The following is a 91,942-nucleotide window of genomic DNA, read 5'->3' as shown; positions in this document are numbered from 1 at the left end:
TCGAGCACCATGCTGGCAGCATGCAGCTTGAACTCGCGGGTATAGACCTTTCTTTCGTTCATGAAACCTCCAAGTTGGCGAAATCATATCGCCCTTAAGAGGTGTCCGGAATTATTAGGCCAGTTCAAGCCAGCTCCTACAGGTGCCGCGTTTGTCCTGACTGCACGCGTTATCGTTAACGACCTTCGCTGGCAAGCCAGCTCCTACAGGTGCCGCGTTTATCCTGACTGCACGCGTTATCGTTAACGACCTTCGCTGGCAAGCCAGCTCCTACAGGTGCCGCGTTTGTCCTGACTGCACGCGTTATCGTTGACGACCTTCGCTGGCCAGCTCCTACAGGGGGGCGTCAGGATTCGGTTTGCCATGTGGCCGTTTGCCGCACTTTCGCCTGTCAGCCCCCGTGCTTGGTTATACTCCCTGCGATCCGCCTGGAGCGCTCATCAGGAGAGCTCATGCTCGCCCCCGTTCAAATCACTTCCGCGACTCGCCAGAACCTCTGGCGGCTGACGTTCATCCGCACCTTGGTGCTGGCCGCCCAGGCCGGTTCCGTAGGCCTGGCTTATTGGCTCGAGCTGCTGCCGCTACCCTGGTTTCAACTGGCCGCGACCCTCGTCTGCTCGATGCTGCTGTGTGCATTCACGGCGATTCGCCTGCGCACCACGTGGCCGGTCACCGAACTTGAGTACGCCGTGCAACTGGCGTGCGACCTGTTTATCCACAGTGCCTTGCTGTATTTCTCCGGCGGCTCGACCAACCCCTTCGTCTCTTATTACCTGGTGCCGCTGACCATCGCCGCGGTGACCTTGCCGTGGCGGTATTCGGTGATTCTGTCCGGTATCGCGTTGACGATGTACACCTTGTTGCTGGCGCGTTTCTACCCGTTGCAGACCTTCCCGATCGCTCGGGAAAACCTGCAGGTGTACGGCATGTGGCTGAGTTTCGCTTTGGCTGCGGCGGTCATTACCTTTTTTGCCGCGCGCATGGCCGAGGAGTTGCGCCGCCAGGAAGAGCTGCGTGCCATTCGTCGCGAAGAGGGCCTGCGCGACCAGCAGCTGCTGGCCGTCGCGACCCAGGCGGCCGGCGCCGCCCATGAACTGGGCACGCCCTTGGCGACCATGAGCGTGTTGCTCAAGGAAATGCGCCAGGACCATCACGACCCGATGTTGCAGGACGATCTGAGTGTGCTGCAGGATCAGGTCAAGCTCTGCAAGCAAACCTTGCAGCAGCTGGTTCGGGCGGCGGAGGCCAATCGCCGGTTGGCGGTGGAGATGCAGGACGTCACCGATTGGCTCGACGAAGCCCTGAACCGCTGGCACCTGATGCGTCCGGAAGCCAGTTATCGGTTCCAGCGCCTCGGCCAAGGCACCGTGCCACGGATGGCGCCGCCGCCGGACCTGACCCAGGCGCTGCTGAATTTGCTCAACAACGCCGCCGATGCTTGCCCCGAAGGGCTGCAAGTGACGCTGGACTGGGATGCCGAGAACTTGACCATCAGCATCCGCGACCACGGCGCCGGTGTGCCCCTGGCCATCGCCGAGCAGATCGGCAAGCCGTTTTTTACCACCAAGGGCAAAGGCTTCGGCCTGGGCCTGTTTTTGAGCAAGGCCAGCGTGACACGCGCCGGCGGCTCAGTGAAACTCTACAGTCATGAGGAAGGCGGCACGCTCACCGAGCTGCGCCTGCCCCGTGTCGCCCGAGGAGACGAACATGAGTGACGATATCCAGGTCGAAGGCGAAGGCGAAGAACTGCCACATTTGCTGCTGGTCGACGACGACGCAACCTTTACCCGGGTGATGGCCCGTGCCATGGCCCGCCGCGGCTTTCGCGTCAGCACCGCCGGTTCCGCCGAAGAAGGCCTGACCATCGCCCAGGCCGACTTGCCGGACTACGCTGCGCTCGACCTGAAAATGGACGGCGATTCCGGCCTGGTGCTGCTGCCCAAGCTGCTGGAGCTGGACCCGGAAATGCGCGTGGTGATCCTCACCGGTTACTCGAGCATCGCCACCGCCGTCGAGGCGATCAAGCGCGGCGCCTGCAATTACCTGTGCAAACCGGCGGACGCCGATGACGTGCTGGCCGCTTTGCTTTCCGAGCACGCCGACCTCGACACCCTGGTGCCGGAAAACCCGATGTCCGTGGACCGTTTGCAATGGGAACACATCCAGCGCGTGTTGACCGAACACGAAGGTAACATCTCCGCCACGGCCCGTGCCCTGGGCATGCACCGCCGCACCCTGCAGCGCAAACTGCAGAAGCGCCCGGTCCGTCGCTGAACCGGTGCTGAACAATTGTTGTCCCATCGCGTTACAACACGAACTGATCATCTATGATCGGTTCGTGTGTCGTTCTTTTCTCCAATGAGCCTTTTCCATGAATCAGAACGCAGAATATTCCGCGGTCAATGATGCTGTGCGCGGGCAGTTTTTTCGCAAAGTCTGGGCGATGATCACGCCTTACTGGCGCAGTGAAGAGAAGGGCAAGGCCTGGACGTTGCTGATCGCGGTGATCGTACTGTCGTTGGTCAGCGTGGGAATTTCGGTGTGGTTCAACACTTGGTACAAGGATTTTTACAATGCCCTGCAACAAAAGGATGAGGCTGCGTTCTGGCGGTTGATCCTGTATTTCTGCGGGATTGCGGCGGTAGCGATTGTCGGCGCGGTATACCGGCTGTACCTGACCCAGATGCTGACCATCCGTTGGCGGGCATGGCTTACCGAAAAGCATTTCGCCCGCTGGTTAGGCAACAAGAATTACTACCAGCTTGAGCAAGGCGGTTACACCGATAACCCGGATCAGCGGATCTCCGAAGACCTCAACAACTTTACCTCGAACACCCTGGAGCTGGGTATTGGACTGCTGCGCAATATTGTCAGCCTGGTGTCGTTCTCGATCATCCTGTGGGGGGTGTCGGGCAGTATTGAAGTCTACGGTTTTACCATTCCCGGATATATGTTTTGGTGTGTGCTGGTCTATGCGGTGATCGGCAGCTGGCTGACGCATTTGATCGGTCGTCGCCTGATTGGCCTGAACAACCAGCAACAACGCTTCGAAGCTGACCTGCGTTTCTCCATGGTGCGGATTCGCGAAAATGCCGAAAGCATCGCTCTTTATAACGGTGAGCCGAATGAAAACCGTCGCTTGAGCAGTCGTTTTGGCCTGGTCTGGCACAACTTCTGGGACATCATGAAGGTGTCCAAGCGCCTCACGTTCTTTACCGCCGGTTACAGCCAGGCCGCCATCATCTTTCCATTCATGGTCGCCGCGCCGCGTTACTTCGCGGGCAAGATCGAACTGGGTGAGCTGATGCAGATCAGTTCGGCATTCGGCAACGTGCAAGAGAGTTTCAGCTGGTTTATCAGTGCATACCAGAACCTCGCTTCCTGGCGCGCCACCTGCGATCGTCTGCTGAGTTTCCGTCAGGCGATGACCGATAACGAAGAGCGGGCGCCGATGATCGACGTGCAGAATTCGGGGGCGGATCTGAAGGTGCACAACCTGGGTCTCGACCTGGCGGACGGTCGTCACCTGCTGACCAATGCAGACATGACCGTGGAGGAGGGCGAGCGCGTCATGCTCAGCGGCCGTTCCGGAAGCGGCAAATCGACCTTGCTGCGGGCCATGGGGCATTTGTGGCCGGCGGGCCACGGCAGTATTCGTCTGCCGGCGGCGCGGTATCTGTTCCTGCCGCAAAAACCCTATCTGCCGATTGGCACCCTGCGCGAGGCGCTGAGTTATCCACAGGCCGGCGATACCTATCCGCACGAACGCTATGTTCACGTGCTGGAAACCTGCCGCTTGCCGCATCTGGTGGCGCGCCTGGACGAAGCCAATCACTGGCAGCGCATGCTGTCGCCGGGTGAACAGCAACGTCTGGCCTTCGCCCGCGCGCTGCTCTATGCACCGCAATGGCTGTACATGGACGAAGCGACCTCGGCGATGGATGAAGAGGATGAGGCTTCGCTGTATCAGGCGTTGATCGATGAGATACCGGGCTTGAGCATTGTCAGCGTGGGGCATCGCAGCAGCCTGAAACGCTTCCATCCACGGCACGTTCGTATCGAGAATGGGCATCTGGTGGACCAGACCGTGACCGCATAAACGCCACCACCCCCCTGTAGGAGCGAGGCTTGCCCGCGACAGCCGTTACACGGTTCCATTGAAAAACCGTGTCATCGGCTTCGCGGGCAAGTCGGATCGCCGCACCGCTCGCTCCTACAGAGGGGGTGGGTGATCGTACAACCGCGTTGAGCTATGATGCGGATTCAGCCGAATTTTTCGAGAATGACGTTCACCATGGAAAACCCGATCGACACGCCACGCCTCCCTCGCAAGCGCCGCAGCCTCGCACAGGAATTGGTGACGGTGCTGTCCGAGCAGATTCGCGACGGTCACCTCAAGCGCGGCGACAAATTGCCCACCGAGTCGGCGATCATGGAGGCCCATGGCGTCAGCCGGACGGTGGTGCGCGAGGCGATTTCGCGGTTGCAGGCGGCCGGGCAGGTGGAAACCCGTCATGGCATCGGCACCTTTGTGCTCGATACCCCGAGCCCGAGTGGTTTTCGGATCGACCCGGCGACCGTGGTCACCCTGCGTGACGTGCTGGCGATTCTCGAATTGCGCATCAGCCTGGAAGTGGAATCCGCCGGCCTCGCCGCCCAACGTCGCAGCGCCGAGCAGCTGGCGCTGATGCGAGCGGCGCTGGACGCGTTGAATGAAAGCGTCTCCCACGCCAGCGATGCCGTGGCGTCGGACTTCCAGTTCCACCTGCAAATCGCCCTGGCGACGGGCAACCGCTACTTCACGGACATCATGACCCACCTGGGCACCAGCATCATCCCGCGTACGCGACTCAACTCGGCGCGCCTGGCCCATGATGACCAGCAGCACTACATGAATCGCCTGAGTCGCGAGCATGAAGAGATTTATGACGCGATTGCCCGCCAGGATTCGGATGCAGCCCGGGCGGCGATGCGTTTGCACCTGACCAACAGCCGTGAGCGGCTGCGCCATGCCCATGAAGAGGCTGAGGCGCAGCGGGGGTGATGCCTGGGTTGAGTCTGACGTTTTGAGCTAAGGTTCGATGCGCAGTGTCACGGGAGACGAGCTCATCGCAAGGCTCGACTCTCCGATGGTTTGGTAGCGCAACGTTACAGTCTGACCTGTGTATGGCTTTAGTACGTTTTCCGGGATAAAGACTTTTAATCCTGGCACTCTTTGAAAATCTTCAATGTCATAATTCCAGGTTCCAGCCGAAATTCCATCATCACCACCGCTCCATTCAGGGGCCTCCTCATCCTCTCCCAGGATCGCGTAGACCACGCCCGTCAGGAAGAGGTCGGCCGAGTCCGGGACACGGACTTCCAATCGACCTTTTTCAAGAGTCGACAGCCGGACGACAATCTCCGTACTGGATCCCGTGGTAGGGGTATCTCCCACGTCAGGGGCTGCAAGTGCCATGGTGAATCTCCTTTTGATGACGAGATTGGCCGTAACGATTAACGGCTGGAGCCGGGCGGCGGGCTCCTTCAAAGGAGTTTCTCCGCTCGGGCACTCAGCTTGATACTGTAAATAATGACAGTCGCGACGAGCGGTGACAGCTTGCTGTCTGAACTGAATTCCACCCTGATTGAACCGCATCAGCCTTCCTCCCTGCACCCTCATCGATGAAATGCAGTTGACGATTCTATTTTAAGTTGTACGATGACCTACAACTAGGCGAAAGCTGAATATTTTCTCAACAACATAAACGTCGCTACCCAGGGTGTTCGAATAATGAATCCACAAGAACTGAAGTCCATCCTCTCTTCCGGTCTGCTGTCTTTCCCGGTTACCGATTTCAATGCCCAGGGCGATTTCCATCGCGCCGGCTACATCAAGCGTCTCGAATGGCTGGCCCCATACGGCGCCTCGGCGCTGTTCGCCGCGGGCGGCACCGGTGAGTTCTTCTCTCTGGCGGCCAGCGAATACTCGGAAATCATCAAGACCGCCGTCGACACCTGCGAAACCAGCGTGCCAATTCTGGCCGGTGTTGGCGGTTCGACCCGTCAAGCCATCGAATACGCTCAAGAAGCCGAGCGTCTGGGCGCCAAGGGCCTGTTGCTGCTGCCGCATTACCTGACCGAAGCCAGCCAGGACGGCGTGGCCGCTCACGTTGAAGCCGTGTGCAAATCGGTGAAAATCGGCGTGGTGGTTTACAACCGTAACGTCTGCCGCCTGACCGCTCCATTGTTGGAGCGTCTGGCCGAGCGCTGCCCAAACCTGATCGGCTACAAAGACGGCCTGGGCGATATCGAGTTGATGGTGTCGATCCGTCGCCGCCTCGGCGATCGCTTCAGCTACCTGGGTGGCCTGCCGACCGCCGAAGTCTACGCCGCGGCTTACAAGGCGCTGGGCGTACCGGTTTATTCGTCCGCGGTGTTCAACTTCATCCCGAAAACCGCGATGGATTTCTACCACGCCGTTGCCCGGGAAGATCACGCCACCGTCGGCAAGATCATCGACGACTTCTTCCTGCCATACCTGGACATCCGTAACCGCAAGGCCGGTTACGCGGTGAGCATCGTCAAGGCCGGGGCAAAAATTGCCGGTTATGACGCAGGTCCTGTGCGTGCACCGCTGACCGATCTGCTGCCAGAAGAGTACGAAGCTCTGGCCGCGCTGATCGACAAGCAGGGCGCGCAGTAAAAAACCGATTGAGAAAGGCCGCTGAGCAATCAGCGGCCTTTTGCGTAAAGACTCTTATGTTCAGGAGAAAGGTTGTGGCTGATACAAAGCGTTTCGATAACTACATCAACGGTGAATGGGTAGCGGGCAGCGATTACTCCGCCAACATCAACCCGTCCGAGCTGACCGACACCATCGGTGAATACGCCAAGGCCGATCTGGCTCAAGTCCACGCCGCCATCGATGCCGCGCGCGCCGCGTTCCCGGCCTGGTCGACCTCGGGCATTCAGGCTCGCCACGATTCACTGGACAAAGTCGGCACTGAAATCCTCGCCCGTCGCGAAGAGCTTGGCACCCTGCTGGCCCGGGAAGAGGGCAAGACCCTGCCCGAAGCCATCGGCGAAGTGACCCGCGCCGGCAACATCTTCAAGTTTTTCGCCGGCGAATGCCTGCGTCTGTCCGGCGACTACCTGCCGTCGGTGCGGCCGGGCGTGAACGTTGAAGTGACTCGCGAAGCGCTGGGCGTGGTCGGTCTGATCACCCCGTGGAACTTCCCGATCGCAATCCCGGCGTGGAAAATCGCCCCGGCCCTGGCATACGGTAACTGCGTGGTGCTGAAACCGGCGGATCTGGTACCGGGTTGCGCCTGGGCGCTGGCTGAAATCATTTCCCGCGCGGGCTTCCCGACCGGCGTGTTCAACCTGGTGATGGGCAGTGGTCGAGTGATTGGCGATGCGCTGGTGCAGAGCCCGAAAGTCGACGGCATCAGCTTCACCGGCTCCGTGGGTGTCGGGCGTCAGATCGCCGTCAACTGCGTGTCGCGCCAAGCCAAGGTGCAGCTGGAAATGGGCGGCAAGAACCCGCAGATCATTCTCGACGACGCCGACCTCAAGCAAGCGGTCGAACTGTCGGTCCAGAGTGCGTTCTACTCCACCGGCCAACGTTGCACCGCCTCGAGCCGCTTCATCGTCACTGCCGGGATTCACGACAAGTTCGTCGAGGCCATGGCCGAGCGCATGAAGTCGATCAAAGTCGGCCACGCGCTGAAAACCGGCACCGATATCGGTCCGGTCGTCTCGCAAGCCCAGCTTGAACAGGACATGAAGTACATCGACATCGGCCAGTCCGAAGGTGCGCGTCTGGTCAGCGGCGGTGGTCTGGTGACCTGTGACACCGAAGGCTACTACCTGGCCCCAACCCTGTTCGCCGACAGCGAAGCCGCGATGCGCATCAGCCGCGAAGAAATCTTCGGTCCGGTGGCCAACATCGTGCGCGTGGCCGATTACGACGCTGCGCTGGCCATGGCCAACGACACCGAGTTCGGTCTGTCAGCGGGCATCGCCACCACGTCGCTGAAGTACGCCAACCACTTCAAGCGCCACTCCCAGGCCGGGATGGTGATGGTCAATCTGCCGACGGCGGGCGTGGATTACCACGTTCCATTCGGCGGGCGTAAAGGTTCATCCTATGGATCTCGCGAGCAAGGTCGCTATGCGCAAGAGTTCTACACGGTTGTGAAGACCAGCTACATCGGCTCCTGACAGGAAACGCCGCGGTATCGGCATCGATACCGCGACCCCCTGTAGGAGCTGGCTTGCCAGCGAAGGCGGTGTATCAGTCGACACAATTGTTGAATGACACACCGCTTTCGCTGGCAAGCCAGCTCCTACAGGGGGGACACACCCGTTTTACCCGCGCATAAAAATAATCAGTGGGAGTACATCTACATGCAAGCGACCAAGCCAACCCACGTCCGCTATTTGATTTTGCTCATGCTTTTCCTGGTGACCACCATCAACTACGCCGACCGGGCCACTATCGCCATCGCGGGCTCCAGCCTGCAAAAAGACCTCGGCATCGACGCGGTCACCCTCGGCTATATCTTCTCCGCATTCGGTTGGGCCTACGTGGCCGGGCAAATTCCCGGTGGCTGGCTGCTGGACCGTTTCGGTTCGAAAAAAATCTACGCGCTGAGCATTTTCACCTGGTCGCTGTTCACCGTGCTCCAGGGTTATGTCGGCGAGTTCGGCATGTCCACGGCGGTGGTTGCGCTGTTCATGCTGCGCTTCCTGGTGGGCCTGGCCGAAGCGCCATCCTTCCCCGGTAACGCACGCATCGTCGCGGCCTGGTTCCCGACGGCAGAGCGCGGTACGGCTTCGGCGATCTTCAACTCGGCGCAATACTTTGCCACCGTGTTGTTCGCCCCGCTGATGGGCTGGATCGTCTACAGCTACGGCTGGCAGCACGTGTTCATCGTCATGGGCGTGATCGGTATCATCTTCTCCGGGATCTGGCTGAAGGTGATCTACAGCCCGCGCCAACACCCGAGGATCAATGAAGCCGAGTTCAAGCACATCGCCGACAACGGCGGCATGGTCGACATGGACCAGGACAAAGGCAAAGGCAAAAAGGCCGACGGTCCGAAGTGGGACTACATTCGCCAGCTGCTGACCAACCGCATGATGCTCGGCGTGTATCTGGGCCAATATTGCATCAACGGCATCACCTACTTCTTCCTGACCTGGTTCCCGGTGTATCTGGTGCAGGAACGCGGCATGACCATCCTCAAGGCTGGTTTCATCGCCTCGTTGCCGGCGATCTGCGGCTTTATCGGTGGTGTGCTCGGCGGGGTGATCTCCGACTACCTGCTGCGCAAGGGCCACTCGCTGACCTTCGCCCGCAAGGCGCCGATCATTGCCGGCTTGCTGGTGTCCAGCAGCATCGTGGCCTGCAACTACGTGGACGTGGAATGGATGGTCGTCGGCTTCATGGCTCTGGCGTTCTTCGGCAAAGGCGTGGGGGCGCTGGGCTGGGCGGTGGTGTCCGACACCTCGCCGAAACAGATCGCCGGTCTGAGCGGTGGCCTGTTCAACACCTTCGGTAACATCGCCTCGATCACCACCCCGATCGTGATCGGCTACATCATCAGCTCCACCGGCTCATTCAAATGGGCGCTGGTGTTTGTCGGTTGCAACGCACTGGTCGCGGTGTTCAGCTACCTGGTGATCGTTGGCCCGATCAAACGTGTGGTGCTCAAGGAACCGCCAGTCAGCGGTCCTGAAACCAATAGCAAATTGTCTCAAGCGCATTCCTGAGGAGCGGCGTCATGCAGTTGATTGAACATTCCGACTCGCCGCGCTACATCCGCCTGCACGAGCGGGACAACGTGGTCATCGTGGTCAACGATCAGGGGGTGCCCGCCGGCACCGAGTTTCCGGACGGCCTGGTCACCCTGGACTTTGTGCCGCAGAGCCATAAGGTCACCCTTGAGGATATTCCCGAGGGCGGCCAGGTGATTCGTTACGGCCAGACCATTGGCTACGCGTTACAACCGATTCCACGCGGCAGCTGGGTCAAGGAAGATCAACTGCGCATGCCCACCGCGCCACCGCTGGACAGCTTGCCGCTGTCCACCGAGGTGCCGGCGGCACAGGCGCCGCTGGAGGGTTTTACGTTCGAGGGGTATCGCAACGCCGACGGCACAGTCGGCACGCGCAACATCCTCGGCATCACCACCACGGTGCAATGCGTCACCGGTGTGCTGGACCATGCGGTCAAGCGCATCAAGGACGAATTGCTGCCCAAGTACCCGAACGTCGATGACGTGGTGGCACTGACTCACAGCTACGGCTGCGGTGTGGCGATTACGGCGACTGACGCGTACATCCCGATCCGCACCGTGCGCAACCTGGCGCGCAACCCGAACCTGGGTGGCGAAGCCTTGGTCATCGGCCTGGGTTGCGAGAAATTGCAGGCCGGGCAGGTGATGCACGAGAACGACAGCTCGGTGGATTTGAGCGAGCCATGGCTGTATCGCTTGCAGGATTCCAGCCATGGTTTCAGCGAGATGATCGAGCAGATCATGGAACTGGCCGAAGCCCGTTTGAAGAAGCTCGATCAACGTCGCCGGGAAACCGTGCCGGCGTCCGAGCTGATCCTTGGCATGCAATGCGGCGGCAGTGATGCATTTTCCGGGATCACTGCCAACCCGGCGCTGGGTTATGCCTCGGACCTGTTGCTGCGGGCTGGCGCGACGGTGATGTTTTCCGAAGTCACCGAAGTCCGCGACGCCATTTATCTGCTGACGTCCCGCGCCGAAACCGAGGAGGTGGCCCAGGAACTGGTGCGGGAAATGGACTGGTACGACCGTTACCTGGCCAAGGGTGAAGCGGATCGCAGTGCCAACACCACGCCGGGCAACAAGAAGGGCGGGTTGTCGAACATTGTCGAGAAGTCGTTGGGCTCGATCGTCAAATCCGGCAGCAGCGCGATCAATGGGGTGCTTGGCCCTGGGGAGCGTTTCAAGCGCAAAGGGCTGATTTTCTGTGCGACACCGGCCAGTGATTTTGTCTGCGGCACCTTGCAACTGGCGGCGGGGATGAACCTGCATGTGTTCACCACCGGTCGCGGCACGCCCTATGGTTTGGCGATGGCGCCGGTGGTGAAGGTATCGACCCGGACCGAACTGGCGCAGCGCTGGCCGGACCTGATCGACATCGATGCCGGACGGATTGCCACCGGGCGGGCTTCGATCGAGGAACTGGGGTGGGAGTTGTTCCACTACTACCTGGATGTGGCCAGCGGCAAGCAGCAGACGTGGGCGGAGCGGCACAAGCTGCATAACGACATCACGTTGTTCAACCCGGCGCCGATCACCTGAGACCGAGTCGCCTGCTTCGCCGGCAAGCCAGCTCCTACAGGATTTGTGTCGAGCACAAAATATGCGTACGACGCGGACCTGTAGGAGCGGGCTTGCCAGCGAAGGCGTTCTACCAGACGCCAACGTCCCAGGTGGCTTATCATTAGCCCCCTAACGACGCCCACCCAAGGTTACCCCCGGCATGCTGGCTATCTTCCTCGAAACCCTGAATATCACCGCGCCGGTGTTTGCCATGTTGTTTCTGGGGGTGCTGCTCAAGCGCATCGACTGGATCAACGACAATTTCATCCACACCGCATCGGCCCTGGTGTTCAACGTCACCATGCCGGCGCTGTTATTCCTGGGCATCCTGCATGCCGACCTGCACGCCGCGCTGCAACCGGCGCTGCTGATCTATTTCTCTATCGCCACCCTGGTCTGTTTCGCCATCGCCTGGGGCTGGGCGATCTGGAAGTGCCCACGGGACGACCGGGGCATCTACACCCAGGGCGCCTTTCGCGGTAACAACGGTGTCATCGGCCTGGCGCTGGCGGCGAGCATGTACGGCGATTACGGAATTTCCCTCGGGGCGATTCTCGCGGCACTGGTGATCCTGCTCTACAACACGCTTTCGACCATCGTGCTGGCGGTGTACAGCCCGGTGATCAAGTCCGACCCGTGGAGCATCTTTAAAAGCGTGATGATCAACCCGCTGATCATCAGCGTGTTTGCGGCGGCGCCGTTTGCTTACTTCAACATTGGCTTGCCGGGTTGGCTGGAAACCTCCGGTCAGTACCTGGCGCAAACCACCTTGCCCTTGGCGCTGATCTGCATCGGCGGCACGCTGTCGCTGGCGGCGATGCGCAAAAGCGGTTCGATGGCGCTGAGTTCAAGCCTGGTGAAGATGCTTGGCCTGCCGATCCTGGCGACGCTGGGAGCCTGGCTCTGGGGGTTCCGCGGTGCGGAGCTGGGGATTCTGTTCCTGTACTTCGGCAGCCCGACCGCCGCGGCCAGCTTTGTCATGGCCCGTCAGGCCAATGGCAATCATGAACTGGCCGCCGCGATCATCGTGATCACCACCTTGATGGCGGCGGTCACCACCAACATCGGGATCTTTTTGTTGCAGTGGGGTGGGTGGATCTAATGATTACTCCGGCTTCTGGTAACTATCGATCACTTCCTGCGCCGCCCGAAACGCATCGATCGCCGCCGGCACTCCGGCATACACCGCGCAATGCAGCAGCGCCTCGCGAATCTCTTCCACGGTGCAGCCGTTGTTCAGCGCACCGCGCACGTGGCCTTTCAATTCCTGCGGGCACTTCAACGCCGTCAGCGCGGCGAGGGTGATCAGGCTGCGGGTTTTCAGGGGCAGGCCTTCGCGGTTCCAGACGCCGCCCCAGGCGTGTTCGTTGACGAAGTCCTGCAGGGGCTGGGTGAACTCGGTGGCATTGCCCAGCGCACGGTCGACGAAGGTGTCGCCCATCACTTGGCGGCGGACTTCAACGCCAGGCTTTCGATTATCGGTCATGGCAATTCCCTCTTGTGGTGTTGGCGACGCCAGGCGCGCAGCGATGTGAACAGCAAATACGCCACCAGTGCCGGCAGGACGAAAAACAGCATCAGGTGTTCAAGCTTGCCCGCCAGCGGCATACCGGTGGTGAATGACACCACATGCAGGCCGTACGCCAGGTACAGCCCCAGAAACAGCAGGCCTTCGGCCCGGGTCATCCGGTAGCCGGAATAGAACACCGGCAGGCACAGCGCGGCGACGCCGAGCATGACCGGCAAATCGAAATCCAGGGCGTTGGGCGACACCGACAGCGGCGATGGCGCGATCAGCGCGGTAAAACCGAGCACGCCCAGAAGATTGAACAGGTTGCTGCCGACCACGTTGCCCACGGCGATCTCCCGTTCTCCGCGCAACGCCGCGATCAACGAGGTGGCCAGTTCCGGCAGGGAGGTGCTGACGGCAACGATGGTCAGGCCGATGATCCGCTCGGAAAGCCCCAGGTCGGTGGCGACCGACACCGCGGCGCCCAACAGCAGGTACCCGGCGTATATCAGCATCGCCAGCCCGACGGCGATCATCAGCAGGCTGCTGAACCACGGCGCTTGCACCGCATCCTGGGTAGTCGACTGCGGGCGGGCCGAGTGCCGCGACTGGCGCAGCAGCAAGCCCAGGCACACCAGCAGCGCCGCAAGCAGCAGCACGCCGTCGGCCCGGGTCAGTTCTTCGTTCCATGCCAATATGAACACCAGCAGGCTGGCGCCGATCATCAGCGCAATATCCACGTGCACCAGTTGCCGCGAAACCCGCAGCGGGATAATCAGCGCCGAGAGTCCGAGGGTGACGAGGATGTTGAAAATGCTGCTGCCGATCACGCTGCCGACGGCGATGTCGGCGTTTTGCGCCAGGGTCGCTTGCAGGCTGACCGCCATCTGCGGCGCGCTGCTGCCGAGGGCGACGATGGTCAGGCCGATGATCAGCGGACGAACGTGCAGCCGCGCGGCCAGGCGCACGGCGGCGCGCACCATCAGTTCGGCGCCGACGATCAGTAACAACAGGCCGCTGAGCAGTTCGATCACGCTGAGCAGGGGTAAATTGGCAAGTCCGAAGATAGTCGAGGCTCCGTCGGTCAGTCGAGGGCTTGCACGCGAACCCGTGCGGTGCCGCTTCTGAGCATGCCCAGTCGTTCGGCGGCCTCATGTGAAACATCGATCAGCCGCCCGCGGGTATGTGGCCCGCGATCGTTGATGCGCACTACACAGGATTTGTCGTTGTTCAGGTTCGTGACCTTCACCCGTGTACCAAAGGGTAGCTGGCGGTGGGCGGCGGTCAGGGAATTCTTGTTGAAACGTTCGCCACTGGCGGTACGTTTACCTTGGTGCTTGGCACCGTAATAGGAGGCGGTGCCGGTCTTGTCGTAGCCGTGTGGATCGATGATGTCGTTGCTGGTGCAACCGGCCAGCAGGGAGAGCAGGGCGCAGGCGCTGAGCAGACGCTTCATTAGGTGACCCCATGATCGTTCCCACGCTCCGCGTGGGAATGCAGCCGTGACGCTCTGCGTCACAAAAGCGGACGCAGAGCGTCCAGTGATAGTTCCCACGCGGGAGCGTGGGAACTATCACTGCGGTTAGCCTTCGAGCTTGCTTTTCAGCAGTTCGTTGACCTGTTGCGGGTTGGCCTTGCCTTTGGACGCTTTCATCGCCTGGCCGACGAAGAAGCCGAACATCTTGCCGCGTTTGGCTTCGTCTGCCGCGCGGTATTGCTCGACCTGTTCGGCATTGGCCGCGAGCATCTCGTCCAGCACTGCCGAGATGGCGCCGCTGTCGGTCACTTGCTTGAGGCCGCGCTTGTCGATGATCTCGTCCGCGCTGCCTTCGCCGTTGGCCATGGCTTCAAACACCACCTTGGCAATCTTGCCGGAGATGGTGTTGTCCTTGATGCGCAGCAGCATGCCGCCCAGTTGCTCGGCCGAGACCGGCGACTGGTCGATGTCCAGGCTCTGTTTGTTCAACAGGCTGCCCAGCTCGACCATCACCCAGTTGGCCGCCAGCTTGGCGTCGCCGCCGATGCTCACGACTTTCTCGAAGTAGTCGGCTTGCTCGCGGCTGGTGGCCAGGACGCTGGCGTCGTAGACCGACAGGCCGAACTGCGCCTGGAAACGCTCGCGTTTCTGCGGTGGCAATTCCGGCAGGGTGGCGCGCACGTCGTCGAGGAACGAGTTTTCGATGACCACCGGCAACAGGTCCGGATCGGGGAAGTAACGGTAGTCGTTGGCTTCCTCTTTGCTGCGCATCGGACGGGTTTCGTCCTTGTTCGGATCGTACAGGCGGGTCTGCTGGATCACTTTGCCGCCGTCTTCGATCAGCTCGATCTGGCGCTGCACTTCGGTGTTGATCGCCTTCTCGATGAAGCGGAACGAGTTGACGTTCTTGATCTCGCAGCGCGTGCCGAATTCAATCTGGCCTTTCGGACGGATCGACACGTTGCAGTCGCAACGCAGCGAGCCTTCGGCCATGTTGCCGTCGCAAATGCCGAGGTAACGCACCAGCGCGTGGACCGCCTTGACGTAAGCCACGGCTTCCTTGGCGCTGCGCATGTCCGGCTCGGAGACGATCTCCAGCAGCGGCGTGCCGGCGCGGTTCAGGTCGATGCCGGTGGCGCCGCTGAACTCTTCATGCAGGCTCTTGCCAGCGTCTTCTTCCAGGTGCGCGCGAGTGATGCCGACGCGTTTTACCGTACCGTCTTCCAGAGCGATATCCAGGTGGCCCTTGCCAACGATCGGCAACTCCATCTGGCTGATCTGGTAGCCCTTGGGCAGGTCCGGGTAGAAGTAGTTCTTGCGGGCGAACACGTTGTGCTGGCCGATCTCGGCATCGATCGCCAGGCCGAACATCACCGCCATGCGCACCGCTTCCTGGTTCAGCACCGGCAGTACGCCGGGCATGCCCAGGTCGACCAGGCTGGCCTGGGTGTTCGGTTCGGAACCGAAGGTGGTAGAACTACCGGAAAAGATTTTCGACCGGGTGGTGAGCTGGGTGTGAATCTCCAGCCCGATCACGACTTCCCATTGCATGTGTTTCTCCTCAGAAGCCGGTTGGGGTGCGGGTGTGCCAGTCAGTATTCAATTGATACTGATGGGCAACGTTCAACAGGCGACCTTCCTGGAAATACGGGGCGAGCAACTGCACGCCGACCGGCAGGCCGTCGACGAAACCGGCGGGCATGGACAAGCCCGGCAGGCCGGCGAGGTTGGCGGTGATGGTGTAGACGTCTTCCAGATACGCCGCGACCGGGTCGCTGTTCTTGGCGCCAAGCTTCCAGGCCGGGTTCGGCGTGGTCGGGCCGAGGATGATGTCGACCTCGTTGAAGGCCGCCATGAAGTCGTTCTTGATCAAGCGACGAATCTTCTGCGCCTTCAGGTAGTAGGCGTCGTAGTAACCGGCCGACAGCGCGTAGGCGCCGACCATGATCCGGCGCTGCACTTCCGGGCCGAAACCTTCGCCCCGGGAACGCTTGTACAGGTCGATCAGGTTTTTCGGATCTTCACAGCGGTAGCCGAAACGCACGCCGTCGAAACGCGACAGGTTGGAAGAGGCTTCCGCCGGGGCGATCACGTAGTACGCAGGGATGGCGTGCTGCATGTTAGGCAGGCTGATTTCCTTGACCACGGCGCCGAGCTTTTCCAGCTCCTTGACGCTGTTGTGGATCAGCTCGGCAATGCGCGGGTCGAGCCCGGCGCCGAAGTATTCCTTCGGAACGCCGATGCGCAGGCCTTGCAGCGAACCGTTGAGGCTGGCGCTGTAATCCGGCACGGGCTCGTCGATGCTGGTGGAATCCTGCGGGTCGAAACCGGCCATGCCTTGCAGCAGGATCGCGCAGTCTTCGGCCGTGCGAGCCAGCGGGCCGCCCTGATCGAGGCTGGAGGCGTAGGCGATCATGCCCCAGCGCGAAACGCGACCGTACGTCGGTTTCAGGCCGGTGAGGTTGGTCAGCGCGGCGGGCTGACGAATCGAACCGCCTGTGTCGGTGCCTGTAGCCGCCGGCAACAGACGAGCGGCAACCGCAGCCGCCGAACCGCCAGAGGAACCGCCGGGTACGTGCTCCAGGTTCCACGGGTTTTTCACCGCGCCGTAGTAGCTCGACTCGTTGGCCGAACCCATGGCGAATTCGTCCATGTTGGTCTTGCCCAGGGTCACGGCCCCGGCAGCGGCCAGTTTGGCCACCACGGTGGCGTCGTACGGCGCCTTGAAGTTGTCGAGCATCTTCGATCCGCAGCTGGTGCGGATGCCCTGGGTGCAGAACAGGTCTTTATGGGCGATCGGCGCACCGAGCAGGGCACCGCTCTCGCCATTGGCCCGGCGGGCGTCAGCGGCTTTGGCCTGCTGGAGCGCCAGGTCTTCGGTGATGCTGATGAAGCTGTTGAGCTGAGGATCGAGCTGGGCGATGCGCGCCAGCAGGACTTTGGTCAGCTCTTCGGAGGAAAACTTTTTATCGGCGAGACCGCGGGCGATCTCGGCCAGAGTCAATTGATGCATTGCAGGCTCTTTCCCTTTAGTCGATGACTTTCGGTACCAGGTACAGGCCGTTTTCGACCGCTGGTGCGATGGACTGGTAGGCCTCGCGATGATCGGTCTCGGTCACGACGTCTGCACGCAGGCGCTGGCTGGCTTCCAGTGGGTGGGCGAGCGGCTCGATACCGTCGGTATTGACCGCCTGCATTTCGTCGACCAGCCCGAGAATGCTGTTCAGGGCCGAAGTGATGTGTGGAAGATCGGCATCATTGAGGCCGAGGCAGGCCAGATGAGCGATTTTTTCCACGTCGGAGCGTTCAAGCGCCATGGGAATCTCCAGTGGAAAACAGAACGGACGGCGTCCGTGTGTTAGATTGGTCGGAACACTACCGCATTTCTACGGTCATATGGCCGCGATTGTGGGGTTTGGTGCACAGAAAAGCGGCCAATTTAACATATTGGCGCCTTGCCCAAAATCCCTGTCGTTGTTAGAGTTTGCCGCACTTTTTTACCCACGCGTTGCCTAGGGTCCTTTCCCCATGTTCAAGAAACTGCGTGGCATGTTTTCCAGCGATCTCTCCATTGACCTGGGCACTGCCAACACCCTTATTTACGTGCGCGAGCGCGGTATCGTCCTGAATGAGCCATCGGTTGTGGCCATTCGGACGCACGGTAACCAGAAAAGTGTTGTTGCTGTCGGCACCGAAGCCAAGCGCATGCTGGGCCGTACACCGGGCAACATTGCTGCCATTCGTCCGATGAAGGATGGCGTGATCGCCGACTTCAGCGTCTGCGAAAAGATGCTTCAGTATTTTATCAACAAGGTTCACGAAAACAGCTTCCTGCAGCCTAGCCCTCGTGTGTTGATCTGCGTTCCGTGCAAATCCACCCAGGTTGAGCGTCGTGCCATCCGTGAATCGGCCCTAGGTGCCGGTGCCCGTGAAGTATTCCTGATCGAAGAGCCGATGGCGGCCGCGATCGGTGCCGGTCTGCCGGTTGAAGAAGCTCGCGGCTCGATGGTCGTCGATATCGGTGGCGGTACCACTGAAATCGCACTGATCTCCCTGAACGGTGTGGTGTACGCCGAATCCGTACGGGTTGGTGGCGACCGCTTCGACGAAGCGATCATCACCTATGTGCGTCGCAACTACGGCAGCCTGATCGGCGAGTCCACCGCCGAGCGCATCAAGCAGGAAATCGGTACCGCCTACCCGGGCGGCGAAGTTCGTGAAGTCGACGTTCGCGGCCGTAACCTGGCCGAAGGCGTTCCACGGGCCTTCACCCTGAACTCCAATGAAGTGCTGGAAGCGCTGCAAGAGTCCCTGGCCACCATCGTTCAGGCGGTGAAAAGTGCGCTGGAGCAATCGCCGCCGGAACTGGCTTCCGACATCGCCGAGCGTGGCCTGGTACTGACCGGTGGTGGCGCCTTGCTGCGTGACCTCGACAAGTTGCTGGCCCAGGAAACCGGCCTGCCGGTGATCGTTGCCGAAGACCCGCTGACCTGCGTCGCTCGCGGCGGTGGCCGTGCCTTGGAAATGATGGATAAACACACCATGGACCTGCTTTCCAGCGAGTGATCTCGCCGGTTGCATCTATGCTGTTGGCGCGCAGGCAGCACTTTGCAGTGCTGCCTGTTGCGTTTATCTTCTGTCAGTCTGCATCCAGGCCGGTCTGCCTATGAATAACGAGAACATTTGCCTGGGAGGAGCGGCTTATTAAACCGCTTTTCACCAAAGGGCCTTCACTGGGCGTGCGCTTGTTGGTGCTGGTCGTGCTATCGGTCGCGCTGATGGTGTTCGATGCCCGCTTCACACTGCTCAAACCGGTGCGTAGCCAGATGTCGCTGGTGCTGATGCAGTCTTACTGGATCACCGACCTGCCGCAGCGGCTATGGCAAGGTGTGGCCAGCCAGTTTGGCAGCCGTACCGAACTCGTCGCGGAAAATGAAAAGCTCAAGACCGAAAACCTGCTGTTGCAGGGCCGCATGCAGAAGCTTGCCGCCTTGACCGAGCAGAACGTGCGGCTGCGCGAGTTGCTCAACTCCTCGGCGCTGGTCAACGAGAAGGTCGAAGTCGCCGAGCTGATCGGCATGGACCCCAACCCCTTCACCCACCGTATCATCATCAACAAAGGTGAGCGCGACGGTGTGGTGCTCGGTCAGCCGGTGCTCGATGCCCGCGGCCTGATGGGCCAGGTGGTCGAGTTGATGCCCTACACCTCCCGCGTGCTGCTGCTGACCGACACCACGCACAGCATCCCGGTGCAGGTGAACCGCAACGGCCTGCGGGCGATTGCCAGCGGCACCGGCAACCCTGAGCGCCTGGAACTGCGTCACGTGGCCGACACGGCCGACATCAAGGAAGGCGACCTGCTGGTCAGCTCGGGTCTCGGCCAGCGTTTCCCGGCGGGTTACCCGGTGGCCACGGTCAGGGAAGTGATCCACGATTCAGGCCAGCCGTTCGCCATTGTTCGCGCCGTGCCGACCGCCGCCTTGAACCGCAGCCGTTATCTGTTGTTGGTGTTCACTGACAGCCGCACGGCCGAAGAACGCGCCAACGATGCCGCCCAGGCCCAGGAAGCGCTGGATCAGCACGGCGGTGGACCGATCATTCCTGCGACCGTGCCCAAGCCTGCAGCTGTCATACCGGCCGCCGTCGCTGCTCCAGCCGCTCCGGTTGCCCCGGTGACCGCGCCTGCTGCCGCCACCACCCCGGCCAAACCTGTCGCAGCCAGACCTGCCGCCACCAAGCCGCCCGCCAAACCACCGACGGCTCAACCCGCTGCCGTGAGGCCTGCCGCCAAACCGCCTGTCTCCGCGCCGGCCACCCCTGGGGGAAGAGAATAATGGTCGGTATTACCGCCTCCCGAAACGGCTGGATAGTCTGGCTGACGTTTGCCATCGGCCTGCTGCTCAGCGTTTCGCCGTTGCCGCAATTCATGGAAATCCTGCGCCCCCTGTGGCTCGCCTTGCTGCTGGCGTTCTGGGCGTTGGCATTGCCGCAGAAAGTCGGCATGGTGACGGCGTGGTGCCTGGGCCTGGCCGAAGACGTGCTGTATGGCACGTTGCTGGGCCAGAACGCGTTGATCCTGACGCTCATCACGTACCTGGTGCTGGCGCTGCAACAACGCTTGCGGATGTTCCCGATGTGGCAGCAGAGCCTGGTGATCCTGGTGATCTTCGGCCTCGCGCAACTGGTTCAACTATGGCTCAGCGCCCTGACCGGCAATCGTCAGCCAACGCTGGCGCTGGTCTTGCCGGCACTGGTCAGTGCGTTGCTCTGGCCTTGGGTCAGCTACGGTTTGCGTGGATTGCGTCGACGCTACAGAATCAATTGATTCGGTCAGGCATCGGCCCGTACCGGTGCCCTGCCAAGGAACAGTATGTGTGCGGCAGGGCGCTAAACAGGGAGATGTCTTGATGAAACAGCTGTACCTCGCCTCAGGCTCGCCGCGTCGGCGTGAACTGCTCACGCAGATCGGCGTGCCGTTCTCCGCCATCAGTGCGGACATCGATGAAACCCCTTTGAATCTTGAATCGCCATCGGCCTATGTCGAACGCCTCGCGCGTGGCAAGGCCGAAGCCGGGCGCCGGCTGGTGGTGTCCGATGCGGATTTTTGCGTGCTGGGCGCCGATACCGCCGTGGTGCTCGACGGGAAAATTCTTGGCAAACCGGTGGACGAAGCCGACGCGTGCGCCATGCTTATGATGTTGGCAGGCCAGGACCATGAAGTGCTGACCGCCATTGCCGTGCTTGACAGTGAGCGTTGCGAGTTACGGGTTGTGCGCAGTCTGGTGCGTTTTCGCCCTATCAGTCGCGAGGAAGCGGCGGCCTACTGGGCCAGCGGCGAACCGCGGGACAAGGCCGGCGGCTACGGCATTCAAGGGCTGGGCGCGGTGTTTGTCGCCCAGCTGAATGGAAGCTATTCGGCGGTGGTCGGATTGCCGCTGTGCGAAACCTCGGAGCTGCTCGGCCATTTCGGCATACCCTGTTGGCAAACCCTTAACGCGCGCTGAGCGCCGTACTGACAAGATGCGGCCATTATCGTGAATATGCCTGAACGAGACCCTGCCATGAGTGAAGAGATCCTGATCAACATCACGCCGATGGAATCGCGCGTGGCGGTGGTTGAAAACGGTGTCCTGCAAGAGGTTCACGTCGAACGCACGCAAAAGCGCGGCATCGTCGGCAACATTTACAAAGGCAAGGTCGTGCGGGTATTGCCCGGCATGCAGGCGGCTTTCGTCGACATCGGCCTGGACCGCGCAGCATTCATTCACGCCTCGGAAATTTCCCTGCGCGAAGGCCCGACGGTCGAGAGCATCAGTGCGCTGGTCCATGAAGGCCAGAGCCTGGTGGTGCAAGTCACCAAGGACCCGATCGGTTCCAAAGGCGCACGCCTGACGACTCAGCTGTCGATTCCATCGCGCTATCTGGTGTACATGCCGCGCACTGCCCACGTTGGCATTTCGCTGAAGATCGAAGACGAAGCCGAGCGCGATCGCCTCAAGCAAGTGGTCACCGATTGTGTGGCCGCGGAGGGCATCAAGGAAGCCGGTGGGTTCATCCTGCGCACCGCCGCCGAGGGTGCCGGCGCGGATGAAATCCTCATGGACATCCGCTACCTGCGCAGGCTCTGGGACCAGATCAACGACCAGATCAAGACCATCAGCGCGCCGAGTGTGATCTACGAAGACCTCGGCCTGGCGTTGCGTACCTTGCGTGACCTGGTCAGCCCGAAGATCGAGAAGATCCGCATCGATTCCCGCGAAACCTTTCAGAAAACCACGCAATTCGTCGCCGAACTGATGCCGGAAATCGCCGATCGTCTGGAGCATTACCCCGGCGAGCGGCCGATCTTCGACCTGTACGGCGTCGAGGACGAAATCCAGAAAGCCCTCGAGCGTAAAGTGCCGCTCAAGTCCGGCGGCTACCTGGTGGTGGATCCGGCGGAAGCCATGAGCACCATTGACGTCAACACCGGGGCCTTCGTCGGTCATCGCAACCTCGAAGAAACCATCTTCAAGACCAACCTCGAAGCTGCAACCGCTATTGCCCGTCAGCTGCGCCTGCGCAATCTGGGCGGGATCATCATCATTGACTTCATCGACATGGAAGACGAAGAGCACCAGCGTCAGGTGCTGCGCACCCTGGAGAAACAGCTGGAGCGCGATCACGCCAAGACCAACATCATCGGTATCACCGAGTTGGGCCTGGTGCAGATGACCCGCAAGCGCACCCGCGAAAGCCTGGAGCAAGTGCTGTGCGAACCCTGCAGCAGCTGCCAGGGCCGCGGCAAGCTGAAGACGCCGGAAACCGTTTGCTACGAAATTTTCCGCGAAATCCTCCGCGAGGCGCGCGCCTATCAGGCCGAAGGCTATCGTGTATTGGCCAACCAGAAAGTCGTCGACCGTTTGCTCGATGAGGAATCGGGCAATGTGGCTGAGCTGGAAGGTTTTATCGGGCGCACCATTCGGTTCCAGGTGGAGACCATGTATTCCCAGGAACAATACGACGTGGTGCTGCTCTGAATCGCTGTGTTTCAACCCGACTAGAACAGCTGGCCTCAGCTTTTTGCATTGTTACCGCCATGGGAGCCAACTGACATGGACCGTCTGACACGCATACTGGCCGCACTGACCCGCTGGGGTCTGGGCCTGTGCGCGTTGGTCCTGGTGCTGATGGCGCTCTATGTCAGTCTCGGCCGGGAATTGACCCCCCTGGTGGCCGAATACCGGGCCGAAGTCGAAACCAAGGCGGCGGCTGCCTTGGGCATGCCACTGCATATCGGCGAACTGGAAGGCAACTGGAGCGGCTTCGCGCCGATTCTGCTCGCTCACGACGTGATGGTCGGCGAGGGCGCCAATGCCCTGCGCCTGGATCAGGTGCGCGCAGTGCCGGATCTCTGGGCCAGCCTGCTGGCACGGGAGGTGAGCATCGCTCACCTGGAACTCAATGGCCTGAAGATCAGCCTCAAGGAAGGCGCAGACGGTCACTGGACCCTGGAAGGTCTGCCGGTACAGCAGGATCAGCCGCTTGATCCGCAGCAGCTGCTCAATCGCATGCAAAGGGTCCAGCAGCTGTCGGTACTCGACAGCCAGATCACCTTGCAGTCACTGGATCAGCCACCGCTGACCCTGACTTACGTCGGCTTGAATCTGAAAACCGGCGCCTACCGTCAGCGACTCGACGCCCGCCTGACCCTGCCCGATGGCCAGCCGATGGCCATGAGTCTGCGTACGCGTATTCGCGCCAGCGAGTGGAAGGACGGCGGGGCGGATGCCTACCTGAGCCTGCCGCAAAGCGACTGGTCGAAATGGCTGCCGGAGCGATTGACCCAGCAGTGGAATTTCTCCGAGATCAAGGCGGGTGGCGAGCTTTGGCTGAACTGGAACAAGGGCGCCCTGCAAAGCGCCGCAGTGCGTTTGAATGCGCCGCAACTCAAGGGCGCCTACGCCGAGCGCAAGCCGATCCAGATCAACAATCTGGCGCTCAACGGTTATTTCCAACGCAGTGCCGAGGGCTTCCTCGCGAGCCTGGATTCCCTGGCCATGAACCTTGGCGAGACGCGCTGGGAGTCGCGTTTGCAACTCAAGGGCAGCGCGGCCACCGACAAGACTGAAGAGCTCTGGCATCTGCAGGCCGACCGCCTCGACCTCACCGCGCTCACCCCGTTGCTGAACGCTTTGGGGCCACTGCCCCAAGGTGTTTCCACGGCGGTGGAGCGGCTGAAGGTGACCGGTGGTTTGCGCAATGTACTGATCGATTTCCGGCCCAACGCCACCGACGACAGCAAGTTCAGCTTTGCCGCCAACCTGGACCGGGTCGGCTTCGACGCCTATCACGGCGCTCCGGCGGCACGTAACGTCAGCGGCAGCATCAGCGGTGACCTTGGGCGCGGTGAGTTGCGCATGGACAGCAAGGATTTTTCCCTGCACCTGGACCCGATCTTCGCCAAGCCCTGGCAATACCTCCAGGCCAACGCAACCTTGAACTGGAAGCTTGATAAAGAAGGCTTCACCCTGATTGCGCCTTACCTGAAGGTGCTGGGCGAAGAGGGCAAGATCGCCGGCGATTTCCTGATCCGCCTGCATTTCGATCACACCCGGGAAGACTACATGGACTTGCGGGTCGGCCTGGTGGATGGGGATGGCAAGTACACCGCCAAGTACTTGCCGCGGATGCTCAGCCCGGCGCTGGACGAATGGCTGCGTACGGCGATTCTCAAAGGCGCGGTGGACCAGGGTTTTTTCCAGTATCAGGGGTCGCTGAACAAAGGCGCGGCAGACGCGGATCGCAGCATCAGCCTGTTCTTCAAGGTGCACGATGCCGAGCTGGCCTTCCAGCCGGGCTGGCCACATGTCAGCAAGGTCACGGGTGACGTGTTCGTCGAAGACAGCGGCGTGCGCATCCTGGCCAGCAAGGGCCAGTTGCTCGATACCCAGGTCCGCGACATTTACGTCAATATTCCCCACGTCGCGAGCGGTAAAACCAGCCACCTGTTTCTCGACGGCGCGTTCGCTGGCGGGTTGGGCGATGGCCTGAAGATTCTTCAACAAGCACCGATCGGCACCGCCCAGACCTTTGCCGGTTGGGAAGGCGAGGGTGATCTGCAGGGCAAGCTGAAACTGGATATCCCGTTGGCCAAAGGCGAACAGCCGAAGATCCTCGTCGATTTCAAGACGGCCAAGGCGCGCCTGAAACTGGCCGAGCCGAGCCTGGAGCTGACCCAGCTCAAGGGCGATTTTCGTTTCGACAGCGCCAAGGGCTTGAGCGGGCAGAACATCACCGCCCGCGCCTTCGACAAACCGGTCAGCGCCCAGATTTTCGCCGATGGCAGCCCGGGCAACCTCAAGACCCGTGTGGCCGCCTCGGGTCAGGTCGAGGTCAAGAAACTCACGGACTGGTTGAGCGTCACCCAGCCGCTGCCCGTGTCCGGCTTGATTCCCTATCAGCTGCAATTGAATCTTGAGGGTGATAACAGTCAACTGATGGTCAGTTCCAGTCTCAAGGGCGTGACGCTTGATTTGCCCGCGCCGTTCGGCCTGGCTGCCGATGTGGGACGTGACACTACCTTCCGTATGACGTTGCAAGGTCCGGAGCGGCGTTATTGGGTCAACCATGGCGAGCTGGCCAACTTCACCTTCGCGGCGCCGCCCGGCAATTTTGCCGACGGTCGCGGTGAGTTGATCGTCGGTGGCGGCAATGCGGTACTGCCCGGTGCCAAAGGCCTGCGGGTGCGCGGTGCGCTGGCGGAACTGGATGTCGGCCCGTGGAAGGACCTGCTGGACAAATACGCCGGCCAGGATCCGGGCGGTAACGCCAAACAGTTGCTCAGCAGCGTGGATTTCAAGGTCGGCAAGCTCAGCGGTGTCGGTACTACCCTCGACCAGGCTGCCGTTCAATTGAACCGCAAGCCGAACGCGTGGGCCCTGCAGCTCGACAGTCAGCAGGTCAAGGGCCACGCCAGCCTCCCCGATGCCAAAGCCGCGCCGATTGCGATCAATCTGCAATACGTGCGGTTGCCGGCACCGGATCCGACGGTGCTGGCGGACGAAAACTCGCCTGATCCGCTGGCCGCGGTAGACCCGACGAAAATCCCGGCGCTGGATATCACCATCAATCAACTGTTCCAGGGGCAGGATCTGGTGGGCGGCTGGTCGCTGAAAGTGCGTCCGACCGCCAAGGGCATAGCGCTCAATACCCTGGACCTGGGCCTCAAGGGCATCCTCCTGCAAGGTAGCGGTGGCTGGGAAGGCGTACCCGGTTCCAGCAGCAGCTGGTTCAAGGGCCGGGCCAGCGGCAAGAACCTCGCCGATGTGCTCAAGGGCTGGGGCTTTGCACCGAGCGTCACCAGTGAAAATTTCCATATGGACGTCGACGGTCGCTGGCCGGGTTCGCCAGCCTGGCTGGCCACCAAGCGCTTCTCCGGAACCCTCGACGCCTCGTTGAATAAAGGCCAGTTTGTTGAAGTCGAGGGCAGCGCCCAGGCGTTGCGGGTGTTCGGCCTGCTGAATTTCAACTCCATCGGCCGCCGCCTGCGCCTGGACTTCTCCGACCTGTTCGGCAAAGGCCTGAGCTACGACCGGGTCAAGGGGCTGCTGGTGGCGACCAATGGCGTGTACGTCACCCGTGAACCGATCCGGCTGACGGGTCCGTCGAGCAATATTGAACTCAACGGCACCCTGGATCTGGTAGGGGACAGGGTGGATGCCAAGTTGCTGGTGACCTTGCCGGTGACCAACAACTTGCCGATTGCCGCACTGATCGTTGGCGCACCGGCCATCGGCGGGGCACTGTTCCTGATCGACAAGCTGATCGGTGACCGCGTGGCGCGTTTTGCCAGCGTGCAATACACCGTCAAAGGGCCGTGGAAAGATCCGAAAATCACCTTCGACAAGCCTTTTTGAAATCACGGCCCTGGCTCGATGGAGTAGCATGGCCGAAGCGACGCAATCCCTCTGTAGGAGCGAGGCTTGCCCGCGAACCGATACACCGCGGTGTGTCAGGCAAAACGCCTTCGCGGGCAAGCCTCGCTCCTAAAGGTATGCGTCAATTCCAGAGCAGGAAAAAACCATGTCTGTAGCGGTAATTCAAATGGTCAGCCAGAGCGATGTACTGGCCAATCTGGCCCGGGCCCGTCATCTGCTCGAGCAGGCGGCGACCGGTGGCGCAAAGCTGGCCGTGCTGCCGGAAAACTTCGCCGCCATGGGCCGCCGCGACGTTGCCGATATCGGTCGCGCCGAAGCATCGGGCGAAGGGCCAATTCTGCCATGGTTGAAACAGACCGCACGCGACCTCAGCTTATGGATAGTGGCCGGCACATTGCCGCTGCCGCCAGTCGATCAACCGACGGCGAAAGTGCACGCCTGCTCGTTGCTGGTGAACGACCGCGGCGAAACGGTGGCGCGCTACGACAAGCTGCATTTGTTCGACGTGGATGTGGCGGATAATCGTGGGCGTTATCGCGAATCCGATGACTATGCTTATGGCAGTGGTGTGGTGGTGGCGGACACGCCCGTCGGTCGAGTCGGCCTGACGGTGTGTTACGACTTGCGATTTCCAGAGCTGTACAGTGAATTGCGTGCCGCCGGCGCGGAGTTGATTACCGCGCCGTCGGCCTTTACCGCGGTGACGGGCGCGGCCCATTGGGAGGTGCTGATTCGCGCACGGGCCATCGAGACGCAATGTTATGTGCTCGCGGCCGCCCAGGGTGGGACCCATCCGGGGCCGCGGGAAACCTGGGGGCATGCCGCAATCATCGACCCCTGGGGGCGGGTGCTGGCACAACAGGATCAAGGCGAGGCCGTGCTGCTGGCCGAACGCGATAGCAGCGAACAGGCGTCCATCAGGGCGCGGATGCCGGTGTCCAGTCACCGGCGCTTTTTCTCGCAGGGCGCACAGCGACCTGCCCGGAACGACGAATTTAAGGCGTAAAACATATGAGCGAGTTGTTGTCCTCAGTCAGTGAACACCTCCTGGCGCCCGGTGGCGTAACGATCGAGAGCCTGCAAGGGGTGCTCGGCGACCTGGCCGGTCCGGGCATCGATGCGGCCGACCTGTATTTCCAGGGGCAGATCTCCGAATCCTGGGCGCTGGAAGACGGCATCGTCAAGGAAGGCAGTTTCAACCTCGACCAGGGTGTCGGCGTGCGGGCGCAATCGGGTGAAAAAACCGGATTTGCCTACAGCAACGCCATCACCCTGGAAGCCTTGGGGGCGGCGGCACGCGCCGCACGTTCGATCTCCCGCGCCGGCCAGAACGGCACGGTGCAGGCGTTCACCACCCAGGACGTTGCCCAGTTGTACGGGCCGGACAACCCGCTGGAAGTGCTGACCCGCGCCGAGAAAGTCGAATTGCTCAAGCGCATCGACGTCGCGACCCGCGCCCTCGATCCGCGCATCCAGCAAGTGACCGTCAGCATGGCCGGCGTTTGGGAACGTATCCTGGTGGCGTCCACCGACGGCGGCCTGGCGGCGGATGTACGGCCGCTGGTGCGTTTCAACGTCAGCGTGATCGTCGAGCAGAACGGTCGTCGCGAGCGCGGCGGTCATGGTGGTGGCGGGCGTACCGACTATCGTTATTTCCTCGGCGAAGACCGCGCCATGGGCTACGCCCGTGAAGCACTGCGTCAGGCGCTGATCAACCTTGAAGCCATTCCGGCGCCGGCCGGTACCTTGCCGGTGGTGCTGGGATCGGGCTGGTCCGGCGTATTGCTGCACGAAGCGGTGGGCCACGGTCTGGAAGGCGATTTCAACCGCAAGGGCAGCTCCGCCTACAGCGGGCGCATGGGCGAGATGGTGGCCTCCAAACTCTGCACCATCGTCGATGACGGCACGCTGGCCGGTCGTCGCGGTTCGCTGAGCGTCGACGATGAAGGCACCCCGACCGAGTGCACCACGCTGATCGAAAACGGCGTGCTCAAAGGCTACATGCAGGACAAGCTCAATGCCCGCCTGATGGGCGTCGCCCGCACCGGTAACGGTCGCCGTGAATCCTACGCGCACCTGCCGATGCCGCGCATGACCAACACCTACATGCTGGCGGGCGAAAGCGACCCGGCGGAAATCATCGCCTCGGTGAAGCGTGGCATCTACTGCGCCAACCTCGGCGGCGGCCAGGTGGACATCACCAGCGGCAAGTTCGTGTTCTCCACCAGCGAGGCGTACCTGATCGAAGACGGCAAGATTACCGCCCCGGTCAAAGGCGCGACGTTGATCGGCAACGGCCCGGAAGCCATGAGCAAGGTGTCGATGGTCGGAAACGACCTGGCGCTGGACAGCGGCGTGGGAACGTGTGGCAAGGATGGGCAGTCGGTGCCGGTGGGTGTCGGCCAGCCAACGCTGAAAATCGATGCGATCACTGTGGGTGGCACAGGATCGTAAGGGGCTCTTGAAAAAGTGAAGCTTCGGGTGAGTTGCGAGGCAACTCACCCGAGAAGGGACTTAACGCAAACCGCGTTGAGTCTCGTCCAGCTCACGGATGTACTTGAAGATTTTACGGCTCGATGCCGGTGGCTTGTTGGTCGCCAGTTCGTGCTGGGCCTGACGGATCAGGGAGCGCAATTGCTGACGATCAGCTTCCGGGTAGTCGAGCACGAACTTCTCCAGGACTGCATCGTCGCCCGCGATCAGGCGATCGCGCCAGCGTTCCAGACCATGGAAACGTTCGTTGTACTGCCGAGTGGAGGCATCGAGTTGATCGAGCAGGGTCAGAATGGCGTCAGTGTCCTGATCGCGCATCAGTTTGCCGATGAACATGAGGTGCCGTTTACGCGCGATATTCGCGGTGTGCTTGGGCGCATCGGCCAGGGCCCGACGCATGGCGTCGGTCAACGGCAGTTTTGCCAGCAAGTCAGGCTTGAGCGTTGTAAGGCGCTCGCCGAGGTCAACCAGAGCATGCAGCTCGCGTTTGACCTGGGATTTGCTTTTTTCTCCCGTATCGAGGGAGTCGTCGTAAGAATCAACCATGGTGGCCGTCCGCAAAGAAACGCCGCCATGATAACCAGTCGGGGGCCGCTTGTCCGGCCCGGTCGCTCGAAGGCCTTTACCGAAAGCAGAATTTGAGTGGAGAACAGCATGAGTGCAGTTGAAAGCGTCGGCCCGCAAGCGTTGCCGGCACTGCAAGAACAAGTCGAGCAGATCATCGCTGAAGCCAAGCGCCAGGGCGCCAGTGCCTGTGAAGTGGCGGTGTCCCTGGAGCAGGGGCTGTCCACGACCGTGCGCCAGCGTGAAGTCGAAACCGTCGAATTCAACCGCGACCAGGGTTTTGGCATCACGCTGTATGTCGGCCAGCGCAAAGGTTCGGCGAGTACTTCGGCCAGTGGCCCTGAAGCGATTCGCGAAACCGTTGCCGCCGCGTTGGCCATCGCCAAGCACACCTCGGAAGACGAAGCCGCGGGCCTGGCCGATGCCGCGCTGATGGCCAGGGATCTGCAGGATTTCGACCTGTTCCACCAGTGGGACATCACCCCGGAACAAGCCATCGAGATGGCCTTGACCTGTGAAGCGGCGGCGTTTGCCGCCGACAGCCGGATCAAGAACGCCGATGGCACCAGCCTCAGTACCCACCAGGGTTGCCGCGTGTACGGCAACAGCCATGGGTTTGTCGGCGGCTACGCATCGACTCGCCACAGCCTCAGCTGCGTCATGATCGCCGAGGCCGACGGCCAGATGCAGCGCGATTACTGGTACGACGTGAACCGGCAGGGCAACCTGCTGGCCGACCCGGTGAGCATTGGCCAGCATGCCGCGCAACGGGCGGCGAGCCGTCTCGGCGCGCGTCCGGTGCCCACCTGCGAAGTGCCGGTGCTGTTTTCCGCGGAGCTGGCCGGTGGTTTGTTCGGCAGTTTCCTCTCGGCGATTTCCGGCGGCAGCCTGTACCGCAAATCGTCCTTCCTCGAGGGCACGCTGGGGCAGAAACTGTTCCCGGAATGGCTGACCATCGATGAGCGTCCGCACTTGATGCGAGCGCTGGGCAGCGCGGCGTTCGATGGTGATGGCCTGGCGACCTATGCCAAGCCGTTCGTCGAAAAAGGCGAGCTGGTGTCCTACATCCTCGGCACCTATTCCGGTCGCAAGCTCGGCATGCCAAGCACCGCCAACGCCGGCGGCGTGCACAACCTGTTCGTCACCCATGGCGACGAGGATCAGGCCGCTTTGCTACGCCGTATGGGCCGTGGCTTGTTGGTCACTGAGCTGATGGGCCAAGGCTTGAACATGGTCACTGGTGACTACTCGCGGGGCGCGGCGGGGTACTGGGTCGAAAACGGCGAAATTCAGTTTGCGGTCCAGGAAGTGACCATTGCTGGCAATATGCGCGACATGTTCAAGCAGATCGTTGCGGTGGGTAATGATCTGGAGATGCGCAGCAACATTCGCACCGGGTCGGTGTTGATCGAGCGGATGACCGTCGCGGGTAGCTAAACCCGACCGTTACACAGAAAAAGCGCGCTACCCGATTGGGCGGCGCGCTTTTTTTTTGCGTCTGGCGCGGCCCCCTGTGGGAGCGAGCCTGCTCGCGAAGACGTCAGGTCAGTCGAAATCAATGCTGAATGTAAATCCGCCTTCGCGAGCAGGCTCGCTCCCACAATGGACTGAGTACATCAGCGGGGTTGTTTTGCTTCTCATTATCATCTAATAATAAATCTCATTACCGAATGGGCCCGGATCATGAGTTCTGCCTTGCACGAGCAGCCTTACCTCGAAAGCTGGCGCTGGATGAGTCGCCAGATCCGTTGCGCGATGGATCCCGACGAGCCACGCCTGATCGATCACTACCTGGCCGAAGGTCGGTACCTGGCGTGTTGCACGGCGACTTCACCCTGGACCATCGCCGAAACCTCCTTCCGTTTACTGCTCGACACCGCCGCCGACGTCGCGCTGCCCTGGCACTGGCGGACCTATTGCCTGGATCAGGCCTGGCGTCCACTGCGGGAACTGGAACGTCTCTCGCTGTGCAAATGCCGCCTCAAGCGCTGGCAGAGCTACACCTGGCAACTGGCGACCTGCGAGTTGCATCCCTCGATTCCTCTTATTGAACTGGTGCAAGGATTTTCAGATGACCAAGACACGTATTGAGCGCGACAGCATGGGCGAACTCCAGGTCCCGGTAGACGCGCTCTACGGCGCACAGACCCAACGGGCGGTGGATAACTTCCCGATCAGCGGCAAGCCGATGCCGGTGCAATTCATCCGTGCGTTGATCCTGGCCAAGGCCGCCGCCGCCCGGGCCAACGTCGAGCTCAAGCAAATCAGCGAGTCCCAGGGCCAGGCCATTGTCGATGCGACCCAGGGCTTGCTCGAAGGGGACTTCATGCAGCACTTCCCGGTGGACATCTTCCAGACCGGCTCCGGCACCAGTTCCAACATGAACGCCAACGAAGTGATCGCCACCTTGGCCAGCCGTCTGCTCGGCGAGCCGGTGAACCCTAACGATCACGTTAACTGCGGCCAGAGCAGCAACGACATTATCCCGACCACCATCCATGTCAGCGCGGCGCTGGCGTTGCACGAGCAATTGCTGCCCGCGCTGCTGCATCTGGTGCAGGTGATCGAGCGCAAGGCCGGGGAGGTTCATCACCACGTCAAAACCGGGCGCACGCACCTGATGGACGCCATGCCCGTGCGCATGAGCCAGGTGCTCAACGGTTGGGCGCAGCAACTCAAGGCGAACATCGGCCATCTGCAGGACCTGCTGCCGAGCCTGCAATCCCTGGCTCAGGGCGGCACGGCGGTGGGCACCGGGATCAATGCGCATCCGGAGTTTGCGGCGCGTTTCAGTCAGCAACTGGCCCGGCTCACGCAGGTGCAGTTCACGCCGGGCAAGGACCTGTTTGCGCTGATCGGCTCCCAGGACACTGCCGTTGCAGTGTCCGGGCAGCTTAAAGCCACGGCAGTCTCGCTGATGAAAATCGCCAACGACCTGCGCTGGATGAACTCCGGCCCTCTGGCCGGTCTCGGCGAGATCGAGCTCGAGGCCTTGCAGCCAGGTTCCTCGATCATGCCGGGCAAGGTCAATCCGGTGATCCCGGAAGCCACCGCCATGGTTGCCGCGCAAGTCATCGGCAACGACACCGTCATCACCATTGCCGGTCAGTCGGGCAATTTCGAACTGAACGTGATGCTGCCGATCATCGCCCAGAACCTGCTGAGCAGCATCGAGTTGCTGGCCAATTCCAGCCGCCTGCTGGGTGACAAGGCCATTGCCAGCTTCAAGGTCAACGAGGCCCGGATCAAGGAAGCGCTGTCGCGCAACCCGATTCTGGTCACCGCACTGAACCCGATCATTGGGTACCAAAACGCCGCCGAGATTGCCAAGAAGGCCTATCAGCAGGGGCGACCGGTGATCGATGTCGCCCTGGAACACACCGACCTCACACGCAGCCAGCTGGAAGAGTTACTCAACCCGGAGAAACTCACCGCAGGCGGCGTGTAATCACCGCTACCGCTTTGGAGGCTCGTCATGGAGCACTGGAAACGCACGATCGAAAGAGCAAACCGCTGTTTCATGCTGGGCGAACTGGTCGATGCCCGCGAGGCTTACTTGCAGGCATTGGCCCTGGCCCAGGTGTTGTTCGAGCGCTGGGCGGATGCCGATGAAGCGGTGGCGGCCTGCGTGATTTCCCACCACAACCTGGCAGACCTGCATCTGCGTCTGAACCAGCCGGAGGAGAGCGCCGAGTATTTGTGCGCCATTCATCAGCGGTTATTGCAGACCATGCAGGACCCGCGCCTGGCGCCAGCCTTGCGAGAAGCGGCATTGCGACAGAGCAGCAAGACCTACGTCGAGCTGCTGAATTTCATCAGCGAGCACGGCGAGTACCCACGCACCCATCGTTTGCTGCACATGGATGCGGCCTCGCCTGCGCCTCTACATCATGGAGTCCATTGAACATGGCTTTTACCCTGCCTGCCTTGCCCTATGCCTACGATGCCCTGGAACCGCACATCGATGCGCAAACCATGGAAATCCATTACACCAAGCACCACCAGACCTACATCAACAACCTCAATGCCGCGGTAGAAGGCACCGAGTATGCCGAGTGGCCGGTGGAGAAGCTGGTGGCAAGCGTCCAGCAACTACCAGAAAAACTGCGCGCGGCGGTGATCAATCAGGGCGGCGGCCACGCCAATCATTCGTTGTTCTGGGAAGTGATGGCGCCTCACGGCGGTGGTTACCCCGAAGGTACGCTGGCCAAGGCGATCGATGAGCAACTGGGTGGCCTGGACAGCTTCAAGGAGGCCTTTACCAAAGCCGCACTGACCCGATTCGGCAGCGGCTGGGCATGGCTCAGTGTCACGCCGCAAAAGACATTGATCGTTGAAAGCAGTGGCAATCAGGACAGCCCGTTGATGAACGGCAATACGCCGATTCTCGGCCTCGACGTCTGGGAGCACGCCTATTACCTGCAGTACCAGAACCGCCGCCCGGAATACATCAATGCGTTCTACAACGTGATCAACTGGCCACAAGTCAGCGCGCGCTATCAAGCTGCGCTAGTTTGAGTCTTCTATAAAAATCTTCCAAGGTTGATTATGGGCACTGAAACACTGGCGGTCGGAAGTGGACGAATGTTTCGTTACGCGCTGGGATCGCTGTTACTGCTGGCGGGCATGACCTTGTTGGGTGCCCAGGGGCTGGTTTGGCTGGACCTGGAACCGAAACTGATGCGTGCGCTGCAAGGCGGGGCGATCTGTGCCCTGGGCACGGCGTTGGGCGCCGTGCCGGTGTTGGTGATCCGGCGCATGCCCCAGGCGGTCAGCGATACGCTGCTGGGCTTCGGGGCCGGGGTGATGCTCGCGGCGACGGCGTTTTCGCTGATCGTTCCGGGTATCTCCGCCGCTGAAAACCTGGGGCTGACGCCTTGGGCGGCCAGCGGCCTGATCAGCTTCGGCATCATGCTCGGTGCGTTCGGGCTGTTCCTGGTGGATCGCAAGGTGTCCGGTGCGTCGCCGGAAATGCTCGTGGGGACCGTTGAACATCCGGTGATTCCTCCGCGAATCTGGCTGTTCGTGTTTGCCATCATTGCCCACAACATACCGGAAGGCATGGCCGTGGGTGTCTCGGCCGGTGGCGGGATGCCGGATGCCGACAGTCTGGCCATGGGCATTGCCTTGCAGGATGTGCCGGAAGGGCTGGTGATTGCGTTGGTCCTGGCGGGGGCAGGGATGTCGCGGGTCAAGGCATTCCTGATCGGCGCGGCGTCAGGATTGGTCGAGCCGGTCTTCGCGCTGTTATGCGCCTGGCTGGTCAGCCTGGCCGAGATGCTGCTGCCGTTGGGGTTGGCGTTGGCGGCGGGGGCGATGCTGTTGGTGGTCACCCATGAAGTGATACCCGAGTCGCGCCGACACGGTCATGACAAGCTGGCCAGCTTGGGATTGTTGATCGGGTTTTGTTTGATGATGGTGATGGATACGGCGTTGGCGTAACACGGACTGTGTAGGAGCGAGGCTTGCCCGCGAATGCCGTTACGCGGTGGAACTGATGAACTGTGTCATCGTTCTTCGCGGGCAAGCCTCGCTCCTACAAGGGCGAGTTTACTCACCTTCGTCGAAGTAGTTGTTGATCAACTTCACCAGCGCATCCAGCGCTTCCTGCTCCTGCTCGCCTTCGGTAATCAAATGAATCCTGGTGCCCTTGCCAGCCGCCAACATCATCATCGCCATGATGCTTTTGCCATCGACCGTTGATTCCGGGGTGCGTCCCACCCTGATCGTGCAATCCTTGAACTGACCGGCCACGCCGACAAATTTTGCAGAAGCACGGGCGTGCAGCCCCAGCTTGTTGATGATTTCGATTTCCAGAGCAGGCATCGCGATGTGAATCCTTTAGCTGAGGTCGCGGTGGCGGACCTGGACGTTCTTCAGGGTTTTTTGCAGAGCCTGACCCAGACGTTCAGTCAGGTAGACGGAGCGGTGATGCCCGCCGGTGCAGCCAATGGCGATGGTGACATAAGCACGATTGCTGGCCGCAAAGCGGGGCAACCACTTGAGCAGGTAGGTAGAAATGTCCTGGAACATTTCTTCGACGTCCGGCTGTGCCGCCAGGTAGTCGGCGACCGGTTTATCGAGCCCTGACTGTTCGCGCAATTCCGGCTTCCAGTAGGGGTTCGGCAGGCAACGCACGTCGAACACCAGGTCGGCGTCCACCGGCATGCCACGCTTGAAACCGAAGGATTCCACCAGGAACGCCGTACCGGGTTCCGGTTGATTCAGCAAACGCAGCTTGATGGTATCGCGCAACTGATACAGGTTCAGGTTGGTGGTGTTGACCTTGAGGTCGGCGAGGTCGGCAATCGGCCCGAGCAGCATGCTCTCATCGCTGATCGCTTCCGCCAGTGAACGGTTGGCATTGCTCAGCGGATGACGCCGGCGGGTCTCCGAAAAACGTTTGAGCAAGGTTTCTTCGTCGGCGTCCAGATACAGCACATCGCACTGGATATGCCGGCTGCGGACTTCCTCCAGCAGCTCGGGGAAACGCGACAGGTGGCTTGGCAAGTTGCGCGCGTCGATCGACACGGCAACCAGCGGCTGGGCCAGTTCGGTGTGGATCAGTGCGCGCTCGGCCAGTTCCGGCAGCAGCCCGGCAGGCAGGTTGTCGATACAGTAGTAGCCGTTGTCCTCGAGCACATCGAGCGCGGTACTTTTACCTGAGCCGGAACGGCCACTGACGATGATCAAGCGCATGATTAATGACCGTTTTGCTCGTCCAGGACAACCTGATACAAGGCTTCATTGCTCGGGGCGCTGCGCAGCTTTTCGCGCACTTCCTTGCGATCGAGCATGCTGGCGATCTGGCGCAGCAGCTCCAGGTGCGCATCGGTAGCGGCTTGCGGGACCAGCAGCACGAACAGCAGGTCAACCGGGGCACCGTCGATGGCGTCGAAATCGATGGGGGCGTCCAGATGCATCAAGGCGCTGACGGGTGAGGTGCAGCCCTTGAGCCGACAGTGGGGGATGGCGATGCCGTTGCCAAAACCGGTCGAACCGAGTTTTTCACGGGCAATCAGAGCCTCGAAGACATCTTGCATCTCCAGATCCGGCACTTCTTTATGGATGAGGTTGGCAATTTGCTCGAGGGCTTTCTTTTTACTGCCGCCCGGCACGTTCACGAGGGAACGGCCGGGGGTCAGGATACTTTCAAGTCGGATCATGGGTTGGGAGTGTTAACGACCGGTCGCGCCCTGGAGGAGGCTTTGGGTCTTTTCCTTATGCTTTTTGAGTTGTTTATCCAGCTTGTCGGTCAAGGCGTCGATGGCCGCGTACATATCGGTATGCTCCGCGTTGGCGACGACTTCATTGCCGGGAATATGCAGCGTGGCTTCGATTTTCTGCTTGAGCTTTTCGACCGTCATCGTGACCTGCACGTTGGTGATCTTGTCGAAATGCCTCTCCAATCGTTCGAGCTTTTCGCCGATGTAGGTGCGAAGAGGTTCGGTCACTTCCAGTTGGTGTCCACTGATGTTGACTTGCATACAGCTTCTCCTTCGTTGCCAGTGCATAAAGCGGCAGGCAGAAATGCCTGCCACTGGAACGCTGTGGCGTGGCTCTACATCAACCGCTTGCGTTCGCTTGAAGGCGCGATCCCGAGGGATTCGCGGTACTTGGCGACGGTGCGGCGAGCCACCTGAATGCCTTGTGCCTCCAGTAAACCAGCGATCTTGCTGTCACTCAACGGCTTTTTCTGATTTTCCGCTGCAACCAGTTTTTTGATGATCGCGCGGATCGCCGTGGACGAGCATTCACCGCCTTCGGAGGTGCTCACGTGGCTGGAGAAAAAGTATTTCAGTTCATAGATGCCCCGGGGGGTATGCATGAATTTCTGCGTGGTCACCCGGGAAATCGTCGACTCGTGCATGCCGACCGCTTCGGCGATGTCATGCAGCACCAGCGGTTTCATGGCTTCGTCGCCGTACTCCAGGAAGCCGCGCTGATGCTCGACGATCTGGGTGGCCACCTTCATCAGGGTTTCGTTGCGGCTCTGCAGGCTCTTGATGAACCAGCGGGCCTCTTGCAACTGATTGCGCATGAAGGTGTTGTCGGCACTGGTGTCGGCGCGGCGCACGAAACCGGCGTATTGGGCGTTGACCCGCAGCCGTGGCACCGACTCCTGGTTCAGCTCCACCAGCCAGCGTTCGTTGTCCTTGCGCACGATGACATCGGGGACGACGTATTCGGCTTCGCTGGACTCGATCTGCGAGCCAGGACGCGGGTTGAGGCTCTGCACCAGCTCGATCACCTGGCGCAGTTCATCTTCCTTGAGCTTCATGCGGCGCATCAGCTGGCTGTAGTCGCGGCTGCCCAGCAGGTCGATGTAATCGTTGACCAGGCGCTTGGCCTCGGCCAGCCAAGGAGTCTTGGCGGGCAACTGGCGCAATTGCAGCAACAGGCATTCGCCCAGGTTGCGGGCGCCGATGCCGGCGGGTTCGAATTGCTGGATGCGATGCAGGACGGCTTCTATTTCGTCGAGTTCGACGTCCAGTTCCGGATCGAAGGCTTCGAGGATTTCCTCGAGGGATTCGTCCAGGTAACCCTGATTGTTGATGCAGTCGATCAGGGTCACGGCAATCAGGCGATCGGTGTCGGACATCGGTGCCAGGTTCAGTTGCCAGAGCAGATGGCTTTGCAGGCTTTCACCGGCCGATGTGCGGGTGGTGAAATCCCACTCGTCGTCATCGTTGCTCGGCAGGCTGCTGGCGCTGGTCTGGTAAACGTCTTCCCACGCGGTATCGACCGGCAGTTCGTTGGGAATGCGCTCGTTCCAGTCACCTTCCTCGAGGTTATCCACCGTCGGGGCGGTTTCCTGGTAGGAGGGTTCCGACACATCGGCGTTGGGTTGCTGTTCGGCTTTGTCGGCCAAGGGGTCGGCGTTATCGAAGTCGTCGCCTTCTTCCTGGCGTTCGAGCATCGGATTGGACTCCAGGGCCTCCTGGATTTCCTGTTGCAGGTCCAGGGTCGACAATTGGAGCAGGCGGATGGCCTGTTGCAGCTGCGGTGTCATCGTCAGCTGCTGGCCCATTCTCAAGACTAGCGATGGTTTCATGGCAGGGGCTTAACACCTTATTCGCCGGCGCACATGCGCCATCCACTACAGGGCGCCGGAGCGCCAAACATAAGCAAATTATATGCCCGAAACTTTAGCGTTTGCCTAGAGCGCTGTAACAATAAAAAAATGTTGATTTTTTATCGAGACAGGCGCTTGAGCGAAAAGGAGGACACCTCGGCGCTTACAGGCGGAACTCATGGCCCAGATACACTTCCTTGACCAGTTCGTTGGCCAGGATGGTTGCAGAGTCACCTTCGGCGATCAGTTGGCCATCGTTGACGATGTAGGCGGTTTCGCAGATATCCAGGGTTTCGCGGACGTTGTGGTCCGTGATCAGCACGCCAATGCCCTTGGCCTTGAGGTGATGGATGATCTGTTTGATGTCGCCCACCGAAATCGGGTCCACGCCGGCGAAAGGTTCGTCGAGGAGGATGAATTTCGGGTTGGTGGCCAGTGCCCGGGCGATCTCCACACGGCGGCGCTCACCACCGGACAGGCTCATGCCGAGGTTGTCGCGGATGTGGTGGATGTGGAACTCCTGCAGCAGGCTTTCCAGCTCCTTGCGACGAGCGGCCTTGTCGAGTTCCTTGCGGGTCTCGAGGATTGCCATGATGTTATCGACGACCGAAAGTTTGCGGAAGATCGACGCTTCCTGCGGAAGATAGCCGATACCGGCTTTCGCGCGACCGTGCATCGGCTGGTGACTGACGTCCAGGTCGTCGATCAGTACGCGGCCCTGATCGGCTTGTACCAGGCCGACAATCATGTAGAAACAGGTGGTTTTGCCGGCACCGTTAGGGCCAAGCAAGCCGACGATCTGACCGCTGTCGATGGACAGGCTGACGTCGCGCACGACCTGGCGGCTCTTGTAGCTCTTGGCCAGATGCTGAGCTTTCAGAGTTGCCATTACTGGGCCTTTTGCTCGTCGGATTTCTTTTTCGGCTGGATCACCATGTCGATGCGCGGGCGTTCTTCGGTGACCTTGGTGCCGGTGGCGCGGCCAGCGTTAGCCAGTTTCTTGACCGTGTCGTAGACGATCTTTTCGCCTTGGGTGACGTTGCCGTCCTTGTCGATGACTTTGGCGCGATCGATCAGCACGACGCGGTCTTGCGAGGCATGGTACTGGATAGTGACGCCGTAACCCTGGACCGGCTTGGCGTCGCCGGCGGTTTGCATCTGCTCGAAGTAGGCCAGGTTGCCCACCGAGGTCACCACGTCGATGTCGCCACCCGCAGTGCGGGTGATGGTCACGGTGTTGCCGGTGACCTTCATCGAGCCCTGGGTGATGATCACATCGCCTTTGTAGGTGGCGATGCCTTGCTTGTCGTCCAGTTGGGCGTCGTCGGCCTGAATGCGGATAGGCTGGTTTCTATCGTCCGGCAGAGCCCAGGCGCTCACGCTTCCCAGTGCTGCGCCCAGACTGAGCAAAATAGGGAGGGTTTTAACGAGCCTCATACTGTCCTCTTACGTTCGATAGCAGGTGTATCCTGCTTTCTTTCAAATACGCTTTCATGCCCGTGCCGGTCGACACGCCACCAGCGCCGTCGATTCTAACGGGTTGCACGGTCTGCGCATATTGCTGCTGCGGGAACACGGTCATGCGACTGCTGGTGATAATGGTCGTGCGCTTTTTTTCGTCGGTACGGGCGATACGTACCGAGTCGATCAGTTCGACTTCGGTTCCGCCGGAATTGACTTCGCCGCGTTCGCTTTGCACATGCCACGGAAATTCGGTGCCGCGGAACATGTTCAGGTCCGGTTTGCTGACCAGCGTCACGTCATTGGCCTTGAGGTGTTCGACCTTGTCGGACGTCATGTCGTACTGCAATTTGCCATCTGGCAGGTACTGCACGCTGTGGGTGTTGGTTGCGTACCAGTCGATCCTGGTTTCATCGACCTTGACGACCGGTTTGTCGAGGAAGCGCTCCGGACTGATGTTCCAGTAGCCGACCGCCGCGAAAATGGCGGCGATGCACCCGAACACCAGGAATTTGCGAATCGTTTTGCTCAGCATAGTGGGCTCACAGGTACGCGGCGTTGGCCGCATCGAGACGGCCCTGGGCGCGCAGGATCAATTCGCAGAATTCGCGAGCGGCACCTTCGCCGCCACGGGCCTGGGTGATGCCGTGGGCGTGTTCACGCACGAAGCTGGCGGCACTGGCCACCGCCATGCCCAGGCCGACGCGGCGAATGACCGGCAGGTCCGGCAAGTCGTCGCCGAGGTAGGCGACCTGTTCATAGCTTAGGCGCAGTTGGGCGAGAAGCTCGTCGAGCACCACCAGTTTATCTTCGCGACCCTGGTACAGGTGTGGAATGCCGAGGTTCTGCGCCCGGCGCTCGACCACCGGGGTCTTGCGTCCGCTGATGATGGCGGTCTGCACGCCGGCTGCCATCAGCATCTTGATGCCCTGGCCGTCGAGGGTGTTGAAGGTCTTGAATTCGCTGCCGTCTTCCAGGAAGTACAGGCGTCCGTCGGTCAGCACGCCGTCGACGTCAAATACCGCCAGCTTGATGTTCTTGCCGCGTTCCAGCAGATCGGTGGTCATTACATTACTCCTGCACGCAGCAGATCGGACAGGTTGAAGGCGCCGATCGGGCGGTCCTCCTTGTCCACCACCACCAGTGCGTTGATTCGATGGTCTTCCATGATTTTCAGGGCTTCGGCGGCCAGCATTTCAGCGCGAGCCGTCTTGCCATGCACGGTCATGACCTGGTCGATGGTGGCGTGATGGATGTCGATGGCGCGGTCCAGGGTGCGGCGCAAATCGCCGTCGGTGAAGATCCCGGCGAGTTTACCATCGGCTTCCAGGATCACGGTCATGCCCAAACCTTTGCGGGTCATTTCCATCAGCGCGTCCTTGAGCAGGGTACCGCGCTGGACCTGCGGCAGTTCCTGCCCGGCGTGCATGACGTTTTCCACTTTCAGCAACAGGCGTCGGCCCAGGGCGCCGCCGGGGTGGGAGAAGGCGAAATCTTCAGCGGTAAACCCCCGGGCTTCGAGCAGCGCAACGGCCAGGGCGTCGCCCATGACCAGGGCCGCGGTGGTCGACGACGTCGGTGCCAGGTTCAACGGGCAGGCTTCGTGCTCGACGTGCACGTTGAGGTTGACCTCGGCCGCCTTGGCCAGCGGCGAGTCGGGGTTGCCGGTCATGCTGATCAGCTGGATGCCCAGGCGCTTGATCAGTGGCAGCAGGGTCACGATTTCATTGGTCGAACCGGAGTTCGACAGTGCCAGGATGATGTCATCGCGGGTGATCATGCCCATGTCGCCGTGGCTGGCTTCGGCCGGGTGCACGAAAAAAGCCGTGGTGCCGGTGCTGGCCAGGGTGGCGGCGATCTTGTTGCCGATGTGCCCTGATTTGCCCATGCCGACCACGACCACGCGGCCCTTGCTGGCCAGAATCATCTCGCAAGCGCGTACGAAATCCGCGTCGATACGGGGCAACAAGCCGGTGACGGCTTCCAGTTCGAGGCGGATGGTGCGTTGTGCAGACTGAATCAGGTCGCTGGATTGGCTCATGTCGGGAATCGTATAGCCTGATGAAAAGGCGGCGATTATAACGGTTATGATCGAAAGCCTCACGCAAGTTCGTCGCGCTTTGTCACTCCCTGTTACTTAATCCCTGCAAATACACGCTTTTGCCCTGCCATGTGGCAGAACATGAACCGGCGTGGGCCTTGGGCGCTTGGCCTATGCAGTGATATAGTTCGCCGCCAGTTCGGCCCTGCCCGGGGAGGCATGTGCTTTCGCAAGAAAGTCAGGCGTCCGAGTGAGAGGCTGCATCGCAAGGAGTTTAGATGAGTGCCGATAACGCCTACGCGGTCGAGCTGAAGGGACTGACCTTCAAGCGCGGTGCGCGCAGCATTTTCAATAACGTCGATATCCGTATACCGCGCGGCAAGGTCACCGGCATCATGGGGCCTTCCGGGTGTGGCAAGACCACGCTGTTGCGTTTGATGGGCGCCCAATTGCGCCCGACCAAGGGCGAAGTCTGGGTCAACGGCCAGAACCTGCCGAAGCTGTCGCGCAGCGACCTGTTCGATGCGCGCAAGCACATGGGCGTGCTGTTTCAGAGCGGCGCGCTGTTCACCGATCTCGATGTGTTCGAGAACGTCGCCTTTCCGCTACGGGTTCATACCGAGCTTCCGGAAGAAATGATCCGGGACATTGTCCTGCTCAAATTGCAGGCCGTGGGCTTGCGTGGCGCCATCGACCTGATGCCTGACGAACTGTCCGGCGGCATGAAGCGCCGTGTTGCGCTGGCCCGGGCGATTGCCCTCGACCCGCAGATCCTCATGTATGACGAGCCCTTTGTCGGTCAGGACCCGATCGCCATGGGCGTGCTGGTGCGCCTGATCCGCCTGCTCAACGATGCGCTGGGCATCACCAGCATCGTGGTGTCCCACGACCTGGCCGAGACGGCGAGCATTGCCGACTACATCTATGTGGTGGGTGACGGGCAGGTATTGGGGCAGGGCACGCCTGACGAATTGATGAATTCCAGTGAACCCCGTATCCGTCAGTTCATGACGGGGGAACCTGACGGACCGGTCGCCTATCACTTTCCAGCGACGGATTTCCGCGCAGATCTTCTGGGGAAGCGTTGATGCGCAAGATTTCACTGATAGAACGAGTGCGTCGCTTCGGCCATTCCGGCATCGATGTGCTGGGCGTGTTTGGCCGTTCGGCGATATTCCTGTTTCATGCCCTGTTCGGCCGCGGCGGGATCGGCGGCGGTTTCGGGCTGCTGGTCAAGCAATTGCATTCGGTGGGCGTGATGTCCCTGGTGATCATCGTGGTCTCCGGGGTGTTCATCGGCATGGTGCTGGCGCTGCAAGGGTTCAACATCCTGTCCAGCTATGGATCGGAGCAGGCGGTCGGGCAGATGGTTGCGCTGACGTTGCTGCGTGAATTGGGGCCGGTGGTCACCGCCTTGCTGTTCGCCGGGCGCGCGGGTTCGGCCCTGACGGCCGAAATCGGCAACATGAAGTCCACCGAGCAATTGTCCAGCCTGGAAATGATCGGTGTCGACCCGCTCAAGTACATCATCGCCCCGCGCCTGTGGGCCGGCTTCATTTCCCTGCCGGTGCTGGCGATGATTTTCAGCGTGGTGGGTATCTGGGGTGGTTCGTGGGTGGCCGTCGACTGGCTGGGTGTCTATGAAGGCTCCTACTGGTCGAACATGCAGAACAGCGTGACCTTTGCCGACGATGTGCTCAACGGCATCATCAAAAGCATCGTCTTCGCCTTTGTCGTGACCTGGATCGCCGTATTCCAAGGCTATGACTGCGAGCCCACTTCCGAGGGGATCAGTCGTGCCACGACCAAGACCGTGGTGTATGCCTCTTTGGCAGTGCTCGGCCTGGACTTTATTCTGACCGCCTTGATGTTTGGAGATTTCTGATGCAAAACCGCACCCTGGAAATCGGTGTCGGCCTTTTCTTGCTGGCTGGCATCCTGGCTTTGCTGTTGCTGGCGTTGCGGGTGAGTGGCCTGTCCCCGAGCGCTACGACCGATACGTATAAACTTTATGCCTATTTCGACAATATCGCCGGTTTGACGGTCAGAGCTAAAGTGACCATGGCCGGTGTGACCATCGGCAAGGTCACGGCGATCGATCTGGACCGCGACAGTTTCACCGGTCGAGTGACCATGCAGCTTGAAAAGTCGGTGGATAATCTGCCGAGCGATTCCACTGCATCTATCCTGACCGCTGGCCTGTTGGGCGAGAAGTACATCGGTATCAGCGTGGGCGGCGAAGAAGGCTTGCTCAAGGATGGCGGGACCATCCACGACACCCAGTCGTCGCTGGTGCTCGAGGACCTGATCGGTAAATTCCTGCTCAATACCGTTAGCAAAGAAGCCAAATGAGGAGTTTTTGAATGATCTCTACCTTGCGACGTGGCCTGTTTATATTGCTCGCGGCCTTGCCGTTGATGGCTAACGCCGTGGCGGCGCCGTCGGCACACGATCTGATAAAGGACACGACGACCCGGATGCTGGCCGATCTGGCGGCCAACAAAGAGAAGTACAAACAGGATCCGAAGGATTTTTATACGGCACTGGACACTATCGTCGGCCCCGTCGTGGATGCCGAGGGCATTTCCAAGAGCATCATGACGGTCAAGTACTCGCGCAAAGCCACGCCTGAGCAAATGAAGACGTTTCAGGAAAACTTCAAAAAGGGCCTGTTCCAGTTTTATGGCAACGCCTTGCTCGAGTACAACAACCAGGGCATCACTGTTGATCCTGCCAAGGATGAGTCGGGCGACCGTACAAGCGTTGGCATGACGGTCAAGGGCAGCAGCGGTTCGATCTATCCTGTGTCCTATACACTCGAGAAAATCAACGGCGAGTGGAAAGTGCGCAACGTGATCATCAACGGCATCAACATCGGCAAGCTGTTCCGTGATCAGTTCGCTGACGCGATGCAGCGCAATGGCAACGACCTGGACAAGACCATCAACAATTGGGCCGGGGAAGTCGCCAAAGCCAAGGTGACCACGGAAAAAGCCGCCGAGAAGCAAGCTCAATGAGTGTGTCGGCCATTCGCATGAATGACGCCGGCGAGCTGCTGCTCAGCGGCATGCTGGACTACCGCACCGGTCCCGGCCTGCGCAAGCAGGGCCAGGCGCTGATCAAGTCCAGCAAGGCTGCTACGCTGGTGGTCGATTGCTCGAAGGTCTTGAAGTCCAGTAGCGTCGGCTTGTCGCTGTTGCTGTGCTTCATGCGCGATGCAGAGGCCGCCGGCAAGGCGTGGAGCATCCGTGGGATGCCGGAAGACATGCGCGAAATCGCTCAGGTCAGCGAATTGACCGAGCTGTTGGCGCAACCCTAACCAGCATCGATGAACAAGCCCCCCGTCAGAGTCCTGCTTCCCGGGGTTCGCAGGCGCGGGGCTTTTTTGTATGATGTCCGACCCGCGCGCACAGGGCGCCGATTGAGGTTGAGCATGCAGGCCACCGAAGTAAAGAGCTTCCTTGAAGGAAAGCTGCCCGGAACGTTGGTAGAAGTTGAAGGCGAAGGCTGCAACTTTCAGCTGAACGTGATTAGCGATGAACTGGCGGCGTTGAGCCCGGTGAAGCGTCAGCAGCAGGTCTATGCCCATTTGAACCCATGGATCACCGATGGCAGCATCCATGCGGTCACTATGAAATTTTTCAGCAGCGCGGCCTGGGCCGAGCGCACCTGAGCCCAAGGGCGTCGAGATTCTTATGGATAAATTGATTATTACCGGTGGCGTTCGTCTTGATGGCGAAATCCGCATCTCCGGGGCAAAGAACTCTGCCCTGCCGATCCTGGCGGCCACCTTGCTGTGCGATGGCCCGGTGACCGTTGCCAACCTGCCGCACCTGCACGACATCACCACCATGATCGAGCTGTTCGGTCGCATGGGCATTGAGCCTGTGATCGACGAGAAGCTCAGCGTCGAAATCGACCCGCGCACCATCAAGACCCTGATCGCCCCGTACGAACTGGTCAAGACCATGCGTGCATCGATCCTGGTGCTGGGCCCGATGGTTGCCCGTTTCGGTGAAGCCGAAGTCGCACTGCCTGGCGGTTGCGCCATCGGTTCGCGTCCGGTTGACCTGCACATCCGCGGTCTTGAGGCCATGGGCGCAATCATCGACGTCGAAGGCGGCTACATCAAGGCCAAGGCGCCTGAAGGCGGCCTGCGCGGTGCGCACTTCTTCTTCGATACCGTCAGCGTGACCGGCACCGAAAACATCATGATGGCCGCCGCACTGGCCAAGGGCCGCAGCGTGCTGGCAAACGCCGCTCGCGAGCCTGAAGTCATCGACCTCGCGAACTTCCTGAATGCCATGGGCGCCAAGATCACCGGTGCCGGCACCGACACCATCACCATCGATGGCGTCGAGCGTCTGCACCCGACCACCTACAAGGTAATGCCCGATCGTATCGAGACTGGCACCTACCTGGTGGCCGCGGCGGTCACCGGCGGTCGTGTGAAGGTCAAGGACACGGATCCGACCATCCTCGAAGCCGTCCTGGAGAAGCTGCGTGAATCGGGTGCCGAAATCACCTGCGGCGAAGACTGGATCGAGCTGAACATGCACGGCAAGCGGCCAAAAGCCGTCAACGTGCGCACGGCTCCGTACCCGGCGTTCCCGACCGACATGCAGGCGCAGTTCATCTCCCTCAACGCCATTGCCGAAGGCACCGGTGCCGTGATCGAGACGATCTTCGAAAACCGCTTCATGCACGTGTATGAACTGCACCGCATGGGCGCCAAGATCCAGGTCGAGGGCAACACTGCCATCGTCACCGGGACCGAGAAGCTCAAGGGCGCGCCAGTGATGGCCACCGACCTGCGGGCATCGGCCAGCCTGGTCATCTCGGCGCTGATCGCCGAAGGCGACACCCTGATCGATCGCATCTACCACATAGACCGTGGCTACGAGTGCATCGAAGAGAAACTGCAGATGCTCGGCGCCAAGATCCGCCGCGTACCGGGCTAGTTTCTGTTGCATGGGCACAGGGACGTGCCCGTTGGTTTCGTTTCAAGTCGAGCCTGTTTCAGGCTCGATGTGTGTCCGGCGCCATTTGCGACCGGGCATCAGTAGCCTGATAAGGACTGACGTTTCCCATGTTGACCATCGCACTGTCCAAGGGCCGCATCCTTGACGACACCTTGCCGCTTCTGGCTGAAGCGGGCATCGTGCCGACCGAGAATCCGGACAAGAGCCGCAAGTTGATCATTCCCACGACCCAGGCAGATGTACGTCTGCTGATCGTGCGCGCCACCGATGTGCCGACTTACGTCGAGCATGGCGCCGCCGACCTCGGCGTCGCCGGTAAAGATGTGCTGATGGAATACGGCGGCCAGGGTTTGTACGAGCCATTGGACCTGCGAATCGCCCTCTGCAAGCTGATGACCGCCGGCCGTGTCGGCGATGTCGAGCCCAAGGGCCGTTTGCGGGTGGCGACCAAATTCGTCAACGTCGCCAAGCGCTACTACGCCGAACAGGGCCGCCAGGTCGACATCATCAAGCTCTACGGCTCGATGGAACTGGCCCCGCTGATCGGTCTGGCGGACAAGATCATCGACGTGGTCGACACCGGCAACACCCTGCGCGCCAATGGCCTGGAACCCCAGGATTTCATCGCCGACATCAGCTCCCGCCTGATCGTCAACAAGGCGTCGATGAAAATGCAGCACGCCCGTATCCAGGCGTTGATCGACACCCTGCGCAAGGCAGTGGAGTCTCGACACCGCGGCTGATTCACCTGCGCGACGTTGAGTCGCGCCCGTCTATCCGCCTCATAGCCAGAATTCTCAGGTGCCCAAGCGGAAACGACTGACAGGGAAGGTGCGCTGACGTTTAATAACGACCGCGCCTTACTCCAAAAGGCAACTTGTAGTAGTAGAAATAACTTCTCTCAGAAGTAAGAAACGCGCAGCGGCCTGCCTTTTGGAGCAAGGCCCTGCGGGTTGGTACTGTGGCCGCGCCATGCTGCGTTGCAGAACTTGGTAAGGAAACAACCCTTACCTTCGTCCTGCGCCTTGCCTGGCACGACCACAGTACCAACGCGATCGTTATTAAACGTCAGCGCACCTTCGGGCGCCTGAGTTTTTGCCAATTCTATGAGGCTCTCGCTATGACCGCACCGACTGCAATTCGCCGACTCGACGCTGCTGACCCGGATTTCGCACATCATCTGGATCATCTGCTGAGCTGGGAAAGTGTGTCCGACGACTCGGTCAATCAGCGCGTGCTGGACATCATCAAGACCGTGCGCGAGCGTGGCGATGCGGCGCTGGTGGACTACACCCGGCAGTTCGACGGCCTGGACGTTGCCTCCATGGCCGACCTGATCCTGCCCCGCGAACGCCTGGAACTGGCCCTGACGCGGATCACCGTGCCCCAGCGCGAAGCCCTTGAAAAAGCCGCGGCCCGGGTGCGCAGCTACCACGAAAAGCAGAAGCAGGATTCCTGGAGTTACACCGAAGCCGATGGCACCGTGCTGGGCCAGAAGGTCACGCCGCTGGATCGCGCCGGCCTGTACGTCCCGGGCGGCAAGGCGTCGTACCCGTCCTCGGTGCTGATGAACGCGATTCCGGCCAAGGTGGCCGGCGTGACCGAAGTGGTCATGGTGGTGCCGACTCCGCGCGGTGAAATCAACGAGCTGGTGCTGGCCGCGGCCTGTATCGCCGGTGTCGACCGCGTCTTCACCATCGGTGGCGCACAAGCGGTCGCTGCGCTGGCGTATGGCACCGAAAGCGTGCCCAAGGTCGACAAGGTGGTCGGGCCGGGCAACATCTATGTCGCTACCGCCAAGCGCCACGTGTTCGGCCAGGTCGGTATCGACATGATCGCCGGCCCGTCGGAAATCCTCGTGGTGTGCGACGGCAAGACCGATCCGGACTGGATTGCCATGGACCTGTTTTCCCAGGCCGAGCACGACGAAGACGCCCAGGCGATCCTGGTCAGCCCGGACGCCGGGTTCCTCGACCAGGTCGCCGCCAGCATCGCCAAGCTGCTGCCGACCATGGAGCGCGCCGAGATCATCGAAACCTCGATCAACGGCCGTGGCGCGCTGATCAAGGTTCGCGACATGGACCAGGCCATCGAAGTGGCCAACCGCATCGCGCCGGAGCACCTGGAGTTGTCGGTCGCCGATCCACAAGCCTGGCTGCCGCAGATTCGTCACGCCGGTGCGATCTTCATGGGCCGTCACACCTCCGAAGCCCTGGGCGACTACTGCGCCGGCCCGAACCACGTGCTGCCGACTTCCGGCACCGCGCGATTCTCCTCGCCGCTGGGGGTGTACGACTTCCAGAAACGCTCGTCGATCATCTTCTGCTCCGAGCAGGGTGCATCCGAACTGGGCAAGACCGCTTCCGTGCTGGCCCGTGGCGAGTCGTTGACCGCACACGCGCGCAGTGCCGAATACCGCATCGTTGACGAAGACTTTCCACAAGGGCAGGGCAACTGAACATGAGTAAATTCTGGAGTCCCTTCGTCAAGAACCTGGTGCCTTACGTGCCGGGCGAACAGCCGAAACTGGCCAAGCTGGTGAAGCTCAATACCAATGAAAATCCGTACGGTCCATCGCCCAAGGCCCTGGCGGCGATGCAGACCGAACTGAACGACAACCTGCGCCTGTACCCGGACCCGAACAGCGATCTGCTGAAAAACGCAGTCGCCAGCTACTACGGCGTGCAGAGCAATCAGGTGTTCCTCGGCAACGGTTCCGATGAAGTCCTGGCGCACATCTTCCACGGCCTGCTGCAACACGATCAGCCGCTGCTGTTCCCGGACATCAGCTACAGCTTCTACCCGGTCTACTGCGGGTTGTACGGCATCGCCTTCGACGCGGTACCGCTGGACGAGCAGTTCCAGATCAATCCGGCGGACTACGCCAAACCGAACGGCGGGATCATTTTCCCTAACCCGAACGCGCCGACCGGCTGCCTGCTGGCGCTGGATGCCGTGGAGCAAATCCTCAAGGCCAGCCCGGATACGGTGGTCGTGGTGGATGAGGCTTACATCGACTTTGGTGGCGAGACGGCGATCACGCTGGTGGACCGTTATCCGAACCTGCTGGTCACCCAGACGTTGTCCAAGTCCCGTTCTCTGGCGGGTCTGCGGGTGGGGCTGGCGGTGGGCCATCCGGACCTGATCGAGGCGCTGGAGCGGATCAAGAACAGCTTCAACTCCTACCCGCTGGATCGCCTGGCGATTGTGGGCGCGGCGGCAGCGTTCGAGGACCGCGAGCACTTCGACAAGACTTGCCGGTGGGTGATCGAGAGTCGCGACAAGGTGGTCGGGCAATTGGAAGCGAAGGGCTTTGAAGTGTTGCCGTCGGCGGCGAACTTCATTTTCGCGCGTCATCCGCAGCACGATGCGGCGGGCCTGGCGGCGAAGTTGCGCGAACAGGGTGTGATCGTCCGGCACTTCAAGCAGGAGCGGATTGCCCAGTTCCTGCGGATCAGCATCGGTACGCCCGAGCAGAACCAGGCGCTGATCGACGGCCTGGCCGACCTCTAAACCACAGCCGACATCTGTAGGAGCGAGGCTTGCCCGCGAAGAACGATAACGCGGTGCATCTGTTGCACCGAGTCATCGTTCTTCGCGGGCAAGTCGGATCGCCGCACCGCTCGCTCCTACAAGGGTTTTGTGTTGCTGCTTACTCTTGTTCTTTCTCTTTGGCCGGCGCGGGCGCGGGCGGCGGACGCAGTCCGACTTCCGCCATGAGCTTGAGCTCCTTGCCGTTGCGCATCACCTCAATCGTGACCTTGTCGGTCGGCTTGATCCGCGCCACCTGGTTCATCGAACGGCGACCATCGCCAGCCGGTTCGCCATCGATGGCGAGGATCACATCGCCCAATTGCAGGCCAGCTTTCTGCGCCGGGCCATCACGGAAAATCCCCGCCACTACGATTCCCGGACGCCCGGACAGACCAAAGGATTCCGCCAACTCCTGGGTCAACGGCTGCACTTCGATCCCCAGCCACCCGCGAATCACCTGGCCGTGTTCGATGATCGATTTCATCACGTCCATGGCCAACTTGACCGGAATCGCAAAACCGATGCCTTGCGAACCGCCGGACTTGGAAAAGATCGCCGTGTTGATGCCGGTCAGGTTGCCGTTGGCATCCACCAGCGCCCCGCCGGAGTTGCCCGGGTTGATCGCGGCATCGGTCTGGATGAAGTCTTCGTAATTGTTCAAGCCCAACTGATTACGCCCGGTGGCACTGATGATGCCCATGGTCACGGTCTGGCCGACACCGAACGGGTTGCCGATGGCCAGGGCCACGTCGCCGATGCGGATATTGTCGGAACGGCCGACGGTAATCGAGGGCAGATGCTTCAAGTCGATCTTCAGCACCGCGAGATCGGTTTCCGGGTCGCTGCCGATCACCCGGGCCAGGGTTTCCCGGCCATCCTTCAAGGCGACCACGATCTGGTCGGCGCCGCTGGTCACGTGGTTGTTGGTCAGCAGATAGCCTTCCGGGCTCATGATCACGCCCGAACCGAGGCTCGACTCCATGCGCTTCTGCTTGGGCGAGTTGTCGCCGAAGAAGCGGCGGAACTGCGGGTCCTCGAACAGCGGATGGTTCGGCTTGTTGATGACCTTGGTGGTGTACAGGTTGACCACCGACGGCGCGGCCGTGGTCACCGCATCGGCGTAGGACACCGGACCCTGTTGCATGATGGTGGTTTGCGGGGCTTGCTGCAGGTTGACGTCGAGGCTGGGGAGCCCGACCCATTGCGGGTAACGCTGGATGATCAACAGAGCGATAAGCACGCCGGCCAACAGCGGCCAGCCGGAAAAACGCAGCGCCTTGAGCATTAAGCACGTCCTGAGAGGTTGCAGGCGGTATGAGACCGCCCATAATGTCGCGCATTATACGAGGCCAAGCGTGCCTCTGAACGGGATATTTAGGAGTCTTTTATGGCCGTCGCCCTGAGCACCCTGGTCGAAGAAGCCGACCGTTACCTCAACAGCGCCAGGATTGCCGATTACTGCCCCAACGGCTTGCAGGTCGAAGGCCGACCGCAGGTGATGCGCATCGTCAGTGGCGTCACCGCCAGCCAGGCGTTGCTCGACGCCGCCGTGGAAGCCAGCGCCGACCTGGTGCTGGTGCATCATGGCTATTTCTGGAAAGGCGAGAATCCGTGCATCACCGGCATGAAGCAGCGTCGGTTGAAGACGCTGCTCAAGCACGACATCAGCCTGCTGTCCTACCACCTGCCGCTGGATCTGCACCCGGAAGTCGGGAACAACGTGCAGCTGGCGCGTCAATTGGACATCACCGTCGAAGGCCCGCTGGACCCGGACAACCTCAAGGTTGTCGGCCTGGTCGGCTCATTGAACGAACCTGTGACGCCTCGCGATTTTGCCCGTCGCGTACAAGAAGTCATGGGACGCGAGCCGTTACTGATCGAAGGCAGCGACATGATCCGGCGCGTTGGCTGGTGCACCGGTGGCGGTCAGGGTTATATCGATCAGGCCGTGTTGGCTGGCGTCGACTTGTACCTCAGCGGTGAGGCGTCCGAGCAGACCTTCCACAGCGCCCGGGAAAATGACATCAGCTTCATCGCCGCCGGCCATCACGCCACTGAGCGTTATGGTGTGCAGGCGTTGGGCGATTACCTGGCGCGGCGGTTCGCCCTGGAGCACATCTTCATCGATTGCCCGAATCCGATTTGAATACCCCCGATCCACTGTGGGAGCGAGCCTGCTCGCGAAAAACCCGAGAACACCGCGGGGTGCCCGTTTTCCCGCGTCATCGTTGGCGACCATCGCGAGCAGGCTCGCTCCCACATGGGTATATTCATATACCCTTTCGATCTAGCCAGCGTCCTGATTAGAAGAGGTCGCTGTGCTAGGATTCCTCGCTCGAACACGGCCCGCTGGCCGTCCATAAGATCGTTTTCGTGAGTAGCCATGGTCGACAAACTGACGCATCTGAAACAGCTGGAGGCCGAAAGCATCCACATCATCCGCGAGGTCGCCGCCGAGTTCGATAACCCGGTGATGCTGTACTCCGTCGGTAAAGACTCCGCCGTAATGCTGCACCTCGCGCGCAAGGCATTCTTCCCGGGCAAACTGCCGTTCCCGGTGATGCACGTCGACACCCAGTGGAAGTTCAAGGAAATGTACGCGTTCCGCGACCGCATGGTCGAAGAGCTCGGCCTGGACCTGCTGGTGCACGTTAATCCCGAGGGCGTGGCACAGGGCATCAACCCGCTGACCCACGGCAGTGCCAAGCACACCGATATCATGAAAACCGAAGGCCTCAAGCAGGCCCTCGACAAGTACGGTTTCGACGCCGCGTTCGGCGGTGCCCGTCGCGACGAAGAGAAGTCCCGTGCCAAAGAGCGCGTGTACTCCTTCCGGGACACCAAGCACCGCTGGGACCCGAAAAACCAGCGCCCGGAGTTGTGGAACGTCTACAACGGCAACGTCAACAAGGGCGAATCGATCCGCGTATTCCCGCTGTCGAACTGGACCGAACTGGACATCTGGCAGTACATCTATCTCGAAGGCATCCCGATCGTGCCGCTGTATTTCGCCGCCGAACGCGACGTCATCGAGATGAATGGCACCTGGATCATGATCGACGACGAGCGCCTGCTCAATCACCTGAGCGACGAAGACAAGGCGCGCATCGTCAAGAAGAAGGTCCGTTTCCGTACGCTGGGCGACTACCCGTTGACCGGTGCGGTCGAGTCCGAGGCCACCAGCCTGACCGACATCATTCAGGAAATGCTCCTGACGCGAACTTCCGAACGCCAGGGCCGGGTCATCGACCACGATGGCGCAGGCTCGATGGAAGAAAAGAAACGTCAGGGTTATTTCTAAGGGGTTGTCATGTCGCACGTATCTGATTTGATCAGCGAGGACATCCTCGCCTACCTGGGCCAGCACGAACGCAAGGAAATGCTGCGCTTCCTGACCTGTGGCAACGTCGACGACGGCAAGAGCACCCTGATCGGGCGCCTGCTGCACGACTCCAAGATGATCTACGAAGATCACCTGGAAGCCATCACCCGCGACTCGAAAAAAGTCGGCACCACCGGTGAAGACGTCGACCTGGCCTTGCTGGTCGACGGCCTGCAGGCCGAGCGGGAGCAGGGCATCACCATCGATGTCGCCTACCGCTATTTCTCCACCGCCAAGCGCAAGTTCATCATCGCCGACACCCCCGGCCATGAGCAGTACACCCGCAACATGGCCACCGGTGCATCCACCTGTGACCTGGCGATCATCCTGGTCGACGCCCGCTACGGCGTGCAGACCCAGACCCGCCGCCACAGCTTCATCGCCTCGTTGCTGGGCATCAAGCACATCGTGGTCGCCATCAACAAGATGGACCTCAACGGCTTCGACGAAACAGTGTTCGAGTCGATCAAGGCCGATTACCTGAAGTTCGCCGAAGGCATCGCGTTCAAGCCGAGCACCATGGCCTTCGTGCCGATGTCGGCTTTGAAAGGCGACAACGTGGTGAACAAGTCCGAGCGCTCGCCGTGGTACACCGGCCAATCGCTGATGGAAATCCTTGAAACCGTCGAAATCGCCAGCGACCGCAACTACACCGACCTGCGTTTCCCGGTGCAGTACGTCAACCGTCCAAACCTGAACTTCCGGGGTTTCGCCGGCACCCTGGCCAGCGGCATCGTGCACAAGGGCGACGAAGTCGTGGTGCTGCCGTCGGGCAAGAGCAGCCGCGTGAAATCCATCGTCACCTTCGAAGGTGAACTGGAACACGCAGGTCCCGGTCAGGCTGTCACGCTGACCATGGAAGACGAGATCGACATCTCCCGCGGCGACCTGCTGGTGCACGCGGACAACCAGCCCCAAGTGACCGATGCCTTCGACGCCATGCTGGTGTGGATGGCCGAAGAGCCGATGTTGCCGGGCAAGAAATACGACATCAAGCGCGCCACCAGTTATGTACCGGGTTCGATCACCAGCATCGTCAACCGCGTCGACGTGAACACCCTGGAAGAAGGCCCGGCCAGTTCGTTGCAACTGAACGAGATCGGTCGGGTCAAGGTCAGCCTCGACGCGGCCATCGCGCTGGACGGTTACGCGAGCAACCGCACCACCGGTTCGTTCATCGTCATCGACCGTCTGACCAATGGCACCGTGGCCGCCGGCATGATCATCGCCCAGCCGTTGAGCCATGGCAGCAGCACCCACCACGGCAAACTGGCCCACGTCGCCACCGAAGAGCGCGCCCAGCGCTTCGGCCAGCAACCGGCCACCGTGCTGTTCAGCGGCTTGTCCGGCGCCGGCAAAAGCACCCTGGCCTACGCGGTTGAACGCAGGCTGTTCGACATGGGCCGTGCGGTGTTCGTACTCGATGGCCAGAACCTGCGTCACGACCTGAACAAAGGTCTGCCACAGGATCGCGCCGGGCGTACCGAGAACTGGCGTCGTGCCGCGCACGTGGCGCGTCAGTTCAACGAAGCCGGCCTGGTGACCCTGGCAGCCTTCGTTGCGCCGAGTGCCGAAGGTCGTGAACAGGCCCGGGAACTGATCGGCAAGGAGCGCTTGCTGACGGTCTACGTCCAGGCCTCGCCGACAGTCTGTGCCGAGCGTGACCCGCAAGGCCTTTACGCTGCGGCCGGGGATAACATCCCGGGCGATTCCTTCCCGTACGACGTGCCGCTGGACGCCGACCTCGTGGTCGACACCCAGTCGCTGTCGCTGGAAGAAAGCGTCAAGCAAGTGCTGGACCTGCTGCGTCAGCGTGGCGCGATCTAAGCGTTAGCTGCACTTAAAAAAACCCGCCGATGAGTGATCATCGGCGGGTTTTTTTATATCCGTGATATCGCTTTCGCTGGTAAGCCAGCTCCCACAGGATGCGTGTTGTCGCACCATTATCGTACGACGCGGACCCTGTAGGAGCTGGCTTGCCAGCGAAGAGGCCGGCACAAACAACCCAATACCCAGAATACTCACACTGCACCCGCCGCAATCCCCCAACCTTCCCCTACCAAAAGTAGTCCGAATATTTCAACCCTGTAGGAAAACTCCATTTGTAACTTTTCCTATACGTGACTACCGGATTGATCATCATTTGCCGGATGAGTATTACAACTGCCTCGGAAGTCGGTACCTCACATTAATTCAAGCGTCTGGGTAGTCTTGTCAGCAGATGGAACACCTTGTTTTCATCGAGCGGATTTAACTCAGATATCGTTTTAACTAGGGGAAGTCAAAGTATGCCGAGGGAGTGGGCTGGAACTTGGAACACACACATTGTACTGATGAAGATCATCGGACTTGCCGTCTTGCTTGCAATGTTTCCATCTTCGCTGCAAGCGGATGTTAACGCTGGTCGCGCGAATCTGTTGTCTGTTTATGAAGAAGCGTTAGTGAGTGATGTCCAGTTGTTGGCCGCCAGGCATCATTTCGAATCCCTCAAGGAAAAAGTACCCCAGGCTCGCGCCGGACTATTGCCAACCCTGAATTCCTCGGTACGATCCGCCGCCGTCACCCAAACGGGATCTTCTTCAAGTCGCTCTCGTAATGATTCAACCCTCCAGGCCAACTTGATCCAACCGTTGTTTCGCGCTGATCGCTGGTTCCAACTGGACGCCACGCAGGCCACGCTGACCAAAGATCAATTCGAGCTGCTGGCAAAAGAACAATTTTTGATCCTCACCGTGGCACAAGCTTATTTCGAAACCCTGCGAGCACTGGACAGGGTGGCAGCGTCCAGGGCAGAAGAAACCGCTCTGCAGCGTCAACAGCAGCAGGCCCAGGGCCGACTTGCCAGGGGGGCGGCCAGCATCACCGACCTGTTGGATGCCAAGGCGGCCTACGACAATGCCAGCGCCAACCGCAAGCTGGCGGAGCGCAAGGTGGATGATGCCTTCGGGGACTTGTCTCGTCTGACTAACAGACACTATTCGGCGATTGAAGGTCTACAGCACCGGCTGCCCATTGTGGCGCCAGCACCCGGGCAAGCGGACGCCTGGGTCAATCAGGCGGTACAACAAAACCTGAATCTGCAAGCCAGTCAATTTTCGGTAGTCGCGGCGGAACACACCCTGCGGCAGCGCAAGGCCGGATTCGCCCCCACCCTGGATGCGGTGGTCTCCTATCGCAAAGGCAATAGTGAAGTCACGGGCGGCGCTAACTACAGGGATGATATTACCCAACGCAGCATCGCGCTTGAACTTAACATTCCCTTGTATTCAGGCGGCATGGTCCGTTCTCAAGTACGCGAAGCCACCGAGCAGTTGACGCGAAGCCAATATGAAAAAGAAGACCGGCTTCGGGAAACAGTGCTGGCGACTCGTAACCTGCATCGCACCGTCAATTCCGATATCGAACAGGTAATAGCGAGACGCCAGTCCATCCAGTCCAGTCGAGCGTCGGTACAGGCAAATCAGGTGGGTTGGGAGATGGGGTCTCGAAACTTTGCGGATGTTCTCAATGCGCAACGCCAGCTTTATAACGTCGTCAGAGAGTACAACAACGCGCGATACGACTACATCATCAATACCCTGAAACTGAAACAGGCGGCGGGCCTGTTAAGTCCGGCCGATCTAATAAGCCTGAGCAGTTATCTGTCCGGCAATTATGATTTTGAACAGGATTTCCTTCCTCCTGATAGTTCTGCGCAAACTTGAACTGCGGCGGTTTTCATCAGTATTTGGTGCGTCATTTCGATTGACCAGGATGTCTCATGAGCGAAGAAGAAAAAATTCAATCCACTGCGGACATCGACACCGGTGTTGCCTGCCTGGTCATGCTGGCCCGCTTCCATAATGTGGCGGCGTCGACCGAACACCTTAGCTACCTGTTTTCTACCCAAGGGCAAGCGCTGGGCCCCGCCGAATTACTGTTGGCTGCGCGCAAGTCGGGCCTCAAGGCCAAGTCGGTGAAAACAACGATTGCCCGTCTTGACCGTACCCCGCTACCGGCGATTGCAACGGATCGTGACGGCGGTTTTTTTATCATTGCCAAACTGGATGAGGGAAAAGCGCTGATCCAGGATCCTCGCGCCAGCCGACCCGAGGTGATCAGCCTTGACCGGTTGCAAGCTCGCTGGAGCGGAAGTTTGCTGTTGATCCGTTCCGAATCCGCACTGCCCGGCGAGACCTCGCGGTTCGATTTCACCTGGTTCATCCCGGCCATCGTCAAACACCGAAAGCTGCTGGGCGAAGTCGTCGTTGTCTCTTTTGTGCTGCAACTGTTCGCACTGGTGACACCGCTGTTCTTCCAGGTAGTCATGGACAAGGTGCTGGTGCATCAGGGCTTGACCACCCTGGATGTCATCGCCTCCGGCCTGCTGGCGGTGATGGTCTTCGAGTCCGCGCTCAGCGGTTTGCGCAGCTACGTATTTGCCCACACCACCAGCCGCATCGATGTGGAACTGGGCTCACGCCTGTTCCACCATTTGATCGGTTTGCCCTTGGCTTATTTTCAGGCGCGGCGAGTGGGCGACTCGGTGGCCCGTGTGCGGGAACTGGAAAACATCCGCAGCTTCCTCACGGGCAATGCCATCACCTTGCTGCTGGACGTGCTGTTTTCAGTAGCCTTCATCGTCGTGATGTTCTGTTACAGCGGCTGGTTGACCTTGATCGTGCTCCTGTCACTGCCGCTGTATGTGCTGGTCTCGCTACTGATCACGCCGTTATTGAGATCGAGGCTGCAAGACAGTTTCGCGCGTGGTGCCGAGAACCAGGCGTTTCTGGTGGAGACGGTGAACGGTATCGATACGCTCAAGTCGATGGCGGTCGAACCGCAGATCATGCGCAAGTGGGACAACCAGTTGGCGGCCTATGTCGCGGCCGGGTTCAAGACCCAGAACCTGTCCGCTATCGCCAACGAAAGCGTGTCCCTGATTGGCAAACTGGTCACTGTGGCAACACTGTGGCTGGGTGCGCAACTGGTCATCGGCGGCCAGCTGTCGGTGGGTGAGTTGATTGCTTTCAACATGCTGGCCGGACGCGTATCGCAACCGATCATGCGCCTGGCGCAGCTCTGGACCAGCTTCCAGCAGACGGGAGTTTCGGTCCAGCGCCTGGGTGACATTCTCAATACACCCACCGAGTTGACCCAAGGCACCCGCAGCACGTTGCCGCCGCTCAAAGGCCATATCGAGTTCGACCAGGTGCATTTTCGCTATCGCACCGATGGCTCCGAAGTGTTGCGTGGGGTGAACCTGCAGGTTGAAGCCGGTGAAGTGATCGGGGTGGTCGGTCGGTCCGGTTCCGGCAAAAGCACCCTGACTCGCCTGCTCCAGCGCTTGTACGTCCCCGAGCGTGGCCGGGTGCTGGTCGATGGCATGGACCTGGCGCTGGCGGATGTTTCATCCTTGCGCCGGCAGATTGGCGTGGTGTTGCAGGACAGCATGCTGTTCAACCGCAGTATCCGCGAAAACATTGCGCTGAGCGACCCGGGCGCTCCCCTCGAAGCGGTGATCGAGGCCGCAAAAATGGCCGGTGCCCATGCCTTCATCCTCGAGTTGCCAGAAGGCTACGACACCGTCGTCGGCGAACACGGCGCTTCGCTGTCCGGCGGCCAGCGACAGCGCATCGCCATCGCCCGGGCGCTGATGGGCGACCCCCGCATCCTCATCTTCGACGAAGCCACCAGCGCCCTGGACTACGAGTCCGAGCGGATCATCCAGCAGAACATGCAGACCATCTGCCAGGGGCGCAGCGTGATCATCATCGCTCACCGACTGTCCGCCGTGCGGGATGCCCATCGCATCCTGGTGGTGGATCGCGGGCAAATCGTCGAACAGGGCTCCCATGCCGAACTCATCGCCCAACAGGCGGAGCACTACTGCCGGCTGCACCGCCTGCAGCAAGGCTGAACGATCAGCCCTTTTTAAGCATTGCCGAACCCGCCTGTTGTTGACTCATGGAGTGATTGTCACATGTCCGCAAGCCTTGACCTTTTGCAACGCTACCGCGACGCCTGGCGTCAGTCCTGGCGCCAGCGCCGGCAGATGGACCCGCCAGCGGGGCGCCTGCCCCATGAAATCCAGTTTCTGCCCGCGGCCCTGGCGCTCCAGGACAAGCCCGTGCACCCGGCTCCCAGGGTCTTCCTCTGGAGCATCATGGCGTTCGCCATGCTGACGGTGCTGTGGGCCTCGATCGGCAGGATAGAAGTGGTCGCGATCGCACCGGGCAAGATCGTCCCCAGCGGTAAAACCAAGTTGATTCAATCCAGCGAAACCGCCGTGGTCAAAGTCATCCATGTCAGCGATGGCCAGACAGTCAGGGTCGGTGAGCGGCTGGTCGAACTCGATCCGACGTCCGCCGATGCCGACGTCAAACTCATCCAGAGCGACCTGCTGGCCGCACGAATCGACAGTGCCCGGGGCAAGGCAATGCTCGATGCGATCAACCACCGCCAGCCCCCGGACTCCCTGATCGGCGCCATCGAGCACGCCAACCCCGAGCAAGTGCTGGCCGCACAGCGCTGGCTCCAGGGGCAATACCAGGAATACCGCAGCAGCCTCGAGCTGGTCGATGCGGAAATCCTCCAGCGCAACGCCGAAATCCAGGCCGCCCGGGCGCAGGTCTCGAACCTGCTGAAAACCCTGCCGATCGCCACCCAACTGGCCGAAGACTATCAACGCTTGCTCACCGAACAATACGTGGCCCGTCACGAATACCTGGAAAAGGAACAGGCCCGCCTGGACCTGCAGCGCCACCTGCGGGTGCAACAGGCCAGCGTGCTGCAATTCTCCGCAGCCCGGGCAGAAGCCCAGCGCCGCCGTGAAGGCGTCGTCGCCCAGACCCGCCGGGCCATGCTCGACCTGCAGCAACAGGCCGATCAAAAAGTCGCACGACTGGTACAGGAACTGGCCAAGGCCCGCTACCAGGAATCACTGACCCTGCTCAACGCTCCGGTAGCGGGCACCGTCCAGCAACTGGCGATTCACACCGTCGGCGGCGTAGTCACCGCGGCCCAACCACTGATGGTGATCGTTCCGGATAACCAGCCGGTGGAGGTCGAGGCGTTTCTGGAGAACAAGGACGTCGGGTTTGTTCGAGCGGGGCAGGCCGTTACGGTCAAGGTCGAGACCTTTACCTTTACCAAGTATGGAACGGTGGAGGGCGAGGTCGTCAGTGTTTCAAGTGATGCGATTGAGGATGAGAAGAAGGGGCGTGTGTATAGCAGTCGGATACGGCTGAAGGCGGATCACCTGATCGTTAGAGGGGCGAAGGTCTTGTTGTCTCCTGGGATGTCTGTGACGGCTGAAGTGAAGACGGATGAGCGGCGGGTGATTGAGTACTTCTTGAGTCCGTTGCAGCAGTATGCGAGTGAGAGTTTGAGGGAGCGGTGAGTTTTCAGGTTGGAAAAGAGATAGTTTTTTTTGGGCGGGGTGGGGCGGTGATTGCATTTGTCGGAGCACACATGTAAGGCACATCCTACAAGTGGCAAAGAATTATCGGATAATGCCTACAAGATTGTGGGAAGTGTGAATGATGACATTTGGTGAGTTACTAGTAGTCTGGTTGTGATGTGACCAATGCAGAGGTTTTTGTTTCGGTTTATTAGCTTTCGAAAGTGACTCTGAAAGTACTGGTTTCATGCAGTCGCCGGCCTGTCGCGCAGATGGTGTGTTGTTAATGATAGTTTCTTCGGATCATCCTTAGCTTGATCGTTAGGCCTTACGGAGATTTTCCATGCAAAGATTTATAGCCGCTATACTTATGTTCGCATTAACGTCAAATATTTGTTTTGGCAGCGAAGGTGACGCTCAAGCCAACTCGTTCGCCAATATTTACGCGTTGCTTTGCATGAAGAATCTTTTAGATCTCGAGGCGCTCCGAGAACAGTTGAAACCTATGCCACAATTTCCTCCTGAAAAGGCAGCGCCATTCTTGGGAGGACGTCCCGGCCACGCTTGGCCTGTTCCAGACAAACATGGACAGTTTGTGCTTACGATTCATAGCAGCAAGAATTTTTGCGCTGTTCATGCTCGCAGGGCAAGTACTGAGACTGCAATAGAGAGGTTCACTATTCTGGTAGCAGACGCACCGTATCCGCTCATCGCAAAGCAGGTGAAAAACGAACAAACACAAGACGTCGTAAATGGGCCAATACAAACTGTTTCCTACGAATGGTCAACTCCAGGCGCGCCGCTAAAATTGTTGTTCACTCTCTCTACAGCCCCATCCGATTCCGCAGAACTTCAAGTATTGGGTTCGGCGGCGGTCATCCGTCAATGAAGTCTTACCTTGCCATCAAACAAAATTATGAGACACGTTTAACTGCATGTTGGCGTACGTTTATCCGAATTCGGCAGCCGGAGTGCAGCTAGATTCGAATGTGCCCCCCCCAGTGATAAATTGGCGCAGTTTTATCTGGATAGCCTGAGCATCAGCGACACAGCGGTCATGCGGATCGCTTCAGCGTAGCAGTGGCGTCCGATAGCAGCGCCAGAGAATGCCAGCCTGAAAATATTTGATAGTAAAAACGAGTCGTCCTCCAATGATGGTTTTTACTTTTTTGAATAATTGTGCGAAGACTCCTACGGGATTGGGGCCGATTATCAGAAGAGGCCTACGTAATTGTAGGAAGTGTGATTGATGACTTTTGTATGGTTAGTAGTATGAATGGTATGTTTTCATCTGACACTACCTAGTAAACGTTGGGATCATCCTTGGCTTAATCGTAAGATTTACGGAGAGTTTCCATGCTCAGATTTATCACCGTCATACTTATGCTCACGCTGACGTCAACTGCTTGCTTTGGCAGCGAAGGTGACAAACAAGCCAACTCTTTCTTCTACCTTTACTCATCGCTTTGCCTGAAGAACCTTGTCGATCTAGACGCTCTTCGGGAAAAGCTGAAACCTGTGCCAAAGTTTCCTCCTGAGCACGCAGCATTGTTCCTGGGAGGTCGTACCGGAGACGCTTGGCCTGTTCCAGATGAGCATGGCACGTTTGTGCTGGCTCTTCTTGGCGGCAAGAATTTTTGCGCTTTGCATGCCCGCAGGGCAAATACTGAGACCGTAACAAAATTATTCACTGAACTGGTTGCACATCCACCTGCCCCATTCATTGTGAAGCAATTAAAGAACGAACAAGTGCAAACCGCGGAAAATGGGATGACACATACTGTTTCCTACGAATGGTCACTTCCAGACGTGGCCAGGAAACTGTTGTTCACTCTCACGACTGCCCCATCTGAATCAGCGCAACTTCAAGTGCTTGGTTCGGCGGCGATCATTGGGCGATGAAATCTAGTTATATATTGATTGCAAAAGGAGATTGCGCATGCGCAACCCAAAGTGGTCGTTGGCGATTTTTCATTTCAAGACAAGGCGGCTTGTCTGTTTTTTGGCATTAGTGTATTCGTTTGCCGGTACTTCCTTTGCAGATGAGATGGTCTGCGGAAAGTTGAACGGGCATGTGATTGAAGTTCAACGTGAATATATCGCTTTTTGGGCGGAATACGAGGGTAAGAGCTCTTGGGAGAAAGGCTTTACGGATAACAAAAAAGGTTGTAGTGCAAATTTGGTGTCATTGCCAATGGTGATGACGTGGCCAGGAATGAAGCCAGCTAATCACACAACTTATTTTGTGCAGGCTTTAGAGTTTGAAGGGCTTAGTGTCACCTTGAATTCTCGTCGTAGGCTTGGAAAAAATTTACGCTCAGTGCTCGAATTTTTTCTTTCGGCAACACCTCCGCAATGGATAGATCGAGTGCGTTTTGATGAGGAAGTTGGTCTTTACTATGTGGATGGGAATGATAGAGTTTTTGATGGGCGCGTAAACAAGTATTTCTGGTTGGAAACTAATGGCGAAATACACTTCGTCTTTGAATGCCTCCAGCTGACTAGGGAGAATAGATTATATACCTGTGAGGGGGCTTACGTATTAGAAGCGTTGGGGGTCTTAGTAGAGGTGAGGTTTACTCCGGAAAAAATGAAAGATTGGGTTGCAATAATTAGTGCGGTAGAAATGTTTGTGTTGGAAAAAATAAAAAATAAAGGAGAGTAGGTGTGATGGAAAAACTGACTGGTGAAGATTTAGATAATGCTCAGAGACTTTTGGACTCGAAAGGGCCGGGAGCTATGTATGATTTTTTATCCGCTAAAGGGTATAAATATGCCACATTGGCAAATGGAGTAGCAAAAGGGAACTCTGTTGCGGGCGCGGTGGCGATTAATTTTATAATACAAACTGCGTCCGCTTCGGGGGTGCACTTATCCCCAGAAGTTATAGATAAGCTTAAGTTTACGCTGGCTGGTGCGTACCTAGGGAAGTTGAGGGAGAAGTTTGAAAAATATGGGGTGGTGGATATTGACATAAATCATATCGAGGGTTGGGGTATTCATAATGATGCGCTTCCAATGTACGGTGTTGTTCCTGAAGGTTGGACTTTATATGCTGTTTTTTCAGTAATGAAGCCGGAAAGTCGAGAGTCGTACTGGGGAGTAGTGCTGGACTCGGCAGGAAATGTGCAGAAAGAGTTAGAGTTGGCAGTCCAAACAGATAGGATGATGTCAACAGCGAGTGCGATTGGCCCAGAAGAAAACAGAAAGCTTGCGAAAAGCTGGATTGATCGAGTCGACTCTCCTTCAGGTACATGGACTGTTCTTTCCAGCGTTATTAGCCAGATGAAAAACGCTGCACTTGAGCTCTTTGGTGAACCAGAGACGGCCGCTGATACCCCGCCCGATAATCTCATCCAAATCGAAATCACCCCCGACCCCCAACCCCAACAACAAATCCCCGGCGAAAACCAGGCCCGCGAAGACGTTTCCAACGGCTTCACCCAAAACGCCTCCACCCACCGCGTGTTCTTCACCGACCAAACCCTCAACAACACCGACTTCACCTCCGTCCAGCTCGGCAGCCTGGCCACCGGCGGCATCCGCCCTGGCGAAATCCAGCTTGATCCCAATGTGCGCCCGAACGAGTACCTGTCGCAGTTCTACCTCGACAGCCCGAGCAGCAGCGATCCGGATTTCGGTTTGCGCAACGCGGTGACGTTGAACGGTCTGGCAGCGCTGACCACCGTCAATACCTACGTCGATCCCTTGCTGCTGGACCTGACCGGCAACGGTGTGCAGATGACCCCCATCAGCGATGGCGTGCTATTCGACACCGATCACAGCGGCACGCTCAAGCGCAGCGGTTGGGCGGATCGAACGACCGGGATGTTGGTGGTCGACGAGGGCAGCGGGCAGATCAAGGATGTCAGCCAGATGTTCTCCGAGTATTTCCGGGGGGCTTTGGGGGGGAATGGCCAGGCAGGGGAGGCGTTGTACAAGGACGGGTTTGCGGCGCTGGCCAGTGTGGATGGCAACGCCGATAAAGTGATCGATGCGAGTGATGCCATCTGGAGCCAGTTGCGGGTGTGGGTCGATGCGTCTCACGATGGTAAAAGCGATGCCGGCGAGCTCAAGACGCTGGCCGAGCTTGGCATCACGCAGATCAATGTCGCGGCGACTCCGGTCAGCGGTGATGTGCGCCAGGGTAACAGCGTGATCGCTCGTGGTTCCTTTGTGATCAATGGCGCAACCCGAGAAGCGTTGGCGGTGAACTTCCTGGGTGACCCGGTCAGCAGCACGCTGACGGTCGAAGGTAACGGCAGCAAGGTGGTGTCGACCACCGGCCCGACCACTACCACAGCCTACGCCAGTAGCAGCACTACCGATGAAACCCTGGATGCGGGCCAGTTGGGTGTGACGAATGTGTATGCCGGCAGCGGCAACGACTCCCTGACCGCTGCGGCGACCGGCAGTTGGCTGGTGGGTGGCGCCGGCAGCAATACGTATAACGGTGGTGCCGGTGACGATGTGTTCGTGGTCAGCGCCAGTGACAATCCGAACAATCTGCATGGCAATGGCGGGCGCGATACCGCGATCATCGTCGGCGATGAGGGCATGGCGCTGAACATGGCCAAGGCAGGGCTGACGATCGCCCAGGGTGGCCGCGGTTATGCCTACATCGTCGGCGGTGGGCACTCCAGTGTCTTCATCAAGGGAGGGTCGGGCGGCTCGACGCTGATTGGTGGCGCAGGCAACGACGTGCTGGTCGGCGGCACGGGGCGCAATAACATCATCGGTGGTAGCGGCAAGGCGGTTATCTACGCCGGGCCCAAGGGCGACGCGATCACGGCATCGGCCGGGGGCAGCATCATTCACGCCGGGGCCGGGGTGGACCGGATTTATGGCGGTGCCGGTCATGATGTGATCGAAGCCGGCCACGGTGACGCGATCATCGATGGCGGCGCAGGGGTCAACCTGGTGACACTGCACGGCAAGTATGGCGACTATAAAATCACTCGCACCGAGACCGGTTACACCGTCACGGACGCGGTAGCAGGACGCGATGGTGCGTTGACCCTGAGCCGGATCCAGAAATTGAACTTCGCCGATATTTCAGCGGTGAACCTGGAGCAACCCAATGCGATGCCCGTGGCGGATGCATTGCGGGTCAATCAGGCGGGGAATGCCTTTGATCGTACTCAGCCGCAGCTGATTTCAGCCGCCAGCATCCTGGCCAACGACCAGCGGCTCAACAGTCAGGGCAACTTGCGAATTGCGTCGGTTGGCGACTCGCTGGGCGGCAGTGTGAGCCTGACTGAACAAGGCGATGTGCTGTTTACCCCTGATCCGCGGTTCACGGGCATTGCGAGTTTCAAGTACGGGCTGGTGGACGCAGCCGGTCACCCGGCAGCCTCGGTGGTGGACTTGCAGACCGGTGAACTGGCACCCCTGCGGGCGACGGTCACGCTGCTCACCCCGGACGTGCCGAACGATCCGTTGGTGGCACAGCAGTGGTACCTGAACGACATCAATGTGCTGCCGGTCTGGCAGGACTACACCGGCAAGGGCGTGCGCATTGGCCAGTTCGAACCCGGTGGGGAGTTTTCCACCGCCCCGGAAATTTTCGACATTCGGCACCCGGATCTGGCGCCGAATGTCGATCAACCCTGGCTGCAGGCGCAAGGCCAGACGTTGCCGGCGCTGGCTTCTGATCACGCAACGATGGTCGCGGGCGTCATGGTGGCGGCAAAAAACGAGTTGGGCGGCATCGGAATCGCCCATGAGGCGACCCTCGGCGGCCACTACCTGACCAATAGCGGTGCCGACCTGACCGGCTTGGGCAAGATGCTCGGTTATGACATTGCCAACCATAGCTGGGGCTTCAGCAAGGACTTCGCTCTGAGCAATCTGCAAGGCGGTTTGGTCAACACCGTCAGTGCGTTGATGACCAATGCCCAGTATGCTGCCGACAGCGGTCGAGGGGGGCTGGGTACAGTGATCGTCACGGCCGGTGGGAACAAGCGTGCGACCGGCGGCAGCGCTCAAGGTTCGTTGCTCAACAACAACCGCTTTTCGATTCAGGTCGGCGCGATCAATGCCCTGGGGGATCTGTCGACGTTGGAGTCGGGTTCGGCGCCTTTCTCCAACCCCGGCGCGAGCCTGTTGGTTTCGGCACCTGGCAGTAACGTCTGGTCCACCAGTTACAAGCTGGAAACCGACCGCGGCTCGACTTTTGGCAATGACTACAGCGCCATGAAGGGGACCAGCTTCGCCGCACCGATCGTTTCCGGGGTGATTGCCTTGATGCTGCAGGCCAACCCGAACCTGGGTTACCGCGATGTGCAACAGATACTTGCGTTGTCTGCGCGCAAGATTGAGGACGGGGCCACGCAATGGAATGACAACGGCGCGCGGAACTGGAATGGGGGGGGGATGCACGCCAGTCACGATTATGGTTTCGGCAAAGTGGATGCACGGGCGGCTGTGCGCCTGGCAGAAAGCTGGATGACGCAAAGTACGGCAGACAATTTAATGACCATTTCAGCGTCCAGCGGTGTGCTTGGACAGGTTGCCGCTGCTGGCGAGAGTATCGCGCCCAAACTGGGGATGCCCGGAGGGTTGAACATCGAGCATGTGGAGATTGATTTCGACGCACAAGTCGGGCGGTTGGGCGATCTGGTGGTCCGACTGATTTCGCCCAATGGCACTCAAAGCGTGCTGCTTGACCGGGCGGGAAAGGTTCCGCTGACCGCACAGGGAGCCAGCGACGCGGACGTTGGCAGCACCCAGGAGGGCACCTTCAAATACACCTTTATGTCGACCCATGCCTGGGGTGAAGACATGGCGGGCGACTGGACATTACAGGTGACCAATACGGCCAATGGCCTGCCGGTTACGCTCAATAACTGGTCGTTGCGCCTGTTCGGTGCCGACGCGACGGGTCACGACAGCTACTTCTATACCGATGAATTTGCCGACTCGGTCAAGCGTCAGGCGGAACGCGCCGTTCTCAATGACGGATCGGGACGCAATACGATCAATGCGGCAGCCGTCAGCGGCGATGTCTCGGTTGATCTGAGTACAGGCGCGGCGGTGATCGGCGGTGTCGCATTGACGGTGAACAATGCTCAAGCGATCCACAATCTGCTCAGCGGCGACGGCAATGACACGCTGATAGCCGGGCCCTCCGACAGCCTGCTCAACGGCGGCCGTGGCAACAACACTCTGGTCGGTGGCGCAGGGAAAGACTTGTTCGTCGTGCACCGGCGTGGCAGCGGGCTCGACACGCTGGTCAATTTTGATCCCGCCCGCGCCGAGGTGATCAACCTGGTCGGCTTCAAAGGTAAAAAATTCGGCGATCTGCAGCTCACCCAGCGAGAGGCGGACGTGTTGGTGGAGCTGGGCGATGGGCAAAATCTTCTGTTGAAAAATCAGCTGACGACTTCAATTGGCGCAAGCCACTTCAAGTTCCAGACTACCTTTATTCCCCCGGTCGTCCTGACTGAATCACCGACCATTGACCCCCCTCCCGTGACTCCCGGTATTGCGCAAGACGTGCCAGGCACAGTGACCCTGAACGGTGGTGCAGAAGGTATAAGCCTTTCATCGGATGCCACCGGACGCTTTGTCGCCTCGTTGTCGGGCAAGGTGTACAGCCACGATGGCGAACCAAGCAATGTCTTTGTCGTGGCGAAGCAGGAGGGTGTGTCGAACTACAAGAATGCGTTGCGTGGCTTTCGGCAAGGTGCCGACAAGATAGATCTGAGTCAGACCGGCATAACTGATTTCAGCGCCTTGACGATCAGTAAGGCGAACCGTTCCACGATCAACGATATTGTGCTGGTTCATGGCGTAAGGATCAGTACTGGCTCAGCAGAAGCGGATTCGAAGATCGAATTGCTGTATCTGGATGCGCTTGAAGTTTCTCAGTTGAGTGCCTCTGACTTCATATTCGCTCGCCCTGAGGCCGTGCCAATCCTCAATCCAATGGCGGAACGCCTGCCGGTTGCTGAGCAGTTGCTGAGTACTCCAACGGGCGACTTTTCGGCTGAACGCGTTTCCACGGGCGAACAGGCGGGCGGTTCAGCGGCGTTAGCGCAGCAATACCGGGCTGACGCGCTGGTTCAGGCGATGGCGATGTTTGCGCCGCAGGAGGCTGCCGGGTTGTCGTTCATGCCGATGGAGCCAAGGTCGGTGCACCCGGTTCTGGTGGCGAGTGCTGCCTGAGTAGAAAATAAAAAACCGCCGGTGAGTGTTCGTCGGCGGTTTTTTTGTGTCTGGTCGGACGCCTTCGCGGGCAAGCCCGCTCCCACAGTGGTTCTCGGTGTAACACAATTTTTTTGTTCACTAGAGATCCCTGTGGGAGCGGGCTTGCCCGCGAAGAGGCCGGTGCAGGCAACTCAAACCTTGGCTGGATACTCCCGATGCATCTGCTCCAGCAGCGCATCCTTATCCAGCCACAACTGATTGATCCACCCCTGAAACTGCAACCGGTACTCCCCATCCTGGTCGTAATTCTTGCCGATAAACTCCGGCGGAATCTTCAGCTCCTGAAAATGCACCACCACATCCTTCACGTTGCCACAGAGCAAATCCCAATACCCCGGACGCCCGCCCGGGTAGTGAATCGTCACGTTGACGATCGACTCCAGCTGCTCACCCATCGCATCCAGCACAAACGCGATACCACCCGCCTTGGCCTTGAGCAGATGCTTGAAGGGTGATTTCTGCTGCGCATGCTTGCCATCGGTAAAACGCGTGCCTTCGACGAAATTGAAAATCCCCACCGAGTCATGGCGAAATTTCGCACAGGTCTTGCGCGTGGTTTCCAGATCCTTGCCTTTCTTTTCCGGGTGCTTTTCCAGGTAGGCCTTGGAGTAACGCTTCATGAACGGAAAGCCCAATGTCCACCAGGCCAGGCCAATCACCGGCACCCAGATCAGTTCTTGCTTGAGAAAGAACTTCAGCGGCTGGATACGTCGGTTGAGCACGTATTGCAGCACCATGATGTCGACCCAGCTCTGGTGGTTGCTGGTGATCAGGTACGAGTGGCGATAGTCCAGGCTCTCGAGGCCGCTGAGGTGCCAGCGGGTGCGGCAGACCAGGTCCATCCAGGCTTTGTTGTTGCTGATCCAGGCTTCGTGGGTATGGCTCATCAACCAGCGCGTGAAGCGCTGGGTGAGGGCGAAGGGCAATACCTTGAAGATCGCCACGCAGAACAGGAACGAGCACAGCAGGATGGTATTGAGGGCCAGCAACAGCGATGCAATCACGCCGCGTACGGCGGCGGGCAGGAAATCCAGCATTTAAAGGTCCACAGGTCGGTTGGCCGCTTGAATCGCGGTCAACGCGATGGTGTAGACGATGTCGTCGACCTGGGCGCCGCGGGGCAGGTCGTTCACCGGTTTGCGCAGGCCTTGCAGCATCGGCCCGAGGCTGACGCAGTCGGCGCTGCGTTGCACGGCCTTGTGGGTGGTGTTGCCGGTGTTGAGGTCGGGGAACACGAACACCGTGGCGCGACCGGCCACCTGGCTGTTCGGCGCCAGTTGCCGGGCCACGGTTTCGTTGGCGGCGGCGTCGTATTGCAGCGGGCCGTCGATCAGCAGCGAGTGCTGTTGTTCATGGGCGAGCAATGTGGCCTCGCGCACCTTCTCGACTTCTTCGCCGCTGGCCGATTCCCCGCTGGAGTAGCTGATCATCGCCACGCGCGGGGTGATGCCGAAGGCCGCGGCCGAATCGGCGCTTTGCAGGGCGATCTCGGCCAGTTCGCTGGCGCTCGGGTGCGGGTTCATCACGCAATCGCCGTAGACCAGTACTTCTTCGGGGAACAGCATGAAGAACACCGACGACACCAGGGTGCAGCCCGGCGCGGTCTTGATCAGCTGCAGCGCCGGGCGAATGGTGTTGGCGGTGGAGTGGATGACCCCGGACACCAGGCCATCGACTTCATCCAGCGCCAGCATCATGGTGCCGATCACCACGGTGTCTTCCAGTTGTTGCTCGGCCATTGGTGCGTTGAGGCTTTTGGTCTTGCGCAGCGCCACCATCGGCTCGACGTACCGCTCGCGGATCAGGTCCGGGTCGAGAATCTCCAGCCCCGGCGGCAGCTCGATGCCCTGGGCGCGGGCCACGGCTTCGACGTCCGCGGGTTTGGCCAGCAACACGCAGCGGGCAATGCCCCGTGCCTGGCAGATCGCCGCGGCCTGCACGGTCAACGGCTCGCTGCCTTCGGGCAGGACGATGCGCTTGTTGGCGGCCTGGGCGCGCTGGATCAGTTGATAGCGGAACACCGCCGGCGACAGGCGCATTTCCCGTGGCGTGCCGCAGCGCTGGTGCAGCCAGTTGGCGTCCAGGTGGCTGGCGACGAAATCGGTGATGATTTCGGCGCGCTCGCGGTCGTCGATCGGGATTTCCTTGTTCAAACCGTTCAGCTGATTGGCGGTGTCGTAGGAGCCGGTGCTCACCGACAACACTGGCAGGCCGGCCTGCAGCGCACCGCGACACAGGTCCATGATGCGCGGGTCGGGCAGGGTGTCGCTGGTCAGCAGCAGGCCGGCCAGGGGCACGCCATTCATGGCCGCGAGGCTGACGGCGAGGATGATGTCGTCGCGATCGCCGGGGGTCACCACCAGCACGCCGGGCTTGAGCAGCTCCACGGTGTTGCGCATGGTGCGGGCGCAGATGATGATTTTGGTCATGCGCCGGGTTTCGTAATCACCGGCATTGAGGATCTGCGCGCCCATCAGGTCGGCGACGTCGCGGGTGCGCGGTGCGTTCAGTTCCGGCTGGAACGGAATGCAGCCGAGCAATCTGAAATCGCCGCTGCGCAGCAAGGGCGAGTGTTCCTTCATGCGAGAGGCGAAGGCCTCCATGCTTTCGTCGGTCTTGACCTTGTTGAGGATCACGCCGAGGACTTTCGGGTCTTTCGGCCCGCCGAACAATTGCGCCTGCAATTCCACCCGGCCGGACAGTTCGGCCAGCACTTCGTGTTCCGGGGCCGAGACCAGGATCACGTCGGCGTCGAGGCTTTTGGCCAGGTGCAGATTGACCCGCGCGGCATAACTGGCGCTACGGGTCGGGACCATGCCTTCGACGATCAGCACGTCCTTGCCGATGGCCGCCTGCTGGTACAGGGTGATGATTTCTTCGAGCAGCTCGTCGAGCTGGCCGTCGCCGAGCATGCGCTCGACATGGGCCAGGCCCAGGGGCTGCGGCGGTTTCAAGCCGTGGGTACGGGCCACCAGTTCGGTGGAGCGCTCAGGCCCGGTATCACCCGGATGGGGTTGGGCAATCGGTTTGAAAAAGCCGACCTTGAGGCCGGCCCGCTCAAGGGTGCGCACCAGCCCGAGGCTGATGGAGGTCAGACCCACACCAAAATCGGTGGGTGCGATAAAAAAAGTCTGCATGCGGATTCTCTGGGGGTGCATGGCAATGGTGACAACTTATGACTGGTCGTCTACCGAATTTCAGTCGGTAAGGTTATCGCTAACAGAGCCTTGTGCACACCAACCGCAAGCAAAGGGCTGGCCTATTTTTTCATTGCGCAGCAAGGGGTTCAGTACCCAGGCCCGGGATTGCCACGGTGGCTGGTGGCGCAGGTGCTGGGTGTGGCCGCAGGAAAGCTCGGCCACCCAGTGGCCGTCTTCGTCCTGATGAAAGCCTGTCACCGTCGAGCCTTTCGCCGCCGTCCGTCTGTCCGGGTTGTGTTCGCTTTCGGGCGATTGCTTCGCTAAACTGGGTCTTTCAATATTCTTATGCAAAAGGTCTCGCCCCATGCTGATCGCCGCCAATAAGGCTGTCTCCATCGACTATACCCTGACCAACGACGCTGGTGAGGTCATCGACAGCTCCGCCGGCGGCGCGCCGCTGGTCTACCTGCAAGGCGCAGGCAACATCATTCCGGGCCTGGAAAAGGCACTGGAAGGCAAGGCTGTCGGTGACGAACTGACCGTCGCCGTAGAACCTGAAGACGCCTACGGCGAATACGCTGCCGAACTGGTCAGCACCCTGAGCCGCAGCATGTTCGAAGGCGTCGACGAGCTGGAAGTGGGCATGCAGTTCCACGCTTCCGCTCCGGACGGCCAGATGCAGATCGTCACCATTCGCGATCTGGACGGCGACGACGTCACCGTCGACGGCAACCACCCGTTGGCCGGTCAGCGCCTGAACTTCCAGGTCAAGATCATAGACATCCGTGATGCCAGCCAGGAAGAAGTCGCCCATGGCCACGTCCATGGCGAAGGTGGCCATCACCACTGATTTTCTGCGCTAAGCTTTCGAGAACTGGAGAGGCGCCCGAGGGCGCCTTTTTAGTCCGCGGCTGTCCTTGAGGGCACCGCCAAGTGGCTGTTTTGAGAAGAACGGGAATCTGGAGTTCGTCATGAGTGCTTTTCACGACCTTAAATTGACAGCCCTGGATGGTCAGGAGCTACCGCTGGCACCCCTCAAGGGGCACGTCGTGCTTGTGGTCAACGTCGCCTCCAAATGTGGCTTGACCCCACAGTATGCGGCGCTGGAAAAACTCTACCAGCAATACAAGGACCGGGGTTTCAGCGTGCTGGGCTTGCCGTGCAACCAGTTTGCCGGGCAGGAACCGGGCACCGAGCAAGAGATCCAGGATTTCTGCAGCCTTAACTATGGGGTGACCTTTCCGTTGTCCGGCAAGCTGGAAGTCAACGGGCACGATCGCCATCATTTGTACCGTCTGCTGGCGGGCGAGGGCGCCGAGTTTCCGGGTGACATCACCTGGAACTTCGAAAAATTCCTGCTCGGCAAGGATGGTCGCGTGCTCGCGCGGTTCTCGCCGCGTACACCGCCGGATGATCCTTCGGTCGTCCATGCGATCGAAAAAGCCCTGGGCTGACACCTCCTCTGTAGGAGCGAGGCTTGCCCGCGAAGGCGTCCTTTAAATCGCCATCGCCGGCAAGCCGGGCTCCTACAGGTTTTGCGTACCTTTTAGACCTTAATCACCGCAATCAATAGTGCTGTTCAATCCGTCGCGCACTCCATATTATCCCCATCATAAAGTCTATTCCCGTGGAGCGCCCCCATGCCCGTCAAAGCCCTGTTCAAACCGTTCCACCTCGGCACCCTCGAACTGCCGACCCGCGTCGTCATGGCCCCGATGACCCGCTCGTTTTCGCCGGGCGGCGTGCCCAATTCCAAAGTGATCGAGTATTACCGCCGCCGCGCCGCCGCCGGCGTCGGGCTGATCATCACCGAAGGCACCACCGTCGGGCACAAGGCGTCCAACGGCTACCCGAACGTGCCGCACTTCTACGGTGAAGCAGCATTGGCCGGCTGGAAGAAAGTGGTCGACGCAGTCCATGCCGAAGGCGGCAAGATCGTGCCTCAGCTGTGGCATGTCGGCAGCGTGCGGCGCATCGGCACCGAGCCGGATGCCAGCGTGCCGGGTTACGGTCCGTCGGAAAAACTCAAGGACGGTCAGGTCGTGGTTCACGGCATGACCCGCCAGGACATCCAGGAGGTGATCGCTACGTTCGCCCAGGCGGCCAAAGATGCCCGGAGCATCGGCATGGACGGCGTGGAGATCCACGGTGCCCACGGTTATCTGGTGGACCAGTTTTTCTGGGAAGGCAGCAACCAGCGCACTGACGAATACGGCGGTAGCCTGGCCAACCGTTCGCGTTTCGCCATCGAACTGATTCAGGCGGTGCGTGCAGCGGTCGGCGAAGGGTTCCCGATCATCTTCCGTTTCTCCCAGTGGAAGCAGCAGGATTACACCGCGCGCCTGGTGCAAACCCCAGAAGCCTTGGGCGAGTTCCTCAAGCCGTTGTCCGAGGCTGGCGTGGACATTTTCCACTGCTCGACACGCCGATTCTGGGAGCCGGAATTCGAGGGTTCCGAATTGAACCTGGCGGGCTGGACGCGCACGCTCACCGGCAAGCCAACCATCACGGTCGGGAGTGTCGGCCTGGACGGCGAATTCCTGCAGTTCATGGTCAACACCGACAAGATCGCCCAGCCGGCCAGCCTGGAAAAACTGCTGGAGCGGCTGAATAATGATGAATTCGATCTGGTAGCGGTGGGGCGTGCGCTGCTGGTGGATCCGGATTGGGCGCAGAAAGTGCGTGATGGGCGTGAGGGAGACATTTTGCCGTTCAGTCGTGAGGCGTTGATGACGTTGGTTTAAGCGGCGTCTGGAAGGGCCTCTTCGCTGGCAAGCCAGCTCCTACAGGATTGTGGGTGTTCACAGATTATGTGATCGCCACAAAACCTGTGGGCTTGCCCGCGAAGACAGCCTTAATGTCCCAGGATTCAGGGCACGATCGGTGCATTAGGCACCACCAACTCCCCCACACAAGCCCCCCGCAACTGCCCCTCGAACTGCTCGATAATCGCCGCCCACCCCTGCCGACTCGCATGCTGGCGCGCATTGAGCCGCACGCAGCGCAAGGTCTCTGCCTCCTCCAGCAACCACACCACAGCATCGCAAAACGCCTGTTCATCCCCCGGCATCGCCAGTACGCCGTTGTAGCCATGACGAATATGCTGAGCGGCCGCGGCCAGATCGTAGGCCACCACCCCCAGCCCCGAAGCGAGCGCCTCAAGCACTACATTGCCGAAGGTTTCGGTCAGGCTCGGGAACAGAAAAAGATCCCCCGACGCGTAGTGACTGGCCAAGGCTTCGCCGCGTTGCGAGCCACAGAAAATCGCCTCGGGCAGTTCCTTCTCCAGAACCACCCGTTGCGGTCCGTCACCCACCACGATCAACTTGATCCTACGCTGTGGATAAGCCGCTTTCAGCGCATCGAAACTGCGCCTGAGCAACCCGGTATTCTTCTCCGGTGCCAAGCGTCCTACGTGGATGACGGCGATATCGTTCTCGGCCAGTCCCCACTGTTCGCGCAGTGACTGCAGCCGTTTGGCCGGATGAAACAACTGGCTGTCGACACCTCGCGACAGCAACGCCAGGCGCTCGAAATGCCGGCGCTCCAGTTCCAGGCGCTGGCTGATGCTCGGCACCAGGGTCAGGGTCGAACGGTTGTGAAACCAGCGCAGGTAGTGGGTCAGCAGGCGCGTCAGCAAGCCCAGCCCGTACTGGCTGGTGTATTGCTGGAAATTGGTGTGAAAGCCACTGACCACCGAGATCCCCAGGCGCCGTGCCGCGCGCAATGCGGACAGTCCCAACGGTCCCTCCGTGGCGATGTACAGCACGTCCGGTCGATGGCGTTTCCAGCGTCGCAGCAACTTGTGCATCGATGACTGACCCCATTGCAAACCGGGATAACCCGGCAGCGGCCAGCCCCGACACAACAGCAATTCATCGTCGCTGCCCAGCTGCTCGTCGCCCACCTGTCGTGGCCGCACCAGTTCCACCTGGTGCCCGCGCGCGCGCAGGCCTTCGCACAAACGGTCGAGGGTGTTGGCCACGCCGTTGATTTCCGGAGGGAAGGTTTCGGTGATCAGAGTGATATGCAGAGCTGTCGTCATGACCCCAGTATCGGCTGAGGCCATGTCGTCATTGTGGCGGTTTGATGATGGATTTGTGATACGACGGGCGCTGCCGTTTTCGTACCTGGTAGCGAGGGGAAGTAGAAGGTAGTGGGGCTAAAATTACATATTAACGTTGGAATAATGACGCCAGAAAAACTATTGCATTTCTGATGATGAAGTGATTTTATTGGGATATTACTGTTTTTATAACCAGTATTTATCCAGGCATTTTTAGGGAGATGTGAATGCAAATATTCATGGAATTGGTCACGAACGCAAATTTGCAGGCATGGGTCTGGGGACCATTGATGGGCGTTCTATGTGGAGTACTGTTTGCCGGAATTACCAATCCACCTACAGTAAATGCCCCCATTACAGTGATTCAGACGAAGCGAACATACATCACCAATGTCACCACAACAGGCGGTTCTGCAGGAAGCACGAGTGGGGAGGGGGCTGGAGCCATTTTTTTTGCCTTGGCAGTTGGCGTGATGTTTTTGGTTTGGAAATACGCGATTTATATTGAGCTTGTCCATTATTACCTGTGGATGTTTCTTTCTACCTTGTTGGCCTTCAGCATGACGACTGCTTTGGTCTCCCTGCTCAAAGGCCAATTTACCTCAGCAAGTTGGGCGGTCTTCATTGTTGCCCCAATCACCATCCTTTCGGGATGTGGAGCTGTCATAGCTTTGGCAAAATCATCCTTTGATCCGGAACTGACTCAACTGGCCTCTCAGCACACATTTTTTGATTTTTACATGCATAGTCTGTCGGCGTATGGACGATCGCTGATGATGAGCCAAGTGCTTGGGGTGGCCGTGACTCTGCTGGTGATGGTATTTACCGGGTTGGCGTTAGTGCATTATTTGGCGCTCATGAACCAGCGTAGTTATGGTCCGCTACATGGTTTTTGGATGTTCTTGACCGGCGCCACACTTTTCTTTTCGGGTAGATCCTGGTTGTTCGTTTTGGCATTCGGGCTTGTGCTCGCCTATCTACTGGTCGACCCCGGATACATTCCTGTCTGGATGACCAAGCAGTAATCGTCTGCAGTAGATTTTTACCATCAACGGCTGTTGTCGGTGGCGAGGTATTGAATGGTATCTCGCTTCGACCCTCTCAGTTTTGCTGGACCACCAGGTTTTCCGCGCCGCGTTCACGGACCCAGAACAGCGTCGCCCCTGCCACGGCGGCCGGCATCATCAGGATGTTGACCACCGGAATCAGCAGCACCAGGTACACACTGCCGCCGAAGCCCAGGCTCTGCCAGCGTTTCTGCCGCAGCCAGGCAAGCATTTCGTTCCAGCCCAGCTTGTGGTTATCCGCCGGGTAGTCGATGTACTGGATTGCCATCATCCATACCCCGAACAGCAGCCACAGCGGCGCGGCGATGATGTTGACCACCGGAATGAACGAGAGGATGAACAAGCCGATGGCGCGGGGCAGGAAGTAGCCCAGTTTGCGCAGTTCCCGGGCGAAGGTGCGGGGAACCATGGCAATCAGTTCCCCCCAACTGAAGGCCGGGAAGTCGTCAGTGCCGCGCACCACCACTTCGACTTTCTCCGCCAGGAAACCGTTGAACGGCGCGGCGATGACATTGGCGAGCATGGTGAAGGTGAAGAATACCATCAACACCACCAGCACCACGAACAGCGGCCAGAGGACATAACTGAGGAAGCTCAGCCATTCCGGCAGGGACGGCATCAAGGTGTCGACCCACAGGCTGAATTGATGGCTGGCCAGATAGATCAATCCGACGAACAGCACCAGGTTGATCGCAAGCGGCAACAATACGAACAAACGCAGGCTTGGGCTGAGGACCAGCCTGAGGCCTTCGCGCAGGTATTGGGGGCCGGACAGAACGGGGGCGGGCATAGCGTGCTCCGAGCAAAGGGGAAACGCGCCGACCTTACCGGCTTTGCCTGACAGGCGAAAGCGTGGCAGCGACATCGACATTAACTGTAACAAAGGCGCCTATGTATCCATCGTGATCGAATAGAGACTGCCTATGAGCTGGATTGTTAAACCGTATTTCCTTAATCTTCGCCCCCTCGATACGCTGCACCCAATCTTTTTACAGGACTGTCGAGCTTCCCCAAGCGCTATCAACGGTTCTTTTTTATTCCCGCCGGCAACCCGGCGTACCGCGCCAGGTAGTCCAGGCCGGTCAACAGGAGCAGGTCATGTCTGAAGTTCGTCATTCGCGAGTGATTATTCTCGGTTCCGGCCCTGCCGGTTACAGCGCCGCCGTCTATGCCGCCCGTGCCAACCTCAAGCCTTTGCTGATCACCGGCATGCAGGCCGGCGGTCAACTGACCACCACCACTGAAGTCGACAACTGGCCAGGCGATGTCCATGGCCTGACCGGCCCGGCGCTGATGGACCGCATGAAAGAGCACGCCGAGCGCTTTGAAACCGAGATCGTCTTCGATCACATCAATGCCGTGGACTTCGCTGCCAAGCCGTACACCCTGACCGGCGACAGCGCGACCTACACCTGCGACGCGCTGATTATCGCTACCGGCGCCAGCGCCCGTTACCTGGGTCTGCCGTCGGAAGAGGCGTTCATGGGCAAAGGCGTTTCGGCCTGTGCGACCTGCGACGGTTTCTTCTATCGCAACAAGCCAGTGGCTGTGGTCGGTGGCGGCAATACCGCTGTGGAAGAGGCCCTGTACCTGGCCAACATCGCCAGCACCGTGACCCTGATCCACCGTCGCGAAACCTTCCGCGCCGAGAAGATCCTGATCGACAAGCTCAATGCCCGGGTTGCCGAAGGCAAGATCGTCCTGAAGTTGAACGCGACCCTGGACGAAGTGCTGGGCGACAACATGGGCGTGACCGGTGCTCGCCTGAAGAACAACGACGGTAGCTTCGACGAGCTGACAGTCGACGGCGTGTTCATCGCCATCGGCCATACCCCGAACACCTCGTTGTTCGAAGGCCAGCTGACGTTGAAAGACGGTTACCTGGTCGTGCAGGGCGGCCGTGACGGCAACGCCACGGCCACCAGCCTCGAAGGTATCTTTGCCGCCGGTGACGTGGCTGACCACGTGTACCGTCAGGCCATCACCTCGGCCGGCGCCGGCTGCATGGCGGCACTGGATGCCGAGCGTTACCTGGACGATCTGCAGAACGCCAAGTTCTGATTTCGTCGCCATGAAAAAACCGGCCTCGGCCGGTTTTTTTTACCCACAACAAATGCGCGTCCACCACCTCCCCTGTAGGAGCTGGCTTGCCAGCGAAAGCGGTGGGTCAGCTGGAAAATTTTTTGACTGAACGGACGCTTTCGCTGGCAAGCCAGCTCCTACACGGATTGTGTTGGCCGAGTCGATTGCGATCAGCCGCGCAACCGCTCCTGGACAAAATCCATCACCTTCAACGACTGATAGATCGCATTGGCGGCCACCCTGCCCAACGGCCCACCATTCCAGTCCAGCAAGTACGGCTTGAACAGTTCATGCCGCGCCGTTTCCCCGCACACCGCCTCGGCAATCACCCGTCCGCCAATCGAGCCGGTGTTCAAACCATGGCCACCAAACGAGGTGCAGGCCCAGACGCCTGGTTCGAGCCATCCCAGGTTGGGCATTTTGTTGGTGGAATAGCCCATCAGGCCGGACCAGGCCAGTTCGATCTTTACCGATGCCAGTTGCGGATAGACCGCGACCATATCCGCCTTGAGCATCGCCGCCAGCGCTTGTTCGTTCTGTTCGTTGCGGGTGGTGATGCGCCCGCCCCACAACAGGCGATCGCCTTCGACGATGCGGTAGTAGTCCGAAGCGCGGCGGTCGTCGGAGAACGCGGCCCCGGAGTCGAGAATGTTTTTGATCGAGTCGCCCAAGTGTTCGGTCAGCACCACGTAGGTCGCGATGGGCAGGTAGGCGCGACTGAGTTTTTGCAGCTCCGGGCCTCCGTAGCCGCCGGCGCAGAACACCAGGTCCTGGCAGCGTACGGTACCGTGGGCAGTCTGGACGACCTTGTCGGCGCCTTCGCCACGCCAGGCCAGCATTTTCGATAGTTCGAAAATCTGTCCTCCCATCGTTTCGATGGCGCAGGCCAGGCCCAGGCAATAATTCAGCGGGTGGAAGTGCAGGGCGTTCGGGTCTTCGACCCCCTGGAAATAACGCAAGGTGTGCGCCCGTTCGCGGACCTGGGCGGTGTCGAGGTAGTTGAGTGCGTAGCCGAAGTCGCGGCGCATGCTATCGATGTGGTTTTTCACGCCCACGCTGTCGTCGTAACGCTTGACCCGAATCGTACCGGCGGATGGATCGCAGCCGGACAGGGCCAGCTCGGCGATGTTGCGCCGGACGATGTCCACGCCTTCGACCGACATCTGGAACAGCGCCTTGGCGTGTTCCAGTCCAAGTTTCTTGCGGATCGCCCCTGAGCCTTCGGCCCAACCCGGTGAGACGACCCCGCCATTTCGACCGGACGCGCCCCAGGCGACTTGATGGGCTTCAAGGATGATCACGCGTTTGCCTCGTCGACTCAGTTCCAGGGCGGCGGTAAGGCCGGCAATCCCGGCGCCGATGATGCAGACGTCGCAGGTTTCATCGGTGTTCAATTCAGGCCTGGCTGCGCGGGGCAGCGAGGTTTGGGAATACCAGGTGGTGGGGAAGGACATGGTCAATCCTTTGTAGGAGCGAGCATGCTCGCGAAAAACTCAAGGGCGCCGTGTGCATTCAGACTGCCCGCGTCATCGTTCACGTCCTGCGCGAGCAAGCTCTCTCCTACACAGGGCGTTGTCTTCTGTAGGAGCGAGCTCGCTCGCGAAAAACGCTGGGACGCCGCGTGCATTCAGGCTGACTGCGTCATCGTTGACGTCCTTCGCGAGCAAGCTTGCTCCTACAGGGGCAGGTGTTTAGTTGACGGTCGAGTAGTCCACGCCATACCACTTGTTCGACAGTTTGGTCAGCGTGCCGTCCTTGTGCATCGCGCCGATGATTTCACCGAGCTTGGCCTTCAATTCCGGGTCACCCTTATCGGTGGCAATCGCCAGCGGTTCGTAGAACACGATGCTGTTGTCGACGGCACGCAGCGGGTAATTCTTTTTGATCGCCGCTTCCAGGGTGCTGCGTTGCGTGAGGATGCCGTCAAGACGAACACCGTCGCCCAGACGCAAGTCATCCAGCGGGCCGAGGGAGCCGGCATAGGTTTTCATTTTTTTGGTCTGTACGTCATAAACCACAGGCGGCACGTCAGTGGTTTCGATGGCCAGCGCCTGGCTGAAATAGTCCTCGGAGGTGGTGCCGCCTTCGACGCCGATGGTCTTGTCATTGAGGGCTTTGTGGTCGGTCAGCGCCGATTTGGTATGGACTGCGAACACATACGGCACGTAGTAGTAGGTCGCGGGGAAGTCGAGGATCCGTGCGCGACTCTTGGTGGCGGTCATCGAGCCCACCGACATGTCCCAGCGTCCGTTCCACTTGCCTGCGGTGATCACGTCCCAGTCAGGGGTGATGAACTTGACCTCGACCCCCAGACGCTTGGCGATCTCCTTGGAGACGTCGATATCGAACCCGTCGATTTCATTCTTGTCGTTGATGAAACCCTGGGGCGGCCAGGTCGCCGACGTGGCGACGGTCATGGTTTTGCTGCTCTGGATCTTGTCCAGCACGGCTCCGGCGTTGGCGGCGCCGACGAACGCCAGCGAGAGTGCGGCGGCTAACAGGTGTTTTTTGCTGATCATGTCCATCTCCACTTATCGTTATTGTTTTGGGGCGGCAATGCGGTGCTCAGTGACCAATGATCTGTGACAGGAACTGCTGTGCGCGTTCGGTCTGCGGGTTGTTGAAAAATTCTGCCGGGGTGGCTTGTTCGATGACCTGGCCCTGGTCCATGAACAGCACGCGGTCGGCGACCTTGCTGGCAAAACCCATTTCGTGGGTCACGCAAATCATGGTCATGCCATCGGTGGCCAATTCCCCCATCACGTCCAGCACTTCGTGGACCATTTCCGGGTCGAGGGCCGAGGTCGGTTCGTCGAACAGCATGACCTTGGGGTTCATGCACAGCGCTCGGGCAATCGCCACGCGCTGTTGCTGACCGCCCGACAATTGCGACGGGTACTTGTCGGCATGCTCGGCAATGCGCACTCGCTCCAGGTACACCTGAGCGCGTTTTTTCGCCTCGGCGCCCGACACGCCTTGCACCAGTTGCGGGGCCAGGGTCAGGTTGTCCATCACGCTCAAATGCGGGAACAGGTTGAAGCTCTGGAACACCATGCCGATTTCCCTGCGCACGGCGCTGACACTTTCGGCCTCGCTGGTGAGGGTGATGCCGTTGACCCGGATCTGGCCTTTCTGGAAGTTCTCCAGGTGGTTGATACAGCGAATCATCGTCGACTTGCCCGAGCCGGAGGGGCCGCACACCACCAGGATTTCGCCGGTGGCGACGTTCAGGTCGACATCGCGCAAGGCGTGAAAATTGCCGTACCACTTGTTCAAGCCGATGATCGAAATCATTGAAGGGCTGGTCTGCGCAGCAGGTGCCAGGTCGGGTAGTTCAGCGGTATTGGTCCGAGTCATCAGCCATCAGCCCCTTGCAATGGATCGGTTGACCCGTTTTTCGATCCGCGCCTGCACCCGCTCGAGGATGAACGACAGCGCCCAGTAAATCATCGCGGCGGTGATCAGCATTTCCAGGTGGCGGAAATCCGCGCGGCCCTGGGTCTTGGCCAGGTACATCAGTTCCCAGACGCCGATCACCGACACCAGCGAACTGTCCTTGAGCATGGCGATGAACTGGTTGCCGGTGGGCGGGATGATCACCCGCAAGGCTTGCGGCATGATCACCCGGCTCAGGGTCTTGAACGGGTTGATGCCCAGCGCCCGTGAAGCTTCCCACTGGCCTACCGGAATGCTCTGGATGCCCGCGCGAAAAATCTCGGTCATGTAGGCGCCGTAGCACAACGACAACGCGAGGATGCCGGCCGGCACCGCGTCGACCACATAACCGAGCTGCGGCAGTCCCAGGTAAATCAGGTAGATCTGGATCAGCAGCGGCACACCGCGAAAGAACGAGGTGTAGAACGAGGCGATGGCATTGGCCAGGCCGTTGTTCGACAGCTTGGCCACGGCACCGATCAACGCCAGGACGAAGGCAATCACAATCGCGATGGCGGAAATGTACAGGGTGGTGGCGGCGCCCTGGATGATCAGGAAGCCGATCTTGTCGAGGATGAAACTGTAGGACAGGTCGAAGGTGTCGAAGAACGCCAGGAACAGGATCAACAGTTCGATCCAGACCACAGTGGTCTGCACCTTGAACTTCAAGCGCCCGAGGACGTGGAAGTTCAGCGTGCCCAGTGCGGCGATGCCCAGGCCGATGGCGATATTGCGTGCGGTCAGGCTGTCCGGGGCATTGCCCAGCAGCGGATGCAGGAAGTGACTGATGGCGCTGTTACCCAGGTTCATCAGGTAGGAGCCGAGAAACAACACCACGGCGACGCCAAGCAGGAATTGAGGATCGTTGGACTTTTTCTTATAAATTATATTGTCGTGATACATGACGACCTCAGGTGTGTAGGTGGCAGTGATCTCGCTTGAAAAAGGGGGGGCTTCAGTCAGTATTGCGGCGCAATTTCAGGGACTGCAAGCGACCATAATTCGCTACGTCAGTCCCGGATCGTAGTTTGCTTTTCAGGAAAGTTTGGCCAGGCATGCCTCAAGAATGTCCAACCCTTCCTCCAGCACCGCCGCCTCGGTGGTCAGTGGCGCCAGCAGCCGAATGATGTGGCGCGCCTTGCCGCTGGGCATCAGCAGCAAACCCGCGTCGCGCGCCAGGGCCAACAGTTGCGTCAACTGCGCCGATGCCGGTGTGCCGTCGGCATTGATCAGCTCGATGCCGCGCATCGCGCCCACACCGGTGAGGCGGCCCAGATAGGGCGACAGCTTGCTGGCGCGCCAGGCTTGGTAGCGGCCGACAATCGCTTCTTCCTGTTGCGCACCCCAGGCGTGCAGATGCGCATCGGTCATTTCGTCGAGCGTCGCCAACGCCGCGGCGCAGGCGATGGGATTGCCCGAGTAGGTGCCGCCCAATCCGCCCTTGGGCAAAGTGTCGAGCAGCGACTTGCGCCCGACCACCGCACCCAGCGGCACACCGCCGGCGATGCTTTTGCCGAGCAGGATCAGGTCCGGCTCGATGCCCAGTCGCGAGAACGCGAAGCGCTCACCGGTGCGGCCGAAGCCGGACTGGATTTCATCGGCGATCAGCAGGATGTTCTTTTCATCACAGAAGCGCCGCAGCACCTGGGCGAACGCCACATCCATCGCCAGGAAACCCGCTTCGCCCTGCACCGGCTCGACGATAAAACAGGCCACGTCCTCGACGTCGATCTCGACGCTGAACAGGCGCTCCATGGCTTTCAAGGCCTCGGCGCAGGTCACGCCGTTGTCTTGACTGGGGTAGGGCAGGTGGTACACCGGACCCGGCAACACGCCGACTTTTTGTTTGTAAGGCGCAACTTTGCCGTTGAGGTTGAGCGTGGCCAGCGTGCGGCCGTGGAAGGCGCCGTCGAAGGCGATGACGGCGGTGCGGCCGGTGGCGCCACGGACGATCTTCAGGGCGTTTTCCGCCGCTTCCGCGCCGCTGTTGGTGAGCATGCCGCTGACCGGGTAGTCCACCGGGATAAACGCGGCGAGACGATCCATGAGTTCGATGTAGGGAACATGGGGGGCGGCGTTGAACGCGTAGTGGGTCAGCCGCGTGGCCTGTTCACGGATGGCTTCGACGATGCGCGGATGGCAATGGCCCAGGTTCAGTACGCCGATACCGCCGACGAAGTCGATGTAGCGTTTGCCGTCGGTGTCCCAGACCTCGGCGTTTTTGCCGTGGCTGAGGGTGATGGGGTGCACGATGTTGATCGACTGGCTGATGGTTTCGCTGCTCATGGCTGCCTGACTCTGAAGAAGGGATGCTTCTTTTTATCTAAGCCGTGAGCAGCGGTACCCGGCAAACGAAATAAAGTCGCCGGGTCAATCTTAAAAGTCGGGATGTGGTCTGCGCGCCATGCCAATCATCCGGACAACGAACAACGAACAACGAACAACGAACAACCTGTAGGAGCTGGCTTGCCAGCGAAGGCGTCCTCAAGGGCGATACATGACTCAAGGGCCCCTTCGCTGGCAAGCCAGCTCCTACACAGGGGGTTACCGGCGGGTCAGTGGCTGCTGTGTGAACTTGACGCCAGCCAGACCATGGGCAATCAACGCACGGATATTGCCGTGGTCATTGCCTTCAGGCGTCGCCACCACCGAACGGTAATGCTCGCCAAACGCCAACAGCGCTTCTTCATCGCTCAGACCTTCCAGCAGTGCCAGGCCCAGGGTCTTGCACGAACCTTCGTTCTGCCCGGCGGCGTTTTCCACGCCGCCATTGCTGAACGCCTGAGGCTGATAGTCGTAGCCGGCGGCGATAAAGGCCAGGGTGTCGGCGAAAAGGTGTTCGCCACTGTTGAGGCTGGCGCGCAGGGTGTTCAAATCACTCATTGGGTTTTCCTTTGGCGAACGCCGCTTGTTGTTCGGCGCTGGCTTCTTGCTGGTATTGGGCTTTCCACTCGGCGTACGGCATGCCGTAAACCACTTCGCGGGCGTCATCGAGGCTGACCTCGATCTGGCGTTCGTCGGCAGCGGCCTTGTACCACTTGGACAGGCAGTTGCGGCAGAAACCGGAGAGGTTCATCAGGTCGATGTTCTGCACATCCTTGCGGCTGTCCAGGTGGGCGACCAGCCGGCGAAAGGCGGCGGCTTCGAGTTCCAGGCGTTGTTGATCGGTCATGGGCGTCTCTGCGAGACAGCTTCAAGCGGCAAGCTTCAAGCTGCAGGTTGGATTGCGGTGGCTGTCAGTTTACAGCTTGCGGCTTGAGGCTTGTAGCTTGCCGCTGCTACACAGTGGCCCGGCTCGCTGCAAGCGTAATCGACACCGACTCGGCGAAACGCAGGGCATGGGGCTTGTCGACTTCGACCTCGGCATACAGCACCGATTCGTTGGCCATGACCAGGTCGAGAATTTCCTGGGTCAGGCGTTCGAGCAGGGCGAAGCGATTGCCCTCCACGTGGGCGATGATCGCCTTGGTGATGGTTCGGTAGTTCAGCGCGTGATCGATGTCGTTGTCACGCACCGCTTCCTGGGCGGCATAGAGGATGGTCAGGTTGATCAGCACATCCTGCTTGTTGAGGATTTCATCCTCGTTGATCCCGATGAAGGTGCGCAGGCACAGGTCCTTGACCCGGATGCGCGCCATTCCTGGCTGAAGTTGTGGCATTGCTACTTGCTCCGTCCGATCAATTGCAAAAACTCCTGGCGGGTGTTGCTCGATTCGCGAAAGGCGCCGAGCATCACCGAGGTGTTCATGGTCGAATTCTGTTTCTCGACGCCGCGCATCATCATGCACATGTGCCGGGCTTCGATGACCACCGCGACGCCCGCCGCGCCGGTTACGTGCTGCACGGCCTCGGCGATTTGCCGGGTGAGGTTTTCCTGGATCTGCAGGCGACGGGCGAACATGTCCACCAGCCGCGCAATCTTCGACAGGCCCAGCACCTTGCCCGTTGGAATATAAGCCACATGAGCCTTGCCGATGAAGGGCAGCATGTGATGTTCGCAAAGCGAATACAGCTCGATGTTGTCGACGATGATCATTTCATCGTTGTCGGAGGCGAACAGTGCACCGTTGACGATGGCTTCGACACTCTGCTCGTAGCCATGGCAGAGGTACTGCATGGCCTTGGCTGCGCGCACCGGGGTGTCGCGCAGGCCTTCGCGGTCGGGATTTTCGCCGAGACCGATGAGGATCTCGCGATAGTTCTGGGACAGGGGTAACGTCATGGAACATCCTCGCGGGGGCGCTTATTTGATGTGCCGTCCGCCGTTGACGGTCAGGGTGGTGCCGGTGACATAAGGGTTGTCGAGCAGATAGCGCAAGCTCTGGTAGATCACTTCGCTGCCGGGTTCGATACCCAGCGCGGACTTGGCCAATGCCTTGGCGCGATACGCCGCGTCGTCGTCGGGGTTGAACAGTAGCAGGGCTGGCGCGATACCGTTGACCTTGATGGTCGGCGCATATTTGGCGGCGAACGACAGGGTCAGGCTATCGAGCCCGGCTTTGCTGGCGCAGTAGCCGATGTGCTTGCTGCTGCCCTTGCGGGTCACGTCATCGCCGATGTGCACGATGTCGGCGGGGCGTGAGCGTTCGAGCAAGTCGACACAATGCAGGTTGATCAGGTAGGGCGCCAGCATGTGTACGTTGAACATGCGGGTAAAGGCGGCAGCGTCTGTGTCCGGGGTTTCGGCCAACCATTCGGAGGCGTTATGGACGATCGCCCGCAGGCTGTCGGTATGGGTTTTCAGTGCGCTGATGAAGGCGAAGATCCCGGCTTCGGTGGAGAAGTCTGCAAACACCGCGGTCGCCCCCAGATCGCGCAGGGTTTGCACACCGGGGCGCTCGCTGCGGTAGCTGAAGATCACCGGCTGGCCTTCTTCGAGTAACCGCTGCGCACAGTGCAGGCCGACACGCTGGCCGGCACCGGTGATGAGGATCGGGGCGAATGAAGAGGTCATGAACGGCTCGCGTCGCAGTGAGAGCAAAACTATACCAGCGACGGGCGTGGACTACCTATTGGTGGGGCATCCTCTGTGGGAGCGGTTTGGGTGGGGGCTGAGGGTGTCGGGTACGCCGGTTACATTTGTCGCTGAACGACGACTTGAATAACGATAGGGCAAGCGAGCTACAATAGGATCCAATGCACATGGACGTAACCTCTACATGCCTGAGTTGACCGACATTGCCCTGACTGTGCAAGGCACTGCTTCGCTCAAACGCGAAGAACTGTTTCCGATCCGTGAAGTGGCGCGCCTGACCGGCGTCAACCCGATCACGCTACGCGCGTGGGAACGCCGTTATGGCCTGATTCAGCCCACGCGCACCGACAGTGGGCATCGTTTGTATTCGATGAACGATATCGAGCGGATCCACAGCATTCTCAGCTGGATCGAACGCGGTGTTGCGGTCAGCAAGGTCGGCAAGATTCTCGCCAGGACCGCACCGCTTCAGGCACTGTCGTCCATTATCCCCAATGAGCTGGTGCAAGCTGACTACGCGCAATGGCAGGAGCAAGTACAGGCGGCGGTCAGTGCCTTTGACGAGGCTCGCCTGGAGCAGGTCTATGGGCAGATCTTTTCCAGTTACCCGCTGACGGTGGTGTTCCAGGACATCCTGCTGCCGCTATGGAAGCTGTTGCTGCACCGCCAGGAAGCCTTTGGCCAGACCAGCGAGTGGCTGTTCCTGGATGGTTTTCTGCGTTCTCGCGTGTTGCAACGTCTGCTGCTGGTGCGGGTCATGCAACCGCGACGCGTGATTGTCTGCCCGCTGAACGATCAGTGCCGTGAACTCGAACTGTTGGTCACGGCGCTGTTTCTGAGCAGTGTCGATTCGGCCATTCAAGTGCTGGCGCTGGGTCAGCCTTTGAACGAATTGACCCTGGTCTGCGAAAGGGTGAAGCCCCAGGCGCTGGTGCTGTTTTCCAATCATATGCCAGCGCCCGAGTTGCCACGACGTTTGAATCGCCTGGCCTTGAGCCTGGATTGCCAGTTGATGCTGGCAGGGGAGGCGTCTGATCTGGCGCAGGAGAGCCTGGCCGGATCGTCGATCGGCAGTCTGGGGAGCGAGGGAATGGTGATGCGCCAACGGTTGAAGCAGTTCCTGGCCGGCAATCTCGAAACTTGAGTCAGAGATGCAGGGCCGGATGAGTCAGCCGATGCTGTTGCAGGATGAATTGGCGCAGACGCTCGGTTTCGTCCTTGTCGCCCTGGTTCAACTGATAGGCGTGGAAGCCATTCTCGGTTTCTTTCTCGAAGGTGCCGCGCAACGCAATCCGCTCATAGCCTGACGGGCTGAACCACAAGGAGAAATGCCTGGGTGGTTTGGTCTTGTTGCGAACTTCCAGCAACACCCCTTTGAACGACACTTCGTGTACCCACATTCTGCCAGGATGGCCATTGGCATTTTCCAGCGCAACCGGCTCCTCGAGCACCAGGCGCCAGGGCCGGACCATCGGTCCGTCTTCATAGATGCTGGGCACGCCGAGGCGTAAATGCAGCGCATGAAATTCGTCTTCCACCAGCTGCAGCGGAAAGGTCATCTGCTGGTTTTCGAACGTGGCCTGGAGGGTGACTTGCTCATGAGCGGCAAGGCGCGTGAGCAAGTCACGGATCTGCGAACCACCGTTGACGAGCAGGCTAGACGTCGCATCCCGCACATTGAGTTGCGGGTTGTGCTGCATGGTCTGGATAAAATCCAGTTCATCCTGAGTCAGGAGTGCGTCGCGCTGCATGATCTGCTCGCAAGAAATAGTTACAAAGTCATCGGTGATTGTAGTAAGTGACCATTAATTCGCGGTTTTGTTTTTGCCGTTCGTCGCTTTGAGTGCGGCGAGTTCGGCCTGGACCTCAGCCAGTTGCGCCTCCAGCAGCGCCGCCCGCTGCTGCGCCTTGACCTGAACAGTGACGTCTTTTTGCACGCCGACAAAATAAGTCTGCCCGTCGTTCGGATTTCTCACCGTCGAAAGCGACAGTTCGTTCCAGAATGGCGTGCCATCCTTGCGGTAATTGCGGATGATTTCCCTGCAGGAACCGCCGCTGCGCAATGCCTCTCGAATCAACGGCAGGGCTTCCTGATCGCGGTCCCCGGCCTGAAGAAAACGGCAATCCTGGTAAAGGATTTCTTCACTGGTATAACCGGTCAGCCGCTCGAATGCCGGATTGACGTAGATCAGAATGTTATCTTGCTCGCCTTCCTTTTCGGCAATCACGATGCCGTCGTTGGAAGCGTTGATCACCATTTGCAGCAGTTGAGCGTTGATCATCGGAGGATCCTTTCCAGATTGATTGAGCGCAGCATTCTAAAAGAACTCTAGCGGCCATCAAGGCTGAATGAGAGCTAATCGCAGCTTTTTTGCTGCGGCTGTTAATATCCCACTCTTTTTACTCACCTTCAGGATCAGATTGATGAAAGTCGCCATCCTTTCCGGCTCGGTGTACGGCACGGCTGAAGAAGTCGCCCGCCACGCCGCGAACATTTTGAAGACCGCAGGCTTCGAAACCTTCCATGACCCGCGCGCGAGCCTCGCCGATGTTCAGGCCTTTGGCCCCGAGGCTTTTCTGGCCGTAACCTCGACCACTGGCATGGGCGAGCTACCGGACAACCTGCAGCCGTTGTATTTCGCTATTCGCGACCAGTTGCCCGCCGCCTGGCGTGGCCTGCCGGGCGCCGTGATCGGTCTGGGCGATGCGAGCTACGGCGACACCTTCTGTGGCGGTGGTGAGCAGATGCGTGAACTGTTCGGCGAACTGGGCATTCGCGAAGTCCTGCCCATGCTGCGCCTGGACGCCAGCGAAAGCGTGACCCCGGAAACCGACGCCGAGCCCTGGCTGGCGGAGTTGGTCAGCGTCCTGCGGGGCTGACCGGTTGCTTGCGCAGCCTGACTCGCTAGGCCATCAAGCTGGCTGCCAATGCAACTACAGGAATTCTGGAGGCTGACTAGACTCGGTAGTCATTGGCAACACTCCATAATAAAAAGCCGAGGTTCCTTGCCGTGAGCGTAACCCCCGTGCAATCGCCCCCCAGTGTCAAAGACCAGGTCAGTGCCGCCGAGTGGCAGACCCGTGTCGACCTGGCTGCCTGCTATCGTCTGGTCGCCCAGCATGGCTGGGATGATCTGATTTTCACGCACATCTCGGCCAAAGTGCCGGGCACCGAAGATTTTTTGATCAACCCGTTCGGGCTGATGTTCCACGAGATCACTGCATCGAGCCTGGTCAAGGTCGATCAGGCGGGCAACAAGCTGATGGCCAGCCCCTACGAGATCAATCCCGCGGGCTACAC

The 91,942-nt window shown here is 59.9% G+C and carries 87 protein-coding genes (1 of these 87 running past the window's edge); 51 read left to right on the top strand and 36 right to left on the bottom strand.

The features are described from left to right. Window positions 1-452: 452 nt before the first annotated feature. From F8N96_RS18345 to F8N96_RS18330, 4 genes are all read left to right on the top strand, one after another. On the top strand, window positions 453-1,715 hold the full coding sequence (locus F8N96_RS18345) for an ATP-binding protein (protein ID WP_150798968.1): 1,263 nt from the start codon (window positions 453-455) through the stop codon (window positions 1,713-1,715). Then, window positions 1,708-2,274, top strand: coding sequence for a response regulator transcription factor (locus F8N96_RS18340; protein ID WP_045061485.1), 567 nt, complete (start codon window positions 1,708-1,710; stop codon window positions 2,272-2,274). The genes F8N96_RS18345 and F8N96_RS18340 overlap by 8 nt, the downstream gene beginning before the upstream one ends. A gap of 97 nt (window positions 2,275-2,371) precedes the next feature. Next, entirely contained in the window at window positions 2,372-4,099 is a 1,728-nt protein-coding gene (locus F8N96_RS18335; RefSeq protein ID WP_150798967.1) for an ABC transporter ATP-binding protein/permease, read from the top strand. A gap of 195 nt (window positions 4,100-4,294) precedes the next feature. Continuing rightward, window positions 4,295-5,044 (top strand): FadR/GntR family transcriptional regulator, encoded by a 750-nt coding sequence (locus F8N96_RS18330; protein WP_178084719.1) that lies wholly within the window; start codon window positions 4,295-4,297, stop codon window positions 5,042-5,044. Window positions 5,045-5,071: 27 nt separating this feature from the next. Here F8N96_RS18330 and F8N96_RS18325 read toward each other — a convergent pair whose 3' ends face one another. Further along, the gene (locus F8N96_RS18325) at window positions 5,072-5,638 is read right to left on the bottom strand and encodes a hypothetical protein (protein ID WP_150798966.1); all 567 of its coding nucleotides are present in this window, start codon (window positions 5,636-5,638) and stop codon (window positions 5,072-5,074) included. 135 nt (window positions 5,639-5,773) lie between these two features. Between F8N96_RS18325 and kdgD the strand changes: the two genes are divergently transcribed. The 5 genes from kdgD to F8N96_RS18295 all read left to right on the top strand — a co-directional run bounded on the left by kdgD (window position 5,774) and on the right by F8N96_RS18295 (window position 12,447). Continuing rightward, window positions 5,774-6,685, top strand: coding sequence for a 5-dehydro-4-deoxyglucarate dehydratase (kdgD, locus tag F8N96_RS18320; RefSeq protein ID WP_150745489.1), 912 nt, complete (start codon window positions 5,774-5,776; stop codon window positions 6,683-6,685). Between the two features lie 74 nt (window positions 6,686-6,759). Further along, window positions 6,760-8,205 (top strand): aldehyde dehydrogenase family protein, encoded by a 1,446-nt coding sequence (locus F8N96_RS18315; protein ID WP_150798965.1) that lies wholly within the window; start codon window positions 6,760-6,762, stop codon window positions 8,203-8,205. 186 nt (window positions 8,206-8,391) lie between these two features. Continuing rightward, window positions 8,392-9,759, top strand: coding sequence for an MFS transporter (locus F8N96_RS18305; RefSeq protein ID WP_064679744.1), 1,368 nt, complete (start codon window positions 8,392-8,394; stop codon window positions 9,757-9,759). Window positions 9,760-9,770: 11 nt separating this feature from the next. Further along, complete coding sequence (gene garD / locus F8N96_RS18300) at window positions 9,771-11,324, top strand: galactarate dehydratase (RefSeq protein ID WP_150798964.1); 1,554 nt, start codon at window positions 9,771-9,773, stop codon at window positions 11,322-11,324. 181 nt (window positions 11,325-11,505) lie between these two features. Beyond that, entirely contained in the window at window positions 11,506-12,447 is a 942-nt protein-coding gene (locus F8N96_RS18295; protein ID WP_150798963.1) for an AEC family transporter, read from the top strand. 3 nt (window positions 12,448-12,450) lie between these two features. Here F8N96_RS18295 and F8N96_RS18290 read toward each other — a convergent pair whose 3' ends face one another. The 6 genes from F8N96_RS18290 to gatC all read right to left on the bottom strand — a co-directional run bounded on the left by F8N96_RS18290 (window position 12,451) and on the right by gatC (window position 17,649). Beyond that, complete coding sequence (locus F8N96_RS18290) at window positions 12,451-12,831, bottom strand: carboxymuconolactone decarboxylase family protein (RefSeq protein WP_150798962.1); 381 nt, start codon at window positions 12,829-12,831, stop codon at window positions 12,451-12,453. After that, the gene (locus F8N96_RS18285; RefSeq protein ID WP_150798961.1) at window positions 12,828-13,889 is read right to left on the bottom strand and encodes a calcium/sodium antiporter; all 1,062 of its coding nucleotides are present in this window, start codon (window positions 13,887-13,889) and stop codon (window positions 12,828-12,830) included. Before F8N96_RS18285 ends, F8N96_RS18290 begins: the two co-directional genes overlap by 4 nt. 50 nt (window positions 13,890-13,939) lie before the next feature. Further along, window positions 13,940-14,311, bottom strand: a complete 372-nt coding sequence (locus F8N96_RS18280) for a septal ring lytic transglycosylase RlpA family protein (protein ID WP_150798960.1) — start codon at window positions 14,309-14,311, stop codon at window positions 13,940-13,942. A gap of 126 nt (window positions 14,312-14,437) precedes the next feature. Beyond that, a complete protein-coding gene (gene gatB, locus F8N96_RS18275) occupies window positions 14,438-15,883 on the bottom strand; it encodes an Asp-tRNA(Asn)/Glu-tRNA(Gln) amidotransferase subunit GatB (RefSeq protein ID WP_150798959.1) in 1,446 nt (481 codons plus the stop codon). A 10-nt stretch (window positions 15,884-15,893) separates the two neighbouring features. Continuing rightward, the gene (gene gatA, locus F8N96_RS18270; protein ID WP_150798958.1) at window positions 15,894-17,345 is read right to left on the bottom strand and encodes an Asp-tRNA(Asn)/Glu-tRNA(Gln) amidotransferase subunit GatA; all 1,452 of its coding nucleotides are present in this window, start codon (window positions 17,343-17,345) and stop codon (window positions 15,894-15,896) included. 16 nt (window positions 17,346-17,361) lie between these two features. Continuing rightward, a complete protein-coding gene (gene gatC / locus F8N96_RS18265; protein WP_045061473.1) occupies window positions 17,362-17,649 on the bottom strand; it encodes an Asp-tRNA(Asn)/Glu-tRNA(Gln) amidotransferase subunit GatC in 288 nt (95 codons plus the stop codon). A 211-nt stretch (window positions 17,650-17,860) separates the two neighbouring features. Here gatC and mreB point away from each other — a divergent pair, with 211 nt between their 5' ends. The 8 genes from mreB to tldD all read left to right on the top strand — a co-directional run bounded on the left by mreB (window position 17,861) and on the right by tldD (window position 29,205). Then, window positions 17,861-18,898 carry a rod shape-determining protein MreB gene (mreB, locus tag F8N96_RS18260; RefSeq protein WP_002555108.1) on the top strand — a complete coding sequence of 346 codons (1,038 nt, stop codon included), beginning with the start codon at window positions 17,861-17,863 and terminating at the stop codon, window positions 18,896-18,898. Between the two features lie 137 nt (window positions 18,899-19,035). After that, window positions 19,036-20,166, top strand: coding sequence for a rod shape-determining protein MreC (gene mreC, locus F8N96_RS18255; protein ID WP_150798957.1), 1,131 nt, complete (start codon window positions 19,036-19,038; stop codon window positions 20,164-20,166). Beyond that, window positions 20,166-20,657 carry a rod shape-determining protein MreD gene (gene mreD / locus F8N96_RS18250; RefSeq protein WP_064679735.1) on the top strand — a complete coding sequence of 164 codons (492 nt, stop codon included), beginning with the start codon at window positions 20,166-20,168 and terminating at the stop codon, window positions 20,655-20,657. The genes mreC and mreD overlap by 1 nt, the downstream gene beginning before the upstream one ends. Before the next feature lie 82 nt (window positions 20,658-20,739). Further along, complete coding sequence (locus tag F8N96_RS18245) at window positions 20,740-21,336, top strand: Maf family protein (protein ID WP_150798956.1); 597 nt, start codon at window positions 20,740-20,742, stop codon at window positions 21,334-21,336. 57 nt (window positions 21,337-21,393) lie between these two features. Then, window positions 21,394-22,851 (top strand): ribonuclease G, encoded by a 1,458-nt coding sequence (rng, locus tag F8N96_RS18240; protein WP_064679733.1) that lies wholly within the window; start codon window positions 21,394-21,396, stop codon window positions 22,849-22,851. Between the two features lie 75 nt (window positions 22,852-22,926). Then, window positions 22,927-26,730, top strand: coding sequence for a YhdP family protein (locus F8N96_RS18235; protein ID WP_150798955.1), 3,804 nt, complete (start codon window positions 22,927-22,929; stop codon window positions 26,728-26,730). Window positions 26,731-26,896: 166 nt separating this feature from the next. Continuing rightward, window positions 26,897-27,757: a carbon-nitrogen hydrolase family protein gene (locus F8N96_RS18230; RefSeq protein ID WP_150798954.1), complete on the top strand. Its 861-nt coding sequence runs from the start codon at window positions 26,897-26,899 to the stop codon at window positions 27,755-27,757. A 5-nt stretch (window positions 27,758-27,762) separates the two neighbouring features. Further along, the gene (gene tldD / locus F8N96_RS18225) at window positions 27,763-29,205 is read left to right on the top strand and encodes a metalloprotease TldD (protein WP_150798953.1); all 1,443 of its coding nucleotides are present in this window, start codon (window positions 27,763-27,765) and stop codon (window positions 29,203-29,205) included. Between the two features lie 60 nt (window positions 29,206-29,265). Here the strand turns inward: tldD and yjgA are convergent, their stop codons facing one another. Continuing rightward, window positions 29,266-29,790 (bottom strand): ribosome biogenesis factor YjgA, encoded by a 525-nt coding sequence (gene yjgA / locus F8N96_RS18220; RefSeq protein ID WP_007901505.1) that lies wholly within the window; start codon window positions 29,788-29,790, stop codon window positions 29,266-29,268. Window positions 29,791-29,898: 108 nt separating this feature from the next. Here yjgA and pmbA point away from each other — a divergent pair, with 108 nt between their 5' ends. From pmbA to F8N96_RS18185, 6 genes are all read left to right on the top strand, one after another. Then, a complete protein-coding gene (gene pmbA, locus F8N96_RS18215) occupies window positions 29,899-31,245 on the top strand; it encodes a metalloprotease PmbA (protein ID WP_150798952.1) in 1,347 nt (448 codons plus the stop codon). Window positions 31,246-31,491: 246 nt separating this feature from the next. Next, complete coding sequence (locus tag F8N96_RS18205; RefSeq protein ID WP_150763967.1) at window positions 31,492-31,899, top strand: FagA protein; 408 nt, start codon at window positions 31,492-31,494, stop codon at window positions 31,897-31,899. Further along, entirely contained in the window at window positions 31,880-33,256 is a 1,377-nt protein-coding gene (locus tag F8N96_RS18200) for a class II fumarate hydratase (RefSeq protein WP_150798951.1), read from the top strand. The genes F8N96_RS18205 and F8N96_RS18200 overlap by 20 nt, the downstream gene beginning before the upstream one ends. A gap of 27 nt (window positions 33,257-33,283) precedes the next feature. Beyond that, the gene (locus F8N96_RS18195) at window positions 33,284-33,712 is read left to right on the top strand and encodes a hypothetical protein (protein WP_064679724.1); all 429 of its coding nucleotides are present in this window, start codon (window positions 33,284-33,286) and stop codon (window positions 33,710-33,712) included. A 2-nt stretch (window positions 33,713-33,714) separates the two neighbouring features. After that, window positions 33,715-34,326 (top strand): superoxide dismutase, encoded by a 612-nt coding sequence (locus F8N96_RS18190; RefSeq protein WP_150798950.1) that lies wholly within the window; start codon window positions 33,715-33,717, stop codon window positions 34,324-34,326. A 30-nt stretch (window positions 34,327-34,356) separates the two neighbouring features. Continuing rightward, entirely contained in the window at window positions 34,357-35,250 is an 894-nt protein-coding gene (locus F8N96_RS18185) for a ZIP family metal transporter (RefSeq protein ID WP_150798949.1), read from the top strand. Window positions 35,251-35,358: 108 nt separating this feature from the next. Here the strand turns inward: F8N96_RS18185 and F8N96_RS18175 are convergent, their stop codons facing one another. The 10 genes from F8N96_RS18175 to F8N96_RS18130 all read right to left on the bottom strand — a co-directional run bounded on the left by F8N96_RS18175 (window position 35,359) and on the right by F8N96_RS18130 (window position 42,386). Then, window positions 35,359-35,634: an HPr family phosphocarrier protein gene (locus F8N96_RS18175; protein WP_150798948.1), complete on the bottom strand. Its 276-nt coding sequence runs from the start codon at window positions 35,632-35,634 to the stop codon at window positions 35,359-35,361. A 15-nt stretch (window positions 35,635-35,649) separates the two neighbouring features. After that, window positions 35,650-36,507, bottom strand: coding sequence for an RNase adapter RapZ (rapZ, locus tag F8N96_RS18170; RefSeq protein ID WP_150798947.1), 858 nt, complete (start codon window positions 36,505-36,507; stop codon window positions 35,650-35,652). Between the two features lie 2 nt (window positions 36,508-36,509). Further along, window positions 36,510-36,974, bottom strand: a complete 465-nt coding sequence (gene ptsN, locus F8N96_RS18165) for a PTS IIA-like nitrogen regulatory protein PtsN (protein ID WP_150582322.1) — start codon at window positions 36,972-36,974, stop codon at window positions 36,510-36,512. 12 nt (window positions 36,975-36,986) lie between these two features. Beyond that, window positions 36,987-37,295, bottom strand: coding sequence for a ribosome hibernation-promoting factor, HPF/YfiA family (gene hpf / locus F8N96_RS18160; protein WP_007941242.1), 309 nt, complete (start codon window positions 37,293-37,295; stop codon window positions 36,987-36,989). 74 nt (window positions 37,296-37,369) lie between these two features. Then, window positions 37,370-38,863: an RNA polymerase factor sigma-54 gene (locus F8N96_RS18155; protein WP_150798946.1), complete on the bottom strand. Its 1,494-nt coding sequence runs from the start codon at window positions 38,861-38,863 to the stop codon at window positions 37,370-37,372. A 184-nt stretch (window positions 38,864-39,047) separates the two neighbouring features. Beyond that, window positions 39,048-39,773, bottom strand: a complete 726-nt coding sequence (gene lptB / locus F8N96_RS18150; RefSeq protein ID WP_150798945.1) for an LPS export ABC transporter ATP-binding protein — start codon at window positions 39,771-39,773, stop codon at window positions 39,048-39,050. After that, the gene (lptA, locus tag F8N96_RS18145) at window positions 39,773-40,321 is read right to left on the bottom strand and encodes a lipopolysaccharide transport periplasmic protein LptA (RefSeq protein WP_150763959.1); all 549 of its coding nucleotides are present in this window, start codon (window positions 40,319-40,321) and stop codon (window positions 39,773-39,775) included. The genes lptB and lptA overlap by 1 nt, the downstream gene beginning before the upstream one ends. Then, window positions 40,308-40,880 carry an LPS export ABC transporter periplasmic protein LptC gene (gene lptC / locus F8N96_RS18140; RefSeq protein WP_150798944.1) on the bottom strand — a complete coding sequence of 191 codons (573 nt, stop codon included), beginning with the start codon at window positions 40,878-40,880 and terminating at the stop codon, window positions 40,308-40,310. Before lptC ends, lptA begins: the two co-directional genes overlap by 14 nt. Window positions 40,881-40,887: 7 nt before the next feature. Further along, window positions 40,888-41,412, bottom strand: coding sequence for a KdsC family phosphatase (locus F8N96_RS18135; RefSeq protein ID WP_150798943.1), 525 nt, complete (start codon window positions 41,410-41,412; stop codon window positions 40,888-40,890). Further along, window positions 41,412-42,386 (bottom strand): KpsF/GutQ family sugar-phosphate isomerase, encoded by a 975-nt coding sequence (locus tag F8N96_RS18130; protein ID WP_128873002.1) that lies wholly within the window; start codon window positions 42,384-42,386, stop codon window positions 41,412-41,414. The genes F8N96_RS18135 and F8N96_RS18130 overlap by 1 nt, the downstream gene beginning before the upstream one ends. Window positions 42,387-42,664: 278 nt before the next feature. Between F8N96_RS18130 and F8N96_RS18125 the strand changes: the two genes are divergently transcribed. The 10 genes from F8N96_RS18125 (at window position 42,665) to hisC (ending at window position 50,881) form a co-directional block, all read left to right on the top strand. Continuing rightward, entirely contained in the window at window positions 42,665-43,474 is an 810-nt protein-coding gene (locus tag F8N96_RS18125) for an ATP-binding cassette domain-containing protein (RefSeq protein ID WP_150763956.1), read from the top strand. Beyond that, window positions 43,474-44,271 carry a lipid asymmetry maintenance ABC transporter permease subunit MlaE gene (mlaE, locus tag F8N96_RS18120; protein ID WP_150763955.1) on the top strand — a complete coding sequence of 266 codons (798 nt, stop codon included), beginning with the start codon at window positions 43,474-43,476 and terminating at the stop codon, window positions 44,269-44,271. Before F8N96_RS18125 ends, mlaE begins: the two co-directional genes overlap by 1 nt. After that, window positions 44,271-44,738 (top strand): outer membrane lipid asymmetry maintenance protein MlaD, encoded by a 468-nt coding sequence (gene mlaD / locus F8N96_RS18115; RefSeq protein ID WP_150798942.1) that lies wholly within the window; start codon window positions 44,271-44,273, stop codon window positions 44,736-44,738. The genes mlaE and mlaD overlap by 1 nt, the downstream gene beginning before the upstream one ends. Before the next feature lie 11 nt (window positions 44,739-44,749). Further along, window positions 44,750-45,403: a phospholipid-binding protein MlaC gene (locus F8N96_RS18110; protein ID WP_150798941.1), complete on the top strand. Its 654-nt coding sequence runs from the start codon at window positions 44,750-44,752 to the stop codon at window positions 45,401-45,403. Beyond that, a complete protein-coding gene (locus tag F8N96_RS18105; protein ID WP_150763953.1) occupies window positions 45,400-45,705 on the top strand; it encodes a lipid asymmetry maintenance protein MlaB in 306 nt (101 codons plus the stop codon). The genes F8N96_RS18110 and F8N96_RS18105 overlap by 4 nt, the downstream gene beginning before the upstream one ends. Window positions 45,706-45,819: 114 nt before the next feature. Continuing rightward, window positions 45,820-46,059: a BolA family protein gene (locus tag F8N96_RS18100; RefSeq protein WP_150798940.1), complete on the top strand. Its 240-nt coding sequence runs from the start codon at window positions 45,820-45,822 to the stop codon at window positions 46,057-46,059. A 22-nt stretch (window positions 46,060-46,081) separates the two neighbouring features. Then, complete coding sequence (gene murA / locus F8N96_RS18095) at window positions 46,082-47,347, top strand: UDP-N-acetylglucosamine 1-carboxyvinyltransferase (RefSeq protein WP_064679707.1); 1,266 nt, start codon at window positions 46,082-46,084, stop codon at window positions 47,345-47,347. Between the two features lie 128 nt (window positions 47,348-47,475). Beyond that, entirely contained in the window at window positions 47,476-48,111 is a 636-nt protein-coding gene (gene hisG, locus F8N96_RS18090) for an ATP phosphoribosyltransferase (protein WP_007901570.1), read from the top strand. Between the two features lie 377 nt (window positions 48,112-48,488). After that, on the top strand, window positions 48,489-49,826 hold the full coding sequence (gene hisD, locus F8N96_RS18085) for a histidinol dehydrogenase (RefSeq protein WP_150798939.1): 1,338 nt from the start codon (window positions 48,489-48,491) through the stop codon (window positions 49,824-49,826). A 2-nt stretch (window positions 49,827-49,828) separates the two neighbouring features. Next, on the top strand, window positions 49,829-50,881 hold the full coding sequence (hisC, locus tag F8N96_RS18080) for a histidinol-phosphate transaminase (protein WP_150798938.1): 1,053 nt from the start codon (window positions 49,829-49,831) through the stop codon (window positions 50,879-50,881). Between the two features lie 139 nt (window positions 50,882-51,020). Here the strand turns inward: hisC and algW are convergent, their stop codons facing one another. Beyond that, entirely contained in the window at window positions 51,021-52,187 is a 1,167-nt protein-coding gene (gene algW, locus F8N96_RS18075) for a Do family serine endopeptidase AlgW (RefSeq protein ID WP_150763950.1), read from the bottom strand. A 102-nt stretch (window positions 52,188-52,289) separates the two neighbouring features. Here algW and F8N96_RS18070 point away from each other — a divergent pair, with 102 nt between their 5' ends. From F8N96_RS18070 to F8N96_RS18020, 10 genes are all read left to right on the top strand, one after another. Then, window positions 52,290-53,048, top strand: coding sequence for a Nif3-like dinuclear metal center hexameric protein (locus F8N96_RS18070; RefSeq protein WP_150798937.1), 759 nt, complete (start codon window positions 52,290-52,292; stop codon window positions 53,046-53,048). 237 nt (window positions 53,049-53,285) lie between these two features. Then, window positions 53,286-54,203: a sulfate adenylyltransferase subunit CysD gene (gene cysD, locus F8N96_RS18060; RefSeq protein WP_064679702.1), complete on the top strand. Its 918-nt coding sequence runs from the start codon at window positions 53,286-53,288 to the stop codon at window positions 54,201-54,203. Window positions 54,204-54,212: 9 nt separating this feature from the next. Further along, a complete protein-coding gene (gene cysN, locus F8N96_RS18055; RefSeq protein ID WP_150798936.1) occupies window positions 54,213-56,111 on the top strand; it encodes a sulfate adenylyltransferase subunit CysN in 1,899 nt (632 codons plus the stop codon). Window positions 56,112-56,614: 503 nt separating this feature from the next. Continuing rightward, a complete protein-coding gene (locus F8N96_RS18050; RefSeq protein WP_412071816.1) occupies window positions 56,615-57,988 on the top strand; it encodes a TolC family outer membrane protein in 1,374 nt (457 codons plus the stop codon). A gap of 56 nt (window positions 57,989-58,044) precedes the next feature. Continuing rightward, window positions 58,045-60,183, top strand: a complete 2,139-nt coding sequence (locus F8N96_RS18045; RefSeq protein WP_150798934.1) for a type I secretion system permease/ATPase — start codon at window positions 58,045-58,047, stop codon at window positions 60,181-60,183. A 63-nt stretch (window positions 60,184-60,246) separates the two neighbouring features. After that, window positions 60,247-61,665, top strand: a complete 1,419-nt coding sequence (locus tag F8N96_RS18040; RefSeq protein ID WP_150798933.1) for an HlyD family type I secretion periplasmic adaptor subunit — start codon at window positions 60,247-60,249, stop codon at window positions 61,663-61,665. A gap of 343 nt (window positions 61,666-62,008) precedes the next feature. Continuing rightward, window positions 62,009-62,554 carry an NMCC_0638 family (lipo)protein gene (locus F8N96_RS18035; RefSeq protein ID WP_150798932.1) on the top strand — a complete coding sequence of 182 codons (546 nt, stop codon included), beginning with the start codon at window positions 62,009-62,011 and terminating at the stop codon, window positions 62,552-62,554. 467 nt (window positions 62,555-63,021) lie between these two features. Beyond that, on the top strand, window positions 63,022-63,567 hold the full coding sequence (locus F8N96_RS18030; protein ID WP_150798931.1) for an NMCC_0638 family (lipo)protein: 546 nt from the start codon (window positions 63,022-63,024) through the stop codon (window positions 63,565-63,567). 37 nt (window positions 63,568-63,604) lie between these two features. Further along, complete coding sequence (locus F8N96_RS18025; protein WP_150798930.1) at window positions 63,605-64,330, top strand: hypothetical protein; 726 nt, start codon at window positions 63,605-63,607, stop codon at window positions 64,328-64,330. A gap of 5 nt (window positions 64,331-64,335) precedes the next feature. Next, window positions 64,336-69,834 carry a S8 family serine peptidase gene (locus tag F8N96_RS18020; RefSeq protein ID WP_150798929.1) on the top strand — a complete coding sequence of 1,833 codons (5,499 nt, stop codon included), beginning with the start codon at window positions 64,336-64,338 and terminating at the stop codon, window positions 69,832-69,834. 173 nt (window positions 69,835-70,007) lie between these two features. Here F8N96_RS18020 and F8N96_RS18015 read toward each other — a convergent pair whose 3' ends face one another. The 3 genes from F8N96_RS18015 to F8N96_RS18005 are packed head-to-tail and all read right to left on the bottom strand — an operon-like array spanning window position 70,008 to window position 73,412. Further along, window positions 70,008-70,913 (bottom strand): acyltransferase, encoded by a 906-nt coding sequence (locus F8N96_RS18015; RefSeq protein WP_150798928.1) that lies wholly within the window; start codon window positions 70,911-70,913, stop codon window positions 70,008-70,010. Then, window positions 70,914-73,013 (bottom strand): phosphate acetyltransferase, encoded by a 2,100-nt coding sequence (gene pta / locus F8N96_RS18010; protein WP_150798927.1) that lies wholly within the window; start codon window positions 73,011-73,013, stop codon window positions 70,914-70,916. Window positions 73,014-73,073: 60 nt separating this feature from the next. Then, complete coding sequence (locus F8N96_RS18005; RefSeq protein WP_150798926.1) at window positions 73,074-73,412, bottom strand: DUF3565 domain-containing protein; 339 nt, start codon at window positions 73,410-73,412, stop codon at window positions 73,074-73,076. Between F8N96_RS18005 and F8N96_RS18000 the strand changes: the two genes are divergently transcribed. The 3 genes from F8N96_RS18000 (at window position 73,381) to F8N96_RS17990 (ending at window position 75,760) form a co-directional block, all read left to right on the top strand. Beyond that, window positions 73,381-73,866 (top strand): FKBP-type peptidyl-prolyl cis-trans isomerase, encoded by a 486-nt coding sequence (locus F8N96_RS18000; RefSeq protein WP_045061434.1) that lies wholly within the window; start codon window positions 73,381-73,383, stop codon window positions 73,864-73,866. The genes F8N96_RS18005 and F8N96_RS18000 overlap by 32 nt on opposite strands. Before the next feature lie 121 nt (window positions 73,867-73,987). Beyond that, a complete protein-coding gene (locus tag F8N96_RS17995; RefSeq protein ID WP_150798925.1) occupies window positions 73,988-74,470 on the top strand; it encodes a glutathione peroxidase in 483 nt (160 codons plus the stop codon). A 186-nt stretch (window positions 74,471-74,656) separates the two neighbouring features. Then, window positions 74,657-75,760 carry an NADH:flavin oxidoreductase gene (locus F8N96_RS17990; protein ID WP_150798924.1) on the top strand — a complete coding sequence of 368 codons (1,104 nt, stop codon included), beginning with the start codon at window positions 74,657-74,659 and terminating at the stop codon, window positions 75,758-75,760. 125 nt (window positions 75,761-75,885) lie between these two features. On the opposite strand, the gene F8N96_RS17985 is transcribed toward F8N96_RS17990, so the two are convergent. Beyond that, window positions 75,886-77,085 (bottom strand): glycosyltransferase family 4 protein, encoded by a 1,200-nt coding sequence (locus F8N96_RS17985; RefSeq protein ID WP_150798923.1) that lies wholly within the window; start codon window positions 77,083-77,085, stop codon window positions 75,886-75,888. A 224-nt stretch (window positions 77,086-77,309) separates the two neighbouring features. Here F8N96_RS17985 and F8N96_RS17980 point away from each other — a divergent pair, with 224 nt between their 5' ends. Continuing rightward, on the top strand, window positions 77,310-78,107 hold the full coding sequence (locus F8N96_RS17980; protein ID WP_150798922.1) for a hypothetical protein: 798 nt from the start codon (window positions 77,310-77,312) through the stop codon (window positions 78,105-78,107). 76 nt (window positions 78,108-78,183) lie between these two features. On the opposite strand, the gene cysZ is transcribed toward F8N96_RS17980, so the two are convergent. Then, the gene (gene cysZ / locus F8N96_RS17975) at window positions 78,184-78,939 is read right to left on the bottom strand and encodes a sulfate transporter CysZ (RefSeq protein WP_150798921.1); all 756 of its coding nucleotides are present in this window, start codon (window positions 78,937-78,939) and stop codon (window positions 78,184-78,186) included. A 308-nt stretch (window positions 78,940-79,247) separates the two neighbouring features. On the opposite strand from cysZ, the gene trxB reads away from it, so the two are divergent. Then, window positions 79,248-80,210, top strand: a complete 963-nt coding sequence (gene trxB, locus F8N96_RS17970; RefSeq protein ID WP_150798920.1) for a thioredoxin-disulfide reductase — start codon at window positions 79,248-79,250, stop codon at window positions 80,208-80,210. Between the two features lie 191 nt (window positions 80,211-80,401). Here the strand turns inward: trxB and F8N96_RS17965 are convergent, their stop codons facing one another. The 10 genes from F8N96_RS17965 to folM form a co-directional block, all read right to left on the bottom strand. Further along, entirely contained in the window at window positions 80,402-81,685 is a 1,284-nt protein-coding gene (locus tag F8N96_RS17965) for an NAD(P)/FAD-dependent oxidoreductase (protein WP_150798919.1), read from the bottom strand. 237 nt (window positions 81,686-81,922) lie between these two features. Then, the gene (locus tag F8N96_RS17960; RefSeq protein ID WP_150763936.1) at window positions 81,923-82,750 is read right to left on the bottom strand and encodes a transporter substrate-binding domain-containing protein; all 828 of its coding nucleotides are present in this window, start codon (window positions 82,748-82,750) and stop codon (window positions 81,923-81,925) included. A gap of 46 nt (window positions 82,751-82,796) precedes the next feature. Next, window positions 82,797-83,525, bottom strand: a complete 729-nt coding sequence (locus F8N96_RS17955; RefSeq protein WP_191630671.1) for an amino acid ABC transporter ATP-binding protein — start codon at window positions 83,523-83,525, stop codon at window positions 82,797-82,799. 69 nt (window positions 83,526-83,594) lie between these two features. Further along, a complete protein-coding gene (locus F8N96_RS17950; protein WP_150798917.1) occupies window positions 83,595-84,569 on the bottom strand; it encodes an amino acid ABC transporter permease in 975 nt (324 codons plus the stop codon). A 132-nt stretch (window positions 84,570-84,701) separates the two neighbouring features. Continuing rightward, a complete protein-coding gene (locus F8N96_RS17945) occupies window positions 84,702-85,952 on the bottom strand; it encodes an aspartate aminotransferase family protein (RefSeq protein ID WP_150798916.1) in 1,251 nt (416 codons plus the stop codon). A 258-nt stretch (window positions 85,953-86,210) separates the two neighbouring features. Further along, window positions 86,211-86,549 (bottom strand): HopJ type III effector protein, encoded by a 339-nt coding sequence (locus tag F8N96_RS17935; RefSeq protein ID WP_150798915.1) that lies wholly within the window; start codon window positions 86,547-86,549, stop codon window positions 86,211-86,213. Then, window positions 86,542-86,838, bottom strand: coding sequence for a DUF1244 domain-containing protein (locus tag F8N96_RS17930; protein WP_008026968.1), 297 nt, complete (start codon window positions 86,836-86,838; stop codon window positions 86,542-86,544). The genes F8N96_RS17935 and F8N96_RS17930 overlap by 8 nt, the downstream gene beginning before the upstream one ends. 106 nt (window positions 86,839-86,944) lie before the next feature. Next, entirely contained in the window at window positions 86,945-87,325 is a 381-nt protein-coding gene (gene folX, locus F8N96_RS17925; RefSeq protein ID WP_150798914.1) for a dihydroneopterin triphosphate 2'-epimerase, read from the bottom strand. A gap of 2 nt (window positions 87,326-87,327) precedes the next feature. Continuing rightward, window positions 87,328-87,888, bottom strand: a complete 561-nt coding sequence (gene folE, locus F8N96_RS17920) for a GTP cyclohydrolase I FolE (protein WP_150798913.1) — start codon at window positions 87,886-87,888, stop codon at window positions 87,328-87,330. A gap of 21 nt (window positions 87,889-87,909) precedes the next feature. Next, entirely contained in the window at window positions 87,910-88,620 is a 711-nt protein-coding gene (gene folM / locus F8N96_RS17915; protein ID WP_150798912.1) for a dihydromonapterin reductase, read from the bottom strand. 205 nt (window positions 88,621-88,825) lie between these two features. Here folM and F8N96_RS17910 point away from each other — a divergent pair, with 205 nt between their 5' ends. Then, complete coding sequence (locus tag F8N96_RS17910; protein ID WP_150798911.1) at window positions 88,826-89,785, top strand: MerR family transcriptional regulator; 960 nt, start codon at window positions 88,826-88,828, stop codon at window positions 89,783-89,785. 1 nt (window position 89,786) lies between these two features. Here the strand turns inward: F8N96_RS17910 and F8N96_RS17905 are convergent, their stop codons facing one another. Continuing rightward, window positions 89,787-90,392, bottom strand: coding sequence for a hypothetical protein (locus tag F8N96_RS17905; RefSeq protein WP_150798910.1), 606 nt, complete (start codon window positions 90,390-90,392; stop codon window positions 89,787-89,789). A 54-nt stretch (window positions 90,393-90,446) separates the two neighbouring features. Continuing rightward, entirely contained in the window at window positions 90,447-90,923 is a 477-nt protein-coding gene (locus F8N96_RS17900; protein WP_150798909.1) for a PAS domain-containing protein, read from the bottom strand. A gap of 142 nt (window positions 90,924-91,065) precedes the next feature. Between F8N96_RS17900 and F8N96_RS17895 the strand changes: the two genes are divergently transcribed. Then, window positions 91,066-91,521: a flavodoxin gene (locus F8N96_RS17895; RefSeq protein ID WP_150798908.1), complete on the top strand. Its 456-nt coding sequence runs from the start codon at window positions 91,066-91,068 to the stop codon at window positions 91,519-91,521. A 131-nt stretch (window positions 91,522-91,652) separates the two neighbouring features. Further along, window positions 91,653-91,942: the 5' end (the start) of a class II aldolase/adducin family protein gene (locus F8N96_RS17890; RefSeq protein ID WP_150798907.1), read on the top strand. 493 nt of this gene lie beyond the right edge of the window; only the first 290 of its 783 coding nucleotides appear in the window; it begins with the start codon at window positions 91,653-91,655; its stop codon lies off the right edge, out of view.

Origin of the sequence: Pseudomonas fluorescens, from assembly GCF_902497855.1 — a bacterium.
Taxonomy (GTDB): domain Bacteria; phylum Pseudomonadota; class Gammaproteobacteria; order Pseudomonadales; family Pseudomonadaceae; genus Aquipseudomonas; species Aquipseudomonas fluorescens_BI.
This window is presented reverse-complemented; position numbering and strand designations above follow the sequence as displayed.

Bases quoted from the DNA above. Each gene is read 5' to 3' on its own strand.
- hpf (WP_007941242.1), bottom strand. From the start codon at position 37,295: ATGCAAGTCAACATCAGTGGACACCAACTGGAAGTGACCGAACCTCTT.
- lptC (WP_150798944.1), bottom strand. From the start codon at position 40,880: ATGCTGAGCAAAACGATTCGCAAATTCCTGGTGTTCGGGTGCATCGCC.
- F8N96_RS17895 (WP_150798908.1), top strand. From the start codon at position 91,066: ATGAAAGTCGCCATCCTTTCCGGCTCGGTGTACGGCACGGCTGAAGAA.
- F8N96_RS18305 (WP_064679744.1), top strand. From the start codon at position 8,392: ATGCAAGCGACCAAGCCAACCCACGTCCGCTATTTGATTTTGCTCATG.
- F8N96_RS17990 (WP_150798924.1), top strand. From the start codon at position 74,657: ATGCCCGTCAAAGCCCTGTTCAAACCGTTCCACCTCGGCACCCTCGAA.
- F8N96_RS18035 (WP_150798932.1), top strand. From the start codon at position 62,009: ATGCAAAGATTTATAGCCGCTATACTTATGTTCGCATTAACGTCAAAT.
- mlaD (WP_150798942.1), top strand. From the start codon at position 44,271: ATGCAAAACCGCACCCTGGAAATCGGTGTCGGCCTTTTCTTGCTGGCT.
- F8N96_RS18345 (WP_150798968.1), top strand. From the start codon at position 453: ATGCTCGCCCCCGTTCAAATCACTTCCGCGACTCGCCAGAACCTCTGG.
- F8N96_RS18340 (WP_045061485.1), top strand. From the start codon at position 1,708: ATGAGTGACGATATCCAGGTCGAAGGCGAAGGCGAAGAACTGCCACAT.
- F8N96_RS18245 (WP_150798956.1), top strand. From the start codon at position 20,740: ATGAAACAGCTGTACCTCGCCTCAGGCTCGCCGCGTCGGCGTGAACTG.
- yjgA (WP_007901505.1), bottom strand. From the start codon at position 29,790: ATGGTTGATTCTTACGACGACTCCCTCGATACGGGAGAAAAAAGCAAA.
- F8N96_RS17945 (WP_150798916.1), bottom strand. From the start codon at position 85,952: ATGAGCAGCGAAACCATCAGCCAGTCGATCAACATCGTGCACCCCATC.
- mreB (WP_002555108.1), top strand. From the start codon at position 17,861: ATGTTCAAGAAACTGCGTGGCATGTTTTCCAGCGATCTCTCCATTGAC.
- F8N96_RS18230 (WP_150798954.1), top strand. From the start codon at position 26,897: ATGTCTGTAGCGGTAATTCAAATGGTCAGCCAGAGCGATGTACTGGCC.
- F8N96_RS18015 (WP_150798928.1), bottom strand. From the start codon at position 70,913: ATGCTGGATTTCCTGCCCGCCGCCGTACGCGGCGTGATTGCATCGCTG.
- gatA (WP_150798958.1), bottom strand. From the start codon at position 17,345: ATGCATCAATTGACTCTGGCCGAGATCGCCCGCGGTCTCGCCGATAAA.
- pmbA (WP_150798952.1), top strand. From the start codon at position 29,899: ATGAGTGCAGTTGAAAGCGTCGGCCCGCAAGCGTTGCCGGCACTGCAA.
- ptsN (WP_150582322.1), bottom strand. From the start codon at position 36,974: ATGATCCGACTTGAAAGTATCCTGACCCCCGGCCGTTCCCTCGTGAAC.
- F8N96_RS18100 (WP_150798940.1), top strand. From the start codon at position 45,820: ATGCAGGCCACCGAAGTAAAGAGCTTCCTTGAAGGAAAGCTGCCCGGA.
- F8N96_RS17985 (WP_150798923.1), bottom strand. From the start codon at position 77,085: ATGGCCTCAGCCGATACTGGGGTCATGACGACAGCTCTGCATATCACT.
- F8N96_RS17960 (WP_150763936.1), bottom strand. From the start codon at position 82,750: ATGATCAGCAAAAAACACCTGTTAGCCGCCGCACTCTCGCTGGCGTTC.
- lptA (WP_150763959.1), bottom strand. From the start codon at position 40,321: ATGAGGCTCGTTAAAACCCTCCCTATTTTGCTCAGTCTGGGCGCAGCA.
- rng (WP_064679733.1), top strand. From the start codon at position 21,394: ATGAGTGAAGAGATCCTGATCAACATCACGCCGATGGAATCGCGCGTG.
- F8N96_RS18195 (WP_064679724.1), top strand. From the start codon at position 33,284: ATGGAGCACTGGAAACGCACGATCGAAAGAGCAAACCGCTGTTTCATG.
- folM (WP_150798912.1), bottom strand. From the start codon at position 88,620: ATGACCTCTTCATTCGCCCCGATCCTCATCACCGGTGCCGGCCAGCGT.
- F8N96_RS18290 (WP_150798962.1), bottom strand. From the start codon at position 12,831: ATGACCGATAATCGAAAGCCTGGCGTTGAAGTCCGCCGCCAAGTGATG.
- F8N96_RS18190 (WP_150798950.1), top strand. From the start codon at position 33,715: ATGGCTTTTACCCTGCCTGCCTTGCCCTATGCCTACGATGCCCTGGAA.
- gatC (WP_045061473.1), bottom strand. From the start codon at position 17,649: ATGGCGCTTGAACGCTCCGACGTGGAAAAAATCGCTCATCTGGCCTGC.
- F8N96_RS17910 (WP_150798911.1), top strand. From the start codon at position 88,826: ATGCCTGAGTTGACCGACATTGCCCTGACTGTGCAAGGCACTGCTTCG.
- F8N96_RS18200 (WP_150798951.1), top strand. From the start codon at position 31,880: ATGACCAAGACACGTATTGAGCGCGACAGCATGGGCGAACTCCAGGTC.
- F8N96_RS18175 (WP_150798948.1), bottom strand. From the start codon at position 35,634: ATGCCTGCTCTGGAAATCGAAATCATCAACAAGCTGGGGCTGCACGCC.
- hisG (WP_007901570.1), top strand. From the start codon at position 47,476: ATGTTGACCATCGCACTGTCCAAGGGCCGCATCCTTGACGACACCTTG.
- F8N96_RS18205 (WP_150763967.1), top strand. From the start codon at position 31,492: ATGAGTTCTGCCTTGCACGAGCAGCCTTACCTCGAAAGCTGGCGCTGG.
- lptB (WP_150798945.1), bottom strand. From the start codon at position 39,773: ATGGCAACTCTGAAAGCTCAGCATCTGGCCAAGAGCTACAAGAGCCGC.
- cysZ (WP_150798921.1), bottom strand. From the start codon at position 78,939: ATGCCCGCCCCCGTTCTGTCCGGCCCCCAATACCTGCGCGAAGGCCTC.
- mreD (WP_064679735.1), top strand. From the start codon at position 20,166: ATGGTCGGTATTACCGCCTCCCGAAACGGCTGGATAGTCTGGCTGACG.
- F8N96_RS18280 (WP_150798960.1), bottom strand. From the start codon at position 14,311: ATGAAGCGTCTGCTCAGCGCCTGCGCCCTGCTCTCCCTGCTGGCCGGT.
- trxB (WP_150798920.1), top strand. From the start codon at position 79,248: ATGTCTGAAGTTCGTCATTCGCGAGTGATTATTCTCGGTTCCGGCCCT.
- F8N96_RS18005 (WP_150798926.1), bottom strand. From the start codon at position 73,412: ATGGAGACAGCCTTATTGGCGGCGATCAGCATGGGGCGAGACCTTTTG.
- F8N96_RS18110 (WP_150798941.1), top strand. From the start codon at position 44,750: ATGATCTCTACCTTGCGACGTGGCCTGTTTATATTGCTCGCGGCCTTG.
- garD (WP_150798964.1), top strand. From the start codon at position 9,771: ATGCAGTTGATTGAACATTCCGACTCGCCGCGCTACATCCGCCTGCAC.
- cysD (WP_064679702.1), top strand. From the start codon at position 53,286: ATGGTCGACAAACTGACGCATCTGAAACAGCTGGAGGCCGAAAGCATC.
- F8N96_RS18330 (WP_178084719.1), top strand. From the start codon at position 4,295: ATGGAAAACCCGATCGACACGCCACGCCTCCCTCGCAAGCGCCGCAGC.
- F8N96_RS18000 (WP_045061434.1), top strand. From the start codon at position 73,381: ATGCTGATCGCCGCCAATAAGGCTGTCTCCATCGACTATACCCTGACC.
- hisD (WP_150798939.1), top strand. From the start codon at position 48,489: ATGACCGCACCGACTGCAATTCGCCGACTCGACGCTGCTGACCCGGAT.
- F8N96_RS18295 (WP_150798963.1), top strand. From the start codon at position 11,506: ATGCTGGCTATCTTCCTCGAAACCCTGAATATCACCGCGCCGGTGTTT.
- rapZ (WP_150798947.1), bottom strand. From the start codon at position 36,507: ATGCGCTTGATCATCGTCAGTGGCCGTTCCGGCTCAGGTAAAAGTACC.
- F8N96_RS18030 (WP_150798931.1), top strand. From the start codon at position 63,022: ATGCTCAGATTTATCACCGTCATACTTATGCTCACGCTGACGTCAACT.
- F8N96_RS18025 (WP_150798930.1), top strand. From the start codon at position 63,605: ATGCGCAACCCAAAGTGGTCGTTGGCGATTTTTCATTTCAAGACAAGG.
- F8N96_RS18040 (WP_150798933.1), top strand. From the start codon at position 60,247: ATGTCCGCAAGCCTTGACCTTTTGCAACGCTACCGCGACGCCTGGCGT.
- tldD (WP_150798953.1), top strand. From the start codon at position 27,763: ATGAGCGAGTTGTTGTCCTCAGTCAGTGAACACCTCCTGGCGCCCGGT.
- F8N96_RS17950 (WP_150798917.1), bottom strand. From the start codon at position 84,569: ATGTATCACGACAATATAATTTATAAGAAAAAGTCCAACGATCCTCAA.
- F8N96_RS17930 (WP_008026968.1), bottom strand. From the start codon at position 86,838: ATGACCGATCAACAACGCCTGGAACTCGAAGCCGCCGCCTTTCGCCGG.
- F8N96_RS18155 (WP_150798946.1), bottom strand. From the start codon at position 38,863: ATGAAACCATCGCTAGTCTTGAGAATGGGCCAGCAGCTGACGATGACA.
- mlaE (WP_150763955.1), top strand. From the start codon at position 43,474: ATGCGCAAGATTTCACTGATAGAACGAGTGCGTCGCTTCGGCCATTCC.
- F8N96_RS18045 (WP_150798934.1), top strand. From the start codon at position 58,045: ATGAGCGAAGAAGAAAAAATTCAATCCACTGCGGACATCGACACCGGT.
- kdgD (WP_150745489.1), top strand. From the start codon at position 5,774: ATGAATCCACAAGAACTGAAGTCCATCCTCTCTTCCGGTCTGCTGTCT.
- F8N96_RS18105 (WP_150763953.1), top strand. From the start codon at position 45,400: ATGAGTGTGTCGGCCATTCGCATGAATGACGCCGGCGAGCTGCTGCTC.
- F8N96_RS18335 (WP_150798967.1), top strand. From the start codon at position 2,372: ATGAATCAGAACGCAGAATATTCCGCGGTCAATGATGCTGTGCGCGGG.
- F8N96_RS17935 (WP_150798915.1), bottom strand. From the start codon at position 86,549: ATGAGTGATTTGAACACCCTGCGCGCCAGCCTCAACAGTGGCGAACAC.
- F8N96_RS17905 (WP_150798910.1), bottom strand. From the start codon at position 90,392: ATGCAGCGCGACGCACTCCTGACTCAGGATGAACTGGATTTTATCCAG.
- F8N96_RS18130 (WP_128873002.1), bottom strand. From the start codon at position 42,386: ATGAGCCAATCCAGCGACCTGATTCAGTCTGCACAACGCACCATCCGC.
- F8N96_RS18135 (WP_150798943.1), bottom strand. From the start codon at position 41,412: ATGACCACCGATCTGCTGGAACGCGGCAAGAACATCAAGCTGGCGGTA.
- F8N96_RS18325 (WP_150798966.1), bottom strand. From the start codon at position 5,638: ATGCGGTTCAATCAGGGTGGAATTCAGTTCAGACAGCAAGCTGTCACC.
- gatB (WP_150798959.1), bottom strand. From the start codon at position 15,883: ATGCAATGGGAAGTCGTGATCGGGCTGGAGATTCACACCCAGCTCACC.
- F8N96_RS17995 (WP_150798925.1), top strand. From the start codon at position 73,988: ATGAGTGCTTTTCACGACCTTAAATTGACAGCCCTGGATGGTCAGGAG.
- murA (WP_064679707.1), top strand. From the start codon at position 46,082: ATGGATAAATTGATTATTACCGGTGGCGTTCGTCTTGATGGCGAAATC.
- F8N96_RS18125 (WP_150763956.1), top strand. From the start codon at position 42,665: ATGAGTGCCGATAACGCCTACGCGGTCGAGCTGAAGGGACTGACCTTC.
- folX (WP_150798914.1), bottom strand. From the start codon at position 87,325: ATGCCACAACTTCAGCCAGGAATGGCGCGCATCCGGGTCAAGGACCTG.
- algW (WP_150763950.1), bottom strand. From the start codon at position 52,187: ATGCTCAAGGCGCTGCGTTTTTCCGGCTGGCCGCTGTTGGCCGGCGTG.
- folE (WP_150798913.1), bottom strand. From the start codon at position 87,888: ATGACGTTACCCCTGTCCCAGAACTATCGCGAGATCCTCATCGGTCTC.
- F8N96_RS17980 (WP_150798922.1), top strand. From the start codon at position 77,310: ATGCAAATATTCATGGAATTGGTCACGAACGCAAATTTGCAGGCATGG.
- pta (WP_150798927.1), bottom strand. From the start codon at position 73,013: ATGCAGACTTTTTTTATCGCACCCACCGATTTTGGTGTGGGTCTGACC.
- F8N96_RS18235 (WP_150798955.1), top strand. From the start codon at position 22,927: ATGGACCGTCTGACACGCATACTGGCCGCACTGACCCGCTGGGGTCTG.
- F8N96_RS17955 (WP_191630671.1), bottom strand. From the start codon at position 83,525: ATGATTTCGATCATCGGCTTGAACAAGTGGTACGGCAATTTTCACGCC.
- F8N96_RS18020 (WP_150798929.1), top strand. From the start codon at position 64,336: ATGGAAAAACTGACTGGTGAAGATTTAGATAATGCTCAGAGACTTTTG.
- hisC (WP_150798938.1), top strand. From the start codon at position 49,829: ATGAGTAAATTCTGGAGTCCCTTCGTCAAGAACCTGGTGCCTTACGTG.
- F8N96_RS17965 (WP_150798919.1), bottom strand. From the start codon at position 81,685: ATGTCCTTCCCCACCACCTGGTATTCCCAAACCTCGCTGCCCCGCGCA.
- F8N96_RS18185 (WP_150798949.1), top strand. From the start codon at position 34,357: ATGGGCACTGAAACACTGGCGGTCGGAAGTGGACGAATGTTTCGTTAC.
- F8N96_RS17900 (WP_150798909.1), bottom strand. From the start codon at position 90,923: ATGATCAACGCTCAACTGCTGCAAATGGTGATCAACGCTTCCAACGAC.
- F8N96_RS18070 (WP_150798937.1), top strand. From the start codon at position 52,290: ATGGCCGTCGCCCTGAGCACCCTGGTCGAAGAAGCCGACCGTTACCTC.
- cysN (WP_150798936.1), top strand. From the start codon at position 54,213: ATGTCGCACGTATCTGATTTGATCAGCGAGGACATCCTCGCCTACCTG.